Annotated in this window: 107 protein-coding genes, 2 tRNA genes and 1 riboswitch (2 of these 110 cut by a window edge); of the genes, 56 read left to right on the top strand and 53 right to left on the bottom strand. The window is 71.3% G+C overall.

The window, feature by feature from the left end; all coding sequences use genetic code 11:
- The 7 genes from ACOWU6_RS04600 to ACOWU6_RS04570 all read left to right on the top strand — a co-directional run.
- Positions 1-881: the 3' portion of a peptidoglycan D,D-transpeptidase FtsI family protein gene (locus tag ACOWU6_RS04600; RefSeq protein WP_271172483.1), read on the top strand. The gene continues 583 nt to the left of window position 1, outside the view; only the last 881 of its 1,464 coding nucleotides appear in the window; its start codon lies off the left edge, out of view; its stop codon occupies positions 879-881.
- Entirely contained in the window at positions 878-2,731 is a 1,854-nt protein-coding gene (locus tag ACOWU6_RS04595; RefSeq protein WP_421074871.1) for a serine/threonine protein kinase, read from the top strand. Before ACOWU6_RS04600 ends, ACOWU6_RS04595 begins: the two co-directional genes overlap by 4 nt.
- Before the next feature lie 75 nt (positions 2,732-2,806).
- The gene (gene pknB, locus ACOWU6_RS04590) at positions 2,807-4,576 is read left to right on the top strand and encodes a Stk1 family PASTA domain-containing Ser/Thr kinase (protein ID WP_282978312.1); all 1,770 of its coding nucleotides are present in this window, start codon (positions 2,807-2,809) and stop codon (positions 4,574-4,576) included.
- A gap of 75 nt (positions 4,577-4,651) precedes the next feature.
- Entirely contained in the window at positions 4,652-5,032 is a 381-nt protein-coding gene (locus ACOWU6_RS04585) for a winged helix-turn-helix transcriptional regulator (protein ID WP_421074870.1), read from the top strand.
- A gap of 86 nt (positions 5,033-5,118) precedes the next feature.
- Entirely contained in the window at positions 5,119-6,156 is a 1,038-nt protein-coding gene (locus ACOWU6_RS04580; RefSeq protein ID WP_421074869.1) for a zinc-binding alcohol dehydrogenase family protein, read from the top strand.
- Between the two features lie 75 nt (positions 6,157-6,231).
- Entirely contained in the window at positions 6,232-6,468 is a 237-nt protein-coding gene (locus ACOWU6_RS04575; RefSeq protein ID WP_271172488.1) for a cell division protein CrgA, read from the top strand.
- A 176-nt stretch (positions 6,469-6,644) separates the two neighbouring features.
- Positions 6,645-8,225: a LuxR C-terminal-related transcriptional regulator gene (locus ACOWU6_RS04570; RefSeq protein ID WP_421074868.1), complete on the top strand. Its 1,581-nt coding sequence runs from the start codon at positions 6,645-6,647 to the stop codon at positions 8,223-8,225.
- A gap of 155 nt (positions 8,226-8,380) precedes the next feature.
- Here the strand turns inward: ACOWU6_RS04570 and ACOWU6_RS04565 are convergent, their stop codons facing one another.
- On the bottom strand, positions 8,381-15,223 hold the full coding sequence (locus ACOWU6_RS04565) for an SdrD B-like domain-containing protein (RefSeq protein WP_421074867.1): 6,843 nt from the start codon (positions 15,221-15,223) through the stop codon (positions 8,381-8,383).
- 211 nt (positions 15,224-15,434) lie between these two features.
- Here ACOWU6_RS04565 and ACOWU6_RS04560 point away from each other — a divergent pair, with 211 nt between their 5' ends.
- From ACOWU6_RS04560 to ACOWU6_RS04540, 5 genes are all read left to right on the top strand, one after another.
- Positions 15,435-16,763 (top strand): right-handed parallel beta-helix repeat-containing protein, encoded by a 1,329-nt coding sequence (locus ACOWU6_RS04560; RefSeq protein WP_421074866.1) that lies wholly within the window; start codon positions 15,435-15,437, stop codon positions 16,761-16,763.
- Positions 16,760-17,533 carry a hypothetical protein gene (locus tag ACOWU6_RS04555; protein WP_421074865.1) on the top strand — a complete coding sequence of 258 codons (774 nt, stop codon included), beginning with the start codon at positions 16,760-16,762 and terminating at the stop codon, positions 17,531-17,533. The genes ACOWU6_RS04560 and ACOWU6_RS04555 overlap by 4 nt, the downstream gene beginning before the upstream one ends.
- Positions 17,530-18,765 carry a Dyp-type peroxidase gene (locus ACOWU6_RS04550; protein WP_421074864.1) on the top strand — a complete coding sequence of 412 codons (1,236 nt, stop codon included), beginning with the start codon at positions 17,530-17,532 and terminating at the stop codon, positions 18,763-18,765. Before ACOWU6_RS04555 ends, ACOWU6_RS04550 begins: the two co-directional genes overlap by 4 nt.
- 83 nt (positions 18,766-18,848) lie before the next feature.
- A complete protein-coding gene (locus ACOWU6_RS04545) occupies positions 18,849-21,497 on the top strand; it encodes a LuxR C-terminal-related transcriptional regulator (RefSeq protein ID WP_421074863.1) in 2,649 nt (882 codons plus the stop codon).
- The gene (locus tag ACOWU6_RS04540) at positions 21,494-22,741 is read left to right on the top strand and encodes an MFS transporter (protein WP_421074862.1); all 1,248 of its coding nucleotides are present in this window, start codon (positions 21,494-21,496) and stop codon (positions 22,739-22,741) included. Before ACOWU6_RS04545 ends, ACOWU6_RS04540 begins: the two co-directional genes overlap by 4 nt.
- On the opposite strand, the gene ACOWU6_RS04535 is transcribed toward ACOWU6_RS04540, so the two are convergent.
- The 3 genes from ACOWU6_RS04535 to ACOWU6_RS04525 all read right to left on the bottom strand — a co-directional run bounded on the left by ACOWU6_RS04535 (position 22,713) and on the right by ACOWU6_RS04525 (position 25,264).
- Positions 22,713-23,315, bottom strand: a complete 603-nt coding sequence (locus tag ACOWU6_RS04535; protein ID WP_421074861.1) for a hypothetical protein — start codon at positions 23,313-23,315, stop codon at positions 22,713-22,715. The genes ACOWU6_RS04540 and ACOWU6_RS04535 overlap by 29 nt on opposite strands.
- Positions 23,316-23,791: 476 nt before the next feature.
- The gene (locus tag ACOWU6_RS04530; protein ID WP_421074860.1) at positions 23,792-24,694 is read right to left on the bottom strand and encodes a rhomboid family intramembrane serine protease; all 903 of its coding nucleotides are present in this window, start codon (positions 24,692-24,694) and stop codon (positions 23,792-23,794) included.
- Positions 24,695-24,706: 12 nt separating this feature from the next.
- The gene (locus ACOWU6_RS04525) at positions 24,707-25,264 is read right to left on the bottom strand and encodes a peptidylprolyl isomerase (protein WP_324013353.1); all 558 of its coding nucleotides are present in this window, start codon (positions 25,262-25,264) and stop codon (positions 24,707-24,709) included.
- 97 nt (positions 25,265-25,361) lie between these two features.
- Here ACOWU6_RS04525 and ACOWU6_RS04520 point away from each other — a divergent pair, with 97 nt between their 5' ends.
- Complete coding sequence (locus ACOWU6_RS04520; RefSeq protein ID WP_336619499.1) at positions 25,362-25,892, top strand: DNA helicase; 531 nt, start codon at positions 25,362-25,364, stop codon at positions 25,890-25,892.
- 93 nt (positions 25,893-25,985) lie between these two features.
- Positions 25,986-26,486, top strand: coding sequence for an aminoacyl-tRNA deacylase (locus ACOWU6_RS04515; protein ID WP_271172493.1), 501 nt, complete (start codon positions 25,986-25,988; stop codon positions 26,484-26,486).
- A 3-nt stretch (positions 26,487-26,489) separates the two neighbouring features.
- On the opposite strand, the gene ACOWU6_RS04510 is transcribed toward ACOWU6_RS04515, so the two are convergent.
- On the bottom strand, positions 26,490-27,020 hold the full coding sequence (locus ACOWU6_RS04510) for a hypothetical protein (protein WP_282978327.1): 531 nt from the start codon (positions 27,018-27,020) through the stop codon (positions 26,490-26,492).
- 161 nt (positions 27,021-27,181) lie between these two features.
- Here ACOWU6_RS04510 and ACOWU6_RS04505 point away from each other — a divergent pair, with 161 nt between their 5' ends.
- Positions 27,182-27,775 carry an RNA polymerase sigma factor gene (locus ACOWU6_RS04505; protein WP_421074859.1) on the top strand — a complete coding sequence of 198 codons (594 nt, stop codon included), beginning with the start codon at positions 27,182-27,184 and terminating at the stop codon, positions 27,773-27,775.
- On the top strand, positions 27,772-28,263 hold the full coding sequence (locus ACOWU6_RS04500) for a hypothetical protein (protein ID WP_421074858.1): 492 nt from the start codon (positions 27,772-27,774) through the stop codon (positions 28,261-28,263). The genes ACOWU6_RS04505 and ACOWU6_RS04500 overlap by 4 nt, the downstream gene beginning before the upstream one ends.
- A 7-nt stretch (positions 28,264-28,270) precedes the next feature.
- Here the strand turns inward: ACOWU6_RS04500 and aroQ are convergent, their stop codons facing one another.
- From aroQ to ACOWU6_RS04425, 15 genes are all read right to left on the bottom strand, one after another.
- Positions 28,271-28,717 carry a type II 3-dehydroquinate dehydratase gene (gene aroQ / locus ACOWU6_RS04495; protein ID WP_271172497.1) on the bottom strand — a complete coding sequence of 149 codons (447 nt, stop codon included), beginning with the start codon at positions 28,715-28,717 and terminating at the stop codon, positions 28,271-28,273.
- 14 nt (positions 28,718-28,731) lie between these two features.
- Entirely contained in the window at positions 28,732-29,151 is a 420-nt protein-coding gene (locus ACOWU6_RS04490) for an NUDIX hydrolase (protein WP_271172498.1), read from the bottom strand.
- Between the two features lie 9 nt (positions 29,152-29,160).
- Positions 29,161-30,642, bottom strand: a complete 1,482-nt coding sequence (locus tag ACOWU6_RS04485) for a threonine/serine ThrE exporter family protein (RefSeq protein WP_271172499.1) — start codon at positions 30,640-30,642, stop codon at positions 29,161-29,163.
- 341 nt (positions 30,643-30,983) lie between these two features.
- Entirely contained in the window at positions 30,984-31,895 is a 912-nt protein-coding gene (locus ACOWU6_RS04480; protein ID WP_421074857.1) for a hypothetical protein, read from the bottom strand.
- The gene (locus ACOWU6_RS04475) at positions 31,892-32,569 is read right to left on the bottom strand and encodes a response regulator transcription factor (RefSeq protein ID WP_421074856.1); all 678 of its coding nucleotides are present in this window, start codon (positions 32,567-32,569) and stop codon (positions 31,892-31,894) included. Before ACOWU6_RS04475 ends, ACOWU6_RS04480 begins: the two co-directional genes overlap by 4 nt.
- Positions 32,557-33,819: a sensor histidine kinase gene (locus ACOWU6_RS04470; protein WP_282978335.1), complete on the bottom strand. Its 1,263-nt coding sequence runs from the start codon at positions 33,817-33,819 to the stop codon at positions 32,557-32,559. Before ACOWU6_RS04470 ends, ACOWU6_RS04475 begins: the two co-directional genes overlap by 13 nt.
- A gap of 78 nt (positions 33,820-33,897) precedes the next feature.
- The gene (locus ACOWU6_RS04465) at positions 33,898-35,058 is read right to left on the bottom strand and encodes a ThiF family adenylyltransferase (protein WP_421074855.1); all 1,161 of its coding nucleotides are present in this window, start codon (positions 35,056-35,058) and stop codon (positions 33,898-33,900) included.
- Complete coding sequence (locus ACOWU6_RS04460; RefSeq protein WP_271172504.1) at positions 35,055-35,819, bottom strand: thiazole synthase; 765 nt, start codon at positions 35,817-35,819, stop codon at positions 35,055-35,057. The genes ACOWU6_RS04465 and ACOWU6_RS04460 overlap by 4 nt, the downstream gene beginning before the upstream one ends.
- Position 35,820: 1 nt before the next feature.
- Positions 35,821-36,060 (bottom strand): sulfur carrier protein ThiS, encoded by a 240-nt coding sequence (gene thiS / locus ACOWU6_RS04455; RefSeq protein ID WP_271172505.1) that lies wholly within the window; start codon positions 36,058-36,060, stop codon positions 35,821-35,823.
- Entirely contained in the window at positions 36,057-37,232 is a 1,176-nt protein-coding gene (locus ACOWU6_RS04450; protein ID WP_421074854.1) for an FAD-dependent oxidoreductase, read from the bottom strand. Before ACOWU6_RS04450 ends, thiS begins: the two co-directional genes overlap by 4 nt.
- Positions 37,219-38,949 carry a phosphomethylpyrimidine synthase ThiC gene (gene thiC, locus ACOWU6_RS04445; protein ID WP_282978339.1) on the bottom strand — a complete coding sequence of 577 codons (1,731 nt, stop codon included), beginning with the start codon at positions 38,947-38,949 and terminating at the stop codon, positions 37,219-37,221. The genes ACOWU6_RS04450 and thiC overlap by 14 nt, the downstream gene beginning before the upstream one ends.
- Positions 38,948-39,055, bottom strand: a riboswitch (TPP riboswitch). (Overlaps the previous gene by 2 nt.)
- 39 nt (positions 39,056-39,094) lie before the next feature.
- Positions 39,095-39,964 (bottom strand): 3-methyl-2-oxobutanoate hydroxymethyltransferase, encoded by an 870-nt coding sequence (gene panB / locus ACOWU6_RS04440; RefSeq protein WP_421074853.1) that lies wholly within the window; start codon positions 39,962-39,964, stop codon positions 39,095-39,097.
- A complete protein-coding gene (gene panD, locus ACOWU6_RS04435; protein ID WP_271172509.1) occupies positions 39,961-40,350 on the bottom strand; it encodes an aspartate 1-decarboxylase in 390 nt (129 codons plus the stop codon). Before panD ends, panB begins: the two co-directional genes overlap by 4 nt.
- Positions 40,350-41,201, bottom strand: coding sequence for a pantoate--beta-alanine ligase (panC, locus tag ACOWU6_RS04430; RefSeq protein WP_421074852.1), 852 nt, complete (start codon positions 41,199-41,201; stop codon positions 40,350-40,352). Before panC ends, panD begins: the two co-directional genes overlap by 1 nt.
- Positions 41,198-41,983, bottom strand: coding sequence for a DUF2520 domain-containing protein (locus ACOWU6_RS04425; protein WP_421074851.1), 786 nt, complete (start codon positions 41,981-41,983; stop codon positions 41,198-41,200). The genes panC and ACOWU6_RS04425 overlap by 4 nt, the downstream gene beginning before the upstream one ends.
- 180 nt (positions 41,984-42,163) lie before the next feature.
- Here ACOWU6_RS04425 and ACOWU6_RS04420 point away from each other — a divergent pair, with 180 nt between their 5' ends.
- Positions 42,164-42,727 carry an NUDIX hydrolase gene (locus ACOWU6_RS04420; RefSeq protein WP_421074850.1) on the top strand — a complete coding sequence of 188 codons (564 nt, stop codon included), beginning with the start codon at positions 42,164-42,166 and terminating at the stop codon, positions 42,725-42,727.
- A gap of 111 nt (positions 42,728-42,838) precedes the next feature.
- Here ACOWU6_RS04420 and ACOWU6_RS04415 read toward each other — a convergent pair whose 3' ends face one another.
- Complete coding sequence (locus tag ACOWU6_RS04415) at positions 42,839-43,855, bottom strand: sugar phosphate isomerase/epimerase family protein (RefSeq protein ID WP_421074849.1); 1,017 nt, start codon at positions 43,853-43,855, stop codon at positions 42,839-42,841.
- On the bottom strand, positions 43,852-45,051 hold the full coding sequence (locus ACOWU6_RS04410; RefSeq protein ID WP_421074848.1) for a Gfo/Idh/MocA family protein: 1,200 nt from the start codon (positions 45,049-45,051) through the stop codon (positions 43,852-43,854). Before ACOWU6_RS04410 ends, ACOWU6_RS04415 begins: the two co-directional genes overlap by 4 nt.
- A gap of 139 nt (positions 45,052-45,190) precedes the next feature.
- Here ACOWU6_RS04410 and ACOWU6_RS04405 point away from each other — a divergent pair, with 139 nt between their 5' ends.
- Positions 45,191-46,183, top strand: coding sequence for a LacI family DNA-binding transcriptional regulator (locus ACOWU6_RS04405; RefSeq protein ID WP_421074847.1), 993 nt, complete (start codon positions 45,191-45,193; stop codon positions 46,181-46,183).
- A gap of 139 nt (positions 46,184-46,322) precedes the next feature.
- Here the strand turns inward: ACOWU6_RS04405 and ACOWU6_RS04400 are convergent, their stop codons facing one another.
- The 8 genes from ACOWU6_RS04400 to aztB all read right to left on the bottom strand — a co-directional run bounded on the left by ACOWU6_RS04400 (position 46,323) and on the right by aztB (position 51,908).
- Positions 46,323-46,514: a hypothetical protein gene (locus ACOWU6_RS04400; RefSeq protein WP_421074846.1), complete on the bottom strand. Its 192-nt coding sequence runs from the start codon at positions 46,512-46,514 to the stop codon at positions 46,323-46,325.
- Between the two features lie 114 nt (positions 46,515-46,628).
- Positions 46,629-47,021, bottom strand: coding sequence for an SdpI family protein (locus ACOWU6_RS04395; protein ID WP_421074845.1), 393 nt, complete (start codon positions 47,019-47,021; stop codon positions 46,629-46,631).
- A 228-nt stretch (positions 47,022-47,249) separates the two neighbouring features.
- Positions 47,250-47,322: transfer RNA gene (locus ACOWU6_RS04390), tRNA-Ala, on the bottom strand.
- Between the two features lie 14 nt (positions 47,323-47,336).
- A tRNA-Ile gene (locus ACOWU6_RS04385) sits at positions 47,337-47,410 on the bottom strand.
- Between the two features lie 184 nt (positions 47,411-47,594).
- The gene (aztD, locus tag ACOWU6_RS04380; RefSeq protein ID WP_421074844.1) at positions 47,595-48,797 is read right to left on the bottom strand and encodes a zinc metallochaperone AztD; all 1,203 of its coding nucleotides are present in this window, start codon (positions 48,795-48,797) and stop codon (positions 47,595-47,597) included.
- Between the two features lie 23 nt (positions 48,798-48,820).
- On the bottom strand, positions 48,821-49,720 hold the full coding sequence (aztC, locus tag ACOWU6_RS04375; protein WP_421074843.1) for a zinc ABC transporter substrate-binding protein AztC: 900 nt from the start codon (positions 49,718-49,720) through the stop codon (positions 48,821-48,823).
- Entirely contained in the window at positions 49,717-50,964 is a 1,248-nt protein-coding gene (locus ACOWU6_RS04370) for an ABC transporter (protein ID WP_421074842.1), read from the bottom strand. Before ACOWU6_RS04370 ends, aztC begins: the two co-directional genes overlap by 4 nt.
- A 14-nt stretch (positions 50,965-50,978) precedes the next feature.
- Complete coding sequence (gene aztB, locus ACOWU6_RS04365) at positions 50,979-51,908, bottom strand: zinc ABC transporter permease AztB (RefSeq protein ID WP_271172520.1); 930 nt, start codon at positions 51,906-51,908, stop codon at positions 50,979-50,981.
- Between the two features lie 55 nt (positions 51,909-51,963).
- On the opposite strand from aztB, the gene aztA reads away from it, so the two are divergent.
- Positions 51,964-52,593: a zinc ABC transporter ATP-binding protein AztA gene (gene aztA / locus ACOWU6_RS04360; RefSeq protein WP_421074841.1), complete on the top strand. Its 630-nt coding sequence runs from the start codon at positions 51,964-51,966 to the stop codon at positions 52,591-52,593.
- A gap of 58 nt (positions 52,594-52,651) precedes the next feature.
- Here aztA and ACOWU6_RS04355 read toward each other — a convergent pair whose 3' ends face one another.
- The 7 genes from ACOWU6_RS04355 to dnaA form a co-directional block, all read right to left on the bottom strand.
- Positions 52,652-53,056, bottom strand: a complete 405-nt coding sequence (locus ACOWU6_RS04355; protein WP_271172522.1) for a DUF3566 domain-containing protein — start codon at positions 53,054-53,056, stop codon at positions 52,652-52,654.
- A complete protein-coding gene (gene gyrA, locus ACOWU6_RS04350) occupies positions 53,053-55,617 on the bottom strand; it encodes a DNA gyrase subunit A (protein WP_282978353.1) in 2,565 nt (854 codons plus the stop codon). The genes ACOWU6_RS04355 and gyrA overlap by 4 nt, the downstream gene beginning before the upstream one ends.
- Before the next feature lie 98 nt (positions 55,618-55,715).
- Positions 55,716-57,788 (bottom strand): DNA topoisomerase (ATP-hydrolyzing) subunit B, encoded by a 2,073-nt coding sequence (gene gyrB / locus ACOWU6_RS04345; RefSeq protein ID WP_282978355.1) that lies wholly within the window; start codon positions 57,786-57,788, stop codon positions 55,716-55,718.
- A 122-nt stretch (positions 57,789-57,910) separates the two neighbouring features.
- The gene (locus ACOWU6_RS04340) at positions 57,911-58,396 is read right to left on the bottom strand and encodes a DUF721 domain-containing protein (protein WP_421074840.1); all 486 of its coding nucleotides are present in this window, start codon (positions 58,394-58,396) and stop codon (positions 57,911-57,913) included.
- Positions 58,389-59,573 (bottom strand): DNA replication/repair protein RecF, encoded by a 1,185-nt coding sequence (recF, locus tag ACOWU6_RS04335; protein WP_421074839.1) that lies wholly within the window; start codon positions 59,571-59,573, stop codon positions 58,389-58,391. Before recF ends, ACOWU6_RS04340 begins: the two co-directional genes overlap by 8 nt.
- Positions 59,574-59,688: 115 nt before the next feature.
- Complete coding sequence (gene dnaN / locus ACOWU6_RS04330; RefSeq protein ID WP_271172527.1) at positions 59,689-60,834, bottom strand: DNA polymerase III subunit beta; 1,146 nt, start codon at positions 60,832-60,834, stop codon at positions 59,689-59,691.
- Positions 60,835-61,349: 515 nt separating this feature from the next.
- The gene (gene dnaA, locus ACOWU6_RS04325; RefSeq protein WP_282978359.1) at positions 61,350-62,750 is read right to left on the bottom strand and encodes a chromosomal replication initiator protein DnaA; all 1,401 of its coding nucleotides are present in this window, start codon (positions 62,748-62,750) and stop codon (positions 61,350-61,352) included.
- Between the two features lie 258 nt (positions 62,751-63,008).
- Here dnaA and rpmH point away from each other — a divergent pair, with 258 nt between their 5' ends.
- The 13 genes from rpmH to ACOWU6_RS04260 all read left to right on the top strand — a co-directional run bounded on the left by rpmH (position 63,009) and on the right by ACOWU6_RS04260 (position 72,411).
- Positions 63,009-63,146 (top strand): 50S ribosomal protein L34, encoded by a 138-nt coding sequence (gene rpmH / locus ACOWU6_RS04320; RefSeq protein ID WP_156242570.1) that lies wholly within the window; start codon positions 63,009-63,011, stop codon positions 63,144-63,146.
- 16 nt (positions 63,147-63,162) lie between these two features.
- Positions 63,163-63,501, top strand: coding sequence for a ribonuclease P protein component (rnpA, locus tag ACOWU6_RS04315; RefSeq protein ID WP_271172529.1), 339 nt, complete (start codon positions 63,163-63,165; stop codon positions 63,499-63,501).
- Positions 63,498-63,848: a membrane protein insertion efficiency factor YidD gene (yidD, locus tag ACOWU6_RS04310; RefSeq protein WP_271172530.1), complete on the top strand. Its 351-nt coding sequence runs from the start codon at positions 63,498-63,500 to the stop codon at positions 63,846-63,848. The genes rnpA and yidD overlap by 4 nt, the downstream gene beginning before the upstream one ends.
- Before the next feature lie 5 nt (positions 63,849-63,853).
- Complete coding sequence (yidC, locus tag ACOWU6_RS04305) at positions 63,854-64,885, top strand: membrane protein insertase YidC (protein WP_282978364.1); 1,032 nt, start codon at positions 63,854-63,856, stop codon at positions 64,883-64,885.
- A 40-nt stretch (positions 64,886-64,925) separates the two neighbouring features.
- A complete protein-coding gene (locus tag ACOWU6_RS04300; RefSeq protein ID WP_324013303.1) occupies positions 64,926-65,420 on the top strand; it encodes a protein jag in 495 nt (164 codons plus the stop codon).
- Entirely contained in the window at positions 65,420-66,067 is a 648-nt protein-coding gene (gene rsmG / locus ACOWU6_RS04295; protein ID WP_271172533.1) for a 16S rRNA (guanine(527)-N(7))-methyltransferase RsmG, read from the top strand. The genes ACOWU6_RS04300 and rsmG overlap by 1 nt, the downstream gene beginning before the upstream one ends.
- Positions 66,068-66,144: 77 nt before the next feature.
- Entirely contained in the window at positions 66,145-66,960 is an 816-nt protein-coding gene (locus ACOWU6_RS04290; RefSeq protein ID WP_421074838.1) for a class I SAM-dependent methyltransferase, read from the top strand.
- 1,247 nt (positions 66,961-68,207) lie between these two features.
- Positions 68,208-69,134 (top strand): ParA family protein, encoded by a 927-nt coding sequence (locus ACOWU6_RS04285; protein ID WP_271172535.1) that lies wholly within the window; start codon positions 68,208-68,210, stop codon positions 69,132-69,134.
- Positions 69,134-70,147: a ParB/RepB/Spo0J family partition protein gene (locus tag ACOWU6_RS04280; protein ID WP_421074837.1), complete on the top strand. Its 1,014-nt coding sequence runs from the start codon at positions 69,134-69,136 to the stop codon at positions 70,145-70,147. Before ACOWU6_RS04285 ends, ACOWU6_RS04280 begins: the two co-directional genes overlap by 1 nt.
- A 22-nt stretch (positions 70,148-70,169) precedes the next feature.
- Positions 70,170-70,568, top strand: coding sequence for a VOC family protein (locus ACOWU6_RS04275; RefSeq protein WP_421074836.1), 399 nt, complete (start codon positions 70,170-70,172; stop codon positions 70,566-70,568).
- Between the two features lie 118 nt (positions 70,569-70,686).
- Complete coding sequence (locus ACOWU6_RS04270) at positions 70,687-71,604, top strand: SDR family oxidoreductase (RefSeq protein ID WP_421074835.1); 918 nt, start codon at positions 70,687-70,689, stop codon at positions 71,602-71,604.
- Positions 71,605-71,618: 14 nt separating this feature from the next.
- A complete protein-coding gene (locus ACOWU6_RS04265; RefSeq protein ID WP_271172539.1) occupies positions 71,619-71,876 on the top strand; it encodes a DUF7218 family protein in 258 nt (85 codons plus the stop codon).
- 181 nt (positions 71,877-72,057) lie between these two features.
- Positions 72,058-72,411, top strand: a complete 354-nt coding sequence (locus tag ACOWU6_RS04260) for a tryptophan synthase subunit alpha (RefSeq protein ID WP_324013296.1) — start codon at positions 72,058-72,060, stop codon at positions 72,409-72,411.
- 81 nt (positions 72,412-72,492) lie between these two features.
- On the opposite strand, the gene trxA is transcribed toward ACOWU6_RS04260, so the two are convergent.
- The 3 genes from trxA to ACOWU6_RS04245 all read right to left on the bottom strand — a co-directional run bounded on the left by trxA (position 72,493) and on the right by ACOWU6_RS04245 (position 74,920).
- A complete protein-coding gene (gene trxA / locus ACOWU6_RS04255) occupies positions 72,493-72,819 on the bottom strand; it encodes a thioredoxin (protein ID WP_271172540.1) in 327 nt (108 codons plus the stop codon).
- A 62-nt stretch (positions 72,820-72,881) separates the two neighbouring features.
- The gene (gene trxB, locus ACOWU6_RS04250) at positions 72,882-73,850 is read right to left on the bottom strand and encodes a thioredoxin-disulfide reductase (protein WP_271172541.1); all 969 of its coding nucleotides are present in this window, start codon (positions 73,848-73,850) and stop codon (positions 72,882-72,884) included.
- 74 nt (positions 73,851-73,924) lie between these two features.
- On the bottom strand, positions 73,925-74,920 hold the full coding sequence (locus ACOWU6_RS04245; RefSeq protein ID WP_421074894.1) for a LacI family DNA-binding transcriptional regulator: 996 nt from the start codon (positions 74,918-74,920) through the stop codon (positions 73,925-73,927).
- A 184-nt stretch (positions 74,921-75,104) separates the two neighbouring features.
- On the opposite strand from ACOWU6_RS04245, the gene ACOWU6_RS04240 reads away from it, so the two are divergent.
- The 6 genes from ACOWU6_RS04240 to ACOWU6_RS04215 all read left to right on the top strand — a co-directional run bounded on the left by ACOWU6_RS04240 (position 75,105) and on the right by ACOWU6_RS04215 (position 81,759).
- Positions 75,105-76,034 carry a carbohydrate ABC transporter permease gene (locus ACOWU6_RS04240; RefSeq protein ID WP_271172682.1) on the top strand — a complete coding sequence of 310 codons (930 nt, stop codon included), beginning with the start codon at positions 75,105-75,107 and terminating at the stop codon, positions 76,032-76,034.
- A 1-nt stretch (position 76,035) separates the two neighbouring features.
- A complete protein-coding gene (locus tag ACOWU6_RS04235) occupies positions 76,036-76,947 on the top strand; it encodes a carbohydrate ABC transporter permease (protein WP_271172542.1) in 912 nt (303 codons plus the stop codon).
- A gap of 34 nt (positions 76,948-76,981) precedes the next feature.
- Complete coding sequence (locus ACOWU6_RS04230) at positions 76,982-78,301, top strand: ABC transporter substrate-binding protein (RefSeq protein WP_421074834.1); 1,320 nt, start codon at positions 76,982-76,984, stop codon at positions 78,299-78,301.
- Between the two features lie 98 nt (positions 78,302-78,399).
- Positions 78,400-80,409, top strand: coding sequence for a beta-galactosidase (locus ACOWU6_RS04225; protein ID WP_421074833.1), 2,010 nt, complete (start codon positions 78,400-78,402; stop codon positions 80,407-80,409).
- Positions 80,410-80,464: 55 nt separating this feature from the next.
- Positions 80,465-80,986 (top strand): PadR family transcriptional regulator, encoded by a 522-nt coding sequence (locus ACOWU6_RS04220; protein ID WP_421074832.1) that lies wholly within the window; start codon positions 80,465-80,467, stop codon positions 80,984-80,986.
- Positions 80,983-81,759, top strand: coding sequence for an alpha/beta fold hydrolase (locus tag ACOWU6_RS04215; protein WP_421074831.1), 777 nt, complete (start codon positions 80,983-80,985; stop codon positions 81,757-81,759). Before ACOWU6_RS04220 ends, ACOWU6_RS04215 begins: the two co-directional genes overlap by 4 nt.
- 261 nt (positions 81,760-82,020) lie before the next feature.
- Here ACOWU6_RS04215 and murJ read toward each other — a convergent pair whose 3' ends face one another.
- The 3 genes from murJ to ACOWU6_RS04200 all read right to left on the bottom strand — a co-directional run bounded on the left by murJ (position 82,021) and on the right by ACOWU6_RS04200 (position 86,992).
- Positions 82,021-83,646 (bottom strand): murein biosynthesis integral membrane protein MurJ, encoded by a 1,626-nt coding sequence (gene murJ, locus ACOWU6_RS04210; protein ID WP_421074830.1) that lies wholly within the window; start codon positions 83,644-83,646, stop codon positions 82,021-82,023.
- Positions 83,639-85,921, bottom strand: a complete 2,283-nt coding sequence (locus ACOWU6_RS04205) for a DUF6049 family protein (RefSeq protein WP_421074829.1) — start codon at positions 85,919-85,921, stop codon at positions 83,639-83,641. The genes murJ and ACOWU6_RS04205 overlap by 8 nt, the downstream gene beginning before the upstream one ends.
- Positions 85,922-86,014: 93 nt before the next feature.
- On the bottom strand, positions 86,015-86,992 hold the full coding sequence (locus ACOWU6_RS04200) for a LacI family DNA-binding transcriptional regulator (protein WP_421074828.1): 978 nt from the start codon (positions 86,990-86,992) through the stop codon (positions 86,015-86,017).
- Between the two features lie 89 nt (positions 86,993-87,081).
- On the opposite strand from ACOWU6_RS04200, the gene galT reads away from it, so the two are divergent.
- Together galT and galK are read left to right on the top strand one after the other, a co-directional pair.
- Positions 87,082-88,227 carry a galactose-1-phosphate uridylyltransferase gene (gene galT / locus ACOWU6_RS04195; protein ID WP_421074827.1) on the top strand — a complete coding sequence of 382 codons (1,146 nt, stop codon included), beginning with the start codon at positions 87,082-87,084 and terminating at the stop codon, positions 88,225-88,227.
- Complete coding sequence (gene galK, locus ACOWU6_RS04190; RefSeq protein WP_421074826.1) at positions 88,224-89,420, top strand: galactokinase; 1,197 nt, start codon at positions 88,224-88,226, stop codon at positions 89,418-89,420. Before galT ends, galK begins: the two co-directional genes overlap by 4 nt.
- A gap of 72 nt (positions 89,421-89,492) precedes the next feature.
- On the opposite strand, the gene ACOWU6_RS04185 is transcribed toward galK, so the two are convergent.
- Positions 89,493-89,930: an Hsp20/alpha crystallin family protein gene (locus tag ACOWU6_RS04185; protein ID WP_421074825.1), complete on the bottom strand. Its 438-nt coding sequence runs from the start codon at positions 89,928-89,930 to the stop codon at positions 89,493-89,495.
- A gap of 181 nt (positions 89,931-90,111) precedes the next feature.
- Between ACOWU6_RS04185 and ACOWU6_RS04180 the strand changes: the two genes are divergently transcribed.
- The 4 genes from ACOWU6_RS04180 (at position 90,112) to ACOWU6_RS04165 (ending at position 95,750) form a co-directional block, all read left to right on the top strand.
- Complete coding sequence (locus ACOWU6_RS04180) at positions 90,112-91,635, top strand: DUF7059 domain-containing protein (protein WP_421074824.1); 1,524 nt, start codon at positions 90,112-90,114, stop codon at positions 91,633-91,635.
- A 175-nt stretch (positions 91,636-91,810) separates the two neighbouring features.
- Positions 91,811-93,238 carry a CCA tRNA nucleotidyltransferase gene (locus tag ACOWU6_RS04175; protein ID WP_421074823.1) on the top strand — a complete coding sequence of 476 codons (1,428 nt, stop codon included), beginning with the start codon at positions 91,811-91,813 and terminating at the stop codon, positions 93,236-93,238.
- A gap of 105 nt (positions 93,239-93,343) precedes the next feature.
- A complete protein-coding gene (locus tag ACOWU6_RS04170) occupies positions 93,344-94,528 on the top strand; it encodes a glycosyltransferase (protein ID WP_282978389.1) in 1,185 nt (394 codons plus the stop codon).
- Positions 94,529-94,532: 4 nt separating this feature from the next.
- Positions 94,533-95,750, top strand: a complete 1,218-nt coding sequence (locus tag ACOWU6_RS04165; RefSeq protein WP_421074822.1) for a glycosyltransferase — start codon at positions 94,533-94,535, stop codon at positions 95,748-95,750.
- 1 nt (position 95,751) lies between these two features.
- Here the strand turns inward: ACOWU6_RS04165 and ACOWU6_RS04160 are convergent, their stop codons facing one another.
- Entirely contained in the window at positions 95,752-95,904 is a 153-nt protein-coding gene (locus ACOWU6_RS04160; protein ID WP_421074821.1) for a hypothetical protein, read from the bottom strand.
- An 84-nt stretch (positions 95,905-95,988) separates the two neighbouring features.
- Between ACOWU6_RS04160 and ACOWU6_RS04155 the strand changes: the two genes are divergently transcribed.
- Positions 95,989-96,996: a GlxA family transcriptional regulator gene (locus ACOWU6_RS04155; protein WP_421074820.1), complete on the top strand. Its 1,008-nt coding sequence runs from the start codon at positions 95,989-95,991 to the stop codon at positions 96,994-96,996.
- Between the two features lie 9 nt (positions 96,997-97,005).
- Here ACOWU6_RS04155 and ACOWU6_RS04150 read toward each other — a convergent pair whose 3' ends face one another.
- Positions 97,006-97,545: a small multidrug efflux protein gene (locus ACOWU6_RS04150; protein ID WP_421074819.1), complete on the bottom strand. Its 540-nt coding sequence runs from the start codon at positions 97,543-97,545 to the stop codon at positions 97,006-97,008.
- Between the two features lie 157 nt (positions 97,546-97,702).
- Between ACOWU6_RS04150 and ACOWU6_RS04145 the strand changes: the two genes are divergently transcribed.
- From ACOWU6_RS04145 to ACOWU6_RS04135, 3 genes are all read left to right on the top strand, one after another.
- A complete protein-coding gene (locus ACOWU6_RS04145; RefSeq protein WP_421074818.1) occupies positions 97,703-98,884 on the top strand; it encodes a sensor histidine kinase in 1,182 nt (393 codons plus the stop codon).
- A complete protein-coding gene (locus ACOWU6_RS04140; RefSeq protein WP_421074817.1) occupies positions 98,881-99,483 on the top strand; it encodes a response regulator in 603 nt (200 codons plus the stop codon). The genes ACOWU6_RS04145 and ACOWU6_RS04140 overlap by 4 nt, the downstream gene beginning before the upstream one ends.
- Before the next feature lie 89 nt (positions 99,484-99,572).
- Positions 99,573-101,720, top strand: a complete 2,148-nt coding sequence (locus ACOWU6_RS04135) for an ATP-dependent Clp protease ATP-binding subunit (protein WP_421074816.1) — start codon at positions 99,573-99,575, stop codon at positions 101,718-101,720.
- A gap of 66 nt (positions 101,721-101,786) precedes the next feature.
- Here the strand turns inward: ACOWU6_RS04135 and ACOWU6_RS04130 are convergent, their stop codons facing one another.
- The 5 genes from ACOWU6_RS04130 to ACOWU6_RS04110 all read right to left on the bottom strand — a co-directional run bounded on the left by ACOWU6_RS04130 (position 101,787) and on the right by ACOWU6_RS04110 (position 106,650).
- The gene (locus tag ACOWU6_RS04130; protein WP_421074815.1) at positions 101,787-102,377 is read right to left on the bottom strand and encodes a nitroreductase family protein; all 591 of its coding nucleotides are present in this window, start codon (positions 102,375-102,377) and stop codon (positions 101,787-101,789) included.
- 172 nt (positions 102,378-102,549) lie between these two features.
- Positions 102,550-103,677, bottom strand: coding sequence for an ABC transporter permease (locus tag ACOWU6_RS04125; RefSeq protein ID WP_282978396.1), 1,128 nt, complete (start codon positions 103,675-103,677; stop codon positions 102,550-102,552).
- Positions 103,674-104,558 carry an ABC transporter ATP-binding protein gene (locus ACOWU6_RS04120; RefSeq protein ID WP_282978398.1) on the bottom strand — a complete coding sequence of 295 codons (885 nt, stop codon included), beginning with the start codon at positions 104,556-104,558 and terminating at the stop codon, positions 103,674-103,676. Before ACOWU6_RS04120 ends, ACOWU6_RS04125 begins: the two co-directional genes overlap by 4 nt.
- A 119-nt stretch (positions 104,559-104,677) precedes the next feature.
- On the bottom strand, positions 104,678-105,334 hold the full coding sequence (locus tag ACOWU6_RS04115) for a response regulator (RefSeq protein WP_421074814.1): 657 nt from the start codon (positions 105,332-105,334) through the stop codon (positions 104,678-104,680).
- A complete protein-coding gene (locus ACOWU6_RS04110; RefSeq protein WP_421074813.1) occupies positions 105,331-106,650 on the bottom strand; it encodes a sensor histidine kinase in 1,320 nt (439 codons plus the stop codon). The genes ACOWU6_RS04115 and ACOWU6_RS04110 overlap by 4 nt, the downstream gene beginning before the upstream one ends.
- Positions 106,651-106,803: 153 nt before the next feature.
- Between ACOWU6_RS04110 and ACOWU6_RS04105 the strand changes: the two genes are divergently transcribed.
- From ACOWU6_RS04105 to ACOWU6_RS04090, 4 genes are read left to right on the top strand one after another with little or no spacing between them, the layout of a single operon-like run.
- Entirely contained in the window at positions 106,804-107,241 is a 438-nt protein-coding gene (locus ACOWU6_RS04105; protein WP_271172568.1) for a VOC family protein, read from the top strand.
- A 4-nt stretch (positions 107,242-107,245) separates the two neighbouring features.
- Positions 107,246-107,956 carry a winged helix-turn-helix transcriptional regulator gene (locus ACOWU6_RS04100; RefSeq protein WP_421074812.1) on the top strand — a complete coding sequence of 237 codons (711 nt, stop codon included), beginning with the start codon at positions 107,246-107,248 and terminating at the stop codon, positions 107,954-107,956.
- A gap of 15 nt (positions 107,957-107,971) precedes the next feature.
- Positions 107,972-108,610 (top strand): dihydrofolate reductase family protein, encoded by a 639-nt coding sequence (locus tag ACOWU6_RS04095; protein WP_421074811.1) that lies wholly within the window; start codon positions 107,972-107,974, stop codon positions 108,608-108,610.
- A 34-nt stretch (positions 108,611-108,644) separates the two neighbouring features.
- A complete protein-coding gene (locus ACOWU6_RS04090) occupies positions 108,645-109,184 on the top strand; it encodes an AAA family ATPase (protein ID WP_271172571.1) in 540 nt (179 codons plus the stop codon).
- On the opposite strand, the gene ACOWU6_RS04085 is transcribed toward ACOWU6_RS04090, so the two are convergent.
- On the bottom strand, positions 109,185-110,027 hold the full coding sequence (locus tag ACOWU6_RS04085; RefSeq protein WP_271172572.1) for an exodeoxyribonuclease III: 843 nt from the start codon (positions 110,025-110,027) through the stop codon (positions 109,185-109,187).
- Between the two features lie 358 nt (positions 110,028-110,385).
- On the opposite strand from ACOWU6_RS04085, the gene pyrE reads away from it, so the two are divergent.
- The gene (gene pyrE / locus ACOWU6_RS04080) at positions 110,386-110,964 is read left to right on the top strand and encodes an orotate phosphoribosyltransferase (RefSeq protein ID WP_271172573.1); all 579 of its coding nucleotides are present in this window, start codon (positions 110,386-110,388) and stop codon (positions 110,962-110,964) included.
- A 72-nt stretch (positions 110,965-111,036) separates the two neighbouring features.
- Entirely contained in the window at positions 111,037-111,942 is a 906-nt protein-coding gene (locus ACOWU6_RS04075; protein WP_421074810.1) for an ROK family protein, read from the top strand.
- Between the two features lie 124 nt (positions 111,943-112,066).
- On the opposite strand, the gene ACOWU6_RS04070 is transcribed toward ACOWU6_RS04075, so the two are convergent.
- Positions 112,067-112,546: a hypothetical protein gene (locus tag ACOWU6_RS04070; protein ID WP_421074809.1), complete on the bottom strand. Its 480-nt coding sequence runs from the start codon at positions 112,544-112,546 to the stop codon at positions 112,067-112,069.
- A gap of 86 nt (positions 112,547-112,632) precedes the next feature.
- Between ACOWU6_RS04070 and ACOWU6_RS04065 the strand changes: the two genes are divergently transcribed.
- Positions 112,633-113,238, top strand: coding sequence for a helix-turn-helix domain-containing protein (locus tag ACOWU6_RS04065; RefSeq protein WP_271172576.1), 606 nt, complete (start codon positions 112,633-112,635; stop codon positions 113,236-113,238).
- 123 nt (positions 113,239-113,361) lie between these two features.
- Positions 113,362-113,583, top strand: the start of a protein-coding gene (locus tag ACOWU6_RS04060; RefSeq protein WP_421074808.1) for an amidohydrolase family protein. It continues 981 nt past the right edge of the window; only the first 222 of its 1,203 coding nucleotides appear in the window; it begins with the start codon at positions 113,362-113,364; the stop codon falls past the right edge of the window.

Below are 113,583 nucleotides of genomic sequence, written 5' to 3'. Positions count from 1 at the left end.
CCTACGACGCGCTCGAGGCCGACGCCCTCGAGCCGCTGCAGAACCGCGCGATCGCGGGCGACCTCTACCCGCCCGGGTCCACGTTCAAGCTCATCACCGTCTCCGCCGCGATCGCGTCGGGCGACTACACGATGGACTCGAAGCTGCCGAACCCCGCCTCGTACGAGCTGCCCGGCTCGTCGCACGTCGTGCGCAACGCGACCGGCGGCACGTGCGGATCGGGCGACGAGGTGACGCTCCACGACGCCATCCGCCTCTCGTGCAACGTGCCGATGGCCGAGCTGGCCGTCGAGCTCGGCGACGACGCGATCCGCGCGGCCGCCGAGAAGTACGGCTTCAACCAGAGCTTCACCACGCCGCTGCCCTCGACGGCATCGTCGTACCCCGAGCTCGACGACGACGCGCAGACCGCGCTCACGGGCTTCGGGCAGGGCCAGGTGCAGGCGACGCCCCTGCAGATCGCGATGCTGGCCGCCGGCATCGCCAATGACGGACTCGTCATGAACCCGTGGATGGTCGACGACGTCATCGGGTCGGATCTCTCCGTGCAGCAGACCTTCGAGCCCTCGCAGTTCGGCCAGGCTCTCGACGCCGATCTCGCCGACGCGATCACCGACGCGATGACGGCGAGCGTGCAGGATGGCGCGGCCACCAATGCAAGAATTGACGGGGTCGAGGTGGCCGGGAAGACCGGGACTGCGGAGACGCCGAACGACGGCCCCTACACCCTCTGGTTCACCGGCTTCGCGCCGGCGGATGATCCGCAGGTCGCGGTCGCCGTCGTCGTCGAGGACGGCGGCGGTCAGGGCCAGTCGGGGAGCGGGAACACGATCGCGGCTCCCGTCGCGAAGGAAGTCATGGAGGCGGTGCTGGGACGATGAGACCTACACGAGGTGTTTCCTTCGGCGGCCGCTACGAGCTGAACTCGCGCATCGCCATCGGCGGGATGGGCGAGGTCTGGGAGGCGACCGACCACGTCATCGGGCGCTCGGTCGCGATCAAGATCCTCAAGGACGAGTACATGGGCGACCCCGGGTTCCTCGAGCGCTTCCGCGCCGAGGCCCGTCACGCCGCGCTCGTCAACCACGAGGGCATCGCGAGCGTCTTCGACTACGGCGAGGAGAACGGCTCGGCCTTCCTCGTCATGGAGCTTGTCCCCGGTGAGGCGCTGTCGACCATCCTCGAGCGCGAGGGCGCGCTGCCGCCCGAGCGCACGCTCGACATCACCGCGCAGACCGCCGCCGCGCTGCAGGCCGCCCACGCGGCCGGTCTCGTGCACCGCGACATCAAGCCCGGCAACCTGCTCATCACGCCCGACGGCCGCGTGAAGATCACCGACTTCGGCATCGCCCGGATCGCCGACCAGGTGCCCCTCACGGCGACCGGCCAGGTCATGGGCACCGTGCAGTACCTCTCGCCCGAGCAGGCCTCCGGCCACCCGGCGAGCCCCGCGACCGACACGTACTCGCTCGGCATCGTCGCGTACGAGTGCCTCGCGGGGAAGCGCCCCTTCACGGGCGAGTCGCAGGTCGCGATCGCGATGGCGCAGATCAACGAGCAGCCGCCGCCGCTGCCATCCGACGTGCCGCAGCCGGTGCAGAACCTCGTGATGGCGATGATCGCCAAGAAGCCCGAGGATCGCCCCGCCTCGTCGGCCGCCGTCGCACGCGCGGCCAACGCGCTGCGTCGCGGCGACGTCGCGGCGGCGGCCGCGGCCGTGCCGGCCGTCGCGGCGGGCGCCGCGCTCGCCGATGACGACCTCACGCAGCTGCTCGGCGCGGGCGACGACGCCACGACCCGCCTCATGAACTCGACACGGCCCATCCCCTTCGATCCGGGCCTGCCGCCCGCGGAGGCCGAGGAGCCGAAGAAGAAGAAGCGCAGCTCGTGGACGTGGCCGCTCATCGCGCTCATCGTCCTCCTGCTGCTCGTGCTCGGCGGAACGGTCGCCGCGTTCCTCATGAACCAGGACGAGGGCGACCCGACGACCGAGACGAGCAGCCCTCCGCCGAGCTCGTCGCAGCCGTCGACGACCCCGACCCCCAGCGAGACCGCGACGCAGCTCGTCGACGTTGATGCGCTCGGCCTCGTCGGCCGGCCGTACGAGGAGGCGCTCTCGGTCCTCAGCGACGCCGGCCTCGCCGGCACGCGCGCCGAGGGCGAGGAGGCGACGAGCCCCGACCAGATCGAGACGGTTGCCTCCGTCTCGCCGCGCGGCAACATCGCGGCGGGGTCGACGATCGAGCTCACGGTGTACACCGCGCCCACCTTCGCACCCGCAGAGGAGGCGACGTTCGAGTACAACGGGTCCACGAGCGTGAGCTCGGTGCCCGCGGGCGCCTCCCTCGTGGTGCGCTGGAATCAGTACAGCTGCCCCGAGGGCTTCGGGGACGCGACCTACGACGTGACGCTGACCGGCGCGAACTTCGCGGATGTCGGCGGTCCCCAGCGGCAGTTCCTCCAGAACGAGACGAGCGCCGTGATCACCGCCGGCGAGGCCGGTCAGACGATCACCGCGAACTACACGGTCACCTGCAGCGGCATGCCCGACAGCACGCAGGTGGCCCCCGCCTCGGGATCGGTGACGATCGAGGCCGACGAGCCCGAGAGCAGCCCGACCCCGACGCCCACCCCCGACGGCGGCGCGGACGGCGGCTCGAGCGACACCTCGTCGAACGGCCAGGGTCAGGGCCAGAGCGGCACCGGCCAGGGCGGCTCGACGACGGGCTGATCGTCTCGTCGGCGGGGCCGACGTTCAGCGGGTGAGGCTATGCTGACCCCGCCTGCTACTCCGGGGGGTCCATCTGTGAAGGCCGAGACACGCGTCCTCAACGACCGCTACCGCGTCGATGAGCTCATCGGCCGAGGGGGCATGGCAAGCGTCTTCCGCGGCTTCGACGAGAAGCTCGGCCGCACGGTCGCCATCAAGATCCTCGAGAAGGACCTCGCGGGCGACAGCACGTTCCGGACGCGCTTCCGGCTCGAGGCGCAGGCCGCCTCCCGCATGGCCCACTCGTCGATCGTGCGCGTGTTCGACGCCGGGGAGGACACCGAGACCGACGCCACGGGCGGCGTCCGCCCGGTGCCGTACATCGTCATGGAACTCGTGACCGGCACGCTCCTCAAGGACATCATCGCGCGCGGCCCGGTCGCCCCGAAGGACGCGGTGCGCTACGCAGACGGCATCCTCGAGGCCCTCGAGTACTCGCATCGCGCCGGCGTCGTCCACCGCGACATCAAGCCGGGCAACGTCATGATCACCGAGTCCGGCCAGGTCAAGGTCATGGACTTCGGCATCGCCCGTGCCGTCTCGGACTCGTCGTCCACGGTCGCCCAGACCACGGCCATCCTCGGCACCGCCGCGTACTTCTCGCCCGAGCAGGCCAAGGGCGAGTCGGTCGACGCGCGCGCCGACCTCTACTCGACCGGCGTCGTGCTCTACGAGCTGCTGACGGGGCGCCCGCCGTTCCGGGGCGACTCGCCGGTCGCCGTCGCCTATCAGCACGTGAGCGAGACGCCCGTCACGCCGACCGCCCTCAACCCCGACGTGCCCAAGGGCCTCGACCCCGTCGTGCTGCGCGCGCTCGCGAAGGACCCCTTCCAGCGCTATCAGGACGCCGCACGGTTCCGCGAGGCGCTCGACGCCGCTCTCGACGGCCGCGCGCCGACCAAGCGCGAACTCGACACGCTCACCAACGAGCTCTACGGCCCGAGCCCGCGCCAGGCGCAGGAGACCGCGCGCACGCTCCAGCAGCTCTCGAGCGACACGACGATGACGCGGACGCAGTCCGGCCCCCCGGTCGTGTGGATCTGGTCGGCGGTCGCGCTCATCGCGGTGCTGATCGTCGCCCTCGTCTTCTGGCTCGCGACCATCCGCCCGTGGGACGGCACGCCGTCGACTGCCCGCATCATCCCCGATGTCGCCGGGATGACCTACGAGAAGGCCGTCGAGGAGCTCGAGGCGCGCGATCTCGTGCCGGTGCGCGAGGACGTGCCGAGCGACTCGGTGCCGGAGGGCGTCGTCGTCGAGACGGACCCGGGCGCCGATCTCTCGGTGAGCCCGAATCAGCGTGTCGAGGTGCTCGTGTCGGAGGGGCCCGAGGTCGCGGTCGTCCCCGCACTCGTCGGGCTGACCGAGTCGCAGGCGCGCGACGCGATCTCGAAGGCGGGTCTCTCGCTGGGCGCGATCCTGCCGGTGGACGACGCCGAGCACAAGGCCTCGACGGTGCTCCGCGTCCACGCGGGGGACGACGAGGTCGCGGAGGGCGACGAGCTCCCCGCCGGTGCCACGATCGACCTCGAGGTCGCCACCGGCCGCGTCCAGGTCAACGACCTCAAGGGGTTCTCGCTCGACGCCGCGAAGCGCGCGCTCGAGGAGCTCGGCCTCACGGCGGAGGTCGTCGAGGACGACACGTGCCAGGAGTCGGAGCAGCCGGGCGTCGTGTCGCAGTCGGAGATCGGATCGGTGCCGATCCAGTCGACCATCCGCATCCGCGTCTGCACGGGCACCGAGCCGACGCCCACTCCGACCCCGACGCCCACGCAGGGCATCGACGCCGACCCGGCCGAGCGCTAGACGGCGCCGGGCGCGCCTCCCCGACCGGTCCTCCACTATCCTTCGGAAAGCAGACCAGGTCAGGGAGGCGTGCCGATGGCCATCCACGAGGACGTTCCGCTCACGGTGAGCCCGAAGACACGCGGAGACGTGTACTCCGCGGACTGCCCCTGCCGGGATCTGCTGGATGTCGTGGCGAACAAGTGGGCGGCGCTCGCGATCGGCGCACTGGCGGATGGCCCGGCGCGCTTCGGCGAGCTGCAGCGGCGCCTAGAGGGGATCTCACCCAAGGTCCTGACGGCCACGCTGCGCCGCCTCGAGACGTACGGGCTCGTCGATCGGACCGTTCTTCCCGAGGTGCCGCTGCACGTGGAGTACGAGCTCACCGACGTCGGGCACAGCGCACTCGGCCCGATCGTCGCGCTGCGGCAGTGGGCCGACTCGAACTACGCGCACGCCGTTTCCCAAGGAAAGTAGAACCCCTTGCGGGTAACCACTGTTCGCCCGTTACCGTCTTGTCCCGCGGCGCCACCGTGATGCCGTGACGACGAGAAGGAGCGATCTTGACGACGAACCCGACCATCCCCTCGCAGACGATCTCGGCCGTGGTGTCGCGCACGGGAGGCGCGATCGATCTCCCCGGCAGCCTCGAGGATGCGACGCTTCCGGCACCCGGAGCACCGACCGGCCACGACATCCTCGTCGCGGTGAGAGCCGTCTCGGTGAATCCCGTCGACGTGAAGGTCCGCGCAGGCGGTGCGGGCGCTGATGATGCTCGAGTCCTCGGCTGGGACGCCGCGGGAACCGTCCTCGCGGTCGGCGAGCTCGTCACGCTGTTCCGGCCCGGCGACGAGGTCTACTACGCGGGCAGCCTCGATCGGCCCGGCTCGTATGCCGCACAGCAGCTCGTCGACGAGCGCATCGTCGCCCACCGGCCGAAGAGCCTGAGCGTCGCCGAGGCCGCGGCGCTGCCGCTCACGACGATCACCGCGTGGGAGGCGCTCTTCGACAAGCTGCGCCTGACCGAGAGCTCGACCGGCACCATCCTCGTGCTGGGCGCACCCGGAGGCGTCGGATCGATCCTCATCCAGCTCGTCAAGGAGCTCACCGGCCTCCGCGTGATCGCAACGGCGTCCCGCCCCGAGTCGCGCGCGTGGGTCGAGGAGCTCGGCGCCGACGTCGTCGTCGACCACCGCGCGGCGGATCTGGACCGGCAGATCCTCGAGGCCGCGCCCGGCGGCGTCGATTTCGTCTTCACCGCCCAGAGCAGGGGGCGGACCGCCCTGTTCACGAAGGTGGTGCGCCCCTTCGGGCAGATCGTCGCCATCGACGACGACCGCGATGTCGATCTCCTGGCCCTCAAGGACAGGTCGATCTCGTGGCACTGGGAGCTCATGTTCACCCGGCCCCGGCACGGCTGGGACCTCCTCGCCCAGCACGATCTGCTCGAGAGGGTCACCCAGCTCATCGACGAGGGCCGCATCCGCACGACGCTCACACAGACCCTGGCTCCGCTCAACGCCGAGAGCCTGCGACAGGCGCACCGCCTGGTCGAGTCCGGCCACGTGGTGGGCAAGATCGTCGTCGCCGAATCGAGGTGACCGGCGGACTCATGCGGTGCCGCCGAGGCACCTCGCGGCCACGGAATCGCGCGTGCGCCTAGTAGACTCATGCGCATGGCACGAGCATCCCAGGGCGAAGAACCTCTCGAGCGCAGCGAGAGCGGAAAGGCGCCGAACCCCGTGTGGTTCAAGCCGGTCATGGTGGGCTTCATGCTCATCGGCCTCGTCTGGATCCTCGTCTTCTACCTCTCGGGCATGGCGTTCCCCATCCCCGACATCGGCGCATGGAACCTCGTCATCGGATTCGGCATCGCCTTCATCGGCTTCCTCATGACGACGCAGTGGCGATAGCCGCTCTACCCTCTTCCGCGCCCTGAGCGCGACAGCGAGACGGGTCGGAACCGAATGGTTCCGACCCGTCTCGCTGTCCGGTGAAGCGGATGGCCCGGGGCGGGGTGAATTCCGGGGTGAAGAGGCCCGGAACCGGCCCGAGGACACCGCGCCGCTGTGCGACATTCGTCGATGACATGACGAACATCGCCGATGAAGTCGAGATCGCGCAGGCGCTAGCCGACGCGATCGGCACCGGCGACCTCGACGCGGTCGAGGACCTCGCCGACGCGCTCTGGTTCCGGCTCCCGACCACGCAGGCGCCGGCGCTCGTCCGCCTCGTCAGCACCCTCTCGCCGGCGGAACTCGAGCGTCGACCTCGTCTCCTTCTCGCCGCCTATCAGGCGCACGACATCTCCACGCCCGGCGGCGATCACGCACGTCGCGGCTTCCTCCCGCTGTATCTCTCGCGTGGCGAGCGATTCGCCCTGCGATTCTCGGCGTTCCGCGAGCGCGCGGATGTGCACGCGGCGGGGATGATCGCTCTCATCGGCGCGCGCCTCCGCGGCCGTTGCACGGAGGCCGAGGGCATCGCGCATCGGCTCGCGCAGCAGCTCGCCCGCATGCCGGAGGCGGAGCCGCTGCCCTGGTCGCGACACCCCGACCACCGCCCGGGCTGGCTCGCCGCCCAGCGTGCACTCACCACGATGCTGCTCGGCCGGTACGACGACGCCATGGTGCACGCGCGCGCGGCCTTCGAGGAGATGGGGCCGGCGCCATCCCACCACTTCGCGGGCGTGAACGGCGCCGCGATCGCCGCGCTGCTGTCGGCGGCCGCCGGCGGCCGCGCCTCGGCGGAACGCTGGCTCCGGGAGGTGCGCGACCACACGCGAGGCGGGCTGCCGGTCGAGAGTCCGGTCACAGCCCCCGCGCGCCTGGCCGCGGCTGTGCTCGCGATGGATCAGCTGGACGAGAAGCGCGCCCGGGCGTCGCTGCGGTCGCTCGGCGATCCGTTCGCCTCGAACGAGCTCTGGCCGTTCGCCGCGGCCGGATGGGCCCGCTTCGGCGCGCTCTTCGGCTCGCCCATCGCCGCGCTCCTGCAGCTCGACGAGGTGTGCGCCGCGCATGGGGCGGGATCCCGCATCGCCGAGATCGCGGGAGGCCTTCTGCTGCGCGTGCGCGCGGACCTCCTCCTGGCCGCGGGAGACGGTGCGGCCGTCCTCGGGATCGCGGTGGACCATCCGGACCAGGACCTCCTGAACGTGCCGCTCGCCCGGGCGCACCTGCGCGCGGGGCACCTCTCCGAAGCGGTCCGCCTCTCGTCGTCTCCCCTCCAGCGGGCCACGACGACCCGCCGGGACGCACTCGATCATCTCCTGGTCCTCGCCGCTGCCCAGCTGCGGCGCGGAGACGAGCACGATGCGCGCGAGCTGTTCCGACGCGCGCACGAGTACTACCTGGCGACGCACAACCGATCGGCGTTCCGGGAGATGGATCCGGACGACCTCGCGCGGCTGTGCACGCTCGCCGGGGTCCACAATCCCCTGCCCGAGGGGACCGGAACGGCGCATGCCCCGCTCCGCGTCGTGAGACTGACCCCGCGGGAGCAGATCGTGCTGCGTGCGCTCGCCACCTCCGAGACGCTCGGCATGATCGCTCAGCGCCTCAATGTGTCGCTCAACACCGTGCGCAGCCAGGCACGCAGCGTGTACCGCAAGCTGGGCGTCTCGAGCCGCGAGGACGCGGTCGCCGTCGCCGCGCGCGCACGCCTCCTCTGACCTGCAGCGCTCCTGACCGCCATCGCGGCCCCGAGCACAGTCGAGCCCCGCCCACGACCTTCCTGGGGGAGGAGGTCGATCGTGGACGGGGCTCGGTCGCGCCCATCGGAAGACGGGCCCGCCCGCGCCTGACCGGTCAGGCGCGGGCGAGTGCGCTACCTCTCGATGCCCGAGGGGCGCCGACGGAGGTACAGCAGGATCCCTCCGGCGAGCGTCAGGAGCAGCGCGGCTCCCAGCACACCGGCGCCGATCGCGACGCCGGTCGGGCTCAGCGGGTCCTGCGGAGCCGGCGGGTTGCCGGGCTCGTTCGGCTCGTTCGGCGCCGGCGGGTTGCCGGGCTCGCTGGGCTCATTCGGCTGTCCGGGCTCACCGGGCTCGTTCGGCTCACCGGGCTCGTTCGGCTCGTTCGGCTGGCCCGGCTCGTTCGGCACGTCGCAGGCCTCAGCGGTGTCGGTCAGATCGTTGTGCACGATCCCTGCCGTGTTCGCGAAGCCGCCCGTGCCGTTCTCACCCGGTGCCGGGCAGGCGAACGTGGACTCGTCCGTCGCTTCCGCGTCGAGCGTGGCGGTCACGACCACACGGTAGGTGTGCTCGCTTCCCGCACCCAGGGCGACATCCGACGCGACGACGTTCTCGTCCGCGCCTTCCTCGCCCTGACCCGTCCAGGCCTCGTTCGGCGTGACGCCCTCGGGCGCCTCAGCGATCTCGGCGGTCTGGACCTCGATGCCCGCCCCGAAGCGGAGACGGTCGGAGAGGTCGTACTCGCCGGCCTCCGCGCCGTCGTTCACCGCGACGATCTCGTACTCCACCGTCCACACGCCGTCCTCGTCGACCGTCGGCGAGCCGACGATCTCCTTGGCCATGTCGATGGACGGCAGCGGAGCACAGTCGGTGTCCGTGATCTCCCCGCCGGTCTCGTCCGTCAGCGTCGCCGCGTTGTTCAGGCCCTGCTCGAGGAAGTTGCCGCCCTCGGGAGCCGTGCAGCCCGGTGCGCCCGTGCCATCCTGATCCGCCTCAGCGAAGTGGAGCGGCACGTCCACGAGCACCGTCACGCGGTAGACGTGCGGGGCGTACCCCTCGTCATCCAGCCCGGCGATCTCGACGCCGGTCGCGATGCGCTGGTTCTCGGCGCCGTCGAACGACCCCTCGATCTCCACGCCCTCGGGGCCGGTCACCGACACCTCGTCGACCGTCACGACCGGAGCGAAGAGGAACTCGTCGTCCAGGTCGTACCGCGTCGCCTCGTTGCCGGTGTTGCCTACGGTCAGGTCGTACACGACCTCCCACTGGCCCTCGCCGACCGGGGTGGCCGACGTCAGCTCCTTGTCCAGAGTCGGCTTGCCCGACAGAACGCACGCGTCGTCCTCGTCGGAGATGCCGTTCCAGTTGACCGTGGCGTCGTTCCGCAGCGCGCCGTCGGGCACGCTGCCGTCGCCGGCGTCGCAGGTCTCGGCCGCGGGCGTCTGGACCTCGGCCAGATCGAGCGCATAGCGGAGCACGACCGTGTAGGTGTGCACCGTCGACCCACCCTCGGGGGCCGCCGCGATCGGCTGCCCCGTCACGATGCGGGTGTCGCCATCCGTGCCGAAGCCCGGGTTGATGCCCACCGAGTCAGGAGCATCCGTGGAGATGTCCTGCACGCCGAGGACGGTGAGGCCGTTGCCGGCGACCCACTCGTCATCCAGGTCGTACGCGCCCGCCGCCGGACCGCTGTTCGTCACAGCGATCTCGTACGTCGCGTCGTACTGCCCCGGCTGACCCTCGACCGGCGTCACCGCACCCGAGAGCGACTTCTCGATCTCGATGAGCGGCAGCGGTGCGCAGACGTCATCCTCCTGCGTCTCGCCGTTGTGGGTCATGCCCGCGACGTTGTTCAGGCCGCCGTTCTCGCCGCTCCCCGGCGCCGGGCACGCGAGCGCATCCGGGGTGACGGTCTCGAGGTCGAGCGACACCGTGACCGCGACGCGGTAGGAGTGCGCGGCACCGGCGTCGAGCGGGATCGCCGTAGCGATCCGGTTCTCGTCGGCACCGTCTGCGCCCCGACCCGTCCAACCGGCCGGGTCCTCGACGCCCTCGGGCGTCGCGACGACATCCGACGACTCCACGACGATGCCGTCGCCGTAGCGCAGGCTGTCGTCGAGGTCATAGTCGCCTGCGGCCTGACCGACGTTCGCGACCTCGAGGCCGTACACGATCGTCCAGGTGCCGTCCCCGTTCGCGACTGGGCCCTCGGCGAGGGTCTTGTCGAAGGTGAACAGCGGCAGCGACGCGCACTCCTCGTCCGTGGACGAGATGCCGTTGTGGAGGAGGCCGGCGGCGTTGTTCAGACCGCCGGAGCCCCCCGAGCCCGGCTCCGGGCAGGCCAGAGCATTCGGGTCGATGGACGACTCATCGAGTGCGACCGTGACCGCCACCCGATAGGTGTGGCTGCCCTGACCCTCGAGCGTCACGTCCTCGGCGATGAGGTTCTCCGCCGCGCCCTCGTCACCGAGTCCCGTCCAGGACTCGAGCGCCGTGACGCCATCGGGAGCCTCCGCCACCTCGGACTCGACGATCTCGATGCCCGCGCCGAAGCGCAGCCGGTCGAAGATGTCGTACTCACCCGACACCTCGCCGAGGTTCTCCGCCACGAGGTCGTACACGATCGTCCAGGTGCCGTCGCCGTTGGGCACGGGGCCCTCCGAGATCGACTTGTCGATCATGATCTGGGCGACCGTCACGCATGCGTCGTCCGCATCCGCCAGATCGTTGTGCCCGATCCCCGCGGAGTTCACGAGTCCGGCCGCGCCGTCCTCGTCGAACTCGGAGCAGGCCACCTCGGCCAGCCCGCCGAGCGACTCGTCCAGTTCGACGAGCACTTCGATGCGGTAGGTGTGCACCCCGCCCGCGGCGAGCGGCACGTCGGAGGCGATCACGTTCTCCGCCGACCCCTCCTCGCCCAGACCGGTCCACCCCTCCTGCGCGGTCACGCCCTCCGGCGTCTCGACGACCTCACGGGAGAGCACCCGCAGGTCGCCCATCTCGGTCATCCGGTCGGACACCTCGTAGACGCCCTCGGCTGCACCGTCGTTCGTCGCGACGATGTCGTACGTCACGGTCCACGTCCCGTCGCCGTTGGGCACCGGGCCGGCCGAGATCGACTTGTCGATGTCGATGGACGGCAGCGGCGCGCACGCCTCGTCGTCCTCGGTCACACCGGCCTCGTCGGTCAGCGTCGACGTGTTCGACAGGGCGCTGCCGCCGGGGCGCACCGTGCCGTCTGCGCACACCGTCGGGTCGTCCTCGGTGCCCGCGCCCTCGAACGCGAGCGGGACATCCGAGATCACGGTCAGCGTGTACTCGTGCGGCGCGTAGCCCTCATCGTCCGTGCCCAGAATGGGCACGAGCGAAGCCACACGCGTGTTCTCTTCGCCGTCCCAGGCGGGGTCGGCGAGCGTGACGCCCTCGGGCGCACCGGTCACCTCGGCGGAGACCACGTCGACCTCGTCGGCGTACCGCAGCGTGTCATCGAGGTCGTAGAGGGTCTTCTCGACGCCCTTGTTCGACACGGTGATCCGGTAGTCCGCCTGCCAGCGGCCGTCCCCGATCGGGTTCGCCGAGATCAGCTCCTTCTCGTGCGTGACCTGCCCGAGCTCGCGGCACTCGTCGTCGGGCGACGGGTAGCCGTTGAACTCCGTCTGCGCCGTGTTCAGCAGACCGGTTCCGCTCTCGCCGCTGCCCGCGAGGGAGCAGTCCGACGGATTCGGGTCGGCCGGCGGGTTCGGCAGCGTGAAGGTGTACCGGACGGTCACCTCGTAGCGGTGCGTGGCACCGCCCGCGATGGGCTCATCCGTGACGATCACGTGATCCGTCAGCCCGTCGAACGCATTGCGCACGGCGATGTCGCCCGGATCGACGTTCTCGGCCTCGACCGAGAGCACCTCGACCGCAGAGCCGTACCGCAGCTCGTCGACCAGGTCGTAGTCGGTGTCGGCGCCCGTCAGGCTCCGCACCTCGAGACCGTACACGACCTCCCACACCCCGGGCTCGTTGTCGCGGTCGACGACCGTGGGCTCCGAGACGACGGTCTTGTCGAGCTCGACGAGCGGCAGCTCGCCGCACTCGTCGTCGACGAGGTCCTCGTGGTGCAGCGGATCGAGCGTGGCGACGTTGAACAGGCCCGTCGTCGCGTCGGCCGGCGTCTGCCCGTCCGTGCAGCCCAGCTGGGCCGGGTCGACCATCGCCTCGCCCGTCTCCGGGTCGGCCGTCAGACGCACGGTCACCGCGAGGCGGTACACGTGCGCGTCGTCGCCGATGCTCTCGGCCGCGATCGGGAACCGCTCGGCGAGAACCGACCGGTTCTCCACGCCGTCCCAGTCCTCATTGAGGACGGCGCCGTCAGGCCCCGAGACGACCTCGGTCCCGACGACCTCGATGCCCTCGCCGTAGCCGCGCAGGTCATCCTCGAGTCCATACTCCCCGGGCGAGAGCGATGGGTTCTCGACGACGAGGTCGTACTCGATCGTCCAGGTGCCGTCCTCGTCGGGGTTCTCCGTCGGGCCCGACACCGTGCGCTTCTCGAGCGTGTAGTCGAGCTGTGCGTAGCCGAAGTCGATCGTGTGGTCGTTCTGCCCCGGCCCGCCCGTGGTGATCGCCGCGTACGGGAAGTGGCCCGCCTCCGACACCTCCACGATGCCGTCCGAGTCATTCCGGTCGGCGTTCACCGAGTCGGCGTCACCCGTGTTCTCGACCGTCGGGTACCAGCCCAGCAGCGGGCCACCCTCCGCGTAGTCGGCCGGGTTGTCGATGCCGACGACGTAGTCCGCGTTGGTCTTGAGCGCGTAGCCGTTCGTGTTCAGATCGGGATTCGACGAGAAGTAGTACTCGCCCCGGGCGTCGGTCAGGGTGCTCGACACGAGGGTGCGTGCGCCATCGGCGCCCACCTCGTAGAGGTTGACCGTGGCGCCCTCGACCGCGTCCTCGCTCGGGTCCTGGATGCCGTCGCGATCGACGTCGTACCAGACGTAGTTGCCGATCTCGATCGGGGCCGCCGAGGCGAGAGCCGACATCGTGCCGAGGCCGTTGCCCTTCATCGTGGCGTCAGGCACGCCGGCGACAGGAGTGAGCTGCGTGACCATCGCACCGCGCGGCACGTAGTGCGCACCGGTCTCCTGGTACAGGCGGCGAACGCCGACCTGGAAGCCGCTGTTCGCGACGTGGATGCCCGTGGTCAGGACGCCGTCGTCGCGGCTCGGGACGGTGATGATCGAGCCGAGCGCCTGCCCCGTGAACTGGCCGGGAGGGGCGCCATCGATCTGCCACGCGTCGTCGAAGTACTTGTGGCCGCCCGGACCGAGGAGACCCGGGGGCTGCTGCACCAGGATCGCCGTCGCGCCGGCACCCTGAACGCCGTCGGCGAAGCCGTTCGACTCCATGGTGAACGTGCCGTCGCCGTTGCCCGTGGCCATGTAGACGTCGCCGACCGAACGGATCGTCGCCAGTCGGCGATCCGTCGGGCTGACCGCGGTCTGGTAGCCGATCAGGTCGCCGTGCAGGTCGCGCACGCCCACGACGAGGTTGCCGTGCTGGACCCGGGCGTCGGCGACGATCGGCGTGGGACGACGCGCGAAGTTCTCGAAGTCACCGGAGTCCGTCGTCCAGAACTGGTAGTCGCCGGGACTCTGCGGCGTGTCACCGTAGCGCGGGAAGTCAAGCGGGAAGTCGAGCACCTGGGTGAGTGCAGCGGGGTTCGCCGGGTCGAACGCATAGACGTAGCCGTGCAGGTCGGCGTTGTTCTTCGTCGACTCGGCCGTGTTCGTGGCCGTGATGTACATGGTGTTCGTCATCGGGTCCGATGAGACGCCGAAGGGACGGAGGTCGCTGCCGTCAGGGAAGTACCCGTCCAGCTCGATCTCACGCACGTTCACGGGCGGCTGGCCAGGCTCGCCCATGTCGATGACGACGAGCGAGCGCTTGAAGAGGTTCACCGCGAACATCTGCGTCTCGTCGGGCGACATGGCGATGCCGCCGAGACCCGTGCGGCCGACGCGCGCCCACGCCTGGGCATCCATCGACCAGTCGTACGCGGGGTTGTCGATCGCGACCCGCGGTCGGATGCCGTCCGGGCCGGGGAGCGCGCCCTGGTCGTACTCCGCGCCGACGTCGATCCCATGGTCGGTGAGGTCGACGAAGAGAGAGCCCGAGCCGGTTGCCGAATCAAGGGTGCCGCCGTCCGGCGTCACGCGGTAGATCGCGCCGAGCCCTTCCGGACCCAGGCCGGAGTGGCGGCGCATGTACGCGGCGGTGAAGAGCTCGCCCACCTGGTCGGGCGACGTCGCACGGCGCCACGTCGAGCCGTTGGTGGCGCCGACGTCGCGGAACGGCACGTTGACCGTTGTCGGCACCTCGCTGCTGGCACTCGCGCTCTCCGCGTCGTACCAGATGATCTGGCCGCCCTCCTTGTCGGCGTTGGGGCCATCCGATCCGGCGTACTGGATCTTCGGAAGGTAGACGCGCGGGTTGTTCTCGACGAACGCGCCCGGAACGTGGAAGGAGAAATCCACGGCGCCGGCATCGGCGATGTCGACGAACTGGACGGTCGTGCCGTTCGTCGTGTCGCCCGCGCGACCGACGACCGCGTCCTCCCACGCCTCCCACTGCTGGGTGTCGGGGACGTTCGCCTCGACGCGCCAACGCTGTGCGTCTGAGGTGACCGGAAGGACGTAGGTGCCGTCCGCAGCGGTCACGGCAGGTCCGGCGGAGTTCCCCGCGTCGTCGTAGGCATAGACCTCGATGCCCGCGATCCCGTCTTCATAGGTGTCGAAGACGCCGTTCGCGTCGTAGTCCTGCCAGATCGTTCCCGTGATCTCATCGCCCGTCGCGGCCGCGGCCGGCGCGGCGACGGAGACGAACCCCGTCGCGATGAGTCCTGCAATCGATGCGCTGGCGATCCATCGCCGCGCACCCCCCGACGATCCGGACAGCACACGCTGCTCGGACCTCCTCTGCAACCGTGGCACGGTGCTCCCCTCCGAGTTGGACTGTCGCTCCGGGCGGAGCGCTCCTGGTGCCGCGCCGCCATGGCGCGAGCGGGCATGGATGTCCCCGCGGGATCAGCCAACCGGCTGTGAGCCGCCTGTGTGCAAGCTGTGTGCGCTATTTCACCCCTCTTTTCACATCATCCCGAGCATCCGTAATATCGGACGCCGGTTCCGGCCTATGCTCGACCGCATGTGTCCTCGCGCGCGCGTCTCCGCTCTCGGAAGGACACTCGCGATCCTCGCCATCGCCCTCAGCGCGACGGGGTGCACCACGACGTCTGCGCAGCCGGAGGAGCCGGTTCTTCAGGAGCTCGTCCGCGTTCCCGAGGACGCGGCGACGATCTCGGATGGCGTCGACCTCGTCGCCCCGGGCGGGATGGTCCTCATCGCCCCCGGAACCTACGAGGAGGAGGTGACCGTCGACAAGGACGATGTGACGCTCCGCGGCGAGGACCGGAACGAGACGATCATCGACGGCGGCGGGACGAACTCGTTCGGCGTCTTCGTGCCCGCCGACGGCGTGCGCGTCGAGAACCTGACGGTCCACTCCACGCAGTTCTACGGGGTGCTCGTGACCGGGATGCACGATGAGAGCGGCCCTCTCGCGCACGGTGGCCCGGGATACACCGAGCTCGACCCCGAGCGGTTCCCGCCCGTCGAGCGGTTCTCGATCGACCACGTCACGGCCTACAACAACGGCCTCTACGGCATCTACGCGTTCAACGCCCGGCACGGATCGATCACCGACTCCTACGCGTCGGGCTCCGCGGACTCGGGCTTCTACGTCGGCCAGTGCGAGGACTGCGACATCCTCGTCGCCGGCAACGTGGCGGAGCGCAACGCCATCGGGTTCGAGAACGCGAATGCGTCCGACTCGCTCACGATCGCGGGCAACCGGTTCTCGGGCAACCGCATCGGGATGACGCTCATCTCGAACTACCAGGAGGCGTTCACCCCGCAGCGGGAGAACGCGGTGTTCGGCAATCTCATCGTCGACAACGCGAACGGCGAGTCGCCGGCCCACGCGCTCGGCGGGTTCGGCGTCGGCCTCGCCGTCAACGGCGGCCAGCGCAACGTGATCTCGGCCAACCGCATCGAGGGAAACCCGACCGCCGGGATCCTGCTGTCGAACTCCGAGGACATCCCCGCCGAGGGCAACGCCTTCTCGGACAACGCCTTGTCCGGCAACGGAGTCGATGCCGTGGACACGTCGGCGGAACGCGCTCTCGGGCGAGGGAACTGCTTCGATGGCGCAGGACCCGCGACCTCCGCCCCCGAGGAGCTCCGCGCGACGTCGTGCCCTTCGGATGCGGTCGCGCCCGGCGGAGGGACGACCCCCGACGTCGAGGTGCCGCGCGGCATGAGCTTCCTCCAGATCCCCGTTCCTCCCGCGCAACCGGGTCTCGACGACGTGAGGACGCCGCCGCAGCCCCTGCCCGCCGCGGTCGACATGCCCGCAGCCTCCGAGCATCCGCTGCCCGAGCGGACGCTCCTCGAAGACCGGGCGGCCGTCCGGTGAGAGGCCGCAGCCTGCTGCGCCGCCTCTTCATCGGCGGCGCCGTCTCGACCATCCTCCTGGCGGCAACCGCGTGCGCCCCGACGCCGGCCCCCGCTGAGGATCCCGCTCAGGACGCTCGCCCACTGTCATCGGACGAGGCCGAGAGCCTCGCGATGATGCGGTTCCGGAACTTCGACGCCGGGGTCCGCGCGATCGAGTTCGGCGTCGCCGATGCGGGCGAGGACTACACGGTGTCGGGGTGGGTCGACTACGCCGCGCACCTCGGCTACGCGACGATCGACGCCCGCGGCGAGCGCTCGCTCATCGCGTGGAGCGCCGACGCGATCAGCAGCCATCCGTCTGCCGACCAGACGCCGCCGCTGCCGCCGCCCGGGCTGGACGCGGGCGCGGCCGAGTGGACGACGAGCGATCTCGTGGCCGACGCATCGCGCCTGCACGCCGCGCTCGGCGTGGTGCTCTCCCTCACCTCGGACCGCCCCGACAACCCGCTGCTCCTCCAGCAGACGGATGCCCGCTGGCTGCGGGAGGACACGATCGGCGATGTCGCCGTGGATGTGATCGCGGGCCCCACCTCCGACACCCCCTACGACCCCGGTTCGGGGGCGGCGGACGACGGAAGCGACGCCGTCCTGCGCTACTGGATCGACGAGAGCGGCCTCCTTCACCGTGCGGAGGTGCGGCTCGGCGGGAGCGGCGAGTGGACCGCCGTCGAGTTCGGCGAGGCTCCCGACGTCGCGTTCGCCGACGCGTTCCTCGGAGCCGCGCGATGACCGGCCTGCCTCGACGCGATCTCCTGCGCAGCGTCGCGGCCGCGGGCTTCGGCGTCGCGGCCGGCGCCGTGGGCGGATGGTCGGCGTCGCGCGCCTTCCCGCTCGATGCGGCGGAGAGCGGCGAGCCGGGGTCGGCACGGGAGACGGCCGCTCCCGACGCCTTCGCCCGCGTGGACCCGCACGGTGCGCACCAGGCGGGCATCGACCGCCCGTCCACGCCTCAGGCGCACGAGGTCGTCACCGTGCTGGACCTGCCGGATGTCCCCGCCGCGGATGGCGCGGATGAGACGTTCCGATCCGGTCTCCGCGAGATGCTGGCACCCCTCGGCGAGCTCATCACGGCGCTCGTCGAGCGGGGCCCCGACGGGGAGAGCGCGCGCAGTTCCGCCGGCATGTTCGAGGGACCGCGCGACCTGACGGTCACCGTCGGACTCGGCCCGCGGGTGCTCGCGGCCCTGGACAGCTCGCTCCCCGGCGCCGAGCCGCTCCCTGCCTTCGCGGGAGACGCGCGTCTTCCCGCCGAGCGCACCGGCGGCGACCTGCTGATCGCGGTCTGCAGCAGCGACGTCAACGACGCCGCTGCTGCGTCTCGCGCGCTCATCGCGCGCTCGGGCGCCGTCCCTCGCTGGGCGCAGCGCGGGTTCCGCGGCGTCGGAGAGGGCACCGTCGCCCGGAGTCCGATCGGCTTCCTCGACGGCATCATCGTGCCGCACGGCGATCGGGAGATGTCGGAGCACGTGTGGATCGCGGACGGTCCGCTCGCGGGCGGCACGATCTGCGTCATCCGGCGCCTGCGGATCGACATCGAGCGCTTCCGCGCGCTCGCCCAGCCGCAGCAGGAGGGCGTGGTCGGGCGACGGCGCGGCGACGGCTCGCCGCTCTCCGGCGGTGCGCCCGACGACGAGGTGGATCTCCTCGCCAAGACCCCCGAGGGCGAGTTCGTCATCCCGGCCCGCGCGCACGTCCGCGCCGCCCACCCGTCCTTCACCGGCAGCGCGCTCATGCTCCGGCGTGGGTATGGGTTCGACGACGGCATCGCCGCGGACGGCACAGCCGATGCGGGGCTCCTGTTCACGTGCTTCCAGCGCGACCTGCGCACGTTCGTCCAGACCCAGCACCGGCTCGACGAGGTGGACGACCTCATGGGGTTCACGACGACGACGGCGAGCGCGAGCTTCGCGATCCTCCCGGGCTTCTCAGACCGGCGTAGGCTCGGGTCCACACTGGTGTGACCGCGTCGCCCGACCCGCCGTTCACCCGAGAAGACCCCGCGGCGCACGCGCGCGACCGCGGGTCGAGGAGGGAGGCCTGGAACGTGACATCACGCGCTTCGTTCCCGACGGCGCCACGGCCGCCGTCCGGGTCGATCGTCCGACCGCGGCTCCTGGCCGCTCTCGACGGACCCGAGCGCCTCTGCATCGTGCGCGCCGCGGGGGGAACGGGCAAGACCACGCTGCTGACGCAGTGGGCCGAGCACGCGCACGAGGCTGTGGTCGTCTGGATCGACGGCGACCCCGCGCCGACGTCGCGTGCGAGCTTCTGGCTCCGCGCACTGACCCAGGTGCACGCCCGCGGACTGGTCGACGATGCGACGCTCTACCGCGAGGTCGCCGCGATCGCCGACGCCCCCGACGACGTGGAATCGGCGATGAGGCGGACGCTCGACGACGTCGCCGCGCCCGTCACGCTCATCGTCGACGGCGTGCACCCGGGTGCACACGGCGACGCGTGGGACGAGGTCGCACACGATCTGCTCCGCCTCCTCCGCGACGTGCCGAGCTTCCGCTGCATCGTCGCCACCAGCCAGCCGACCGCGCTGGAGCACGCCGAGCCGTCCCTCGAACGGCGGGTGCTCACGGAGGCCGACCTCGCCCTGACCGACGACGAGGTCCGCGCCGTGGCGGAGACCGCATCGCCCTGGCTGTCCACGGGAGCGCGCGACCTCATCGCCGGCAACGACGCGTCACGGCACGTCGGCTCGCTCAGGTACAGCCTCGACGCCGTCGCGCGCGCGGGCGAGCGCGAGAGCGTCGATGTCCTCGCACACGCGCATCGCGAGCTCATCGACCGGCTCGGCGACTCGGAACTGCGCGACTTCGTGGGCGCCACCGCCCTCTCGCCGGTCCTCGATGCGGATCTGGCGCGAGAGCTCACGGGGCGCGACGACGCATCCGAGCTCCTCTCCCGCCTGGAGAGCGCGGGCGCCGGACACTGGACCGAGTCGCACACGGGCGCCCGCCTCTTCCGCTACGGAACGCACGTGCGCGCGCAGGCCGCTGCCGAGTTCGCGGCACGCAAGCCGGACGCGCTCCGCGGCCTCCACGCCCGCATCGCGCAGTGGCTCTTCCACGATCTGAAGGACGACATGGCGGCGCTCGAGCACGCGCTCGAGGCCCGCGACCTGGAGTTCGCCGGCCACGTCGCGCTCCGTGCTCTGCCCGTGAACCGGGACGAGGGCTCTCGGGTCGTCGACCTGCTCCGCCGGATCCCCGCGGTCCAGATCCACCGCCATCCCCTGCTCGCCCTCTGGTACGGACTCGTCCTCAATGCCGATCCCGCGACGCACAGCCGTGCGGCGGAGTTCTTCGCCTCGGCGGGGGTCATGGCACGACTGCAGAGCCGCAGCCTCAGCCCCTGGGAGCGCGCCGTGCACCGCGGACTCGAGAGCGTGGTGTGGCGGATGCTCGGGCAGCCGAGGCGGATGATCGATGCGGCACGACGCTGCATCGATCTGCTCGAGGAGATGGAGGCCTCGCCGAGCCCGGAGGACCGTCTCGCCGACATCGCGAGCACCCTCCTGTACCAAAGCGGGGTCAGCGCGTTCTACGCCGACGAGCCCGACACCGCCCGGCGCGCGTTCTCGGCCCTCGTCGAGTTCTCGGACCGCCACGACTTCCGCCATCGCCGCAACGCCGCGCTGTCGGGTCTCGCCTTCCTCGACGCGATGGCCGGGCGGGTCACCTCCGCGCGCCGCACCCTCGAGCGGATCGTCGACGCCGACTGGCCGCACACCTGGCGGGACGGATACATGGGCGCTCTCGCCCGCATCGCGCGCGCGTGGGTCCTCCTCTCGGAGCCGGACCCGCAGGGCGCGCTTGACGAGCTCACCGTCCTCGATCCGCACTTCGACACGATCGAGCACTGGGAGCTCATCCTCATCGCGCGCGTGCTCGCGGAGAGCATGCTGGGGCGCCGACGCGAGGCCGCCTACCGGTTCGAGCGCGTTCGCGCGGCGCGCACGAAGCGGTCGACCCTCCCCTCGAGCCTCGACCGCCTCGCGACCGCCGAGGCTCTGCTCGACCTCGTGACCGGCCACATCGCCGATGTGCGCCGCCGGGGGAACACGCGGCGCTCCTCGCCCCTGCTGCGCGCCGTGGAGGGGATGGCCGAGTCGGCGCTCGCCGGCTCGGCCGGCGCGACGCCGCTCATCGCCCGCGCGGAGCGCGACGCCCGCGACCCGGTCGACGAGCTGTTCGCCGCGATCTCGGCGACCACGCTGGCGCTGCGCACGGGCGCTCGCCGCGATACTCACCGCACGGCAGCCCGCATCGCGGGCATCGTCTCCGAGCACGGGCTCCGCTGGCCGCTCGTGCTCGTCTCCCCCTCCGACCGCGAGCGCATCCTCTCGGCCCTCGAGGGGGTCGCCGAGACCGGGACTGCCCAAGTGCTCCGCGACGCCTTCGCCGCCTTCCCTGCCCAGATCGACGACTCCGTCTGGGGAGCCGAAGCTGCACCCGTTCTCAGCCGCCGCGAGACGGTGGTCCTGCACGCGCTCGCTGAGACGGGCAGCAGGGCCGAGATCGCCGAGCGTCTCTTCGTCTCGGTGAACACGGTCAAGGCTCAGCTCCGATCGCTCTACACCAAGCTCGGCGTCAGCTCGCGCGAGGAGGCCCTCGCGAGAGCGATCGCCCTCGACCTGCTCTCGCCCGCCGAGGAAGAAGGCGACGAAGAGGCCGTCTCGTGAAGCGCATCCTGCTGCTCGCCCTCGCGCAGTGCGCCGTGCTCGGCTCGCTCACCGCACCCGCGGTCGTCGGACTCTCGATCCTGATGCGAGACATGGTCGGTGCGGAGGCTGCGCCGGGCGCGCTCGCGACCGTGATCGCGCTCGGATCCGCCGCGGCGATGATCTCGAATCCCCTCTTCGGCTGGGCGGCCGACCGCAGCGCCGTGCAGGGCGGACGGCGCACCTGGCTCGTGGGCGGCGCGCTTGCGGGCCTCGTCGCCTGCGCGGGCGTCGCGTTCTCCGCCGACCCGACCTGGCTCGCCATCGCATGGACGCTCGCCCAGGCCTCCTACAACGCATGCTTCGGCGCCATCAACGGGCTGCTCTCCGAGGGCCTCGCCCCCAACGACCGCACCCGCGCGGCCGGCGTGTTCTCTGCGGCCGCCCTCATCGGGACGCTCCCCGGGCTCGCGGCCGCCGCCATCCTCCCCGGGAGCATCGTCGCGATGACGCTCGTCGTCCCCTGCGTCGCGGCCGCGGTCATCCTCTTCGTCGCGCTGCGCCTGCCGGCGCTGTCCGCCCCGGTCTCCGCGCAGGGAAGGCCGAGATGGCGGTTCGCCGCGGTGCGCGCGATCGTCTCTCCGCGATTCGCGTCGGTCTTCACCGTGCGGTTCGTGCTCTCGCTCGAACTCACCGCGGGGCTCACCTTCGGGCTCTACCTGTTCCTCGACCGGTGGTCCCTCGACGAGGCGCTGGCCGTGCGGCTCGTCTCGCTCGCCACGCTTCTCGGCGCGCTCGGCGTCGTGAGCGCCTCGGTCGTCATCGCCGTCACTCCCCTCTCGCGCGTCGATCCGCGCCGGCTGCTGGTCCCCGCGCTCGTGCTCCTCGCCGCCGCGATGATCGGCCGTGGGCTGGCGCCCGACGTCCTGTCGTTCCACATCGCGACCGCGGTTGCGGGGCTCGCGATCGGCGCTGGCTACACCGCGACCCGCTCGATCGCGCAGGCAGCCCTTCCGCCTGCGGAATCCGCCCTGGGCCTGGGCGTCTTCAACGTCGCGAACACACTCGCGCCGATCCTCGCGCCCGTGCTGGCGAGCGCGCTCATCGCCCCCGAACTGCTGCCAGGACTCCCTGACGGATACGCCGTCATGTACGTGGTGCTCGCGGTACCCGTGCTCGCCTGCCTCGCGACGTTGCCGTGGCTCGGCGAGCCGGCACCGGCTCCGCTCGCTCCGGCTACGCGTCGACCGGCTCGAGGCCGATGAACTTCATGCGGTCCTCGCCGTAGAAGCACGACTGCAGCGCGAACGCGCCCTTGAGGCCCACGAGGTCGGCGGTCGACGACCAGATCTTCGAGGTGTACCGGATGTCCACGATCTCGTAGACCTGGTCATCCCCCTCGACCCGGATGCGCTGGCCCATCTCCCACGGCAGGAGCACGTCGCCGCCGCAGTTGTTGTGCGCCGCCCACACGGGCGGTACGCCGTCGCGCTCGTACGACAGCATCTCGGTGAAGGTTCCGTCGCACCAGTCGAGCTCGGTCTGGCCGCCCGAGACGCCGAGCTTCACGGTGGGGAGCTCCTCGAAGACCTCCTCCTGCACCTGCTGCACCTTCTCGGCGACGCCGACCTTGATCGCGCCGTACGCCTGCTCGACCGATTGCGGGGCGAGGAGGGTGCCGGCGCCGAGGCCGATCCCGCCCACGAGGAGCAGGACGCCGAAGACGGTGAGGACCGTGTTCCAAGCACCCCCGCGACGCGAGCGCTTCGCCGCGTGCTGTCCGCCGCGTGCGCGACGGGTCACCGGCGGGGCCGAGGGGTGCTCGGGCGATTCGCTCATCGCGGGTCCTTTCACGATCCGCTTGCGAGCTTACGCCAGGGGGCCGTCCGAGCCGAGGCCGAGGTCGCTCTCCCCAGCGATCTCCCGGCCCTGGCCATCCGAATGACAACCGTGTGATTCATCCCCAGCTCGCCTCACACCTGTGAATAACAGAGGTGTAATTCATCCCCAGGTGGGGATAGATCTGTGGATAACCCCGTGGAGAAGTGGGGGAACCAGGTGGAGAACCCCGTGGAGAGGGGGTGGAGAACGGGGGGTTAACCGTGGAGAACCTTCCCACAGCTGTGGACAGCCTGTGGAGAACTCGCCCGATTCGGCCATGCGCGGCCTGCCTGCGTGGGGTCGCGAGCCGCGCACGTGCCTCGAGTGGCCGCCATCCGCGCCCGCAAGCGGCCCCAGGCGGCAGGCGCCGTCCCAGACACGCGAAGGGGCCGGATCCAGACGGATCCGGCCCCTTCGGGTGTCTGCCCTGCGTGTCAGGTGAGCGACGGGTATCCCAGCACGGGCGGCACGGCGAGAAGCGCGAGGAGCGCGACGCCCACGAGCGACAGCAGCGCGATCTGCAGACCGCGGCGGTTGCGGCCGCTCGTCCGAGCGAGGACCAGTCCGACGACGAGGCCCGTGATGAGGCCGCCGACGTGCGCCTGCCACGAGACGTTGAACCCCGGGATGAACCCGATCACGAGGTTGATGCCGAGCACGACGAGGATGCCGCGGATGTCGCCGCCCAGCCGGCGCCCGATGACGAGCAGCGTGCCGAGGAGGCCGAACACGGCCCCCGAGGCGCCCACGACGGGCGTCGAGAAGGCCAGCAGGGCCACGGCGACCGAGCCGCCGATCGTCGAGAGGACGTACAGCGCGAGGAAGCGCCCGCTGCCGATGATCGGCTCGAGGATGCGGCCGATCATCCACAGCGACAGCAGGTTGAGGCCCACGTGCCAGAAGCCGCCGTGCACGAGCGCGACCGTCACGAGCCGCCAGGGCTGCGTGGTGCCGGTCAGCTCGGGGTACAGCGTCGGAGCGTAGAACGCGAGCCACTGCTGGACGCCGATGGCGCCGCCGAAGCCGTATCCGTCGACCATCTGGAGGAGGTAGGCGACGGCCGTGATGCCCGCGATCCACGCCATGACGCGCGGACGGCCGCCGGCGATGGCGACCGCGCCGCCTCCGCGCCAGCGTCGCTCAGCGCGGCGCTGGGCGGGTGTGCGCCTCTTGCGCTGCTCCTTCATGCACTCCGGGCACACGACGCCGACCGGCCCCTGGGTCTGGCAGTCCGCGCAGATCGTGCGCAGGCAGCGCTGGCACAGGACGAAGCTCTGGCGATCGGGGTGCCGATAGCAGTAGTCGTCGGGATTCCGGGGTCGGTCGGCGGTGGTCACGCGAGCGCCGTGTCAGACGGCGACGACGTCGATCGACGAGATGACGACGTCCTCGCGCGGGCGGTCGGCCGCGCCGGTCGGAACCTGGGCGATCGCGTCGACCACGGCGCGCGACGCGTCATCGGCGACCTCGCCGAAGATCGTGTGCTTGCCCTGCAGCCACGGGGTGGGGTCGGTCGTGATGAAGAACTGCGACCCGTTCGTGCCGCTCAGCTTGCCCGTGATGGCGTTCGGGCGCTTGCCCGCGTTGGCCATGGCGAGCTTGTAAGGCGCGTTGAAGTCGAGCTCGGGGTGGATCTCGTCGTCGAACGTGTAGCCGGGGCCGCCGACGCCCTGGCCGAGCGGGTCGCCGCCCTGGATCATGAAGTTCGGGATGATGCGGTGGAAGATGACGTCCTTGTAGAGGGGGCCCTCGCCGGCTGCGCCCGTGCGCGGGTCGGTCCACTCCTGCGAGCCGTCCGCCAGCCCGATGAAGTTCTGGACGGTGCGGGGTGCGTGGTCCCCGAAGAGGTTGACCACGATGTCGCCGTGGTTCGTGTGGATGGTCGCGACGGCGGTGTGCTGAGTCATGGGCACATTCTCTCAGAGTCCGCAAGGCCGGAGCTGATCGGGGATGCCATCTGGCAGGATGGTCGAAAGCAGACCCCATCGACGCGGGAGGGCACACGTGAGCCTCAGCCTCAGCAGGAAGCAGAAGAAGGAGCTCAAGAAGCTCCAGCAGTCCGCGGCGCACGTCTGGGAGGCGCAGCAGGTCGTCGCCGCCGGCGCCGCCGATGTCGCACGGCAGGCGGGTCGCCAGCTCGAGACGTTCGGGCGCAAGCAGGTCGCACCCGCGGTCGAGGAGAAGTACCACGAGATCCTCGAGCCCTACGTGAACCGGGCTCGCCCGTTCGTGGACCAGGGCGTCAAGGCCTCGAAGAAGTTCATCGACGGATCGGTCGTCCCGGTCGCCGGCGCGGTCGTGGGCAAGGCCCTCTCGGCCTGGGACGTCGCCGCCGAGACGCGCGACAAGCTCGCCCGCTCGCGCGCCGGACTCCCCGTCGTCGCTCCCAAGAAGAAGTCGAGCGCGGGCCCGGTCATCGCCCTCATCCTCGGCATCGCCGCGGCCGCCGGCGTGCTCTACGCCGCGTGGCAGACGCTGCGCGCCGACGACGAGCTCTGGGTGGCCGACGACCCGCTCGCGGCACCCGACGCCTGACCTGAGGATCCGGCGCGGCGGGGCGACCCGCCGCGCCGTTCCGCTGCGCTCGCGGGTGCTCCTCGCGGAGCGCGACGCTGAGGAGGAGAGCGGATGGCCGACGGCACGACGACGCAGGATGGGCTCGAGCGCGTCCGCGCGGCCGCCGCGGAGCGCGGACTCGACATCGACGTGCAGGCGTCTCCGCGTGCCACGTCCCTCGAGGAGGCCGCCGCGCTCCGCGGCATCACGCCCTCCGACATCGTCAAGACCCTCGTCGTGAAGGGAAAGGGCGACCGGTTCTACTTCGCGCTCGTACCCGGCGATCGCTCGATCTCGTGGTCGAAGCTGCGCGCCGTGGTCGGCGTGAACAGGCTGCGCCTGCCCGAGCCGCCCCTCGCTCTCGAGGCGACGGGGTACGAGCGCGGCACGATCGTCCCGCTCGGATCCACGCGGGACTGGCCCGTCTACGCGGACGAGCGGATGGTCGGAAAGCGCGTCTCGATGGGCGCGGGAGCCCACGGCTACACGCTGTTCGTCGACGCCGACGCCCTGATCGCCGCCTACGGCGCGACCGTCGCCGACATCACGGACCCGATCGAGGCCATCCGCTGACCGCTATCCCGAGACGCGGACCGAGGACGCCTTGTTGTTCATCGTGCTGCTGATCGAGCTCGAGTACGAGTAGTACCCGTACGACGCCCCGCCGTAGTTCGTGTGCTCGTAGACCTTCACCTTGCAGTTCGAGTAGCCGCGCATCGACGAGGCGCGGTCCTGGAACGAGATGTTGGCGTTGCCCATCCACTGCCCCGACACGCACGAGCTCGATCCGTAGAGGTCCCAGTACGAGCCGCTGTACGACGTGCCGTCGTACAGGCGCGCGAGCAGGTACGTCGCCGCGACGCCCGCCTCGATCCCGTCGGCACTCGACGAGCGGGCGGATGGCGCGGCCGCGTCGACGACGACCTGGCCGGTCTGCTCGAGGACGGCGGCGTGGAGGTCCTCCCCGCGCGGCACGCAGATCGTCTCGCCCGTGTCGACGAAGACGCCGCAGTCCTGCTCGGCCGATGCCGTCGCGGGCGCCGCCGCGATCGCACTCGCCCCGACAGCCGCGATGCAGGCGAGCACCGCTCCGATTCGCTTCCTCATGGCGCCCATGCCGACTCCTCTATCCGGAGCCCCGATCGACGAACCCCGTCCCCGGAATCTCGCACGCCGCGCGGGCGGTGTCAAGGCGTTGTGTCCTCCGAATGGGGGACACGCCGCGGACGAAGTGTGAGACGATTCGGGACACCGGAGCATTACAGGGTGTGAACGCAGTGGAACACGACGTGGCAGCCGTGCCGTCGCAGGCCGACGAGGCGCTGCTCGACGCGGTCGCACGCGGAGACCACACGGCGTTCGCCACGATCTACGAGCGCCACGTGCGCACGGTCTTCCGCTTCGCGCTGAGCCTCGGCATCTCACCGCGCGACGTCGAGGACGTGACGCAGGAGGTCTTCGTGGTCGCGTTCAAGAAGGCCGCGAGGATCCGCACCGCCGACGGATCCGCCCTCCCCTGGCTCATGGTCACGTGCCGCAACCTCTCGTACGCGCATCTGCGGAAGCGCGCGAAGGATCACGCGCACCTCGATGCCGGAGAGCACGACGTCGCCGATCCGACGGCGTCGCCCGAGAGCCGCGCCCTGCAGGCCGAGCTCTCCCTGACGATCGCCGAGGCGATCGGCCGACTCTCGCCGCGGGACCAGGAGCTGGTCCACCTCTGCCTCGACCGGGGGATGACCTACCGGCAGGCGGCGCACGCGCTCGGCGTCACCGACGGGACGGTGCGGAACCGCCTGTCGCGTGCCAGGGCCGAGCTGCGCAGCTCCCTCCGCGGCGCCTTCCGTGAGCAGGGATCATGAGACTGCACCCCCCGACCGACGACCAGGTCGCGTCGATGCGCCGCAAGATCTTCGCCGAGATCGCCCGGAACCGCGCACGCCGCCGCTCGAGGCTGACGTTCACCGCGGCCACGACCGCGCTCGTCGTCGCCGTCACCACCGCGGGCGCCATCCTCGTCGAGATGGCGAAGCCCGACGACCTCAACGTGAGCTTCGACTGCTACACGACGGCCGACCTGTCGGCGCCGCACGGCACGACGTCGTTCGTCGACGACGACCGCGATCGCGACCGCACGCTCGCTCTCGAGGATCGGGTCGCGCAGGCCCTCGAGTTCTGCATGGCGGGCTACAACGCGGTGCCGACCGACGGCGACGTCGAGATGGTGCGGGTCGTGAACCCGACCGTGTGCATGATGCAGGATCGCCGGCTCGCCGTGCTGCCCAACGAGCAGTACGCATCCACGGAGGACTTCTGCGAGGGTCTCGGCCTCGCAGCGCCGTTCGAGTAGGCCGCGGTCAGCGCGCGGGAGCGAGCAGAGCCGCGAGGCGCTGCACCGCGAACGCGTAGCCCTGCACGCCCGCTCCGACGATCACGCAGCTGGCGACATCCGACAGGTACGAGTGGTGGCGGAACGGCTCGCGCGCGTGCACGTTCGAGATGTGCACCTCCGCGAAGGGCAGGTGCACGCCGGTGAGGGCGTCGCGCAGCGCGACCGACGTGTGGGTGAGCGCGCCGGGGTTGATCACCACCGCGTCGCAGTCGCCCCGCGCCTCGTGGATCGCGTCGACGAGCGCGCCCTCGTGGTTGCTCTGGATGGCCCGCACCTCGAATCCGAGATCCGCGGCCGTCCGCTCGACGAGCGCCACGACGTCGTCGAGCGTGTCCGAGCCGTAGATCTCGGGCTCGCGCGTGCCGAGGAGGTTGAGATTCGGCCCGTTCACGAGCAGGATCCGACCGTTCACGTGCGTTCCCTTCGTCACAGGAGTCCGGCCATCCGCAGGGCGGTGTCGACGAACGAGACCCGCTCGATCGACCGCACGCGGCTGAGCGGGATCCACTCGGCCATGTCGGTCGACCCGTCGAGCTCGTAGGCGAGGGACCCGCCCGTGATCGTCGCCCGGTAGACGATCCGCAGCGCCTGCATGTCGCCGGTCCCCGCGAGCCGCTTGCGGGCGGGGATGACGACCGAGTCGATCCCGATGACGTCCCCGAGCTCGACCTCGTAGCCCGTCTCCTCGCGCACCTCGCGTCGGCAGGTCTGAGCGGGATGCTCGCCGGGGTCCATCCCGCCGCCCGGCATCGTCCAGGCGGGCTTCGACCCCTCGATCCAGCGCGAGAGCAGCACGCGCTCGGCCTCGTCGACGATGACGGCGTAGGCGGCGACTCTCAGGTCCATGACGTCAGCCTACTGATCCCGGATCGCGGCGCCGTCGGCCTCGCCGCGCGGCGGGACCGGCACGAGCTTCCCGGTGCCAGCGGCGGCCCGGGGGCGCGCGGTCGTCCGCACCCTCATCCGCACGCCGTCCAGGGTCGCGCGCAGCGGGGAGCCGATGAACAGGCCGAGGGTCGCGCCTGCGGCGAGCGCGATGCCGATCATGCCGGCGGTCACGAGCGCCTGCGTCGCGACGATGAGCCGCGCGGTGTCGTCGCCGGCCTCGACCATCCCGAGAAGACCCCGGAACACGGCGGAGCCCGGGACGAGGGGGACGATCGCTGCCGTCGTCACGGCGACGGATGGCACGTGCAGGCGCTGGGCGATGAGCGCGCCGACGAGGCTCGCGGCGAACGCCCCCGCGAAGCTCGCTCCGGCGGCGTCGAGTCCGGCCGCCGAGGGCACCGCGTAGCCGGTCCAGGCGATCGTCGCGAGCAGGACGCTCACGACGACGATGCGGAGGCCGGCGCCGTTCATGACCGCGACGGTGATCGCCACGATCACCGCGCCGACGATCTGACCCGCGAACGGCCCGAACGGCAGCGCCTCGCTCGGCAGCTGCAGGCCGACGCCGAGCGCGCTCGCGAGCTGCAGCCCGACCACGATGCCGAGCACGACGCCGAGGGTCTGCAGGGTGAGCTCGAGGATGCGCCCTCCCGCGGTGAGCGCGAATCCGTCGATCGCGTCCTGCGCGGCGCCGACGACGGCGAGACCCGCGAGCATGAGCACGATGCCCGAGGAGACGACGATCGTCGAGCGGACGTCGGTGAACGGCTCGACGCCGAGGCGCGACAGGAGCGCGACGACGACCGTGACGGCGACGAGCGTGAACGCGCCGACCACCTGGCTGAAGAACATGGGCACGCGCAGCTTCGCGAGCCCCGCCTGGGAGCCGGCGACGCCCAGCGCGGCGAGGAAGGTCACGGCCAGCGCGATCCACGACGCGCCGAACATCACGCCGACGCCGACCGCGAGGAGCGCCTGCACCGTGATCACGACGCCGGGCTGATAGAGGAACGGCGTGCGGCGGATCTGGCGGAACCGCGCCCGCGCCTCGCCGAGCTCGAGGCCCTCCTCGATCTCGGTCACGAGCGCCTGGAGGCGCTGGAGCTTCGCGTGATCGGGAACGGCCGACCGCACGACCTGCATGAGGGTTATCGGCAGGTCGTCGCCTCCGCGGTGATCCGACACCGTCACGGAGTTGTAGGTCACGTCGACGTGCACGCTCTTGAGCCCGTAGGCGCGGGTGATGCGCAGGGCCGCGAGCACGACCTCCTTCGCCGACGCGCCGACCGACAGCATGACCTCGGCCACCCGCATCGCGAGGTCGATGATCCGCACGGCCATCGCGTCGTCGACGACCGTGAGCAGCTCGGTGGGGGCGGCCTTCGACGCGTCGCTCCACAGCGCCCTGCGGACGCTCTCCATCACGCGCCGACGACGATCCTGAGCCATGCCCTCCATCCTGTGCCACGAGGTTCACCGTTCGCCGAACGATCCGGGATGTCCGCTCTGCACGTCTTCGGAACCTCACTCCGTTTCGGCTCGCTCCGCTCGCTCAACGACCGGACCGGAGGCATCGCGCGACGACCGAGACGATCCGGACTCCCCCTCCGGACATTGAGCGAGGGAGCGCAGCGACCGAGACGAAATGCCGCAACCCAGCCTCCGAACGCCCCGCGTTTCGACTCGCTCCGCTCGCTCAACGACCGGACCCGGGGCATCGCGCAGCGACCGAACGCGCCGCGAGCCGGCCACGGGCGGAACCCGGGGCCGGCTCGCGGTGCGGCAGCGCGTCAGCGCGCGGAGGCGCCACCCGGTCGGAGGGTCGCATCCCCTGCCGCGACCTGCACCGAGATCTCGCGCGGCGACGAGCTCTCGACGTCGAGGCGGTTGTCGAAGTCGCCTGCCGAGACGTCGGAGCGCACGGCGTAGGTCTCGTCGGGGAGCACGAGGTCGAGCGAGCCCGCGCTCACGTCGACCGTCACCTCGGCGGGCGCGTCGCCCGTGAGCTCGGCGTCGAGACGGCCCGCAGCGACCGTGAAGCCAGCCTCCGCGACGTCGGCGAGCGCGAGGTCGGCCTGGCCCGCGCTCAGATCGACCTCGAGCGACGCGGCCGAGCCGTCGAAGCTCAGGTACCCCGCCCCGACCTCGGCGTCGACCTCGCCGAAGTCGCCCTCGGCCGTGAGGCTGCCGCCCGAGAGCGAGAGGTCGACATCGAGGCCCGCGCCCTTCAGGCGCTCCGGCAGCGTCAGCACGACGGTCTGCTCGTCGTCGAACCAGTCGCCCCCGAACCAGTCGCCGCCGAACCACCAGCCGCGGAAGAACCCGTCGCGGCGGTCGACCGACAGCTCGCCGCCGTCGCGCGAGACGCGCCATCCGTCATCCGCGTTCGTCACCTCGAGCACGGCCTCGTCGACGTCGCCGTAGGCGATCGCGAAGGAGGCCCCGGAGGCGTCGATGTCGAGGGAGGTCACGCCTGCGGCCGCCGCCGTGAGGGTCTCGTCGACCGAGAACGCGCCGCGCGCCGCGGCGACGCCCGAGCCGATGGCGGTGCCCAGCAGCGCGACGCCGCCGATCACCGCGACGACGAGCGCGACGACCTTGCCGCCCGATGCGGGAGGGGTGGGAGGCGCCGGGCGCGGGGGCACGGCCGCGGGATCGTACGCCGACGGATCGAAGGCCGGCGGGGTGGTGGGGGTGCTCATCGTGTCGCTCCTGTCTGGGGCGTTCCGCCCGTGTTCTCGATGTGGGCGAGAGCTGCGAGAACGCGGCGGTTGCCCGACTCGTCCGGCTCGAGGCCGAGCTTCTGGAAGATGGAGGTGACGTACTTCTCGACGCTCGCCTCCGAGACGAAGAGCACGCCGGCGATCGCCTGGTTCGACTTGCCCTCCGCGATGAGAGCGAGCGTCATGCGCTCGCGCTCCGTGAGCCGCGTCATCCGCTCGTCGCGGGTGCGCCGGCTGAGCAGCTGCGCGACGACCTCGGGGTCGAGCACGGTCGCGCCCTGCGCGATGCGGTCGACCGACTCGACGAACTCCGCGACGTCGGCGACCCTGTCCTTGAGGAGGTAGCCGATCGCGCCGCCCTGCGCCGTGATCAGCTCGCTCGCGTAGCGCTCCTCGACGTACTGCGAGAGGACGAGGACGGGGAGCTCGCGATGAGCCGCCCGCACCTCGATCGCCGCGCGGATCCCCTCGTCGGTGAAGGTCGGGGGGAGGCGCACGTCGAGGATGCAGAGATCCGGGGCGGATGCCTCCACGGTCGCCAGCAGATCGCTCGCGTCGGGAAGGGCCGCGACGATCTCGTGGCCGGCGTCCTCGAGGAGGCGCACGAGGCCCTCGCGCAGGAGGACCGAGTCCTCGCAGATCAGGATGCGCATGGCACGCTCACCTCCAGGGCGGTCGGTCCGCCGTTCGGGCTGTCGAGGCGGACGGTGCCGCCCGCTGACAGGATGCGGTTCGAGATGCCGTCGAGGCCGCCGCCGGGGAGCACGCGCGCCCCGCCGATGCCGTTGTCCTCGACGCGGGCCCAGAGCATGCCGTCGTCGCGGCGGCGCACGATCACCCGGCATTCCGCGGCACGCGAGTGCTTCGCGGCGTTCGTGAGCGACTCCGCGATCGCGAAGTACACGGCCGCCTCGGCCTCCCGGCTGCACCGGCCGTCCATCCGCACGTCGAGATGCACGGGGATGTGCGAGCGCCCGGCGAGCGCGGACAGGGCCGCGTCGAGGCCGCGGTCGTCGAGCACGGACGCGTGGATGCCGCGCGCGAGCTGGCGGAGCTCGGTGATGGCCGCCTTCGTCGAGGTGTGCGCCTCCTCGATGAGCGAGCGGGCGGCATCGGGGTCGCTGTCGATCTTCTGCTGGGCCAGGCCGAGGGTCATCCCGACGGAGACGAGACGGGGCTGCACGCCGTCGTGGAGATCGCGCTCGATGCGCGTCCGCTCCACCTCGGAGGCGCGCACGGCCCCCGCTCGCTGCGCGTCGGAGGTGCGGGCCTGCGCGGCGAGCTGCTCCTCCTGCGACGGCACGACGATCGCGCGGCTCAGCACGCCGTGCAGGAGCGCGAGCCCGACGATCCCGGCAGCGGTCACGATGACGCCCAGGATGCCGGCGAGCGGCGCCCACGCGGCGGCGAACTCGAGGCCGAACGCGCCGCGCACCGTGTCCGCGCCCGAGAGAGGAGCGAAGCAGATCGCGATGGACCAGATGAGCAGGCGGAAGAGCCCCATGACGATCACGCCGAAGACCGTCGCGATCGCGAGGTTGGCGATCGCCCGCCACATGCGCGGGTCGACCGCCTGACGCAGGAGCGTGCGGAGCCAGCCGCCGAAGCCGGGGCCGACGCGGGGGCGCCATGCGAGCGCGGGCAGGCCGAAGCCGTACAGCCCGTCGACACGCGCGGTCTCGAGCCAGGCGACGGCGAAGAGGACGTAGACGAAGGCGACGAGCAGCAGGAGCCCGAAGCCGAGGAGCGGGAGGGTGCCGAGGCCGAAGCCGAGCAGCCCGAAGAGAGCGGTGAACGCGAAGGCGCCCAGGAAGCCGAGCGCCGCGAGATGGGCGATCGCCCCGGCCACCCGGAGCGGGCGCGACGTCCTCGCGGTCGAAGCGGAGGCGAGCTGTGTGGTCATGCCTCCAAGCTAGGGCGGCCCTCGCGCGGGCGCCCCAGAGTCAGCCGGAGACGTTCTTTCGGGTTTTCCCGAATCGCGTCACGGCGCCGCGGCGCACGTCGGCGCCGGGGCCTGCTCGAGCGCGTGCCACGCCGAGATCCCGCCCGCGAGCGAGCGGAGCGGATGAGCGCGCCACTCCGGGCGCCCGCGGAGCACCTCGGCCGCGCGGCGCGACCGCACCCCGAGGGCGCAGTGCACGACGACCTCGCGCCGCTCGACGAGCGCACGCCGCACGGCTTCGGGCGGCTCCTCCCCCGCCTCGATCTCGTCGAGCGTCCAGCGGACGGCATGCGGGATGGCCCCGGGCTCGGATGGCGCGCGCACGTCCACGACGAGAGGCGCGGCGCCCCCGGCCAGGGCATCGCGGAGCTCGGCGGCCGAGACGATCGGCACCGCGCCATCCGCCGTGCCATCCGCTGGGGCCTGCGCCGCGCCATCCGCCGGGGCTTCCGCCGGGCCATCCGCCGCGAACGCCACCTCGCGCCATCCGGCGCCGAGTGCGTCCACGACGACGACGCGGCCGAGGAGGGGGCGTCCTGCTCCCGTGATGAGCTTGATCGCCTCGGCCGCCATCTGGGCGCCGACGAGCGCGCACAGCGGGCCGAACACGCCCGCCGTCGCGCAGTCGAGCGCCGCTCCCGGCGCATCCGGGTAGAGGTCGCGGTAGCGCGTGCCGCGCTCGGCCCAGACGACCCCGACCTGGCCCTCCCACCGGAGGACCGACCCCCAGACGAGGGGAAGGCCGAGCGCCGCCGCCGTGTCGTCGACGAGGTACCGCGTGGCGAAGTTGTCCGAGCCGTCGACGACGAGGTCGTAGTCCGCGAGAACGCCGGCCGCGCTCCGCGCATCCAGACGCAGGGCGTGGGCGCGCACCTCGATCCCGGGGTTCCGCGCCGCGATGGCGTCGCGTGCGGATGCCGTCTTCGGTCGTCCGATGTCCGCGACCCGGTGGATCACCTGGCGCTGCAGGTTGCCGAGCTCGACGGCGTCGTCGTCGACCACGCCGAGCACGCCCACCCCCGCCGCGGCGAGCGCCAGCAGCACGGGCGAGCCGAGGCCGCCCGCGCCCACGACGAGCACGCGCGCCGCACGGAGGCGGCGCTGCGCGGCATCGCCCATGCCGGGCAGGATGAGCTGCCGGCCGTACCGCTCCCGCTCCTCGTCGGAGAGCGCCGGACCGGGTGCCACGAGCGCCGTCACAGGACCGCCATCCCCTCGGTCTCCGACGATGCGCGGGCGTGCCGCCGTCGGGGGATGCGCCCCGCGTGCGCGGCGAGGTGGCCCGCCTCGACCGCATGGCGGAACGCGGCGGCCATCCGCACGGGGTCGTGCGCGCGGGTCACCGCGGTCGCCAGGAGCACCGCGTCGCAGCCGAGCTCCATCGCGAGCGCCGCCTCCGACGCCGTGCCGAGGCCCGCGTCGAGCACGACGGGAACCGATGCGCGCGACACGATGAGCTCGATGTTGTGGGGGTTGAGGATGCCGAGGCCCGTTCCGATCGGCGCGCCGAGGGGCATGACAGCCGCGACCCCGAGCTGCTCGAGCCGCAGCGCCGTGACGGGGTCGTCGTTCGTGTACGCGAAGACCGTGAAGCCCTCCGCGACGAGCCGCTCCGCGGCGTCGAGCAGCTCGACCGGGTCGGGCAGGAGCGTCGTGTCGTCGGCGACGACCTCGAGCTTGATCCAGCTCGTGCCGAACGCCTCGCGCGCGAGCTCGGCCGTGAGCACCGCGTCGTGCGCCGTGCGGCAGCCCGCGGTGTTGGGGAGGAGGCGGATGCCGCGCTCGCGCAGCAGGGCGTAGAGGCCGCCAGCTCCGCTTCCGTATCGCCGCACGGCGACCGTCGTGAGCTCGGTGCCCGACGCCCGCAGAGCCTCGTCGAGCACCTCGAGGCTCGGCGCACCGCCCGTGCCGACGATGAGCCGCGACGACAGGGCGACGCCGTCGATGACGAGCGGCTCCACGTCAGCCGCCCTGCGCCGCGGTGAGCACCTCGACCCGCGCGCCCGGGCCGAGCCGATGCGACCCCCAGCGGGCGCGCGGCACGAGGACCGCGTCGACCGCGACCGCGACGCCGAGGGGCGCGCCGTCCTCGGCCGTGCCCTCGGGCGTCACCGCGCGGCCCGTGAGCGCCGAGACGACCGTCGACACGGCCGCCCCCTCGGGCAGCCGCAGAGCACTTCCGTTGACATCGATCTCGATCATGCGAGGACTCCTTCACGGTCACGGGGCGCGGCGTCGCGCCCGGGTTGGAGGCGGGTGGGGGCGAACCGCCCAGGGTCGAGCAGGTCGGCCTCGACGCCGCGCGGCGGGGCGACGTCGTCGACGATGCGGCGGCAGAGGTCTGCGATGAGCGGGGCGAGCAGCACGCCGTTGCGATGCGTTCCCGTCGCGACGACGAGGCCCGGGGCGGTCCGCCCGACGAGGGGCAGATGATCGGGGGTCGCCGGACGGGCGCGGGCGGTCGCCTCGACGAAGCGGTACTCGTCGACGAGCGGCATCACCTCGGCCGCATCGCGCAGCAGCGCCGACACGCCCCCCGCGGAGACCGCGTCGTCGGCGTCCTCGCGCTCGGTCGCGCCCACGACGAGTCCGCCGTCGACACGCGGCACGAGGTAGACGGCACGGCCGCGGACGAGGGAGCGGACCGTGTGCGCGAGGCGCGGGAGGCCCGCCGCGTGGAGGCGGAGGATGTCTCCGTGCACCGGGCGCAGCACGCCGGGCGGCGTCGCGCCCAGGTCCGCCGCGCCGAGCGCGTTCGCGATGACCACCTCGGCCGCGGCGATCGCCGTCCCGTCGGAGAGCTCGACACCGTGCACGGCACCGCCCCGCCCGCGCAGCAGGCGCCTCGCCGCGAGCGGACGGAGAGCGGATGGCGCGAGCGCGCCCCGAAGCGCGCGGACGAGGGCACGCGGATCGACGCGATGGTCGCCGTCCGCCGCGTACGCGCACGAGAGTCCCGGCGCGAGCAGGGGCTCGGCGGCCCGCGCTTCTCGGACGCTCCGTCGCTCCGCCTGCACGGCGGGCGCCGCGTCCACGAGCTCGACGATCCGACGGCGGTCGGCGTCGTCGACTCCGACGAGAAGCGTCGGGGCGGCCTCGTACCCGCACGCCGCGGCGCCGCCGGGCAGCGATGCGACGAAGTCGGGGTATGCGGCCGCCGCGGCGCGGTGGAGCGCGACGGCAGCGCGCTCGGTGTGCTGGAGCTCGCCCGCGGGGCTCAGCATTCCGGCCGCGGCATACGTCGCGCCGTCTCCCGGGCGGGGGTCGATGAGTCGCACCGAGCGCCCCGCGCGCGCACACGCGACGGCGATCGCCGTGCCGACGATCCCTGCGCCGACGACGGCGACGTCGACCCTGCTGTCAGCTCCGGACACGGGGCTCGTCGAGGTAGACGGACGCGCCGGCGGCGACGAACTCCTCGGACTTCCGGCGCATGGCCGCGATCGCCTCCTGCTCCTCGGCTCCGCCGAAGCGGTCGCGGATGTCCTGGGAGATCCGCATCGAGCAGAACTTCGGGCCGCACATCGAGCAGAAGTGCGCCGTCTTGGCCGGCTCGGCCGGGAGCGTCTCGTCGTGGAAGGCCTCTGCCGTGTCGGGGTCGAGCGAGAGGGCGAACTGATCGCGCCAGCGGAACTCGAAGCGCGCCTTCGACAGCGCGTCATCCCGCTCCCGCGCCCCCGGATGACCCTTCGCGAGGTCGGCCGCGTGCGCCGCGATCTTGTACGTGATGACGCCCGTCTTCACGTCGTCGCGGTTGGGCAGCCCCAGGTGCTCCTTGGGCGTGACGTAGCAGAGCATCGCGGTGCCCCACCGTGCGATCTCGGTCGCGCCGATCGCCGAGGTGATGTGGTCGTACCCCGGGGCGACGTCGGTGACGAGGGGGCCGAGCGTGTAGAAGGGCGCCCCCGAGCAGAGCTCCTGCTGGCGCTCGACGTTCTCCCGGACCAGGTGCAGCGGCACGTGCCCCGGCCCCTCCACCATGACCTGCACGTCGTGCTCCCACGCCCGGTGCGTGAGCTCCGCGAGCGTGTCGAGCTCGGCGAACTGCGCAGCGTCGTTGGCGTCGGCCGTCGAGCCGGGGCGCAGGCCGTCGCCGAGCGAGAACGCGACGTCGTACTGCGCGAAGATCTCGCACAGCTCGTCGAAGTGCGTGTAGAGGAAGTTCTCGCGATGGTGGGCGAGGCACCAGCCCGCCATGATCGAGCCGCCGCGCGAGACGATGCCCGTCACCCGCTCTGCCGTGAGCGGCACGTAGCGCAGCAGCACGCCCGCGTGGATCGTCATGTAGTCGACGCCCTGCTCGCACTGCTCGATCACGGTGTCGCGGAAGATCTCCCAGGTGAGGCGATGCGCCTGCCCGTCGACCTTCTCGAGCGCCTGGTAGATCGGGACCGTCCCGATCGGCACGGGCGCGTTGCGGATGATCCACTCGCGCGTCGTGTGGATGTCGTCGCCCGTGGAGAGGTCCATGACCGTGTCGGCGCCCCACGTCGTCGCCCACTGGAGCTTCTCGACCTCCTCGGCGATCGAGCTCGTGACGGCCGAGTTCCCGATGTTCGCGTTGATCTTGACGAGGAACGCCCGCCCGATGATCATGGGCTCGCTCTCGGGATGGTTGATGTTGCTCGGGATGATCGCGCGCCCCGCCGCGAGCTCCGAGCGGACGAGCTCGACGTCGCACCCCTCGCGCAGCGCGACGAAGCGCATCTCGGGCGTGATGACGCCCTGCCGCGCGTAGTGCATCTGCGTCACGCGCCGGCCGGGACGTGCGCGGCGCGGGCGGGCGGACTCTCCCCGCCACTCCGCGGAGGCGGCGCCGCGCCGCGCGGCCGCTCGGCCGTCGTCGTGAAGGTCGCGCGGGCGCCCGTCGTACTCCTCGACGTCGCCGCGTGCGGCGATCCAGTCGGCTCTCAGCGGCGGCAGCCCCCGCACCGGGTCGCTGCCCGGACCCGACGTCCGATAGGCCGTGAACGGCTCGTTCCGCTCGCCGTTCGGCGAGTCCGTGAGCGCGATGCGGGTGACCGGCACCCGGATCCCGTGCTCGTCGTCGTGCAGATATGCGAGCGAATGCGTCGCTTCCAGGGTGCGCAAAAGAGCTGCTCCTACTTCCTACGCCGGCATGACCCGAACAGGTTCGACGGTCGCGAGCAGCGTCAGCTCGTTCTCAGCCCCTGCTGGGACTCCCGTGTGGACCGGATCAGAGTAGCAGGGAGCCGCGGTCGCGCAAGTCGGCGGGTCAGAGCGCGTCGAGCAGCTCCCTCAGCCGGGCAGATTCCTCTTCGGGCATGGAGTAGCCGTGCTCGGTCGCGGGGTACTGTCCCGCGCGCACTTCCGCGACATAGCACTGGACACCGGCGATCATGTCGCCCCGCAGCTCCGCGTACCGCTTGACGAAGCGCGCCGCACGACCCCCGTATATGCCGAGAAGGTCATGGAATACGAGCACCTGGCCGTCGGTGGCGGGGCCCGCGCCGATGCCGATCACGGGGACGCTCATCCGAGGCATCAGGGCGTCGGTGACGTCGCTCGGGATCGCCTCGAAGACGATCGCGAAGCACCCGGCCTCCTGCAGCGCGAGTGCGCTCTCGCACACCGCGAGCGCGTCGTCGGCGGTTCGCCCCTGCGCGCGGTATCCGCCGAGGGCGGTCGCCGTCTGCGGCGTGAGGCCGACATGCCCCATGACGGGGATGCCCGCGCGGACGATGGCGCGCGCGCGATCGACCGACGTGCCGCCGCGCTCGATCTTGACCGCATCGCACCCCGTCTCCTTCACGAAGCGCTGCGCGGTCGCGACGGCGGTCTCGTCGGAGGCCTCGTACGAGCCGAAGGGCAGGTCCGCGACGAGCAGAGGGCTCTGCAGACCCCTGCGGACCGCGGCCGTGAGCATGATCATCTCGTCGACGGTGACGGGCACGGTGCTGTCGTATCCGAGCACCGTCATCGCGGCCGAGTCGCCCACGAGCACGACGTCGACGCCTGCCGCCTCGGCCACCTGCGCGCTGGGATGGTCGTAGGCGGTCACCATGGCGATGCGCTCGCCCGCGGCCTTGCGCGCGGCGAGGTCGGCCAGCGCGACGCGCGGGCGGGCCGCCGGCCGCGTGCTCATGCGCGCGCCGTCAGGAGACGGTCGACCGCGTCATCGACCTGGATGATGCCGTTGCCCCGGTCGACGTGCACGACGACGGGCTCGTACGTCTCGAGGTCCTTCTCGTCGTACTCGGCGTAGGAGACGACGATGATCGTGTCGCCCGCGTGCACGAGCCGGGCGGCAGCGCCGTTGACCTGCATGACCCCCGAGCCCCGCTCCCCCGCGATCGTGTACGTCTCGAAGCGCGCCCCGTTGTCGACGTCGAGCACGTGCACCTGCTCGTGCTCGAGGATGTCCGCCGCCTCGAGGAGATCGGGGTCGATCGTGATCGAGCCGACGTAGTTGAGGTCGCTTCCCGTGATGGTGGCGCGATGGATCTTCGACTTGAGCATGATGCGGCGCATCAGGATTCTCCCTTGAGGATGCGGTTGTCGATGAGGCGTGCGGCGCCGACCCTGGCCGCGACCGCGAGCAGCGCGTCCCGATCGACGCGGACGAGAGGACGGAGGTGCTCGGCGTCGCGCAGCTCGAGGTACTCGGGCTCGATGCCGGCCTCCCCGAGGACGGATCGCGCGGCCGCGAGCAGCACCGCGCCATCCCGCTCGCCCCGCGCCGCGAGATCCTCCGCCGCGGTCAGCGCCCGGTTCAGAGCGGTCGCCTGCGCCCGCGCTGCGGCATCGAGGTAGACGTTGCGCGAGCTCATCGCGAGGCCGTCCGGCTCGCGGACGATCGGGCACGCCTCGATCCGCACGGGCAGGTCGAGGTCGCGGACGAGCCGGCGCACGACGAGCACCTGCTGCGCATCCTTCTGTCCGAAGAAGGCGACGTCAGGGGTGACGATCGAGAGCAGCTTGGCGACGACGGTGGCGACGCCGTCGAAGTGGTGCGGGCCGCGGTGCGCGCCGCACAGCACGTCGGTGATGCCGGAGACATGGATGGTCGTGGCGAAGCCGTCGGGATACATCTCGGAGACGGGCGGCGCGAAGAGGATGTCGGCTCCCGCCTCCTCGGCGAGCGCGGCATCCCGGGCCTCGTCGCGCGGATAGGAGCCGAGGTCCTCGTTCGCCCCGAACTGCGTCGGGTTGACGAAGAGCGACACGACCACGACGTCGGACGCCTCCCGCGCACGGCGCATGAGCGAGAGGTGTCCTTCGTGGAAGGCCCCCATCGTGGGGACGAGGCCGATCGAGGCGCCCTCGGCTCGCGCGGTGCGCACGGCGGCGCGCATGTCGGACACGGTGCGCACGATCCTCATGTCGCGTGCTCCTTCCTGCGTGCGAGCGCGCGGGTCGCCTCGCACAGCTCGTCGAAGAGCGGGACGAGCTCGGGCCGGCCGGCCGAGATCGCCGCGCGCTGGCGCTCGACCGTCTCCTCGTCCCCGCGGGCGATCGGGCCCGTCAGGGCTGTCGCCGGTCCTCCCGACGCCCAGTTCTCGACAGTGCGCCGCACGAGCGGCGCGAGGAGCAGGCGCGCCTCCTTGGCCGGGATGCCCGCGGTCTCGGCGATCCGCTCCGCGGCATCGGCGATGGTCACGAGGAAGTTCGCCGCGACCGACGCGGCTGCGTGGTAGGCCGCCCGGTGGGCCTCATCGAGGGGGAACGCGCGTGCGCCGAGCAGGAGCGCGATGCCCGTCGCGGTCTCGAGCGCCTCGTCCGACCGCCCCGCGATCGCGCACGCGACACCGCGGAACACGGCCGGGTCGTCATCGCCGGTGAACGTCTGCAGGGGGTGGAGGCCGAAGTCGACATCGTGGATCGGCACCGCGCCGGAGGTGTGGCCGATCATCCGCCCCGCCGCCGTCGCGGCGCGCGCTGCGGCAGCGATCTCCCCGTCCGGAACGCACAGCAGCACGACCGGCGCGTCGGGGATCTCCTCGCCGCGCCCGACCGGGCCGTGCACGACGACGCCGGCCGCCCGGAGGGCACGGGCGATGCTCCGGCCGAGTCGGCCGGGGCCGACCACCGTGACGCTCTCGAGGGCGCTGTGCGGGGTGCGGAGGATGCTCATGGTCTCGGTGCGCGGGGACGCGCGCGACATGAGTATCCGCCTCATGGGCCGATCGAGCAAAATCGGGCGGCAATGTGCACAGTGGTACCGGTCAGTGTCTTACCGATCTGCTCCCTGGTTCGCTTTAGGTCTGTGCATGGTGATTTCACCGACGACTGTCGGCCACTCGGATCCTCGCTCCGGTCCCCGGCCTGTGACAGGCTCGAAGCCGTGATCGACCCGCGCTCCTCCCTGCTCGCGTCCGCGCGCGAGGCCGTCGCCCTGGTGGGGCCGTCGGTCCCCGCGCACGACGACTTCGTCGCGGCTCTCGAGGCGCACGGCGCGGCCGCGCTCGACCGCGAGGGACCGCCCGCGCACCTCACGGCGAGCCTGTTCGTCTTCGACTCGACCGGCGAGCAGATCCTCCTCTGCCTCCACGGCAAGGGGAGGTTCTGGGTGCAGCCGGGCGGCCACCTGGAGGCCGGGGACACGTCGCTCGCGCAGGCCGCCGCACGCGAGCTCGAGGAGGAGACGGGCGTCTCCCGCGGTCTCCTCCGCGACGTCCGGGTCGTCGATCTGGACCACCATCCTCTGAGCTCGCGGTTCGGCCGATGCGCATCGCACCTCGACGTCGGCGTCGCGGCCGTCGTCGACCGCGACGCCGTGGCACTGCAGGTGAGCGATGAGTCGGACGACCTGGCGTGGTTCCCCCTCGGCGACCTGCCCTCGCCGCTGCCGCCCGCCTTCGACGAGCGCCTCGCACGTGTGCGGGCGGCGTACGCGGTCGCCCGCTGACACATCCCTCTGCAAGGCGCCATCGGCCATCCCTCCCCCGGTCGTTGAGCGAGCGAGGAACGAGCGAGTCGAAACGCCGCGACCCGGCCTCGAGAACCGCCCTGTGCGAACTCACCCCTGCCCGAGCGACTCCTGCAGAGCTCGATCGGCGTCCCGCAGCACGGCCGCGGCCACCTGGAGCCCTTCGACGCGGCCGAGCTCGACGTCCTCGTGCTCGATGTTGACCCACATGTCCGGGTCGACCTCGTGCAGAGCACGGAGGAACTCCGTCCAGTACGCCGTGTCGTGCCCCTTGCCGAGCGCGACGAAGTCCCAGGCGGCGGGCTTCGGCCATTCGTTCGCCCATTCGTCGCCCCCGAGGCCCGTGCGCGACTCGGACGGGTCGAGCCGCCGGAAGCCGTTGTCGAGCACGCCGTAGAGCTGCGCGGTCTCGCGATTGATGCGGACATCCTTCGCCGCTGCGTGGAAGACGAGCTCGCCCAGCTCTCGCACGACCGCGACGGGGTCCATCTGCTGCCAGAAGAGGTGCGACGCGTCGAGCTCGACGCCGATGTGCGTCGCGCCGGTCGTCTCGACGAGACGATGCACGTCGCGGGTGTTGAAGACGACGTTCTGCGGGTGCAGCTCGAGCGCGACCTTGACGCCGTGGTCGGCAGCGAGTCGGTCGATCTCCCGCCAGAAGTCGCCGACGACCCGCCACTGGTAGTCGAGCACGTCGAGGTGCGCCGAGTTCCAGGCGTTCACGATCCAGTTCGGGAATCGCGCCGTCTCGTCGGATCCCGGCAGACCCGACATCGTGACGACGCGCGTCTGACCCAGGCGGGCAGCGAGGCGGATGGATCGGCGCACGTCCTCCGCGTGCCGCGCGCGGATGTCGGCCTTCGCGTGCAGCGGGTTGCCATTGCAGTTGAGGCCGGCGATCTCGACGCCGGTCCCCTCGAACTGCCCGAGGAAGTCGTCGCGCGCGGCGTCGGACACGAGGATGTCGTCGAGGGACGGGATGTGGACCGCCGGCAGGAATCCGCCCGCGTTCAGCTCGATCCCCGTGAGACCGAGCGACGCGATGACCTCGAGCGCCTCGGGAAGCGCGCGGTCGTGCAGGATCGCGTTGTAGACACCCAGCCTCATGCGCGCACCTCCTGCGGGATCGCGACCGCCGCGCCGTGTCGCGCGGCAGACTCCGTCACCGCCTGGAGCAGCCGCATGTTGCGGACTCCCTCCTCGAACGTCGCGCATCGCGGCAGCGATGCCGCCTCCTCGATGCCGGCGACCTCCTCGAGGAACGCCCGCGCCTGGTACACGAAGCCCTCGTTCTGACCGAACCCGACACCGGTCGCGTCCATGGCGAGACCTCCTCTGAGGTACGGATGCTCGGGGCCGAGGAGCACCCGCCGGAAGCCGCGCTGCGCGACCGGGCCCTCGTTGAGCATGAGTCCGATCTCGGACGGCGTGCGGAAGTCGAACGACGCCGAGCCGTTCTCGCAGAACACCTCGAGGACGAGCGTGTTCGCGTGCCCCGAGGCGACGCGCGAGACCTCGATCGCCCCTGCTCCGCCATCCGCGAAGTCGAACGAGAACGCGGCGTAGTCGTCGTTCTCGACGGTGTCGAATGTGTCCGACACGGCGCCGTGCTCGTGGCCGATGACGGCGCCGAGGGGCTCGGGACGCTCGGAGATCACGGTGGCGAAGCGGCCACCCGACACCTCCGCGATGTCGCCGCCGATGAACTCGGCGATGTACGCGAGGTGGCTGCCCACATCGGCGAGCGCTCCCGAGCCCTGCGCGCCCTTGAAGCGCCAGCTGATCGGGATGTGCGGGTCGGCGGCGTAGTCGGTCCAGTAGCGTCCGCTGACGTGCAGCACGCGGCCGAGCACGCCGCTGCGCACGAGGTCGCGGAGATACGCGATGCCGGGCGAGCGCCGGTAGGTGAAGCCGACGCGCGCGATGCTCGTCGCCGAGCGCGCGGCGTCGGCCATGGCGACCGCATCGTCGAGGCTGTCGCTGAGCGGCTTCTCGCACAGGACGTGCTTGCCGGCGGCGAGGAGCCCTTCGACGATCTCGCGGTGGAGATGGTTCGCCACGACGACGCTGACGACGTCGATGTCGGGCGCCTCGGCGATCGCCTGCCACGACGTGTCGCTGCGCTCATAGCCGAAGCGCCGCGCGGCGAGGGAGCCGAACTCGGCGTTCACGTCGCCGATCGACACAAGGCGGATGGGCGGAAGCGTCGGGGCGTAGACGGTGGGCGCCGCACGGTACGCCGCGGCGTGGGCGCGGCCGGCCATGCCGGCTCCGATGACGGCGACTCCGAGGCTCTCGGGCATCGGCTCTCTCCTTCGAGGTCTCGCCCGGCCTTCCGGCCGCGGCGTCATTGCAGGTGCGAGGATGGGGATGAACCGCGCGTTGGAGCGGTACAACGATCACGGTAGGCTACGACGTAATGTCCTGTCAAAGGGGAATCTCATGACCGCGTCCCGACCGACGATCTACGACGTCGCCCAGCGCGCAGGCGTGTCGAAGTCGCTCGTCTCCCTCGTTCTCCGCGGCTCGCCAAAGGTCAGCCCGGAGCGGCGTCGCGCGGTCGAGGAGGCCATCCGCGCACTCGACTACCGTCCGAGCCGAGCCGCCACCGCGCTCGCCGGAGTGCGCACACGCAACATCGGCCTCGTGATCGACGACTTCCGCAACCTCTGGTTCGTCGACCTCCTCGATGGCATGCGCGATGTGCTCGACCCCGCCGGCTTCCAGGTCAGCGTGGCCGACCTCCGCCGAGACGCGCACGCGGTCGAGGGCTTCATCGCGACCCATGCCGAGGCCGTCGTCGTCGCCGCCGAGCCGGATGCGGCGGCCCTGCGCATCCCCGTCCCGGTCGCCGTCGTCGGCGGGCGCGCGGGCTCGATCCCCGGCGCGGACACGGTCGCGAACGACGACACCGAGGGCGCGCGGATCGCGACGCGGCATCTCCTCGAGCTCGGCCATCGTCGCATCGGGCATCTCACCGGCGGAGGAGGGTCGGCGGCCCTGCGGCGCGCTGCGTACACCCGTGTGATGCGCGAAGCCGGGCTCCATCCGCTGCTGACCGGCGGTGAGCACGAGACGAGCGATGAGGGGGGCTACCGCGCGGCACGGCAACTGCTCGAGGCACATCCGGACGTGACCGCGATCTTCGCGTCGAACGACGTCATGGCGCTGGGCGCCGCGGCCGCCCTGCGCGACCGAGGTCTCGCCATCCCGCATGACGTGTCGCTCGTCGGCTACGACGACTCGCCCCTCGCGAACAGCCGCTACCTGTCGTTCACGACGATCGACGACCGCAGCCGCGACGTGGGAGCGGAGACCGCGCGCGCCATCCTCGCCCGGCTCGACGACCCCGAGGCCGAGCCCCGGCACATCCGCCTCTCGCCGACGCTCATCGACCGGGGATCGACGGCGCCGGCCCGCGCAACGAGCGCGTGAGTAAGGAGGTGCACCCCGGGGTCAGAGGTGGCTTCACCGAGCGCCGGCAGCGGGATCGTATCCAGGATGTCGGCGATCCGCAGAGCAGGGTCGCGAGTCCGCAGGGGTGAGAGCGCCTCGCGATGCGATGCCCTCTCGCCTAAGGACGGTGCTGTCGGCGGCCCCGGCGCGACTTCTCGATGAGCGTCACGACGACCGTGGCCGACAGGACCACAGCGCCGATGACGAGCAGCGTCGTCAGGTCGACCCTTCCTCCGGTCAGCCAGAAGACGAACACGGACACCAAGAAGAGCGCGCCGGCGAACAGCGCCGTGCGAAGAACCTGGTTCATGCTCTCTCCACTCATCCGGTCGCGGCCTTGATCCACCCTCCCACAAGGGATACGCCGACGCTGGTCACGACGGCGCCGCCTGGGCAGACGGAACCAGGATCCGTCACGCGCGGGCTATGACTCGGTTCCGCTTGCGCGCCTGGCCGCACGGTCCGCGCCGCGCCGCGCCAGAAGGGCCACGACCACGACGAGCACGAACCCGCCCACGGCCAGCGCGTGCCCCCAGCTGCTCGGACCATCCGTCAACTCCACGATCAGGAGCGCGACGGCGTGCAGGCCGGAGATCGCAGCGAGGGCGACGAGGTAGGGAACACTCGCGCGTTGCGCCGCCACCCACGCCGCGTCCGAGCGCAGCGTCTGGCGGGTGCGGACCCCGACCGCGAGGTTTCGCGCCAGACGCCCGCGGGAACTCACGACGGCAAGGCACAGAGACACGATCAGGATGACCGCGTACCCCGCCATCGGCGGGTAGAACATCGTCCGGTTCCTCTCGTCGAACGTGCCCAAGCGATTACGGCACGGCGCCGCTGCGCGTTGCGGATGCCCCTCCGCGAGACGTCGGCGAGGGTCGCACTCCGTGCTCGCTCGCCGCCGCAGAGACATTATGCCGTTCTGTTCACCGGCAGCGCGCGTTCCCCGTCCGCCCGCAGCCCCGTCGAGCTGCCGCGCTCCCGGTGAGCTCCGGCGCGGAAACGCGAATCGCCCCGGCCGAGTGGCCGGGGCGATTCCTGCGTGTGGAGCCTAGGAGATTCGAACTCCTGACATCTTGCTTGCAAAGCAAGCGCTCTACCAACTGAGCTAAGGCCCCGAGAGGAGACGGAGTGGGGCTACCAGGACTTGAACCTGGGACCTCTTCATTATCAGTGAAGCGCTCTAACCGCCTGAGCTATAGCCCCGTCTTGCGAGAGCCGAACTCTCAACCTGCAAGAGCATACCCGAACCGGGAGGCCGGCGCCAATCGACGCCGCCCTCCCGGGGGTGTCGCACCCGATCGCCGGTGAGACTAGCCCCGGTCGCCGATACCTGCGCCCGGAGCGCTAGTCCGGGCGACGGGGGCTAGTCTCACCGGAAAGGGGCCGCTCAGCCGAGCGCCACCGCGATCTCGTTGGGAGCGGCCTCGAGCTCGACGGTCGCGACGGTCTCGCCCGTCGTCAGGTCGACGGCGTGCACGGCGTTCGACGCGGGCTCGGTGACGTAGGCGATGTCGCCGTTCACCTTGATCGTGGGGTGCGGGTCCTGCCATTCGGCCGGCCCCTCCCACGGCTCCACGACGGGGAACGCGTCCACGATCTCACCCGTCTCGGGGTCGAGCACGTGGATCTGTCCGTCGGTCGAGAGGATGTACGCGAGATCCTCCGGCCCGCGCACGACATCGCGGTACGTGTACTGCACCTCGTCCGGCAGCTCCACGACCTCGTAGGTGTGTGCGGCGGTGTCGATGAGCGTCACCGCGTTGAGCAGGTAGCCCTCGGCGTCGGGGTCGCTCTTGTAGTCGCCGACGACGATCGGGCTCGTCTCCGAGACGTACGCGTTGCCCATCCGCCCGTACTCGTCGGGCGCCGTGAACTTCTCGAACGCGCCGTCGTGGAAGAGGAGCGCACCATCCTCGCAGCCGAAGATCACGGCCTCGCCGGCCGCGGTCCCCTCGCCGTGGATGCCGGGGCACTTGTCGCTCGACGCGAGCTCATCCCAGTGGTCGTCGTGCGCGTGGAGCGCGACGGCACCCGACCGCGCGGTCTCGTCGCCGACGGTCGTGAGAAGAGTGCCGTCCTCGAGGACGATCGAGACGCCGTGGTGCGCGGCCTCGGAGCGGTGCGTCTCGCCCTCCGGAAGCGAGTCGTAGCCACCAGCGAACACGTCGGTGTCGAGGATGGTCGTCTCGCTCGTCGCGTCGTCGTAGAGCACCGTCTTCCCCTCGTGCACCACGACGTGCCCGGCGGCAGCCGCCTCGAAGACGAGATCGGTGAGCTCGGGCGCTCCCGTGTCGAGGATCTGGAACCCCTTCGACGTGGTCACGGCGATCGTCCGTCCGTCGCCGAACGGATTGAGCCGCGTGAACTCCTCGGTCTCGAAGGTGTCCACCACCTCGAGCGAGGTGCCGTCGAGCACCGCGATGCCGTTCTCGTAGGCCACCGCGACGCGACCCTCCGCCGGAGCCGCCGGCTCCTCGCTCGCGGTGTCGGGGGCGGCACCTGAGCCCGACGTGGTCGCGCACGCGGTCGCGAGGAGGGAGACCCCCGCGATCACGGCCGCCGCCGTCAGACGTCGTGTGTGTCGTGTCATCGTGTTCCTTTCCGGGATGGCCTTCAGCTCAGGCCCTGGGAGATGCGCTCGGTGTTCGCGCGCATCATGGTGAGGTAGGTGTCGGCGCCCTCTCCGGGCTCCGTGAGCGACTCCGTGAAGAGCTCGACGACGTCGACCTCGATGCCGACCTCGCTCGCGAGCACCTGCACGAGCCGGTCGGGCTGCGAGGACTCCGCGAAGATCGTCGGAACCCCCGCCTCCTCGATCGCGCCCGCGAGGTCGCGCAGGTCGGCGGCGCTCGGCGCCGCGAGGGTGGTGCCGCCGGGGATGACCGCGCCGATCACGCGGAAGTCGAAGCGGTCGGCGAGGTATCCGAAGACGTGGTGGTTCGTGACGAGGGCACGTCGCTCCTCGGGGATCGCCGCGAACGCCGCGGTCATCTCCTCGTCGAGCGTCGCGAGCTCGCTCCGATAGGCGTCCGCGTTGCCTCCGACGACGGCGGCATCGATCCCCGGGATGTCGGCGACCGCCGCCTCGAGCGCATCGACGACCTCGACCATCCGCGCAGGGTCGGTCCAGAAGTGCGGGTCCGGCGCACCGCCCTCGGCGTACGGCAGGACGTCGACGACGTCGCCGGCCGCGAGCATCCGCGCCCCCTCCGCCTCCGCGCGGTCGAGGTGCTGCTGCAGCCCCTCCTCGAGGCCGAGCCCGTTCGACACGATGAGGTCGGCATCGCCGAGCGACGCGGCCTCCTGTGCCGAGATCTCGAAGGAGTGCGGATCGGCGTTGCGCTTCATGAGGGTGAGCACCTCCGCCTCGTCGCCCACGACGCTCTGCACGACGTCGCCGAGGATGTTCGTGGTCACGACGATCCGCGGCGTCTCGTCCGCGGGCGCGATGGCCGCGCACCCGCTCACCGCGAGCGCGAGCGCAGCCAGCAGCCCGGCAGCCATCCGCCTCATCGCCCGACCTCCGCGACGAACGCGGGAGCCGTCGGCGTCTCGAGCGATCGCGCGACGCGCGCGCCGTCGGCATAGGCGATCTCGTGGACGACCCCCTCGAGCGGCGCGTTCACGTACGCGCGCTGCGCATCGACCGTGAGCGAGACGCCCGCGAGCGCGTCGGCGTCGGCCAGCGTCTGCGGCAGGAGCGGCTCGGACGCCCCGATCTCGGCACCGGTCTCGGCGAGGTAGACGCGCACGCGGCCCTCCACATCGAGCGCGACGACATGACCGTCCGCGTCGTCGACCGCCGCGACACGCAGAAGCGGTGCCTCCGTCTCGACGAGCCGCCACGCCCGCTCCCGGGTGTCGAGCAGCCAGAAGCCGCGCTCCCCCGCGAGAGCGGCGACCGTCGGGCGCCCCTTGCGACCGTCGAACGCGGTTGCACGCTCGGCGGTCGTCCCCTCGGGGTACGGGATGCGCTCGAAGACGGGCTCGCCGCGGTCGACCGTCGCGAGCACGGCGCCGTCGGCGCAGCCGACGACGAGCCCGACGCGCGTCGTGATCGTGCCCTCGGCGTCGACGCACGGCGTCTCGGCCTCCGCCTGGTCGCCCTCCGCCGGGGCGAAGCGCAGGCTCTGCACGCGACCGTCCGCGTCGGCCTCGCTCACGAGCGCGCCCGCACCGAGCGGCGCGATGATGCCGTCGGCGGAACCGGCGTCGAGACGCAGCGTCTCGACGATCTCGCCGTTCGAGAGCGCCTTGTTGTCGAGCAGCACGGCGTCTTCGCCGAGGACGATGCCCGTCGCGCCGGCCGTCGCGAGCGGTCCCGTCGAGACCGCGGCGGTGCCCGACCCCTCGAGCGTGCCGACGAGGCGCGGCTCCGCGCGGTAGTAGTGGAAGTGGTCGACGTGATCCCAGGTCCACGTGCCGCTGTCGACGATCTCGACCCCGGCCTCGGTCGTCGCGAAGACGTAGCGGCCATCCGTCGCGACCGCGGTCGGAGCGCCGATCTCGCCGAGCTCGACGGCCGTTCCGTCAAGCAGGTCGAGCACCCCGACGGCCCCCTCCTCGTCGATCGAGACGAGCTGAAGCGGCGGCTCGTCGACCTGAGCGGCCCCGGCCACCGATCCGTGTCCGTCGGCTGCCGGTGACGAGCTCGTCGGCGGCGCGGCCGCCGGCGCGGTTCCGGCGCATCCGGCGAGGAGCAGAGCTCCCGCACCCAGGGCGATCGAGAGTCGGTGGCGGGGGAGGTTTCGGGTCATGGGTTCCTTCCGGGTCATCGGATCGCCGCCGTTCGGGCGATGTGCGGTTCGCGCGAGCGCGCGGTCGCGGAGGCGTGCGTCGGCCCATCCGCGGTCTCCGGGCCATGGGCCGCGGTGCGGCGGCGCATCCGGTCGATGCTCGATCGGACGACGCCCGACAGCGCCGCGAGGAGGATGGCGCTGCCCGCGATCGAGGCGCCGGCCGCGGTGCCCGCGTTCCACGACACGAGGAGGCCCACGAGCACCGAGAGCGCGCCGATCGCGCCCGCGAGCGCCATCGTGACGGGGATGCGCGTCGTCCAGGGCCGCGCGGCGACCGCCGGTGCGAGCAGGAGCCCCACGACGAGCAGCGACCCGACGGCCTGATACGACGAGACGACCGCGAGCGTCACGAGCCCGACCAGCGCGAGCTGCGCACGACGGGGGCGCAGGCCGAGGGTGTGCGCGATGCGCCGGTCGAACGCCGACGCGACGAATGCGCGATGGAACAGGGCGGCGACCGCGACGGTGACGACGAGCGCGCCGGCGAGGAGCGCGATGTCGCCGAGGTCGACCGCGAGGATGTCGCCGAAGAGCATGGCGGTGGCATCCGTGGCGAAGGTGCGCGAGTGCGACACGATGATCACGCCGAGGGAGAGCATCCCGACGAAGAGCAGCCCGATGCTCGTGTCGTATGACAGCCGCCCCCGCCGCTGCAGCGCTCCGATGGCCGCGCTCATCGCGACGGCGCTCACCGCGCCTCCGATGAGGACCGGCAGCCCCAGCACGGTCGCGATCGCGACGCCGGGGAGCATGCCGTGGCCGATCGCCTCGCCGAGGAAGGCCATCCCGCGGATGACCACCCAGGTGCCGACGATGCCGCAGATGAGCGCGACGAGCACGCCGCCGGTCAGGGCGCGCAGGACGAACGCCGTGCTGAGGGGATCGAGGAGCCAGGAGGACACGGTGGTCGAGCCTAACCCAAAATGAGAACGATTATCAATTGCTATAGTGGGCGGGATGCGCTCCCACCGCCCCGCCCTGCTCGCCCATTCGCTGTGCTTCGCCTACGGAGCAGAGGATGCCGTGCACGACATCTCCATGCATCTCGCCTTCGGCGAGGTGACGGCGATCGCGGGCGCCAACGGCTCGGGGAAGTCGACCCTCGTCGAGCTGCTCGCCGGCGTGCGCACGCCGCGGTCAGGTCGTGTCTCTCGAGACGGCGACGTCGCCCTCGTGGTGCAGCGCCCCGAGGCACCAGACACCCTGCCCGTGACGGTGCGCGAGACGGTCGCGATGGGCACCTGGGCGCGCGGGACCCGTCGTCGCCGAGCGGATGGCCGGCGAGCCGTGGCCGACGCGATCGCGCGCGTCGAGCTCACGGGGCTCGAGGAGCGCCCCCTCTCCAGCCTTTCCGGAGGGCAGCGTCAGCGCGCCCTGCTCGCGCAGGGGATCGTGCGTCGCCCGGCCATCCTGCTCCTCGACGAGCCCGCCGCCGGGCTCGACGCGCGCAGCCGCGACCGCACCCGCGCCATCCTGCGCGAGGAGGCCGCGCGCGGAGCGGCGGTCGCCTGCGTGACGCACGACGAGACGTCGATCACGGCGGCCGACCGGGTCATCCGGCTCCAAGCGGGACGCGTGGTCGCCTGAGGCGAACGCGAAAGGGCCGGGCATCCTCGGATGCCCGGCCCTTCCCGCGTGAGGCGAGTCAGTTCGAGGTGAAGCCCACGAGCAGACCGCCCGTGATCTTCACGGCGAGGTTGTAGATCCCCGCCACGACCGCGCCCAGCACGGTCACGACGATGAGGTTGAGGATGGCCACCACCGCGGCGAACGCCATCACCTGCGGCAGCCCGACGAACGCGGACAGCGTCAGCTCGCCGTCGGAGAACGCCGCCATGAGCTCATCGGCCTGGGCGATGAGGCCCGTCGTCTGCACGACCATGTAGATGAGGAAGAACGTCACGATCGTCACGACGGCGAGCGCCACCGCGGCGAGGAAGGACAGCTTCACGGCCGACCAGAAGTCGACGTACACCAGGCGCAGACGCACCTGCTTCGCGCTGGTCTTGTGCGCCTGCTTCTTGGCGAGCTTGTCCGCTACTGTGCTCATGCGTCAGTGGTTCCTTCGGGGGTCTCGGATCCCGGGGCCGCCTCGTCGGCGTCTTCCCCGCTCTCGTCGCTCAGCCCGCGTTCGGTGTTTCGGGCGATCGCGAGGATGCGGTCGTTCTTGTCGGGCCGCGCGAAGACGACACCCATCGTGTCGCGGCCCTTCGCAGGTACCTCGGCCACGGCAGAGCGTACCACCTTGCCCTTTTCGAGAACCACGAGAACCTCGTCATCCTCCTGGACGATGAGGCCGCCGGCCAGCACGCCGCGGTCGTCGTTGAGCTTGGCGACCTTGATGCCGAGACCGCCGCGGCCCTGGACCCGGTACTCCTCGATCGCGGTGCGCTTGGCGTAGCCGCCGTCGGTCACGACGAACACGTACGAGCCGGGCGCCGCCACCGATGCCGACAGCAGGTCGTCGCCCTCGCGGAACGACATGCCCTTCACGCCGCTCGTCGAGCGGCCCATCGGACGCAGCGCGTCGTCGGTCGCCGAGAACCGCAGCGACATGCCGTGGTGGCTGATGAGGAGGATGTCGTCGTCCGCGTTCACCGTGAGCGCGCTGACGAGCTCGTCGCCGTCGCGCAGGTTGATCGCGATGATGCCGCCCTGGCGGTTCGAGTCGTACTCCGTGAGCCGCGTCTTCTTCACGAGGCCCGAGCGCGTCGCGAGCACGAGGTACTCGGCGTCGTCGTACGACTTCAGCTCGATCACCTGGGCGATCTGCTCGTCGGGCTGCAGCGCGAGCAGGTTCGCCACGTGCAGGCCCTTCGCGTCGCGGCCGGCTTCGGGAACCTCGTAGGTCTTGGTCCGGTAGACGCGGCCCTTCGTCGTGAAGAAGAGGAGCCAGTGGTGGGTCGTCGTGACGAAGAAGTGCTCCACGACGTCGTCGGCGCGCAGCTGCGCGCCCTTCACGCCCTTGCCGCCGCGACGCTGGGAGCGGTAGTTGTCGCTGCGCGTGCGCTTGATGTAGCCCTCGCGCGTGATCGTGACGACCATCTCCTCCTCGGCGATGAGGTCCTCGATCGACACGTCGCCGTCGAAGCCGTGGAGGATGTGGGTGCGGCGCTCGTCGCCGAAGCGGTCGACGATCTCGGTGAGCTCCTCGCGGATGATCACGCGCTGACGGCCCTCGTCGGCGATGATCGCCTTGTAGTCCTCGATCTGCGCCTCGAGCTCGGCGGCCTCGTCGATGATCTTCTGGCGCTCGAGGGCGGCCAGGCGGCGCAGCTGCATCTGCAGGATGGCGTCGGCCTGGATGTCGTCGATCTCGAGGAGCGCCTTGAGGCCCTCGCGCGCCTCGTCGACCGTCGGGGAGCGGCGGATGAGCGCGATCACCTCGTCGAGGGCGTCGAGCGCCTTGAGGTACGCGCGCAGGATGTGCATGCGCTCCTCGGCCTTGCGGAGGCGGAACTCCGTGCGGCGGACGATGACGTCGAGCTGGTGGGCGATCCAGTAGTGCACGAAGCCGTCGAGCGGGAGCGTGCGCGGCACGCCGTCGACGATCGCGAGCATGTTCGCGCCGAAGTTCGTCTGCAGCTCGGTGTGCTTGTAGAGGTTGTTCAGCACGACCTTCGCGACCGCGTCGCGCTTGAGCACGATCACGAGACGCTGGCCCGTGCGGCCCGAGGTCTCGTCGCGGATATCGGCGATCCCGGTGACCTTGCCCTCGCGGGCGAGCTCGCCGATCTTCACGGCGAGGTTGTCGGGGTTCACCTGGTACGGGAGCTCGGTGATCACGAGGCACGTGCGGCCCTGGATCTCCTCGATCTCGACGACCGCGCGCATCGTGATCGACCCGCGCCCCGTGCGGTACGCCTCGTGGATGCCCTTCGTGCCGAGGATCTGCGCACCGGTCGGGAAGTCCGGGCCGGGGATCCGCTGCATGAGGCCGCCGAGCAGCTCCTCGCGCGGCAGGTCGGGGTTCTCGAGGGCCCACAGGGCGCCGTCGGCGACCTCGCGCAGGTTGTGCGGGGGGATGTTCGTCGCCATGCCGACCGCGATGCCGACCGAGCCGTTGACGAGGAGGTTCGGGAAGCGCGCCGGGAGGACCGACGGCTCCTGGGTCTCGCCGTCGTAGTTGTCCTGGAAGTCGACGGTCTCCTGCTCGATGTCGCGCACCATCTCGAGCGCGAGCGGGGCCATCTTCGTCTCGGTGTATCGGGGCGCAGCCGCGCCCTGGTTTCCGGGCGACCCGAAGTTGCCCTGTCCCTGCGCCAGCGGGTACCGCAGCGACCAGGGCTGCACGAGGCGCACGAGGGCGTCGTAGATCGCCGTGTCGCCGTGCGGGTGGTACTGACCCATCACCTCGCCGACCACGCGGGCGCACTTCGAGAACTTCTTGTCGGGCCGGTAGCCGCCGTCGTACATCGCGTACACAACGCGGCGGTGCACGGGCTTGAGGCCGTCGCGCACATCCGGAAGGGCACGCCCCACGATCACGCTCATCGCGTAGTCGAGGTAGCTGCGCTGCATCTCCGACTGCAGGTCGACCTGGTCGATGCGGCCGTGGTTGTGGGCCGCCGTGAGGTCGGGGCGCTGCTCGTCGTTGCTCTCGTCAGTCATGGTCTCTCAGTTTCGGATCAGTTCGTGAGGTCGGCGTGCGACGTCTCGACTCGCTTCGCTCGCTCGACGACCGGGTGGCGTCTCGCTCGCCGGAGTCGTCAGATGTCCAGGAACCTCACGTCCTTCGCGTTGCGCTGGATGAAGCTCCGGCGGGACTCGACGTCCTCGCCCATGAGCACCGAGAAGATCTCGTCGGCCGCGGCGGCGTCGTCGATGGTCACCTGACGCAGCGTGCGCGTCTCGGGGTTCATCGTCGTGTCCCACAGCTCCGAGTCGTTCATCTCGCCGAGACCCTTGTAGCGCTGGATGCCCGCGTCCTTCGGGAGGCGCTTGCCGGCGGCCGCGCCCTCCTTGAGGAGCGCGTCGCGCTCGCGGTCGCTGTAGACGTACTCGTGCGGCGCGTTCGACCACTTGAGGCGGTAGAGCGGCGGCATCGCGAGGTACACGAAGCCGGCCTCGACGAGCCCGCGCATGTAGCGGAACAGCAGCGTCAGCAGGAGCGTCGTGATGTGCTGGCCGTCGACGTCGGCATCCGTCATCAGCACGATCTTGTGGTAGCGCGCCTTCTCGATGTCGAACTCGGGCCCGATGCCCGTGCCGAACGCCTGGATCATCGCCTGGACTTCCTTGTTGCCCAGCGCCTTGTCGATGCGCGCCCGCTCGACGTTGAGGATCTTGCCGCGCAGGGCGAGGATCGCCTGCGTGTGCGGGTCGCGGCCGCCCACGGCCGAGCCGCCTGCGGAGTCTCCCTCGACGAGGAAGATCTCGCTGATCGACGGGTCCTTCGACGTGCAGTCCTTGAGCTTGTCGGGCATCGCGGCCGACTCGAACACGCTCTTGCGCCGCGCCGTCTCGCGCGCCTTGCGCGCGGCCATCCGCGCCGTCGCCGCGTCGATCGCCTTGCGGATGATGTTCTTCGCCTGCGCGGGATTCCGCTCGAACCAGTCGGCGAGCTGGTCGTTCACGACCTTCTGCACGAAGGCCTTGGCCTCGGTGTTGCCGAGCTTCGTCTTCGTCTGGCCCTCGAACTGCGGCTCGGAGAGCTTCACGGAGATGACGGCGGTCAGCCCCTCGCGGACGTCGTCGCCCGTGAGGTTGTCGTCCTTCTCCTTGATGATGTTGTTCGCACGCGCGTACCGGTTGACGAGAGAGGTGAGCGCCGCGCGGAAGCCCTCCTCGTGGGTGCCGCCCTCGTGCGTGTTGATCATGTTCGCGTACGTGAAGACGTTCTCGGTGTAGCTCGTCGTCCACTGCATGGCGATCTCGACGGCCATCCGGCCATCGCCCTGCTCCGACTCGAGCACGACGATCTCCTCGTTCACGCGCTCGGCCTTGCGCACCTTGTTCAGGTACTCGACGTAGTCGACGAGGCCGCGCTCGTAGTGGAAGACGTTGTGGCGCTTGACGATCTCGGTCGAGCCGTCCTCGGCCTCGACCTCCTCCGCCGACGACTCGCGCTCGTCCGACAGCTCGATGCGCAGGCCCTTGTTGAGGAACGCCGTCTGCTGGAAGCGGGTGCGGAGCGTCTCGTAGTCGAACTCGACGCCCTCGACGAAGATCTCCGCGTCGGGCCAGAACGTGATGCTCGTGCCCGTCTCCTCGGTGGCCTCGCCCTGCTCGATCGGCGCGATCGGCACGCCGCCGCCCGAGAACGACTGGCGCCAGACGTAGCCGTCGCGCTTGACCACCGCGTCGAGGCGGGTCGAGAGCGCGTTGACGACTGACGAACCGACGCCGTGCAGGCCGCCGGAGACCGCGTAGCCGCCGCCGCCGAACTTGCCGCCCGCGTGCAGCACGGTGAGGACCACCTCGAGCGTCGACTTGCCCTCGGTCTTGTGCATCGCGACGGGGATGCCGCGCCCGTTGTCGACGACCCGCACACCGCCATCCGCGAGCAGCGTCACGACGATCGTGTCGCAGTAGCCCGCGAGCGCCTCATCGACCGAGTTGTCGACGATCTCGTAGACGAGATGGTGCAGACCGCGCGGACCGGTCGACCCGATGTACATGCCCGGGCGCTTGCGCACGGCCTCGAGGCCCTCGAGGACCTGGATCGCATCGGCGCCGTACTCGTTCTGCACCTTGCGGGGGCCCGATGCGGCGTCGCCCCTCTCGTCTGCCCGACCGTCGTCGATCGGCTCGGACTCGTTCTGAGGGGTTTCGCTCGTCATAGGAAGAAGTGCTCCACATCTGTGATCGGCAGCCTTCCGAGTCTATCGTCCCGAGCGCTCGGCCGCGGCCGTCACCGCCCGTCTCACGCGAGAAAAACAGGCAGCCTACGATCCGACCCGTGCTAGCCGTAGGTATCGCGCGGGCCGCGCCCTGGAACGCGCCTGATGCCGTGATTCCAGGAGGGCACGTCGGGCCCGAAGAAGCGGATGTCGGTGACGCCCGCCTCGGGGTACAGCTGCACGACCCGCGTGAGGAAGTGCGCGCGCATGAGATGCATCTGCTTGCTGCGCGGCGTCGAGTCGCACCGCACGACGACGACGCCGTTCGAGAAGGTCTCGATCCGGGAGTGCGCGGCGTTGTCGGGCCCGGCGATCTCCTCCCAGTTCAGCGCGAGGTCCTCGCGCTGGAGGTGCGGCTCCCATCCGCTCGATCGGGTGAGCACGTCGAGCGCCTCTCCCAGCGGCTTCGGGTCGCGCCCCGGCGCGAACGGCGCGTTCTCATCGTCGTCGTCGATGATCCGTCGCTTCTTGCGATACCTCTTGCTGGGCTCGAGCCCGCGCAGCCGCAGGTACGTCGCGATCGTCTCGGGGACCTCGGGCTCAGCCATCCGAGGGCTCCGGAGAGAGCGGATGGTCCGCGAGCGGCCCGAGGACGGCTCCGGCCTCGATGCGCACCGCGTTCGCACGCAGCGGCTCGGGCACGTCCGCGGCGACGGCCGCGGTGACGAGCACCTGCTCGAAGTCGGCGACCACGTCGGCGAGGCGCCGGCGGCGGTCGGCATCGAGCTCGGCGAACACGTCGTCGAGGATGAGGATGGGGTCGCCGCCCTGAGACTCTGCGCGCAGCAACTCGGCCGACGCGAGACGCAGGGCGAGCGCGACCGACCACGACTCGCCGTGCGACGCGTAGCCCTTCACGGGGAGGCCGCGAACCGTGAGCAGGAGGTCGTCGCGATGCGGACCGACGAGGGTCAGCCCGCGGTCGAGCTCCCGCGCGCGGCGCGCCGCGAGCGCGGACCGGAAGAGCTCCTCGGTCGAGCCCTCGTCCGCGCCGGCGGGCAGCTCATCCCCCTCCTCGGGATCCGCGCCGCGGACGGAGAGCACCCAGCTGAGCTCGGGGCGATGGTCCTCGCCCGCCACCCCCGCGTAGGCCGCGGCGACGGGCTCGGCGAGATCCTGCGCGAGGCGCACGCGCGCGTCGATGAGCTGCGAGCCCAGCGCCACGAGCTTGTCATCCCACACGTCGAGCGTCGACAGCTGCGCCCCCTTGAGACCGCGCGCCCGCGCGGACTTCAGCAGCGCGGTGCGCTGCCGCAGGGTCCGCTCGTAGTCGGCGATGACGCCGGCCATGCGCGGCGTGCGCTGGATGAGCAGCTGGTCGGCGAAACGACGACGCTGCGAGGGGTCGCCGCGCACGATCTGCAGGTCCTCGGGGGCGAAGAGCACGGCCTGCGCGTAGCGCGGCAGCTCGGAGGTGCGCACGGGAGAGCCGCTCACGCGCGCGCGGTTCGACCCCTGCTTGTTGATCTGGAGCTCGAGGGTCACGCGACGGGCGCCGTGCGCGAGACGCGCGCGGACGAACGCCGCGTCCTTCCCCTCGCGCACGAGCGGGGCATCCGACGACACCCGGTGCGAGCCGAGCGTCGCGAGATACGCGATCGCCTCGGCGAGATTGGTCTTGCCCTGGCCGTTCCGCCCGACGAGGACATTCGGCCCCGGCTGCAGGGCGAGCTCGGCCTCTGCGTAGTTGCGGAAGTCGACGAGGCTGAGGTGCTCGACGATCATGTCCTCGACCTCCTTCCGGGATGCGCGGAGGCGATCCAGGACGTCGTGTCGCGACGTTTCGTCTCGCTCCGCTCGCTCAACGACCGATCAGCGGCGCGCGGCCCGCGCCCGGGTCCTACCTCAGCAGCAGGTTCGGCTGGAGCAGGTACTTGAACGAGTCCTGACCCGCCTGATCGACCGACGTCTGGCTCGTGATGAGGATCGGGCTCAGCTTGTTCGCGTTGTCGCTCGACGTGAACGTCACCCGCACGAACTCGCTCTTCACCGCGCCGAGCGCCTCGAGCAGGTACTGCGGGTTGAGCCCGAGGGTGACCTCGTCGCCGCCCGTGAGGTGCGCGTCGACCGACTCGGACGCGCGGGCCTGGTCGCCGCCCGAGGCGTCCATCGTGACCTGCGAGGTCGAGAACGTGAAGCGCAGCGGCGCCGAGCGGTCGAGCACGAGCGACACGCGGCGCACGGCCTCCGCGAGGTCGGCGGTGCTCACCACCGCGTAGTGCTCGGTCTGCGCGGGGAACAGACGGCGGACCGGCGGGAAGTTGCCCTTGATGAGCAGCGACGTCACCGTCTTGTTGCCGGCCGTGAAGGCGATGATCTCGCGGTCGCCCGAGCCGGAGAACGCGATCGAGATGTTGCCGCCGTGGGAGAAGGTCTTGCCGACCTCCTGCAGCGTGCGCGCCGGCACGAGCGCCGTCGCCTCCTGCTGGCTGCCGTCCCACGGGATGTCGCGGAGCGCGACGCGGTACCGGTCCGTGGCGACGAGGCTCAGGCCCGTGCCCGAGACCTCGAGCTGCACGCCGGTGAGGACGGGGGTCACGTCATCGCGCGACGCGGCGAACGCGACCTGCGAGATCGCGGTCGCGAAGTCGTCGCCGGGAACGAGGCCCGACTCGCCCGTGACCTCCGGGATCGCGGGGTATTCCTCAACCGGCATCGACGCGAGGGCGAAGCTCGCGGAGCCGCACGTCAGCGCGATGTTGCCGTCGTCCTCGGTCGAGATCTGGATCGGCTGGTTCGGCAGGCGGCTCGCGATGTCGGAGAGCAGTCGGCCGTGCACGAGGATCGTGCCCGGCTCGTCGACCGTGGCCTCGATCGTCGTGCGCGCCGACGCCTCGTAGTCGAACGCAGAGAGGGCGAGGCTGCCGTCGCCGTTCGCCTCGATGAGCACGCCCGCCAGGATCGGCTGAGGGTTGCGCTGCGGCAGCAGCTTGACGACGAATGAGACGGCCTCGCTGAAGACGTCGCGGTTCACGTGGAACTTCACGTGTCGCTCCCCTCGGAATCACAACAACGGGCGCTCTTGGCCCACGGGTCTCCCATGCTAGTGCCCCGCGTTCGACCGTCCGTCGAGAAGGTCATCGGAGGCCCTTTCAGACAAGAGATCTCTTAACCGTGTTAACCGCTGTGGACAGTGTGGATAACTCTGTGGATGCGAGGCGGGAGTAGGGAACGACATGTGTGTGACTTGTGGAGGAGCTGCGGACGCGTCGTGGACGGCTCGGATGGCCGCCGAGCCGCTGTCACAGGCGGTTCCACACATCCGTGGCGTGTCCTCCACACCGTCCGAGGCGTGTCTCCCCAGTTATCCACAGGAGTTTTCACATGGGGAGAACTTGTTATAGGGGGTCGACGCGCCCTGCGTCAAGAGCGCGTTCAGGCATACGTCACGCGGCGTACAGGTGACGGAAAGCGCATGTCCCGATCGAGGCCGTATTGTCCGGCAGACGCCGGCGAGGGCCCGGAACGCGTGGTTCCGAGCCCTCGTGCGGGAAGGACGGGTCAGCGCCGCCCGAGCTGCGTGGTGATCTCCTGCACCTGGTTGTAGACCGAGCGCTTCTCCTTCATGAGCTCGTTGATCTTGCGGTACGCGTACATCACGGTCGTGTGGTCGCGTCCTCCGAAGAGCTGCCCGATCTTGGGGAGCGAGAGGCTCGTGCGCTCGCGGCAGAGGTACATGGCGATCTGACGGGCCTGCGCGACGGACTGAGCGCGGCTCGAGCCGTGCAGATCGTCGGCGGTGAGCTTGAAGTAGCCGGCGGTCACGCTGATGATGTCGTTCGGCGACACGACGGTGTCCTCGGACTGGTCGACGATGTCGCGCAGCACGGTCTGGGCGAGCTCGAGGGAGACGGGCGACCTGTTGAGGCTCGCGAACGCCGAGACGCGGATGAGGGCGCCCTCGAGCTCGCGGATGTTCGTGGAGACGTTCGAGGCGATGTACTCGATCACGTCGTCGGGGATGTCGAGGCGCTCGGCCTGCCCCTTCTTCCGCAGGATCGCGACGCGCGTCTCGAGATCGGGTGCCTGGACATCCGTGATGAGGCCCCATTCGAAGCGGCTGCGCATGCGGTCCTCGAAGCCCGTGAGGAGCTTGGGCGCGACGTCGCTCGTGATGACCACCTGCTTGTCGTGGTCATGCAGCGTGTTGAAGGTGTGGAAGAACGTCTCCTGCGTCTCTGCCTTGCCCTGCAGGAACTGGATGTCGTCGATCAGCAGGATGTCGACCTCGCGGTACCGCGCGTTGAAGGCGGCGCCGCGGTTGTTCGCGATCGAGTTGATGAAGTCGTTCGTGAACTCCTCGCTCGAGACGTAGCGCACGCGGACGCCCGGATAGAGGTTGAGCGCGTAGTCGCCGATCGCGTGGAGGAGGTGCGTCTTGCCCAGGCCCGAGTCGCCGTAGATGAAGAGCGGGTTGTACGCCTTGGCCGGTGCCTCGGCGACGGCGACGGCCGCGGCGTGCGCGAACCTGTTCGACTGGCCGATGACGAAGTTGTCGAAGGTGTACTTCGGGTTGAGGCGGGTGTCCTCCCGCGACCTGCTCTGCGGCGGCGCCGCCGCGGACGTCGATGCGACAGGGCGCTGCGGAGCCTCCACGGGGACCGGCGGCGCGGGCGCGTCGAAGGACGCCTCGGTGAGCTCGGGATTCACCGACACGCGGAACGACTTGGCGTCGGCGCCGATGCGCTCGAGCGCCTCCATGATCGGCTCGCGCATGCGCTTGTTGATCTGGGCGGCCGTCAGATCGTTCGGCACGTCGATGTAGAGGGTGCCCCCCATGACGCCCTGAGGGACGGCGAGACTCAGGTATCCCTCGAGAAGAGGAGTGATCCGATCGTCGCTGGCCAGCTCCGCCAGCACCGTGCGCCAGACGGGGACGTCCGGGATCTCGTGCGCGCTCATGGCCTCCCCTAGCCTGTGGATAACTTCGTGACACGCTAGTGGATGGATGGCGAACGGCAAACTCCGTCTTGGCGCGCGCTCGCGTGTTCCTGCGGGCGCGGATCCGACACTGTGGAGATACTGTCAGGTTGTCCGCCTCATTTGCAGGATCGCCCTCGGTCGGCGTACTCTAAATCGGTTGACTTATGCCCTTCCGGGCTCCACCAACTCTCGTCTCCGGTCACATGATTCCGGTGACCATCCCTCCGGAGTGATTCCATGAGCAAGCGCACTTTCCAGCCCAACAACCGTCGTCGTGCCAAGAAGCACGGCTTCCGCGCTCGTATGCGCACCCGCGCCGGCCGCGCCATCCTCGCCGCACGTCGCGGCAAGGGTCGCGTCGAGCTCTCGGCGTAATCCCGACGACGAGTCCGTGCTCGCGAGGCCGCATCGCCTGGTCCTCGGCGCCGACTATCGCAAGGTCGTGCGTCGAGGCTCTCGATGCGCCGGTGCGTCGACCGTGACGCACGTCGTGCACTCCTTCGAGGAGCGCGCGCCGCGGTTCGGATTCATCGTCAGCAAGGCCGTCGGCAACGCCGTCACGCGGAACACCGTACGCCGCCGCCTCAAGGCGGTGTGCGCGGAGGCGCTTCCGGACGTGCGACCGGGGGCCGATGTCGTCATCCGCGCCCTGCCCTCGGCGGCCGACGCCACCTTCCAGGAGCTCCGCTCCGAGGTGACGCGCTGCCTCGCGCGCAAGGCGGCGGCATGAGCGTGCTGCCCGCGTCGGCCACAGGGTCGGCGCGGTTTCGCGTATCCGACGCCGTTCGGGCGCTCCCGCTGCTGCCGCGCAACGCCGGCCTCGTGCTCCTGCACGGATATCGCGCGACGATCTCGCACCTCTACGGCGACGTCTGCAAGTACTACCCGTCCTGCTCCGCATATGCGGTGACGGCCGTGCAGCAGCACGGTCTCGTGAAAGGATCGGGACTGGCGGCGATGCGCATCGCCCGGTGCCACCCGTGGGCCGCGGGCGGCGAAGACGACGTGACGCCGCACCCGCGCTTCCGCTACGACCTCACCCGTCACGGCTTCGTCGTGCCGCTACGAAAGGACTGACCTCCGTGGACTTCCTCGGAATCATCCTCTGGCCCATCCGCTGGGTCATCGAAATGATCCTCGTCGGCTGGCACGCCGTCCTGACCTTCTTCGGCATGCCGGTGGACGGCGGACTCACCTGGGTCCTCTCGATCGCCGGCGTCGTCGTCATCGTGCGCACGGCTCTGATCCCGCTCTTCGTGAAGCAGATCAAGAGCCAGCGCAAGATGATGGAAATCGCTCCTGAGATGAAGAAGATCCAGGAGAAGTACCGGGGCAAGCGCGATCAGCTCTCTCGCGAGGCGATGAGCCGCGAGACCATGGCGCTGTACAAGAAGCACGGCACGACGCCGGTGTCGAGCTGCCTGCCTCTGCTCGTGCAGATGCCGGTCTTCTTCTCGCTGTACTACACGCTGTACGACATCAAGGCGCACGCGGCCGCGAACAAGGGCGGCGTCGGCCTGCTGTCGCCGGAGCTCACTCAGCAGTTCAACGACGCGAAGCTCTTCGACATCGCGCCGCTGAGCGAGACGCTCGTCGACGCCATCCAGTACCGCCCCGACGGCTGGGTCGGCACCACGATCATCCTCGTGATCATGGTCGCCCTGATGATCGCGACGCAGTTCTTCACGCAGCTGCAGATCGTCTCGAAGAACCTCTCGCCCGAGGCCAAGACCGGCCAGGCGTACCAGATGCAGCGCATCATGCTCTACATCATCCCGTTCGCGATGATCTTCTCGGGCGTCTTCTTCCCGCTCGGCGTCGTCTCGTACTGGTTCTTCAACAACCTCTGGACGATGTGCCAGCAGTTCCTCGTGATCCGCGAGCTCCCGACGCCCGGCTCGGATGCCGCGAAGGAGCGCGAGGCGCGTCTCGCCCGCAAGGGCAAGGCGATCAACAGTCAGGGCAAGGTCGTCACGATGGCCGAGTACGAGGCCGAGCAGCAGGAGCTGCTGCGCAAGGCCGAGGAGGCCCGCGCGAAGCAGCCCAAGCGCCAGCAGCCCATGAGCGCGAAGCGCGCGAAGAAGCAGCAGCGACCCGACGGCGCGTCGAGCTGACGCCCCCTCCGCCCGCACCGGCCACACGAGAATGGACGCCATGAACACGCAGCCCGCCACCGCGGCCGACGCCCCCACCGAGGCGGACCTCGAGCGCGAGGGCGATGTCGCCGCCGACTTCCTCGAGGGCCTTCTCGACATCGCCGACATCGACGGCGACCTCACGCTCGACGTGCGCCAGGGGCGCGCGTACGTGTCGGTCGAGTCGGACGACGCGTCGCTGCGCGTGATCTCGCACCCGGACACCGTGCAGGCTCTGCAGGAGCTCACCCGGCTCGCGGTGCAGAGCGAGACCGGCGCCTTCTCGCGGCTCATCCTGGACATCGGCGGCTCGCGCGACGTCCGCCGTCGACAGCTCGAGACGCTCGTCGACGCGGCCGTCGCGAAGCTCGAGGAGGGGGCCACGCAGGCGTCCCTTCCGTCGATGTCGTCGTACGAGCGCAAGCTCGTGCACGACATCGCTGCGGACCGCGGTCTCGTCTCGGAGTCGTACGGCGAGGGACCCGACCGCCACACGGTCATCCGCCGCGGCTGATGGTCTCCTCCCCCGCCGGCCTCGAGGCCGAGCCCGCCGAGGCGGCCGCGCTCTTCGGAGATCGGATCGATCTGGCGCGCACGTACACGCAGGCACTCGCCGAGCACGGCGAGGAGCGCGGGCTGATCGGCCCCCTCGAGGTTCCGCGCCTGTGGTCGCGCCACATCCTCAACTCCGCCGTGACGGCGCCCCTCTTCCCCGAGGGCGGACGCGTCGGCGACGTGGGGTCGGGTGCCGGCCTGCCGGGGCTTGTGCTCGCGATCGCGCGGCCGGACGTGCAGTGGGTGCTCATCGAGCCGATGGAGCGTCGCACGACCTGGCTCAACGAGCAGGTCGCGGCGCTCGGCCTCGACAACGTCGTGGTCGAACGCGCACGCGCCGAAGAGGCGGGGCGCTGGGAGGGTGTGCTCGACGCCGTCACCGCACGCGCGGTGTCGGCGCTGAGGACGCTCATCCCCTGGACTGCTCCGCTCGTGCGCGACGGCGGAGAGCTGATCCTCCTCAAGGGGCAGAGCGCTCCGAACGAGATCGATGCCGCGGCGAAGGCCATCCGGAAGTACAAGCTCTCGGATGTCCGCGTCGAGATGGTCGGCGAGGGCACGATCTCAGAGCCCACGCGGGTCGTGCGCGCTCTCGTCCGCGCGTAATTGCCTGCTGATCTGGGATTCCCTTCGTCGTACGACCGGTGATGGTTCCGTGCGCCGCCTCTCGGTAGCCTCGGAGCATGGATCAACGCGAGCGCGACGAACGCATCCGCGCGTACTACGGGGAGCATTTCTACGAGGGCGAGCGCCTGTCCTCGCGATCGGCGGCGGGTCGACTCGAGTTCCTCCGTGTTCAGTCGCTGGTCCGCGCCCGGCTGCAGCCCGCGTCGACCGTGCTGGACGTCGGCGGGGCGACCGGCACGCATGCGCGCTGGCTGGTTGCCGACGGGCATGCCGTGACCCTGGTCGATCCGGTGCCTGCCCAGGTCGACGTCGCTGCCCGCATCCCCGGGGTGAGGGCTCTGGTCGGGGATGCACGTTCTCTGGAAGACGTCGACGCGAGCGCGGACGCGGTGATCATGCTCGGGCCGCTCTACCACCTGCAGGATCGGGCCGATCGGCTGCGCGCGTTGGCTGAGGCGCTCCGCGTCCTGCGCCCGGGTGGAGTCGTGTTCGCGGGAGCGATCTCTCGCCTCTCTGCACTGACCAAGACGGTGCTGGCTCGTGGATTTCGCGATCTGCCCGCGGATGAGGTGCGCGTGCTGCTCGAGAACGGAACCACGGCGGGATCGCTGGAGCCCGCCGCGGGGCGCTTTCCGGGTGGTCATCATCACACGGCTGCGGAGCTCTCCCACGAGCTTTCGGAGGCCGGCTTCGTGGACGTGGAGGTCGTGGGGCTGGAAGGTCCCGGCGGGATGGGTCTCGAGCTGATGGCGCCGGACGAGGAGGTGGTCGCGGCCGGAGAGGTGCTTGCGAAGCGCCTGGAGGCGAGTCCGTACGGCCCGGACCTGTCGACGCACCTTCTCGGCATCGGGTCACGACCGCACGAGGTGTGAGTTGCTGCGCACGCGGCGTGGTCCTGGGTGCAGATGAGTTTCACGTGAAACCCATGCGGGAGTGGCTGGATCGGTTGCGTGTGGGCACCGGGTTCGTGTGGCGTTTCACGTGAAACGCCGCGACCCTCGCGGCTCGCATCGCTGCTTCGCGGGATTGCTCCTGGATGCGTGGCCGGCCACACTCTCGGACGATGACGATGCGGAGTGACGGGCGGCGGGAGTGGCCGCGCGCGACATCGATGAATCTGGATCTTCCGGTTCACCGCGAGTACGCGCCCGGATGGGACGATCACGAGGATCGGAACGCATTTGCGTCTCGACCGGCGCAGTGGACCCGGGCGTACCGGCGCTCGCCCGCACGCGCACACCACTCGGCACTGAAGACGAGGAGATGACGCGTTTCACGTGAAACATTGCAGAGCGCGGCGACCGCGGTCGCGGCCAGCGGGTGTCGCGCGAGCTGTCGCGTCCATGCCGTCCTAAGGCGCGTTTGTCCGGAGGAGATGGCGCGTTGTGAGGATCGCGAGGGGTTTCACGTGAAACGGAGCCATGTTACTCCGCGTGGGCACCTTGAAGACGGAAGCGACACCTCGGACTCAGCAGCGTGAGCGATCTGGAAGAGCGACGAGACGTCGATGGGGAAGCGCGCTCGGTCGTGGGGCGCTGCCCGTCCGTTCCCGGGCCGCACTCGCGCTCTGCAGGAATCTCGCTCGTCAGATCCAGTGCAGCTCGGTTGTCTCCGTGATTCGACGCGGGATGTTCCTCGATGCCTTCTGCCCGTCGGTCTCCTCCGCCCTAGCCGCGTTCGGCTCTCCGGTCGCCCTGCATCGACTCCGCAGATGCGGTTGGGTAAACCGTTGGCTCGAGACCAGCCCGGTCGAGACGTTTCACGTGAAACACCAGGGACGGCCGACCGCTTCGGACCGCAACTTCGAGCGGCGCCCGAGCTCGCCGCTCTGCAACACCCCGTGCCACCCCGCGCCCATCTTTATTGCATGGGCTCGATGGCTCGTGCCGCCGCTCTGAGGTTCGAGTGCGGCGTTGCTGCGCGCGATGTTTCACGTGAAACGCTGCGGGCCGCGGCGCGCGAACCGGACCGGTCGTACGGCGGACGCCGCGATCGACGTGACGTTTCACGTGAAACATCCGGTCGGCGCGAACACCCAGCCCCTACCTGGGTGCCCCTGCAGGCGTGGCGCGGTATCGCCCGTTAGAGTGGAGAGCGTCTGCTCGCGGCGAAGGGATGAGTGTTTCACGTGAAACAGTCCGGCAACATCACGGAGCCTGACGACAGTCCGATCGCGCGGGAGCTGGCCGACCTCACAGCCCGTCGCCGCGCGCTTGCGGACGTCGAGGTGTCGTTCACCGGCCCCACTCGAATCATGACGATCTCGAACCAGAAGGGCGGGGTCGGCAAGACCACGACGACAGTGAACATCGCTGCCGCGATCGCCTCGCTGGGTGGTCGTGTTCTCGTGATCGACCTCGATCCGCAGGGGAACGCGTCGACGGCGCTCGGTGTCCCCCACAACGCCGAGAGCCCGAGCATCTACGACGTCCTGATCGACGACGTTCCGCTGAAGGATGTCGTCCAGCAGAGCCCTGAGGGCGAGACGCTGGTGTGCGCACCGAGCAACATCCACCTCGCCGGCGCCGAGATCGAGCTGGTGACGCAGGTCGCCCGTGAGCAGCGGCTGAAGACCGCGCTGGCGGAGTACCTCGAGGATCGCGAGGAGCGTCTCGACTTCGTCCTGATCGACTGCCCTCCCTCGCTCGGGCTCCTCACGATCAACGCATTCACGGCAGCGACCGAGGTGTTCCTTCCGATTCAGTGCGAGTACTACGCGCTCGAGGGACTGAGCCAGCTCCTCGGGAACGTGAAGATGATCCAGAAGCACCTCAATCCGCGCCTGCGTCTGTCGACCATCCTTCTCACCATGTTCGACGCGCGCACGCGTCTGTCTCAGCAGGTCGCCGACGAGGTGCGAGGGCACTTCACGGGCGAGGTGCTCGACACCGTCATTCCGCGCTCCGTGCGCGTCTCCGAGGCACCGAGCTTCGGGCAGACGGTCATCACATACGACGGCAACTCCGCAGGTGCGATCGCGTACCGCGAGGCCGCGCTCGAGATCGTGCGACGCGGAAGCGCGGACGCGAAGGAAGGGGAATCCTGATGGCGAAACGTACTGGCCTGGGTCGCGGCATCGGAGCGCTCATTCCGACCTCGGAGCTGAGCGACGAGCGTCCCGTCGATGTCTTCTTCCCGTCGTCGACGAAGAGCAAGGGCTCGAGCGCCGGCGAGACCGCGCCGCGGAAGCGCGCGTCGAAAGAGGAGGCCTCCCCCACGTCGGGCGAAGAGCTCGTCGAGGTCCCGGGCGCGCGCCTCGTGCACATCGACCCGAAGGCGATCGTCCCCAACCCGCGTCAGCCGCGCACGAACTTCGACCCCGACGATCTCGCCGAGCTCGTCCACAGCGTGAAGGAGTTCGGCGTCCTGCAGCCGGTCGTCGTGCGCGACAAGGGCGACGGGACGTACGAGCTCATCATGGGCGAGCGCCGAACGCGAGCGTCGCGAGAGGCCGGACTGACCGAGATCCCGGCGATCATCCGCGACACGGCGGATGAGGACCTCCTGCGCGACGCTCTGCTGGAGAACCTCCACCGGTCGCAGCTGAATCCGCTCGAAGAGGCGTCCGCGTACCAGCAGCTCCTCGAGGACTTCGGGATCACACAGGAGAAGCTCGCGACTCGGATCGGACGCTCGCGCCCCCAGATCAGCAACACCATCCGTCTCCTCCGGCTGCCGGTGCCCGTGCAGCAGCGAGTGGCGGCGGGCGTGCTCAGCGCCGGCCACGCGCGCGCCATCCTCTCCCTCGAGACTGAGGAGCAGATGCAGCAGCTCGCGGACAAGATCGTCAACGAGGATCTGTCGGTCCGGGCTGCCGAGGCCGCGGCCAAGCAGATCGCGGCGGCCGGCACCGCAGCTCCCCAGCGCACGCCTCGCCCTCAGGGTGGAGCGCGGCGCGCCTACCTCGATGAAGTGGCGACGCGACTCGGCGACCGGCTGAGCACAAAGGTCCGGATCAAGCTGACGGCGAGAAAAGGCCAGGTCACGATCGATTTCGCTTCGATCCAGGACCTCAACCGGATGCTCGAGGAGATCGGCGAGACCGCTTACGGCGAGTGAGGGCGGCGGCTAGCGTGGTCGCATGACCGCGCCCACGCCGTACATCTTCTTCCCCGGCACCTGCCGGGAGGCCCTGGAGCACTATCGCGCCGTGTTCGGCGGTGAGCTCGAACTCCACACGTACGGCGAGTTCGGGCGCACCGACGGCCCTGCCGACGACATCGCGCACGGCGACCTCCTCGGGCCCGTCTCGCTTCAGGGCGCGGACGCCGGCGCCGACGAGGACGCGGTCGCGTTGACCGGGGTCATGCTGTCGCTCCTGGGGCGATCTGACGCGGCGACGCTGCACCGCTGGTTCGACTCGCTGGCTCAGGGGGGAACCATCGTCTCGCCGCTCGAGAGGCGCTCCTGGGGCGACTGGGACGGGATCGTCGTGGATGCGCACGGGCTGCGCTGGCTGATCGGTTACCGCGGGGCCTGAGCGCTGTCCGTAGGGCATGCGCCGCACGACCGTCAAGGGGTTTCGAGCAGGGTCACGGATTCGTAACGTCGAAACCGCACGACCTGTCGAGACACCGAGCCGGGAGGACGGAAGCCCCATGGAGACGACCGAGAACGCAGGCACGAGCGGAGCGCAGAGCGGGCAGGACCCGCGCGACGCGAAGGACGGGGGCCCCTTCCCCGAGCAGGAGCAGGAGACGCAGCCGGGGCTCACCGAGGAGATGACCCCCGAGCCCGACCACGGCGAGTCGAGCTGGGTCGGTCGAGGCCGCCTGATCGGGCGCAAGGCGCTCATCACGGGCGGCGACTCGGGCATCGGCCGCGCGGTCGCGCTCGCGTACGCGCGAGAGGGCGCGGATGTCGCGATCGCGCACCTTCCCGAGGAGGAGGCCGACGCAGCCGAGACGCGGCGTCTCGTCGAGGCGGAGGGTCGCGTCTGCGCGACATTCGCCGTCGACCTCACCTCCGAGCAGGAGACCGTCGAGCTCGTGCGCGCGGCGCGCGAGGCCCTCGGCGGCATCGACATCCTCATTCCCAACGCCGCCTACCAGAAGCAGCGCGACGGCATCGAGTCGATGCAGGTGTCGGAGATCGAGCGCGTGTTCCACACGAACCTCGTCTCCGCCATCGTGCTGGCCCGCGAGGCCGTGCCGCACATGCCGGCAGGCGGCTCGATCATCGTCACGACGTCGATCCAGGCGTCCGAGCCCTCCCCCGGGCTGCTCGACTACGCCATGAGCAAGGCCGCTCTCGTGGCCTATGCGCAGGCTCTGGCGCAGGAGCTGGCCGAGAAGGGCATCCGGGTCAATGCGGTCGCTCCTGGCCCCATCTGGACGCCGCTGATCCCCGCGACGGGCTTCCCCGCCGAAAAGGTGAAGACCTTCGGCTCGGACACCCCGCTCGGCCGGGCCGGCCAGCCGGCCGAGCTCGCGGGCGCCTACGTGTACCTCGCGAGCGACGAGGCGACGTATGTCACCGGTGCGGTCATCCCGGTCACCGGGGGCCGCCCCTTCTGAGAGGAGGCACGCAGATGCCGAACCCGAGGATCAAGGACGAGAAGCTCTACGAGGAGCTCCGCGAGGACGGTGCGTCGGCCGAGAAGGCCGCGCGCATCGCCAACGCGGCGGCGCGAGACGGCCGGAGCTCGGTCGGCAAGCGCGGCGGCAAGGCGGAGGACTACGAGGAGCGCACGGTGCCGGAGCTGAAGAAGCGCGCGAAGGAGCTCGGAATCGAGGGGTACTCCAAGCTCCGCAAGGGCGAGCTCATCGACCGGCTCCGCAACCACTGAGCCGCCCCGCGGCCGCACCCCCTCCATGTCTCACTCAGCGAGGCCATCCGGACCCGGATCCCTCGTCGAGTGAGACATGCAGAGTGGGGAAGGGCGGGAGAGCGCCGGGAAGCGCGGGAGAGCGCGGGCGGAATGGGGTGCGCGCGGCCCTCGTGCGCGTGCACGCGCGTACGCTTGACGGGTGGAGCTGCCCGCCGAATCCCTCCCCCGCCGCCGCGCGAGCGTCGAGGTGCTGCGCGCCGAGGCGGCTGACGAACTCGCGGCCCTCATCCACGAGCGGCTGCGCGAGGGCGAGGATCCCTGGGACTTCATGGAGGACCTCCCCACGGTCGACGAGCTCGTCGTCTTCACGCTCCGGGCTGAGCACATTGAGGCGGATGGCGGCCTGCGGCCCACGCACGCGCGCAATCAGCGCGTGCTGCGGCTCATCGCGGCCGAGTACCCCGAGCTCACGAAGGCCGTCTGGCGGCTTATCGGCCAGGAGAACACCCATCGCCGCTGGGACGCCGTCGTCCGGGTCGTGGATCGCGGCTGACACGGCGAAGCCGCCCTGCGGACGGATCCGCAGGACGGCTTCGAGGTGCACGCGGCGCAGGATTCGGTCCTGCGCGGAGTCTCAGCCCAGGTAGGGGGCGAGATCCTGCTCGAGCGCGAACTTCGGCTTGGCGCCGATGATGGTCGAGGCGACCTCGCCGTTCTGGAAGACCTTCATCGCCGGGATCGACGTGATCTGGTACTTCATCGCGAGGTCGGGGTTCTCGTCGACGTTGAGCTTGAGGATGGTGATCTTGTCGGGGTTCTCGGCCTGGATCTCGTCCAGGACGGGCGCGACCATGCGGCACGGACCGCACCAGGCGGCCCAGAAGTCGACCAGCACCGGGCCGTCGGCCTGGAGCACATCCTGCTCGAAAGTGGCCGACGAAGTGGCCTTGACGTTGCTCATGGGATCTCCTTGTTCAGCAGCTAAGGGGGAGAACACCGGATGGCGGTGCGATGTTCCCCGGGTCAGGCTTCGACCAGCTGGTCCTCGGTCGGGGCCGGCTCTCCCGCGTCGCCCAGCGACGCGAGGAAGTGCTCGGCGTCGAGCGCGGCGACCGTGCCCGACGCGGCCGCGGTGACCGCCTGGCGGTACGACGGGTCGATCACGTCGCCGGCGGCGAACACGCCGCGCGCGGACGTGCGCGACGAGCGGCCGTCGACCGCGATCGTGCCGTCGGCCGTCAGCTCGAGCTTGTCGTGGACGAGGTGCGTGCGGGGGTCGTTGCCGATCGCCACGAACAGGCCGTCGAGCGCGAGGTCGCGGGTCTCGCCGGTGACGGTGTCGCGCAGCGTCACGCCCTCCACGGCCGACTCACCCTGCACGTCGGCGACCTCGGCGTTCCACACGAACTCGATCTTCTCGTTCGCGAAGGCGCGGTCCTGCATGATCTTGGAGGCCTTGAGGCTGTCGCGGCGGTGGATCACGTAGACCTTCGAGGCGAACTTCGTGAGGAACGTCGCCTCCTCCATCGCCGAGTCGCCGCCGCCCACGACCGCGATCTCCTTCTCGCGGAAGAAGAAGCCGTCGCAGGTCGCGCACCACGAGACGCCGTGACCGGACAGGCGCTCCTCGCCGGGCACGCCGAGCTTGCGGTAGGCGGAGCCCGTGGCGAAGATGACGGCCTGGGCCTCCTCCACGGCGCCGCTGCCGAGGGTGACGCGCTTCACATCGCCCGCGAGGTCGAGCTCGGTCACGTCGTCATAGCGGACCTCGGCGCCGAAGCGCTCGGCCTGCTCCTGCATCTTCTGCATGAGCTCGGGACCCATGATGCCCTCGGGGAACCCGGGGAAGTTCTCGACCTCGGTCGTGTTCATGAGCTCGCCGCCCACTTCGACCGAGCTGGCCACGACGAGCGGCTGCAGGTTCGCGCGCGCCGCGTAGATCGCCGCCGTGAATCCGGCCGGGCCTGATCCGATGATGATGAGCTGTCGCACGCGCGCCTCCTGAGGTGTCTGGATGACTCAACCCATGGTACGTCCGGGGTATTCCATAGATATTCGTCAATGTATCAGGATGGCCGCGCCGGCGGGGCGGTGCTCTCGCGCACGACGAGCTCGGTCGGCACGACATCGACCCCCGGTCGGCTCTCGGCTCCGGTCCGCAGCTGAGCGAGAGCGGCCGCGACGGCCCGTCGACCGGCGTCCGCGAAGTCCTGATGCACGGACGTGAGCGGCGGGTCGTACGCGACGGCGTCGGCGGTGTCATCGAAGCCCACGACGCTCACGTCCTCGGGGACGCGGCGCCCCGCCTCCCGCAGCGCGCGGTAGAGGCCGAGCGCCATCTGATCGTTCGCGCAGAAGACGGCCGTGCACGACGGATCCGCGGCGAGAGCTCGTCCGACTTCGTAGCCGGACTGCGCCGACCAGTCGCCGCGGAGCAGCGGCGGCACGTCGCGCCCGGCGCGCTCGAGCGTCTGCCGCCATCCGTCCGCGCGGCGCTGCGCGGGATGCGACTCCTCAGGGCCGGTCAGGTGCCACACCGTGCGGTGGCCGAGCGAGAGCAGGTGCTCGGTCGCCTGCCGCGCGCCGTCGAACTGGTCCGTGTCGACGACGACGTGGGCGCCGTCCGCGCTCGTGTCCATGAGCACGATCGGCACCCCCGGGGGGACGAGCGTCTCCGCGCGGTCGAGCAGCTGCTTCTCGATGTTGAGGATGAGCGCGTCGACGGCGAGCTCCTGGAGCCGCGAGTACACGCGCTTGACGCCGCCCTCGGCCTGCGCGCGGAGCGGGATGAGCGTGGTCGTGTACCCCTCGACGGCAGCCGAGTGCGCGATCGCCTCGATCGTGCGGATGTCGCCGATCGTCGACAGCGTGCTGGAGACCACGCCGATCGTCCGGAAGGACCCGAGCTTGAGGGCGCGCGCCGCGCTGTTGGGCCGGTAGCCGAGCTCGTCCATCGCCGCGATGACCAGCTCGCGGGTCTCGTCGAGCACTCCGCCGAAGCCGTTCGCCACGCGCGAGACGGTCTGCGCCGAGACGCCGGCATGGGCCGCGACATCGGCCATCGACACGCGGCGTCCCTCGGAGGTGCGGCGTCGGCGCCGGGGGCGGGGGGAAGCGTCTTCGTCCATCGTCCTGAAACCGTATCGTGACCCCGCCGAGTTGCGCGCTCATCGATGTCGCGTACGATGTTTACGCAAACATAGCTGTTCCCACACTCCTGTCGACGCAGCGGAGGACCCCAGGATGATGACGACGTCGCCTGCCGTCTCGGTGAAGCCACCGGGCCGGGCGCAGACGAGAGCCGCGCGCCATGCACGCGGCCGATGGACCGGATGGGGGTTCCTCGCTCCGTTCATGATCGTGTTCGCGCTCGTCTTCCTCGCCCCGATCGCGTACTCGATCTACCTCAGCCTCTTCCGCTCGCAGCTCGTCGGCGGCACGGTCTTCGTCGGCCTCGACAACTACGTCGCGGCGTTCTCCGACGCCGCGTTCTGGGAGGGCTTCGTCCGCGTCGCGCTGTTTCTCGTCGTGCAGGTGCCCATCATGCTGTGCATCTCGCTCATCGCCGCTCTCGCGATCGACAGCGGCCGCCTGTACGGACGGGACTTCTTCCGCATCGGCATCTTCCTGCCTTACGCGGTGCCGGCCGTCGTCGCCGCGTTCATGTGGGGCTTCATGTACGGCGAGCGCTTCGGGCTCGTCGGCAACCTCGAGGACCTGCTCGGCATCGCGCTCCCTGAGCTGCTCTCCCCCGACCTCGTGCTCGCGTCGATCGGCAACATCGTCACGTGGGAGTTCGCGGGCTACAACATGCTCATCTTCTACTCGGCGCTGCGCGTGATCCCGACCTCGCTCTACGAGGCGGCGGCGATCGACGGCGCGAGCCAGTTCCGGGTCATCCGCGCGATCAAGCTCCCGGCCATCCGCGGATCGCTCGTGGTGGCGACGATCTTCTCGATCATCGGCAGCTTCCAGCTCTTCAACGAGCCGAGCATCATGCAGTCTCTCGCGCCGAACGCGATCACGACCTCGTTCACGCCCAACCTGTACGCCTACAACCTCGCGTTCTCGGGCCAGCAGCTCAACTACTCCGCGACCGTCGCGATCATCATGGGCGTGATCACGATGGTCATCGCCTACGTCGTGCAGCTGCGCGGGATGCGGAAGGCCGACTGACATGTCCACCACGAGTCTCGTCACCCTCCGCCCCGGCGCTCGCGCGCGCCGCCCGCTCGGCACGATCGACCGCCCGCGTCGCAGCGTGCTCCTGACCGCGCTGACCGCGATCATCCTCATCTACTCGCTCATCCCGCTCGTCTGGCTGTTCATCAACGCGTCGAAGACGCAGGACGACCTCTTCACGACGTTCGGCCTCTGGTTCGGCGACGAGTTCGCGCTGTTCGACAACATCGGCCGCGCGCTCACGTACGACGACGGCATCTTCCTGCGCTGGTTCGCGAACACCCTCCTGTACGTGATCGTGGGCGCGGGCGGGGCGACCCTGCTCGCCGTCCTCGGCGGCTACGCCCTCGCGAAGTACGACTTCCCGGGGAAGAAGGCCGTGTTCGCGGTCGTCATCGGAGCGGTCGCCGTGCCCGGCACCGCCCTGGCCGTGCCGACCTTCCTCATGTTCAGCGAGATGGGTCTCACGAACACGCCGTGGTCCGTCATCGTCCCGTCGCTCATCTCGCCGTTCGGCCTCTACCTCATGTGGACGTTCGCGAGCGAGGCCATCCCGACCGAGCTCATGGAGGCCGCGCGGATCGACGGCGCCAGCGAGTTCCGGATCTTCTGGCAGGTCGCGCTGCGCCTGCTCGCTCCCGGGATGGTCACGGTGCTGCTGTTCACGATGGTCGCGACGTGGAACAACTACTTCCTGCCGCTCATCATGCTGCGCGACCCCGACTGGTACCCGCTCATCATCGGCCTCAACCAGTGGAACGCGCAGGCCGCGACCGCCGGCGGCACGGCGATCTTCGACCTCGTCCTGACCGGGTCGCTCCTCACGATCGTCCCGCTCATCATCGCCTTCCTCTTCCTCCAGCGCTTCTGGCAGTCCGGCCTCGCGGCCGGGTCCGTCAAGGAGTGACCGTCCTCATCCACCACAAAGGAGTGCCAACCGCATGAACCGCACCTTCCGCCGCCTGGGCCGCCGCGCCCTCATCGGCACCGCCTTCACGGGCGTCGCAGCCCTCGCCCTCGCCGGCTGCTCGGGCGGCGCCGCCGACCCCGACACCGCCGCCGAGGAGGGCGGCGAGCTCACCGTCTGGGCCTGGGATCCGACCGTCGAGACCATCGCGGACGCGTACCAGGAGGAGCATCCCGACGTCACGATCGACGTCGTCAACGTCGGCACCGGCAACGACCAGTACACCGCTCTGCAGAACGCCATCACCGCCGGGTCGGGTGCCCCCGACCTCGCCCAGGTCGAGTACTACGCGCTGCCGCAGTTCGCGATCGGCGAGTCGCTCGCCAACCTGACGGAGTTCGGCGCGGCCGACCTCGCCGACGCGTTCGCCCCGGGCCCCTGGAACGCCGTGAACTACGGCGGAACGGGCGTCTGGGGCCTGCCCCTCGACTCGGGCCCGATGGCGCTGTTCTACAACCAGGCCGTCTTCGACGAGCACGGCATCGAGGTGCCGACCACGTGGGACGAGTACCTCGAGGCTGCGCGCGCTCTCCACGAGGCGGACCCCGACCTCTACATCACGAACGACACGGGCGACGCGGGCTTCGCGACCTCGATGATCTGGCAGGCGGGCGGCCAGCCGTTCCAGGTCGACGGCACCGACGTCTCGATCGACCTCGCCGACGAGGGCTCCGCGCGCTTCGCCGAGTACTGGCAGCAGCTCGTCGAGGAGGACCTCGTCGCGCCGATCAGCTCGTGGAGCGACGAGTGGTACCAGGGCCTCGGCAACGGCACGATCGCGACGCTCACCATCGGCGCGTGGATGCCCGGCAACTTCGAGACCGGCGTTCCGGACGCGGCGGGAGACTGGCGCGTCGCGCCCATGCCGCAGTGGGAGGAGGGCGGCACCGCGACCGCCGAGAACGGCGGGAGCGCGATGAGCGTGCTCGAGAGCAGCGAGAGCAAGGCGCTCGCCTACGACTTCCTCGAATTCGCCGCGAACGGCGACGGCGTGCAGCTGCGCATCGACGGCGGCGGGTTCCCCGCGACGGTCGCGGACCTCGAGTCGGAGGAGTTCCTCGCGAAGGAGTTCGAGTACTTCGGCGGTCAGACCGTGAACGAGGTGCTCTCCGAGTCGTCGGCCAACGTCGTCGAGGGCTGGGAGTACCTGCCGTTCCAGGTGTACGCGAACAGCGTGTTCAACGACTCCGTCGGCAAGGCGTACGTCGGCGACACGACGATCGCCGAGGGCCTCGCCGAGTGGCAGCAGACCCTCGTGAAGTACGGAGCCGACCAGGGCTTCACGGTCGAGTAGCCGCGACCTCCCCTCGCGGGGTGCGTCGCGACCGCGACGCACCCCGCGCCTCGTCCCGCGCCATCCGCCGGACCATCCCCATGACAAGGAGTCGATCCATGCAGACGCACCGCTGGCTGCGCACCCCCGAAGGCACGACGCGACGCATCTCGTACGGCGCCGACTACAACCCCGAGCAGTGGCCCCGAGAGGTGTGGGACGAGGATGTCCGCCTCATGCGCGAGGCGGGCGTCGACGTCGTCTCGGTCGGGATCTTCTCGTGGGCGAAGATCCAGCCGGCAGAGGACACGTGGGACTTCGCGTGGCTCGACGAGGTCATCGACCTGCTGCACGCGAACGGGATCGGCGTCGACCTGGCGACGGCCACGGCGTCTCCTCCGCCGTGGCTCACGATCAAGCACCCCGAGGTGCTCCCCGTCACGCACCACGGGCACATCCTCTCCCCCGGCGCGCGTCAGCACTGGCGCCCGACGTCGCCGGTCTTCCGCGGCTACGCCCTCCGCCTCGTCGAGGCGCTCGCCGAGCGCTACCGGGACCATCCGGCGCTCGTCGCGTGGCACGTCAACAACGAGCTCGGCTGCCACAACGCGTGGGACTACTCGGATGACGCGGCGCGCGCCTTCCGCGGATGGCTCGAGAGGCGCTACGGCACGATCGAGCGACTCAACCACGCGTGGGGCACGGCGTTCTGGTCGCAGCAGTACGGGTCCTTCTCCGAGATCCTCCCGCCGCGCGAAGTCGACTCGCATCCGAACCCGACGCAGCAGCTCGACTTCAAGCGCTTCTCGTCCGACGCGCTCAAGGAGCACTTCATCGCCGAGCGCGATCTGCTGCGGCGGATCACCCCCGACATCCCCATCACGACGAACTTCATGGTGATGGGCGAGACGCAGCACGCGGACTACGCCGACTGGGCGCACGAGCTCGACTTCGTCTCGAACGACCACTACCGGCACCCCGGGCCGCAGTCGTACGACGAGCTGGCCTTCTCGGCGGCGCTCGTCTCGGGCATCTCGCATCGCCGCCCGTGGTTCCTCATGGAGCACTCGACGAGCGCGGTCAACTGGCAGAGCGTGAACCGCCCGAAGCGCGAAGGTGAGCTCGTCCGCGACTCGCTCACCCATGTCGCCCACGGAGCGGACGCCGTCTGCTACTTCCAGTGGCGCCAGTCGGCGGCGGGGGCGGAGAAGTACCACTCGGCGATGGTCCCGCACGCCGGCCCCGACAGCCGGGTGTTCCGCTCGGTCGTCGAGCTCGGCGCGACGCTGCGGCGCCTCGACGACATCGCGGGCGCCGAGGCCGTGCCGGCCCCTGTCGCCATCCTGTTCGACTGGGACTCGTGGTGGGGCAGCGAGCTCGACTCCCACCCCACCGAGCTGCTGCGGTACCGGCAGGAGGCCCTCGACTGGTGGACCGGCCTGCGCGATGCCGGCGTGCGCGTCGACGTCGTGCCCGCCGACGTCGACCTCTCGGGCTACCGCCTCGTCATCGCCCCTGTGCTCTACGCCGTCCCGGCCGCGCTCGCGGAGACGCTGGCGGCCTACGTCGAGGCGGGCGGGCACCTCGTCACGACGTACTTCTCGGGTGCCGTGAACGAGGACGACCGCGCGTGGCTCGGCGGCTACCCCGGCGCGTTCCGGGAGCTGCTCGGCGTGCGCGTGGAGGAGTTCCGTCCTCTGTACGACGGCGAGACCATCCGCCTCGACTCCGGCGCGATCGGCACCCTCTGGAGCGAGCCCGTCGACCTCGTGGACCCGGGCGTCGAGGTGCTCGCGCGCTACGCGGAGTCCGAGCTCGACGGCTCCCCTGCCGTCACGCGGCGCGCCGTCGGCGCAGGATCCGCCGCCTACGTCTCGACGCGCCTCGGCGCCGAGGGGCTCGGCACGATCGTCCCCGCACTGCTCGAGGGCGCGGGCGTCGAGAGCGAGCTGCCGGAGGCGCTGCGCGGACGTGCCGCGCTCACGCTGCGCGGCTCTCACGGCGCCCGCTTCGCGTTCGTGCTCAATCGCACGGATGACGAGCTAGCTCTCGACGGGGTCGCCGGCGCGCCGCTTCTCGGCGGGAAGACCCTGCCTCCGCGCGGCGTGGCCGTGTTCCGCCAGGAGTGAGGGCTCGCGCCTCAACTAGTAGACGTCTCCCCTAGATGTATTGTCTACTAGGGGTGTGACCCTCTCCCGCATCATCCTCGGCCTGCTCGCTCTCGCGCCGATGACCGGCTACGACCTCAAGCGGCACTTCGACTCCACCGCCCGGCACTTCTGGGCGGCCGACAAGGCGCAGATCTACCGGACGCTCGCGCGCCTCGTGGACGACGGGCTGGCGGCCGTCGAGGTCGTGCCCGGTGCGGGCGCGCCCGACCGCCAGGTGCATCGCATCACGGCGGAGGGGCGGGCGGCGCTCGCCGAATGGCTGGTCTCGCCCGTCGAGGCGCATGCCGACCGCGACCCGTTCCTCGCGCGTCTCTTCTTCGCCGACGGGCTCGAGCCGGAGGCTCTCCGTCGACTTCTCGCGGTGCGCCGTGAGGAGGCGGAGGAGCTCCTCGCGCACTTCGAGAGCATCCGAGAAACGACGGGCGCACCCCGCGATCGCGCTGCCCGCTTCCGTCTGGCGACGCTCGCGAACGGCATCGCGCACATGCGGGCGGAACTCGCCTGGCTCGACGAGATCGAGGCGGACCTGCCATGAGCGCCTTCCCCGTCATCCACCCGGCGCATGCGGAGACGGGCACTCGGCCCCTCGTGCTCCTCCACGGCGGGAACGTCGCCAACTGGATGTGGGCGCCGCAGGTCGAGGCGTTCCGCGACCGGCTGGTCCTCACGCCGGATCTGCCGGGATTCGGCGCGCGCACGGCGGAGGACTGGCCCGGCCTCGACGCCGTCGCCGATGACGTCGTCGCGCAGGTGCGGTCGGCCGGGGTCGGCGGCGCGTTCGACCTCGTCGGACTGTCGCTGGGCGGAGTCGTGGCCCTCCGGCTGCTGGCCCGGCACGGGGCGGATGTGCCGCGAGCGCTCGTGACGGGGGCTCCGCTCACGGGTGTGGGGGGCAGCGCGCGGGCCATCACCGCGCTGCAGCTCTCCCTGTGGGACGCCGCCTGGTTCTGGCGTGCGCAGGCCGCGGCCTTCCGGCTGCCGGAGGATGCCCGCGAGGAGTTCGTGCGGCACGGGCTCTCGGTGCGGAAGGAGAACGCCCGTGCGATGTCGGCCGATGTCGACGCGGGCCGCGTGCCGACGGGTCTGGACGCCTACGCCGGCGCCCTCCTCGCGGTCGCCGGGGAGCGCGAGCCGGCCGTCGTGCGCCGGTCCCTCGCCGTGCTCCGGGCAGCGCTGCCGACCGCGCGGACGGGCCTCGTCCCTCGGATGCACCACGTCTGGAACGTCGAGGATGTCCCCCTCTTCAACGACGTCGTGCGCGAGTGGATGGATGGCCGGATGGACCCGCGGATCGCGCCCGCCGACTGAGTCCCAGCGCGCGGCAGGTCTCGCGGAGATTCTGACCACGACTCCCCGTTCTGCCCGGGTGGAACTGCCCGCCTGGCGTGGTGCGACGGGCGACGCGCCCGAGGCGCTCGCACCGCGCCGATAGCGTCGGAGGCGCCCGCGTTCCGCGGGTGCTCCGCTCGGGCGACCCCAGCGCCCGGAGCCGCACCGGCAGGCGTCCCCAGCGCTCCGGTGACCGCCTGCGGCGGGCGCGCCTCGGAACGCGCCCGCCGCAGGTGAGCGTCAGCGCCTGAGCCGCGCGCGGATGAGCTGCGTGACGGACTTCAGCTCGGGTGAGCGCAGGACCGCGAGGGCGACGACGTAGACGAGCGCCGTGGCGCCGCCGATGAGGATGCACCCCGCGATCGCCTGCGCGATGCCGTCGAGCATCCATCCCCCGGCGCCGCCGCACAGGAGGTACACGCCGACGCCCGCACCGGCGGCGGGGAGGGCGGCCAGCGCGAAGCGCAGCAGGGCCCGGAGCGAGACGCCGAGGCCGAGCGGCCCGAGACGACGCCGGAGGAGCCAGGTCGCGAGCACGACCTGCGCCGTGCTCGACAGCGACTGCCCGGTGGCCACCGCGGCGGTGAGGTAGGGGCGCAGCTCGTCGGTCGAGAACACGAGGATCGAAGCCGTCGCGAAGGTCACCGACAGCGCGCCCTGGAAGACCGTGAACCAGAACGGCGTCCGCGTGTCTCCGTAGGCGTAGAACGTGCGCTGCACGACGAACTGGACCGCGAGCGGGACGAGCCCGATGAGGAATCCGATGAGCACGAGGGAGGCCTCGACCGCCTGCTCCCCGTTCTCGGTGAAGATCCGGGCGACGGGCGCCGCCGCCGCCATGACGGCCGCCGTGGCGAGCACGCAGAGGAGCCCGAGCATCCGGATGGCCCGGCCGATGTCGGCGCGCACCTCGTCGTCGCGCCCGGCAGCCGCGTGCTCGCTGAGCTGGGTGAAGTAGGGGGTGCCGATCGAGAGGACGATCACCGAGTACGGGAGCATGAACACGAGCCACGACGTGAACCAGACGGTCACGGACGCCTGCCCGGACGCGTCCGAGATCGTGCTCTGCTGGTACATCGACACGAGCTGGCCGATGACCATCATGAGGAACGTCCAGCTCGTGAGGCTGCCGACCTCGCGCAGGCCCATGCCGCGCCAGCGGAAGTCGGGGCGGATGCTCAGCCCCGTGCGGCGCCAGAAGAACAGCAGGACGAACATCTGGGCGACGATGCCGAGCGTCGCGACGCCGCCGAGGAGCGCCACCTTGGGGAGGTTCCAGCCGCCGTCCGCGGTCGTCCACTGCGCGAGGGACGACTGATGGCCGCCGAACACGGCGATGAACACGCCGAATCCGGCGATCGAGACGACGTTGTTGACGATCGGCGCCCACGCGTACGGGCCGAACACGCGGCGCGCGTTGAGCGTCTCGCCGAGCAGCGCGAACATGCCGTAGAAGAAGATCTGCGGCAGGCACCAGTAGGCGAAGGCGACGGCGAGCGCGATGGTGTCGGGGTCGAACCGGGCGCCGTACAGCCAGATGAGCGGCCACACGAGGATCATCGCGAGCACGCTCGCGCCCGCAAGCAGCACACCGCCCAGCGTCATGAACTTCGAGATGTGCGAGGCCCCGCCGTCCTCGCGCGCGCTCCACCTCACGATCTGCGGCACGATCACGGCCGTCAGGACGCCCGTCGAGATGATCATGAAGATGTTGTTCGGCAGCTGGTTCGCCGCCGTGAACGCGTCGGAGGCGTTGCCGAACGAGCCGACCGCCGCGATGAGGACGATCGAGCGCACGAGACCCGTGACCCGCGAGGCGAGCGTCCCGGCCGCGATCATGGCGCTGGAGCGGCCGAGGCTAGTCATCCGATGCGTCCCTCTCCCCTGCGGGCGGGCCATCCGCGCCCTCCGCCGTCGCGGCATCCGCATCGGCGCCATCCGGCGTCGTGCCATCCGCCGTCGCGCGGTCGGCCATCCGCCGGCGGCGCCGGAGCACCGTGCGGATCACGCCGCCCACGACGAGCAGCACGATGATCGCGACGAGCACGGCGATGCCGATGCGCTCCCACTCGGCGCGCACGGTCACGTCCATGGTCTGCACGCCGCCGATCTGCTCGCCCGATGCCGTGAACAGCGAGACCGCGAGCTGCACCTCGCCGCTTCCGACGCGCGCCTCGACGGGGATCTCGACGCGCGGGTTGCTGCCCGCCGGCACCTGCACCTCGATGCGCTCCTGCACGTCGAGGCGCACGTTGTCGGGCTGCACCTCCAGCACGACCGTGATGGGCCACGCGAGGCTGTTGCGCACCCAGACCGGGAGCGGCGCCTCGGCGCTCAGCAGCTGCACCTGGTCGGACACCGTGACGCCGATGCCGTCGACGCGCTGAGCGGTCAGCTCGGCGTGCGCGCCGATGGCCTCGCGCCAGCGGTCGGGGTCGTCGGTCCATCCGACGCCGAGCAGCTGCAGGGCCTCGGCGCGCGCCTGGCCCGTGAGCAGCTCGGGCTCGTCGAGCGCCGACGCCATGTGCGCGAGGCCCGGCTCGGCGGCCGTGAAGGCCGAGACCGCCGCGGTGCGCTCCGGCTCCGGCGCGACCTCGGACACCGTGACGGGCTGCGCCTCGGCCTCGAGGACGTCGGTGAGCGGCACGGCCTCGACCGACGCATTGCGGGTGACGCTCTCGATGGCGTCGCGCAGGCTCTCCTCGGTGCGGATGGCCGTGGGCGCCTCCGCGTCGTCGGCCGGGTAGGCGGGGCGGTCGAGCGCCACGAGGAGCGGAGCTCCTCCGGTCTCGTGCGCCGCGAACCACAGCTCCGCGGAGGCCTCGACGAGATCGTCCTCGTGCGCGCTCTGGTCGAGCGCGGCGGCGCTGAGCACCTCGGAGATGGCCTCGTCGTACACGAGCGCGCCCTCGGCGCGCGCGGGCACGGCGGCTCCTTCTGCTCCCTCGGCGGTCGACGTCGAGGGGATGAGCGTGGTCGCTCCCTCCACGGCGAGAGCGGACACGACGTCGGGCCCCGCGGAGCCCTCGGCCGGCCAGTACACGCGCGCCGCCTCCTCGCCGATGGAGAGGAGCTCCTCGAGGGAGGGGTAGGCGGGCTCATCCGGCGCGGCGGGCTCCTCCTCCGCGGCGGGCGTGGCCGACGGCGTCGGCTCCGGTGCCGCGAAGTTCTCGCCGCTCTCGAACGCGCGCAGGCTCGTGGGCGCGAGCGGCGCCGTGAGGCCCGCCTGGATCTGCGGTGTCACGTCGGCGTCGCCGAACTGGAGGGCGAAGCGCTCGTTGGGCAGCTCCTCGAGCCGCTCGAGCCACTCGAGGGCGGCAGCGGGCGCTGCCGTGCCGAGCGCGCGGATCGCCGCCGGGATGGCCGGATCGACCGCGAGCACGGCCGTCGTGCCGGCGACGGCCTCGAGCGCCTGCGACAGCGCGCCGTCGGGGCCGGTCAGGGTGCCGATCTCGTCGGCGGTGAGGAGTCCCGCCGCGGTCGGCGGCGCGGTGATCGGGACGATGACCGAGACCGGCGCGCGCTCGCCGTCGGCGACCACGACGACGCTGCGGCCCTCGATCGCGGACGCGCCTGCGCCGAGCGTCGCGCGCAGCGGGTAGACGCCGGCTGCGAGGCCCTCGAGGCCGGCGACATCCGCCGCGACCGAGAGCTCCTCGGTCGCGCTCGCGCCTCCGCCGACCTCGTCGACCGGTGCGGTCTGGAGCGTCGCGAAGTCTCCGTCGGCGTCGCCCGACGTCAGCCAGGCGTCCAGCGCGGCGCGGTCGCCGAGTGCCGAGCGCGCGATGTCGAGGCGGAGCGTGCCCGCCGGCAGCGCCTCCGCGCCGGGGTTGGCGATCGTCGCCGTCGCGTTCAGGGCGGCACCGGCGCCGAGCACTCCCTGCTGCGCGGGGAGGAGCGAGAGAGCGGGCGCCTGGTCGTCGTCGCCGTCCGCGTCTGCGGGGACGCCGCCCCGCGCCTCCTGCCCGCTCTCCTTCGGAGCCGTCACGTGGCGGCGGGGCGCATCGGATGGCTCGGAGGTCGCATCGGGGACCGACGCGAGCGCGGGCTGGGCGCCCAGCAGCAGCGCGAGCAGGACCGCGGTCGGCGCGCCCAGACGTCGCAGACAGCTGCGTGCCTCGGCCGTGCGGCGGTGGGTCATGGACATCCTGCTCATCGGGTCGTGCGAGGGCGCACGGGACCGTTCAATCCTACGAACACGGCTGGGCGCGCCCTGCGAGGCGTGCCGCAGTGGTCACCGGGGGCGCAGCGAGCTCTCGCGGACGATGAGGCGCGTCGGCACGATCGTGCGGTCGGCCACGGCGTCGCCCGCGAGCAGCGCGAGGAGCAGGTCGACCGCGGTCGAGCCGAGCTCGTCGAAGTCCTGCGCCACCGTCGTGAGCGGCGGCCAGTAGTCCGCCGCGTCGACGACGTCGTCGAACCCGGCGACAGCGAGGTCGTCGCGCCCCGCTGCGTGGGCGGCGTGCAGGGCGCCGAGCGCCATCTGGTCGTTCGCCGCGAAGACCGCGGTGACCGCGGGGTCCGCGACGAGCTCCTCCGCGAGACCGCGGGCGGTCGCGGCCGTCCAGTCTCCGCGCAGAGGACGCGGCGCGGTCGCGCCCCTCGCCGCGAGGGCGGCGCGCCATCCGCGTTCGCGCTCGGCGGCGGCGAACGAGCCCGCGGGGCCGGCCAGGTGATGCACGGAGGCGTGCCCCTGCGCGAGGAGGTGCGCCGTGGCGCTCTCGGCGCCGCCGGCGTGATCCGACGAGATGACGGTGAACCGCTCGCTCGTGTCGGCGTCGACCGCGACGACGGGGAACCCGGGCTCCGCGGCCTCGTGGATGCTCGGTGTCGCCTCGTTGAGGACGACGGCGCCGTCGACGCCGTGGTCGGCGAGCGCCGCGAACGCCGTGTCGGCGCGCTCGGCGTCCTCCGAGAGCGTCACCACGAGGACGGCGTGGTCCCGGGCCGACGCGGCCTGCGTGACGGCCTCGAGCATGCGGGTGTTGCCGACCGAGGCCAGCGTGCGCACGACGACGCCGATCGTGCGGGTGCGGCCGGTCCGCAGGGCGCGCGCGGTGCGGTTCGGCCGGTAGCCGAGCTGGGCCATGGCCGCCTCGACCCGCGCGCGGGTCGCCGGGTCGACGCGAGGAGATCCGTTGGCGACGCGCGAGACGGTCTGGCCCGAGACCCCGGCGAGTCGGGCGACGTCGGCGGCCGACACCTGCGCCATGGGGTCTCCCTTCTCCTGCGACCCACTTTGCACTACCATCCATGTTGACGTCAACACGCGCGGCATCGCGCAGGAACGGAGGAGCCATGGTGGCACCGGGGACGACGCTGGGCGCCGGCGTGGTCAAGCGCGTCGCGCGTCTCGCCGACGGGCGCGAGCTCATCTACTACGACGACCCGGGCACGACGCTGCCCGAGGAGCGGCGCATCGACGAGCGCGAGCTCGGTCCGCGGCCCGAGACGGCGACGATGCGTCGCGACGTGCTCACGGGCGACTGGATCTCGGTCGCCGCCGCGCGCCAGAACCGGGCGTTCCTGCCGCCGGCCGAGCTCGACCCGCTCGCCCCGCAGACGCCGACGAACCCGTCGGAGGTGCCGAGCCTCTACGACGTCGCGGTCTTCGAGAACAAGTCGCCGTCGTTCGGCCCGGCACTCGACGTCGCCACGGGAGACGCCCCCGCCGCCGTCGACCCGCCGCTCGGCCTCGACGACCTCGACGCGCCGGGGCTCGGCCGCAGCCGCACGTCGGTCGGCCGCTGCGAGGTCGTGTGCTTCAGCCCCGAGCGCGAGGGCTCGTTCGGCACGCAGACGGAGACCCGGGCTCGGACCGTCATCGAGGCATGGGCAGACCGCACCGCCGCGCTCTCGGCCCTGCCGGGCATCCGCCAGGTCTTCCCGTTCGAGAACCGGGGCGAGCAGATCGGCGTGACGCTGCACCATCCCCACGGCCAGATCTACGCGTACCCCTACATCACGCCGCGCACGAAGCTCCTGCTGCAGGCCATCGAGCGCGAGGGCGCCGATCTGTTCGAGAGGATCATCGCCTTCGAGCAGCAGGGCCCCCGCGTCGTGCTCGAGGCCGAGCACTGGATCGCCTACGTGCCGTTCGCCGCGCGATGGCCCGTCGAGGTGCACCTCGCGCCGCGGCGCCACGCCCCCGACTTTGCCGCTCTCACGGACGCCGAGCGCGACGAGCTCGCCTCGGTGTACCTGCGTCTGCTGCAGGGCGTCGACCGTCTCTACGACACCCCCACGCCGTACATCGCGGCGTGGCATCAGGCGCCCGTCGACGTCGCGAGGGACACGGTGCGGCTGCACCTGCAGCTCACCTCGCCGCGTCGCGCGGCCGACAAGCTCAAGTACCTCGCCGGATCGGAGGCCGCCATGGGAGCGTGGATCGGGGATGTCCCGCCCGAGCAGACCGCAGAGCGACTGCGCGAGGCGGTGGGGGCATGACCGCGCAGCACGAGGCGATCGACCTGCTCCGCTCGCTCACAGGCGGAGAGCCGGTGGGCGTCTGGTCGGCGCCGGGGCGCGCCAACCTCATCGGGGAGCACACCGACTACAACGAGGGCTTCGTGCTCCCGTTCGCGATCGAGCACCGCACGTATGCCGCGGTCGGCATGCGAGGCGACCGCATTATCCGGGTCATCTCGACCCTCGACCGGGCCCCGTTCGAGCTGTCGATCGACGCGCTCGCGGCCACCTTCGACGGCGCAGCGGGTCACGCCGTGCAGAGCGGATCGGTGCCCGAGTGGGCCGCCTATCCCCTCGGCGTCGCCTGGGCCGCCCTCGCGGCGAGCGGGCGCAGCGCGTCGGACGTCGGCGGCCTCGACATCGCCCTCGCATCGGACGTGCCGGTCGGCGCGGGACTCTCCTCGTCGGCGGCGATCGAGGGGGCGACGGCGTCGGCACTCAGCGATCTGTGGGAGCTCGGGCTCGACGGCCTCTCGATCGCGAAGATCGGGCGGACGGCGGAGAACGAGGCGGTCGGCGCGCCGACGGGCATCATGGACCAGGTGTCGTCGACGCTCGGCCGGCCCGACGCCGCGACCTTCCTCGACTGCCGGACCCTCGCGACGGAGTCCGTCGACCTCGGCTTCGCCCGGGAGGGGCTCGCCCTGCTGGTCATCGACACCCAGGTCACGCACGCGCACTCGACGGGCGGCTATCGCGAGCGCCGGGCCTCGTGCGAGAAGGGCGCGGCCGACATGGGCGTGCCCTCGCTGCGCGACCTGTCGGTCGACGACCTCGCGCGCGCCGAGGAGACGCTCGACGAGGTGACCTTCCGCCGGGTGCGGCACATCGTGACGGAGAACCAGCGTGTGCTGGACACCGTCGCCACGCTGCGCTCGGCCGGGCCGCGGGCCATCGGCGACCTCCTCGTCGCGTCGCACGCGTCGATGCGGGACGACTTCGAGATCTCGGTCCCCGAGCTCGACACCGCCGTCGAGGCCGCGCTCGCGGCGGGTGCGATCGGCGCGCGCATGACCGGCGGCGGCTTCGGCGGCGCGGCGATCGCGCTCGTGGACGCCGATCGGGTCGACGTCGTCGCCGAGGCGGCCCGTGCGGCCTTCGCGGAACGCGGCTTCCGGGCGCCGCACACCTTCACGGTGACGCCGTCGGAGGGCGCGCGTCGCGACGCATAGCCAGCGCATAGGGAGAGGGGCAGATGCGATCGCATCTGCCCCTCTCCCTCTGCGCGCGGATGATCCGGGGGATCAGGAGGTGAGCTCGGGGGCCGTCAGCGTCTGGCTGCTGTCGTCCGAGCGCTGCACCTCGATCTTGCGCGGCTTCGCCTTCTCGCTGATCGGGATGAGCACGCTCATCACGCCGTTCTCGTAGGTCGCCGTGATGCGCTCGGTATCGATGCCCTGGCCGAGGTTCAGCTGACGCATGTACGCGCCCGTCGGCCGCTCGCGCGTGATCCACTTCACGCCCTCTTCGCTGCGGCCCGTCCGCTGCGCGCGGATGGTCAGGAGCTGGCCGTCGACATCGATGTCGACGCTTCCGGGATCGATGCCGGGAAGGTCGGCGCTCAGCACGTAGTGGTCTCCGTCGCGGTAGAGATCCATCGGCATGAGGCGGGGGCCCTGGCGGTCGAAGAGCTGCTCGGCCACCCGGTCGAACTCACGGAACGGATCGAAGAACATCGCCATCGTGATCGTCCTCCTCTGTTCGCTCGGCGCTGTTCGCAACATCACCTTGAGTCGTATCGACTCATGTTTCAAATTAGCACTCTCAGGGGGAGAGTGCTAAAAGTGCGCTGTGAGCTCCCTTCGAGCTCGCTCGGAGCGGCGCGGGGAAGCGGATGACACGAGCGCGCGGTTGAATGGTCGGGTGAGCCCGCACCCCGATCCCGCCCTGTGCCGCGACCTCGCCGCCGACCTCTCGGGCGCCCGGTTCCGATCCGAGGCGCTGCGCGCGATGTGGGGAGTCGAGGCCGATGACGCGATCGGGCGCGGGCTCCGCGCCCCCGCCCTCCGGGCCATCCGCGAGCGCGACGACGCGCTCGCCGTCCTCGCGCGGCTGCTCGTCTTCGGCGTCGGGCAGCCGCTCGCTGCGGTCGACGCCGCGCTCCCCCGGGTCGGCGCCAGCGGGCTCGTCGCACTCGGACTCGCCGCGGTCGACGCCGACGTGGTCGCGCCGCTCGCGGTCATCCGCCCCCAGTCCTTCCACGACGACCGCGGTCCGGGCGAGTGGCTGCTCGCGAGCGATCTCGACGAGATCGCCCTGGGCGGGGGCGCGCTCGCGGAGGATCACGTGCTCGGCGCGGGCGGAGCATCCCTCACGCTGGCCGGTCTGCAGCTTCCGACTGCCGTGCGGACGGTCCTCGACCTCGGCACGGGGTGCGGCATCCAGGCCCTGCGCGCCCGTCGCTTCGCCGACCGGGTCGTCGCGACGGACATCTCCCGGCGCGCCCTCCGCTTCGCGGAGCTGAATGCGGCGCTCGCGGGCGCGACGGGCATCGAGACGCGGGCCGGGTCGCTGTTCGACCCCGTCGCCGGGGAGGTGTTCGACCGCATCGTGTCGAATCCGCCGTTCGTCATCACGCCGCGGGTCACGGGCGTGCCCGCGTACGAGTACCGCGACGGCGGGCTCGTCGGCGATGCGCTCGTGCAGCAGGTCGTCGCGGGCGTCGGCCGCCACCTCGCTCCGGGCGGAACCGCGCAGTTCCTCGCGAACTGGGAGACGAAGGACGGCGTGCCCGGGCTCGACCGCATGCGCGCCTGGGTCGAGGCGTCCGACGTCGCTCTCGAGGCGTGGGTGATCGAGCGCGAGGAGCTCGACCCGATCGCCTACGCCGAGATGTGGATCCGCGACGGCGGCACGGCCCCCGGCAGCCCCGAGCACGACCGACTCCTCGACGCCTGGCTCGACGACTTCTCGGAGCGAGGCGTCACGGCGATCGGCTTCGGCTACGTGCTCCTGAGGAGGGCGGATGGCGCGCCGCGGCTCGCGCGCTATGAGCGCGTCACGCAGGCGATCCCGTCGGAGGGCGCGCTCGGAACGCACCTCGCGGCGGTGCTCGCGGCGCACGACCGCATCGCGCCCCTCGCCGACGCCGAGCTGCTCGCCCTGCACCTGCGGGCGGCGCCCGACGTCACCGAGTCCCGTCACCACCTGCCCGGCGCCGCGGACCCCAGCGTGATCGAGCTGCGTCAGGGCGGCGGCTTCGGGCGGTCCGTGCAGGCCGACCCGGCGCTCGCCGCGCTCGTCGGCGCGTGCGACGGGGAGCTTGCCCTGGGTCAGATCGTCGCGGCGCTCGCGCAGCTGCTCGAGACGGACGAGGACGCGCTGCGTGCGGGGCTCCTGCCCGCCGTCCGCGAGCTCGTCCTCGACGGCTTCCTCGCCCCCGCCTGACCCCGCCCCCGGCCCCGTGGGCCGCGCCCGGCCCCCGGGCCGCCGGGCCCCCCGCCCCGCCCCCCGGGTCCGTGAGACTAGCGCTCGTCGCCGAGACCAGTGCACCGGGCGCTGGTCTCGACGACGGACGCTAGTCTCGAGGGCCGCCCTGCAACCGCCCGGTACCCTGGAAGCCATGCTCAACATGGCCGCCGGTCTCGCGCGCCTCGGCGACCTCGCGGCGTCGCCCGTGGTCGCGACCCTCGCGCAGGCGTTCGCCGATGCGGGCCACGACCTCGCGGTCGTCGGCGGACCCGTGCGCGACGCCCTCCTCGGGCGGACGACGAACGACCTCGACTTCACGACCGACGCGCGCCCCGACGACATCCTGCGGATCGTCACGCCGGTGTCCTCCGCGCAGTGGGACATCGGCCGGGCGTTCGGCACGATCGGCGCGCGCGTGCAGGGCGAGCAGGTCGAGATCACGACCTACCGGGCCGACAGCTACGACGGCGAGACGCGCAAGCCGACCGTCGAGTTCGGCGACACCCTCGAGGCCGACCTCACGCGACGCGACTTCACGGTGAACGCGATGGCCCTGCGCGTCCCCGACGTGCGGCTCGTCGACCCGACCGGCGGCGTGGAGGACCTCGTCGCGGGCGTCCTGCGCACGCCGATCGATCCGCGGGTCAGCTTCGGAGACGACCCGCTGCGCATGCTGCGCGCCGCCCGCTTCTCAGCGCAGCTCGGCTTCGCGATCGAGGAGGGCACGCTCGCGGCGATCGCCGACCTGCGCGAGACGCTCGCGATCGTGAGCCCCGAGCGCGTCCAGGGCGAGCTGACCCGCCTCCTCCAGACCGACGACCCCGTGCGCGGGCTGCGCGTCCTCGTCGAGACGGGCCTCATCGACCAGTTCCTCCCCGAGATCCCCGCGCTGCGCCTCGAGGTCGACGAGCACCACCACCACAAGGACGTCTACGAGCACTCCCTCACCGTGCTCGCGCAGGCCATCGAGCACGAGCGCGCGCGCCATCCGGACGCCGAGCCCGATGTGAAGCTGCGCCTCGCCGCCCTCCTGCACGACATCGGCAAGCCGCACACCCGCAAGCTCGAGCCCGGCGGAGCCGTCTCGTTCCACCACCACGACCTCGTCGGCGCGCGGATGGCGAAGAAGCGGCTGCAGGCGCTGCGCTACGACGGCGAGACGATCGGCTCGGTCTCGAAGCTCATCGAGCTGCATCTGCGCTTCTTCGGCTACGCCGAGGGGGCGTGGACGGATTCCGCTGTGCGCCGCTACGTGCGCGACGCGGGCGACGAGCTCGAGCGCCTGCACATCCTCACCCGCGCCGACGTCACGACGCGCAACCGCCGCAAGGCCGCGCGTCTCGCGCACGCGTACGACGACATCGAGGCGCGCATCGCGGCTCTCCGCGAGCAGGAGGAGCTCGACGCCATCCGCCCCGACCTCGACGGGAACGAGATCCAGCGGATCCTCGACGTGGGCCCGGGCCCGGTGGTCGGCCAGGCGTACCGGTTCCTGCTCGACCTGCGCCTGGATGAGGGCGCGCTGGGCCCCGAGGAGGCCGAGCGACGGCTGCGCGCGTGGTGGGCCGAGCAGGGCTGAGTCGCGTCGGCACGCCTCACAGTCAGCTCCAAACTGGTGCAATAGGCTCGGGAAGACTTCCCCCAGGCCGCATGGCGCCGCCACGAACTGCACTGTGAGGCATCCGTGACCACTTCCGCGTCCGACCGACTGACCATCCTGCTCGGGTGCGACACGTTCTCGCCCGACATCAACGGGGCGGCCCGGTTCGCGGAGCGCCTCGCCGCGGGTCTCGTCCAGCGCGGACACGACGTGCACGTGAGCGCGCCGAACACGGCGTGGAAGCGCACGGCGCCGCGCACCGAGGTCATCGAGGGCCAGCCGATGACCCTGCACCGGCTGCCGTCGGTGCACCTGTGGTGGCACGAGTGGCTCCGATTCGTGTGGCCGTGGCGCTCGAAGCACTACGCGCGCCAGGTCCTCGACGCCGTGAAGCCCGACGTCGTGCACATCCAGTCGCACATCGTCATCGGCCGCGGCCTCGCCCGCGAGGCGCGCAAGCGCGGCATCCCCGTGATCGCCACGAACCACGTGATGCCCGAGAACATCGTCGACTCGACGAAGCTGCCGCCCGCCCTCAACCGCCTCCTCGTCAAGCTCGCGTGGGACGACGCCAAGCGCACGTTCGACCTCACCGCGGCGGTCACGACCCCGACGCGCAAGGCCGCCGACTTCCTCGAGGCGACGATCGACATCGCCGGCGTCATCCCCATCAGCTGCGGCATCGACAAGTCGCAGTACACGGCCGACCTCTCTCCCCGCACGGAGAACCGCGTCGTGTTCGTGGGGCGCATCACGACCGAGAAGCACGTGGACGTGCTCCTCCGCGCGATCGCGCGTCTCGATCCCGCCCTCGACGTCAAGCTCGACCTCGTCGGCGACGGCGACCAGCGCCCGCTGCTCGAGCGGCTCGCCGACGAGCTGGGGATCGCCGACCGCGTGACGTTCTTCGGCCACACGACCGACGAGGTGCTGCGCGACGCGCTCACGCGCGCCTCGGTGTTCGCGATCGCCTCGATCGCCGAGCTGCAGTCGATCGCCACCATGGAGGCCATGGCGTCCGGTCTGCCCGTCGTGGCGGCGAACGCGGTCGCACTCCCGCACCTCGTGCACGAGGGCGAGAACGGCTATCTCTTCGAGCCGGGCGACGTCGACGCGCTCGCGGCGCGGCTGACGGATGTGCTCACCGCGGCTCCCGAGGAGCGCGAGCGCATGCAGAGGGCATCCCTGCGGATGGTCGAGGCCCACGACATCACGCGCACGCTCGACACGTTCGAGGCGCTGTACCGGGGCGAAGCGCTCCCCGCCTGACGCCGTGCACATCGTCATCTTCGGCGACCAGCACGTCGAGACGCTGGGCGGGGCGCAGGTCTCGACGCGGCTGCAGCGCAGCTTCCTCGAGCGGGCGGGTCACGTCGTCACCGTCGTCGCGCCCCGGCGCTGGTCGCGCGACCCCGTGAACCGCGACGACCCCGCCTACCTCGACCTGCCGTCCGTGCCCGTCACGTGGGACCGCGAGTACTCGTTCGCCTGGCCGGGTGCCTCGGCCGACGCGTTCATCGACCGCGCGCTGACCCGCCGGGTCGCCCAGGGCACGCCGCTGCCCGACCTCGTGCACGTCCAGGCCGACTTCTGGGGCGCGTTCCTGGGGCATCGCCTCGCGCGGCGGCTCCGGGTTCCGGTCGTGCACACCATGCACAACCGGGTCGACGTCGGCATCGAGGCGACCGCGCCCTTCCCGGGTCTCGTCCTCCGGGCGCTCAACGCGTGGCGACGACGTGCCCTGCCCGGCTCAGGACCGGGCGACGACGGATGGGCGTACCTGCGCGGCCTCGCGCGCGGTGCGTCGGCGGTGACGGCGCCGTCGCGCCACTTCGCGCGGCGGCTCGAGGAGCACGGGGTCTTCGCGCCCGTCGACGTCGTGTGGAACGGCATCGACGACGACGTCCGCGCGCGCGTGCTGCAGGCCGCCCCGATCCTCCGTGCCCCCGGGCGTCCGCGCTTCGTGTGGCTCGGGCGCATGTCGCCCGAGAAGCGGCTCCTCCCCGCGCTCGAGGCCTTCGCCGACGCCGGCGTGCGCGCCGAGCTGGATGTCATCGGCGGGGGCTTCGAGCTCGAGAAGGCGCGGCGACTCGTGGCGCAGCGGGGGCTCGGCGACCGCGTGCGGTTCGCCGGCCGGCTCCCCTACGAGCAGACTCTCGCGCGCATCGCAGCCGCCGACGCCCTCATCCAGACCTCGATCGGCTTCGAGACCCAGGGCATGACCCCGTTCGAGGCGGCGACCCTCGGCACGCCGTCGATCATCAGCGACCCCGACATCGCGGGCGAGTTCGACGGCGGCATCTGGGGGGTGCCCGCGCCCGACGACGAGCCGAGCCGGATCGCGGCGCTCGCCGCGGCCATCCGCACCGCCGCCGACGACATCGCGGCCGGCACCGCGCCCGTCCCGACCGAGCGCGTCGCCTACGAGTTCCTGCAGTCGTCGCGCACGGCGGCGATGGTCGAGGTCTACGAGCGCGTCCTCGGCCGCTGACTCATCCCTGCACGGGGTTCACGCCGACCGTGTGCGCACGCGCCGCGTCGGCTTCGGATCCGTCCGAGGGCGCGCCGCCGCCCGGGAGCACCGCCGCGGCGACGGCGGCTCCCGCGGCGACCACAAGGGCGGTGACGATGGCGACGACGAGCATGGCAGGAACGCTACGGTTGTGCGATTCCTGCCGCGAGTGGCAGGATGGCCACAGATCGTCGCATTTCTGCCAACCGGAGCGCTCATGAAGACCGTCGCGTGCATCGTCCAGGAGGGGTTCGCCCCGTTCGAGTTCGGGCTGGCGTGCGAGGCGTTCGGCCTCGACCGCAGCGCCGACGGCGTGCCGAGCTTCGACTTCCGTCTCGTCTCCCCGACACCCGGTCTCGTGGCATCCAACCTCGGGTTCTCGATCACGGTCGACGCCGACCTGTCCTTCGCCGACGAGGCCGACCTCGTCGTCGTCACCCCGATCCCCCGGTCGTCGTGGGGCGCGGTCGACGAGCGCGTGTGCGAGGTCATCCGTCGCGCCGTCGCACGCGGAGCGTGGGTGCTCACCGTCTGCAGCGGCTCGTTCGTCGTCGCGGCTTCGGGCGTGCTCGACGGGCGCAGGGCGACGACGCACTGGATGTACGCCGACACGATGCGGCGCATGTACCCGCGCATCGAGGTCGACCCCGACGTCCTCTTCGTGCAGGAGGGCCGCATCATCACGAGCGCGGGCACGGCGGCGGGTCTCGATGCCTGTCTGCACCTCCTTCGACAGGAGATCGGGGCCGAGCTCACGAACCAGATCGCGCGGCGGATGGTCGTCCCGCCGCAGCGCGACGGCGGCCAGGCCCAGTTCATCCTGAACCCGCTGCCGGCGGAGGCGAGCTTGTCGCTCGCGCCGGTCGCCGACTGGGCTCTCGAGAACCTCCACCGCGAGCTGCCCGTCGACGAGCTCGCGCACCGTGCGCACATGTCGCCGCGCACGTTCGCGCGGCGGTTCAAGGCCGATTTCGGCACGACGCCGGCCGCATGGCTCGCGCGCCAGCGGGTCATCCAGGCGCAGCGCCTGCTCGAGCGGACGGACTGGGGGCTCGACCGCATCGCGGCCGACTGCGGCTTCGGCTCGGCCGCGGTGCTGCGCCAGAACTTCTCGCGCGTGCTCGGGATCTCGCCGGCCGCGTATCGCGCGCGCTTCGCGTGCCCCGAGATGGCAGACGGCGACGAGCGGATGGCCGCAGGGGCCGATCCGCTCGTCGCCGCGTAGCGCGGGGCGTCAGCTCGCGATCGAGATGATGCCGGTCAGGGCGAGCGTGATGAGGGTCGTCCAGCCGACGATCGCGATGCCCTGCCAGAAGAGGATGCGCGCGCGGCCCACGCCGGCGGCGGCGAGCATCGTCGCGGTGAACTGCGTCGGCAGGAGGAGCGGGCCGAGGAGGCTCACGCCAGGGACGCCGTAGCGCACGAGCGCCCGCTGGAACTTCTCCCTGCGGGGCGACGCAGCGGGGGCCGCGGCGGCGGTGCCGCCCTCAGCGATCGCGCCGCCGCCCGCGGCCACCGCCACGCGCTCGCGGTGCCGCGTCACGATCGCGCGTCGGGTGCCCGAGCCGAGGAGCACGAGCGCGGCGACGCAGAGGAAGTTGCCGATCGCGCCGGCTGCGGCGGCGATCGCCGGGTGGATGCCGCCGATGATGCCGATCGCCGCGGCGCCCTCGCCCTCGATGAACGGGACGGCGCCCGCGACGGCGACGATGAGCGGCTGGACGAGCTCCGGGACCTGGGCGACGAGGTTCTGGAAGGTCTCGATGAGGTTCATGCTGTGCTCCTGTCGGCTGTGCTGCGGAGGGGTCTCTCCGGCGATGTCTCCACTCCATCGCGCCGTGGTCGATCGCGGCAGTGCCGAGGTGTCACCGGAGTGCGGGAGAGCTGCACGCGCAGGGGGTGACATCTGTCACGGCCGTACTGTGGTGAGAGTGAAGGCGACATCGGGGGACGCCCGTCCGGGCGCGATCGATCTGACGCGCGGCATCACCGCGACATGGTGGTACACGATCAGCGCGGTGATCTTCTTCGAGGCCGTGATCGCCCTGCTCTGGACGACGACCTGGACCGTCGCGAGCGGGGCTGCATGGCAGGGTCTCCTCGCCGGAGCCGTCGGCGTCGTGTGGGTCGCGTGCACCGTGCCCCTCCTCCTCGTGCACCGGTCGCGCAGCGAGTCGGATCCGCTCGTGGCGAAGCGCCTCGTGCCGGTCGTGCTCGTCGCGGCCGCAGCGGGCGCGGTCCTCGGCGTCCTGACGCGCAGCTGGCTCCTCGGCCTCCTGCTCCCCGCGCACGCCGTGGTCCTGCTCAACTGGTCTCGCGGGGTCCGCCTGCGCCTCGTCATGGCGCTGACGGCCGCGCTCGCGGCGGCATGGTGGGTCGACGCTCGCGGCGGCGGGGGCATCCTCGCGGTCGAGGGGGCGCCGATGCTCGCGGCCTTCTGCGTCATGCTGCCGGGCATGGCCGTCCTGTCGCTGTGGTGGTGGGATGTGCTCGTCGCGCTCGACCGCGCGCGCGTCGCGGAGTCGCGGCTCGCGGCGACGCAGGAGCGGCTCCGGGTCGCGACCGACGTGCACGACCTCCAGGGGCACCACCTCCAGGTGATCGCGCTGCAGCTCGAGCTGGCCGAGAAGCTCATGGACCGCGGCGAGACCGGCGCGGCGCTCGAGCAGGTGCGGGCCGCGCGGGTGAGCGTCGCGGATGCCACCCAGGGCACGCGCGACCTCGCGACGCGCTTCCGGTCGGCGCCGCTGTCGGATGAGCTCGCCAACGCGCGCGACCTCCTGCAGGCCGCGGGAGTCGCGGCGGCGCTCGAGATGCCCGCGGATGCCGACGAGGCGCCCGGTGCCGTGCTCGGGCCCGTCATCAGGGAGACCACGACCAACGTCCTGCGGCACGGCGGGGGCCGGATGGCGCGCCTCTCGCTCGCGCGCGTCGACGGCGCATGGCGCTACGAGATCGCGAACGACCGCGCAGGGGCCGCCGAGGCGCGCGACGGCGCCGGCCTCGAGGGGATCGGACGCCGTGTCGCCGAGGTCGGCGGGCGCCTCGACGTCCGGCGGGACCCGGACGCGTTCGCCGTCGTGGTGGAGGTTCCCGAGGAGGTCGTCCGATGATCCGCGTGCTGCTCGCCGACGACGAGGCGATGATCCGCTCCGCGCTCGCGGCGCTCCTGCGCCTCGAGGACGACATCGAGGTCGTGGCCGAGTGCGCCGACGGCTCCGAGGCGGTCGCGGAGGCGCTGCGCGTCGAGCCGGACGTCTGCCTCCTCGACCTCGAGATGCCGGGTCTGGATGGCGTCGAGGTCGCCGCGCAGCTGAGCCGGCGCATCGCGACGCGCTGCGTGGTCGTCACGCGCCATGCGCGGCCCGGGGTGCTGCGCCGGGCGCTCTCCTCGGGCGTCGCGGGGTTCCTGCCGAAGTCGCGCGGCGCGGGCGAGGTGGCCCAGGTCATCCGGCGGGTCGCGGCCGGCGGCCGGTACGTCGACCCGGAGATCGCCGCCGACGCCCTCGCGGACGAGCGCTGCCCGCTCACCCCACGCGAGCTCGACGTGCTGCGCGTGGGACGACGCGGCGAGACCACGGGGCAGATCGCGCGCTCGCTGTCTCTCGCGCCCGGCACGGTGCGGAACCACATCTCGGTGATCCTCGGCAAGCTCGGGGTCGAGACACGGCAGCAGGCCGTGCTCATGGCCGAGGAGAGCGGCTGGATCTGAGCCGCGCCCTTCCCCGCGGGTCGCGCGGCTGATAAACTTGAGTCGCTTCGACTCAGGTTTAGAGTCACCGTGACTCAGGGAGGACAGGAATGCAGGCGAACCAGATGCCGCAGCAGGAGGAGCAGCAGAGCGCCCTCGAGCAGTTCGGCATCAACCTCACCGAGCGCGCCAAGCAGGGCAAGCTCGACCCCGTGATCGGCCGTGACAGCGAGATCCGCCGGGTGAGCCAGGTGCTCACGCGGCGCACGAAGAACAACCCCGTGCTGATCGGCGAGCCCGGTGTCGGCAAGACCGCGGTCGTCGAGGGGCTCGCCCAGCGGATCGTCGCCGGCGACGTCGCCGAGAGCCTCAAGGGCAAGGAGCTCATCGCCCTCGACATCTCCGCCCTCGTCGCGGGCGCGATGTACCGCGGCCAGTTCGAGGAGCGCCTCAAGAAGGTGCTCCAGGAGATCACGGAGTCCGAGGGCCGCGTCATCACGTTCATCGACGAGCTGCACGTGCTCATGGGCGCGGGCGGCGGCGAGGGGTCGGTGGCCGCGGCGAACATGCTGAAGCCGATGCTCGCCCGCGGCGAGCTGCGCATGATCGGCGCGACGACGCTCAACGAGTACCGCGAGTTCATCGAGAAGGACGCCGCTCTCGAGCGCCGCTTCCAGCAGGTCTACGTGGGCGAGCCGAGCGTCGAGGACACCGTCGCCATCCTCCGCGGTCTCAAGGAGCGCTACGAGGCGCACCACAAGGTCGCGATCTCGGATGGCGCGCTCGTCGCGGCTGCGGGGATGTCGCACCGGTACATCCCGAGCCGGCAGCTGCCCGACAAGGCCATCGACCTCATCGACGAGGCCGCGTCGCGGCTGCGCATGGAGATCGACTCCGCGCCGCTCGAGATCGACGAGCTGCGCCGGCACGTCGACCGCCTGAAGCTCGAGGAGCTCGCCCTCAAGAAGGAGAAGGACGCCGCGTCGAAGGACCGGCTCGAGAAGCTCCGCGAGACCCTCCGCGAGGAGGAGGCGCACCTGAAGGGGCTGCAGGAGCGCTGGGAGGCCGAGCGCGCGTCGCTCAACCGCGTCGGCGACCTCAAGACCCGGCTCGACGCCGCACGCAGCGAGGCCGAGCGCGCGCAGCGCGAGGGCAACCTCGAGCGCGCGTCGCGCCTGCTCTACGGCGAGATCCCGGGTCTCGAGCGCGAGCTCGCGGATGCCGAGAAGGCCGAGCGCAGCGACGAGCGGATGGTCGGTGACCAGGTGACCGACGCCGACATCGCGTCGGTCATCGCGGCATGGACGGGCATCCCCGTCGGGCGCCTGCTGCAGGGCGAGACGGAGAAGCTGCTCCACCTCGAGTCCGAGCTCGGCAGGCGGCTCATCGGTCAGAAGGAGGCCGTGAAGGCCGTGTCGGATGCCGTCCGCCGCTCGCGTGCGGGCATCAGCGACCCGAACCGGCCCACGGGGTCGTTCCTGTTCCTCGGCCCCACGGGCGTGGGCAAGACCGAGCTTGCGAAGGCGCTCGCCGAGTTCCTCTTCGACGACGAGCACGCCATGGTGCGCATCGACATGTCGGAGTACGGCGAGAAGCACTCCGTCTCGCGCCTCGTCGGCGCCCCTCCGGGCTACATCGGCTACGAGCAGGGCGGGCAGCTCACCGAGGCGGTGCGTCGGCGACCCTACAGCGTTGTGCTGCTCGACGAGGTCGAGAAGGCCCACCCCGAGGTCTTCGACGTGCTCCTGCAGGTCATGGACGACGGGCGGCTGACGGATGGCCAGGGCCGCACGGTCGACTTCAAGAACGTCATCCTCATCCTGACCTCGAACCTGGGATCGCCGATCCTCATCGATCCGACGATCTCGGCCGAGGCCAAGCGCGAGCAGGTGATGCTCCTCGTGCGGCAGGCGTTCAAGCCCGAGTTCGTGAACCGCCTCGACGACATCGTGATGTTCCAGGCCCTCAGCCAGGACGACCTCGCGCAGATCGTCGAGCTGCAGGTCGACGCGCTGCAGGAGCGGCTGGGCGATCGCCGGCTCACACTCGCGGTGACGCCGGATGCCCGCGCCTGGCTCTCCGAGCGCGGCTATGACCCCGTGTACGGGGCGCGGCCGCTGCGCCGCCTCATCCAGCAGGAGATCCAGGACCGCCTCGCCATGGCCATCCTGTCGGGCGGCGTGCATGACGGCGACACGGTGCGCGTCGACGTCGACGCAGCCGGAGACCATCTCGCCCTCGTGAGCGAGGGCCAGTAGGCCCGGCCGAACGCACGGAGCCGGCCCCGGGAGGATTCCCGGGGCCGGCTCCGTGCGCTCGTCAGGTCAGCGCGCGTCGACGATGACCGTCTCGGCGAGCGGACGGCGCTCGCGCGGCGCGGTCTCGCGCTCGCGGAGCGCCTCGGGGAGGGCGTCGACGTCGCCGAGCTCGCCGAGCGCGACCACGGTCGTCGGGGCGAAGCGCGCGTCGAGCGCGAAGCGCTCGCGGACGACCTCGGGGTCGAAGCCGCTCATCTGGTGGACGACGAGGCCGTCGTGGTGGGCCTGCACCGAGAGGTGCGCGACGGCCTGGCCCAGGTCGTAGACCGCGTGCGAGTTCGCGCGGCCCTCCTCGTTCGCCGTCTCGGCGACCGCGACGATGAGGACGGCGGCGTTCGCAGCCCAGAGCTGGTTGAACTCGACGAGCGACTCGACGACGGCCGCGTGCTCCGCCGTCCCGCGGCGCGCGACGATGAACCGCCAGGGCTGCACGTTGTAGGCCGACGGGCTCCAGCGGGCGGCCTCGAGGGCGCTCGCGAGCTTGGCCTCGTCGACGGCGCCGGTCGCGTCGTAGGCGCGCGGGCTCCAGCGGTCGGCGAGGACATCGAGGACGGGGTGGTCGGTGGCCGCGGTGCGGTCGAGGGTCGTGGCGCCCATGGCGTGCTCCTTGCTGGTCGGTGGACTCGGTGGGCGCCGTTGCCCGATGGGAGAGGGAACCTCCGCGGGGACGATTGTATTCCGGCGCATGCTCTTCGCCGCGAGCCGACGCAACACGCGGAAACGCGAGACGCCGCCGCCCGCGAGGGCGACGGCGTCTCGCGCGTCGGGCTCAGCCCTTCAGGGCGTCCTTGAGCTTGACGCGCGCGCCCATCCGCAGCAGCGAGTTCTCGTAGATCTTGGCGCCGAGTGCGATCACGAGCACGCACGAGCCGAGCAGCACGACGAGCGAGAGGAGCGGTTCCCACCACTGCGCCTCGTTGAAGAAGAGGCGCAGCGGCATCCCGACCGCGGCCGAGAACGGCACGTACGACAGGATCGTCATGACGAGGGGGTTGTCGCCGAGGAAGATGACGAGGAAGTACGGGATCATCGTCAGATACATCACTGGAGCGAGGGTCGGCCCCGAGTCCTCCTGGCGGGAGACGAGGGAGCCTGCAGCGGCGAACAGCGCCGCGAGCAGGATGAAGCCGAAGAGGAAGAACACGGCGAACCAGACCAGGGGCGCACCGAGCCCCTGGAGGAACTCCGTCTGCCCCGTCACGATGAGGCCGACGACGGCGACCGCGATGAGCACCACGATCTGCGCGAGGGCGAGGATGGTGTTGCCGAGAACCTTCCCCGCGAGCAGGACGCGGGCCGGGATCGCCGAGATGAGGATCTCGACGACGCGGGTCTGCTTCTCCTCGATCACGCTCTGCGTGATGGGCGTGCCGAACGACATCGCGGCCATGAAGAAGACCATGCCGAACACGATCCCGAGGATGTAGCGCAGGGGGCCCTCCTCCCCCGCTCCCGCATCCAGCAGCTCGACCGTCGGCGACAGCGACAGCGCCGCGATGACCGACGCCGGCGCCTCGCTCTGCGCGATGACGGTGACGCCGGTCGGCGACGCGTCGTCCTGCACGGCGGCCGCATCCACCTCGCCCGCCGCGACGAGCTGCTCGGCCTCGGCTCGATCGTCGACCTCGATGACCTCGAGGGCGTCCGCCGCGCTCAGCTGCGCCGCCACGGCCTGCGTCGCGGCGACCGGCGTCGTGCCCCCTCCTGCGGCCGAGAAGCCCATCCACAGCACCGCCGCGAGGGCGCCGAGCACGAGGATGGCGGTCGAGATGAGGAACGCCTTGCTGCGCAGCTTCGCGGCGAGCTCGCGCTCGGCGACGAGCCACACGCTCTGCGCGGTCGTGGGGGCGGGCGCCGGGGTGCGGTGCGTCGACCGCACGCTCGTGGGGGTGCTCACTGGATGACCTCCTTGAAGATCTGGGAGAGCGAGGGGTGCTGGGGCGCGAAGCTCGCGACCGCCCCGAGGTCGACGGCCTTGCGCAGCACGCGCTGCGCCGTGTCGTCGGAGTCGACGTCGAAGACCGCGAAGCCGCCCGCGAAGTCGACCACCTGCACGCCGGGCTCGCCGCGGAGCCAGCCGGCATCGCCATCCGACACGAGCTCGTAGCGGTTCGTCGCGTGCTGCTCGCGGAGGGCGTCCCGCCCGCCGGCCGCGCGGATGGTGCCGCCCGCGATGATGACCAGGTCGTCGCACAGGCGCTCGACGACGTCGAGCTGATGCGACGAGAACAGCACGGAGACGCCGTCGGCCGCGCGCTGCTGCAGGACCGACGCGACGGTCTCGACCGCGAGCGGATCGAGCCCCGAGAAGGGCTCGTCGAGGATGAGCACGCGCGGCTCGTGCACGAGCGACGCGGCGATCTGCGCGCGCTGCTGGTTGCCGAGCGAGAGGGTCTCGACGTTGTCGCCCAGGCGCTCGGCGAGGCCGAGCTGCTCGAGCAGCTCGGTGGCCCTGCGGGTGGCCTCCGCCCTGCCGAAGCCGTGCAGGCGGGCGAGGTAGACGATGTGGTCGAGGACCTTCATCTTGGGGTACAGGCCCCGCTCCTCGGGCATGTAGCCGAAGTTGCGGCGCTCCTCCGGCGTGAGCGGCGCGCCGTCGAGCGTGACCTCTCCCCCGTCGCGGGCGAGCAGGCCGAGGACGATCCGCATCGTCGTCGTCTTGCCCGCGCCGTTGCCGCCGACGAAGCCCGTGAGGCGGCCGGGCGCGACGTCGAACGAGACGTCGTCGAGCACCTGCCGCTCGCCGTATCGCTTGGTGATCCCGCGCAGTCTCAGCATCCGCGCTCCCTTCCTCATCGTGTGCTTCACACGCTACGGACGGGCGCGGAGGCGCGCGTCCCCCGCGGGGAGGAACGCGCGCCTCCGTCGCGCGGGGGAGCCGCCTCCCGCGCGAGGCGTCAGGTCAGCCCATGCCGGTGCGCGTATACGACGGCGGCGACACGGTCGCGCGCACCGAGCTTCAGCAGCAGGTTCGACACGTGGGTCTTGACGGTCGCCTCGCCGATGTAGAGCTCGCGCGCGATCTCGCTGTTGCTCATGGCGCGCGCGAGCAGCCGCAGCACCTCGAGCTCGCGCTCCGTGAGACCCGCCGCAGACGGGTCCGCAGGGCTCGCGGGCGCGGCAGGGGCGGACGCCGCGTGCCGCTCGATGACGCGCCGCGTCACCTCGGGAGCGAGCAGCGCGTCGCCCGCGGCGACGACCCGCACGGCGCCCACGAGCTCCTCGGGCCCCGCATTCTTGAGGAGGAATCCACTGGCACCGGCGTCGAGCGCGGAGAAGAGGTAGTCGTCGCGGTCGAAGGTCGTCACGATGACGACCTGAGCCGCCGTTCCGGCCGCGACGATGCGGCGCGTGGCCTCGATGCCGTCCATGTCGGGCATCTGGACATCCATGCAGACGACGTCGGGGCGCAGCTCGGCCGCGCGGGCGACCGCCTCCTCCCCCGTGGCCGCCTCCCCCGCGACGTCGATCCCCGACGCCTCGAGGATCATCCGGAAGCCGGCGCGCATCGTGGCGTGATCGTCGACGAGCAGGACGCGGATGGGCGAGGTCATGACGAATCCTCCTCTGCGGTGACGGGCGAGGCCAGTGGCACGGTCACGCGCACGAGGTAGCCGCCCTGCTCGCGCGGTCGGAGCTCGAGCTGGCCGCCCGAGGCGATCGCGCGCTCGCGCATCCCCAGCTGGCCGAGGCCTGGACGCGCATCGAGCGCGACGCGGCCGGTGTTGACGACCTCGAGCTCGACGGCCTCCGGGGTGTAGCGCACGCGCATCTCGGCGCGGGCGTCGGGGCCGCCGTGCCGACGGGCGTTGGTGAGCGCCTCCTGTGCGATGCGGTACAGGTTGACCTGCACGAGGTCGGGGACGGGCACCGGGTCGCCCACGACGACGTGCCGCGTGGGCGTCCCCGACGCGGTCATCACCTCCGCGAGGGCGGGCAGCCCCTCGAGGGTGAGCGTCGACGGCGCGCCGACCGCGAAGTCGGGATCGCCGTCGAGCGACCGGAGGGTGTCGAGGAGGTGGCGGAGCTCCGCGATCGCCGAGCGCGCCGACTGCTCGACGACCGAGAGGGCGCGGCGCGCCGCCTCCGGGTCCCGCTCGATCACGGTGCGGGCGGCCCCCGCCTGCACCCCCATGGCCGAGACGTGGTGGGCGACGACGTCGTGCAGCTCGCGCGCGATCCGCACGCGGTCGAGGGCGACCGCCTGGGCCGCGGTGAGCTCGCGCTCCTCCTCGAGCTCGCGCGTGCGCCGCTGCAGCACAGCGCGGTCGCGCGCGGCGGCATATGCCCGATTGCCCATATAGTAGGCGCCGCCGAAGTACGCGGCGTTGATGAGCCACATGAGCAGCATGTAGGCGATGTACGGGGAGAGCCCGCCCGGGAAGTTCTCCTGGAGCGCTTCGGTGTCGGTCGCGCCGACGAACGTCGTGACGAGCAGCCACACGAACATGCCGACGATGATGACGACGCGCGCGAGCGCGGCCCGGCGTCGATCGTCGACCCAGGCGCCGATCGTGAACATGCCGATGAACATCGTCACCTGGCTGACGTAGATCTCCGGAACCTGGAACGACGTGGCCACGAAGTACGCAGTGCAGATGACGGCCGCGACCGTGACGGGAAACCGTCGGCGCAGCGCGAGCGGCAGGGTCATGAACACGCTCGCGAGGAGCGACCAGCCGGCGTTCTCGGGCTCCGTGAGGTACGCGCCGGAGACGGCGGTCAGGGCGATGCTCACGATGGCCGCGCCGAAGAGCGCGACCGCGAGGATCGCGTCCTTGCGCAGGTCCCGTGGCGTGACGCGCCGATTCAGCGGCTCTGATTCGTCGATCTCCGCCTCGGGCTCGGCGGGCGCGGTCGTGGCGGTCATCCCTCCACCGTAGGCATTCTGCGCCGTCCCGACATCCGTCGCGAGACGGACGAACTTGCTCTTGACAAGCGTGCTTGCTTTTAACAAGCTGGTGCCGTGCCGCACAGAGGCGGCGCGAGACAGACCAGAGCGATACGCGAGGAGCACACCGTCATGGCCACTCACATCTTCGTCAACCTGCCCGTCACCGACCTCGACCGCGCGAAGGCGTTCTACGAGTCGCTCGGGACGACGATCGTCCCCGAGTTCACCGACGAGAACGCCGCGTGCGTGAAGTGGGACGAGAACGTCTTCTTCATGGTCCTCAAGAAGGAGTACTTCGCGACCTTCACGTCGAAGTCGGTCGTGCTCGGCTCGGAGGGCGCGCAGGTCATCACCGCGCTCAGCCGCGACTCCCGCGAGGACGTCGACGCGATCCGCGCGAAGATCCTCGAGGCCGGCGGATCGGAGAACAAGGATCCCCAGGACTACGGCTTCATGTACTCCGTGAGCATGGCCGACCCGGACGGCAACATCATCGAGTTCCTGTGGATGGACCCGGTGGCGGCGGAGAAGGGCCCCGAGGCCTTCTTCGCCGAGCAGGGAGCCTGATCGCTTGGCAGCACGCAGCTACGGGCAGTACTGCGGCGTGACGACGGCCGTCGAGCTGGTCGGGGAGAGGTGGGCGCTGCTCATCATCCGCGACCTGCTCGTCGGCCCTCGGCGCTACACCGATCTCAAGCAGGGCCTGCCCCGGATCCCCACGAACATCCTCAGCGCGCGGCTCAAGGAGCTCCAGGCGGGGGGCGTCGTGCGTCGCGTGCCCATCGCGCGCTGCGGACTCGTCTACGAGCTCACGCCGTACGGGCGCGAGCTCGAGCCGATCGTGCTCGCGCTCGGACGCTGGGGATTCCAGAGCATGGGGGAGCCGGAGGAGGGCGACGCCGTGACGCCGGACTCGCTCACGATGGCGCTGCGCACCGCGTTCCGCCCGGATGTCGCCGAGGCTATTCCGAGCACGGCATATGAGCTGCACGTCGGGGACGTCGTGCTGCGCGCCGACGTCGCGGGCGGCCAGCTCGCGGTCGCGCAGCTCGCGCCGCCTACGCCGCCCGTCGGCGGGGCGACCCCGAGTGGCGAACCGGACGCCGTCATCGTGGCGGGTCCGGGCATCCGCGGTGTGATCTCGGGCGAGATCGCGCCGCGGGACGCGATCGATCGGCAGATCGCGCACCTCCTCGTGGGCGACGTCTCGCACCTCGAGCGCTTCGCGAGGACCTTCCACATCGACCCCGGCCGCTCGACCGCCACGGCGGAGGCGGCCTGACCCCAGGAGGAGCTCATGGACGAGCAGACGAGCACGCGAGGCCGCATCCGCATCGACCTCTTCACGACCCTCGACGGCGTCGCGCAGGCGCCCGGCGGCCCCGAGGAGGATCCCTCGGGCGCGTTCCCCTTCGGCGGCTGGCAGGCGCCGCTGTTCGACGAGACCGTCGGCCGCGAGGTCGGACAGGCCATCGAGGCCATGGATGCGCTGCTGCTCGGCCGGCGCACCTACGACATCTTCGCCGGCTACTGGCCGCAGCACACCACGGGTGAGAACGGGCCGATCGGGCGGAAGTTCGACGCCGTGCCCAAGTACGTCGCCTCCCGCGGCGAGCCCGATCTCTCATGGCAGGGGAGCGCGCGCATCGGCGACGATCTGGAGGCCGACATCGCGGCCATCCGCTCGCGTCACGCGCTCACCGCCGTGATCGGCAGCATCGACTTCGTGCAGACGCTGCTCTCGCGTCAGCTCTTCGACGAGCTCTGCCTCTGGGTGTACCCGGTCGTGCTCGGCCGCGGGAAGAAGGTCTTCCCGGATGGCGCGGCGCCGGCGACCCTGCGGCTCACGGCGCCGCCGGTGGCGGGGGAGAGCGGAGCGGTCCTGCTGCGGTACGCGCCGGTCGATCTCGAGGTGCGCACCGGGACCTTCGACTGAGCGACGGGAGGGCGCGCGCCGATAGGCTCCTCCGGTGGAGTTCACGGCGCGGCGCATCCTCATCGCCGGGGTGTCCGGCTCGGGCAAGTCGACGCTCGCCGCCCGCATCGCGGAGCGGACGGGCATCCCGCACGTCGAGCTCGACGATCTTCACTGGGGCCCTGGTTGGCAGCCCCGGCCGACGTTCGCTGCCGATGTCCGCGATCTCGCGGCGCGCGACGCGTGGGTGACGGAGTGGCAGTACGCGGGCGCGCGGCCGGTCCTGCTCGCCCGCGCGGAGGCGGTCGTCTGGATCGACCTGCCCACGCGCGTCACGATGGCGCGCGTCATCCGCCGGACCATCCGGCGGCGGATCCGGCGCGAGCGCCTGTGGCGGGCGGGGAACGTCGAGCCGCCGATCCTCTCCGCGCTCGTCGACCCCGACCACATCGTGCGGTGGGCGTGGCGCACACGCGACAAGTACCGCACGGGCGAGGAGGCGCTGCCCGCGCGCCTGGAGAGCCGACCCGACGTGACGCTCGTGAGGCTGCGCACCGCGCGCGAGGTCGCGGACTGGCTCGACGCGCTCGGCTGATCAGCCGAAGATCATCGGCACGTCGTCGTCCTCCGCAGGGGAGAGGTCGAGGTCCACGACGACGGGCACATGATCGCTCGGGGAGTCGCCCTTGCGCTCCTCGCGCTCGATGAACGCGCCCGTGACGGCGTCGGCGAGCGCCCGGGAGCCGAGGATGAAGTCGATGCGGATGCCCTGGTCACGCGGGAACTTCAGGCGCTGGTAATCCCAGTACGTGTAGCCGGAGGGGACGAGCGGGCGGACGACGTCGGAGACGCCGGCGGTCTCGAGCGCGAAGAAGGCGTCGCGCTCGGGCTGCGAGACGTGCGTCGAGACACCCGGCACGATGTCCGGGTCGCCGTTGTCCTCGTCGAACGGGATGATGTTGAAGTCGCCCACGAGCGCGAGCGGGAGGTCGGGCTCCGCCGCGAGCTGGGCGCGCGTCGCCTCGCGGAGCGCCTCGAGCCACCGCAGCTTGTACTGGTAGTGGGGGTCGTTCAGCGAGCGGCCGTTCGGGACGTAGAGGCTCCACACACGGACGCCTCCGACGAGCGCCGAGATCGCGCGCGCCTCGTGCGGAGCGTCGTCGCCGTCGTACCCCTTCTTGAACCCGGGCATCCCCGCGAAGGCGTGCTGCACATCCTCGAGGGGCTCGCGACTGGCGATCGCGACGCCGTTCCACTGATTGAGCCCGTGCGCCTCGACGTGGTAGCCCGCCGCCTCGAACGCGGCGTACGGGAACTGCTCGGGCTTGCACTTGATCTCCTGCATGGCGAGCACGTCGATGTGCTGGCGCTCGGCGAACGACACGATGCGGTCGACGCGCGCGCGGATCGAGTTCACGTTCCAGGTGGCAAGGCGCATGCTCCCAGCCTATTTCCCGCCACGGACACGGCCGTCGCCCCGCGGGGCCGTCGCTTGTTGGGGGCGCTTGTCGGGGGCGTCGCCCTGTCCGGGTCGCGGTTTGCGTCCTGAATCGGCGGTTGGGGGCCGCGAACTGCGACCTGGGCGGGGTGGGTGCCGTTCAGGTCGCGGTTTGCGTCCCGAATCGGCGGTTGGGGGTCGTCAACTGCGACCTGGGCGGGGTGGGCCCTGTCCGGCTCGCGGTTTGCGTCCGGAATCGGCGGTTGGGGGCCGCCAATTGCGACCTGGGCGGGGTGGGTGCGGTCAACGGCGCCGTCGCCGTCCTCCGCGGCAGCCCATCGTCTCTAAGCTGGAGCGCATGGCCATCGCATCCACGCCCGAACTCGAAGCCGACCGCCAGGAGCTCATCCGGCTCATCAAGGAGGACGCGGTCTTCCACGGCGACTTCACGCTCTCGAGCGGCAAGAAGGCCACGTACTACGTCGACATGCGCAAGCTCACGCTCGATCACCGCGCGGCACCCGCGATCGGCCGCATCATGCTCGACCTCATCCGCGATATCGACGGCGTCTCGGCGGTCGGCGGGCTCACGCTCGGTGCGGACCCCATCGCCAATGCGGTCGTGCACGCCTCGGTGGCTGCGGGCACGCCCGTCGACGCCTTCGTCGTCCGCAAGGAGCCCAAGGACCACGGTCGCGGGCGCCAGATCGAGGGGGCCGAGGTCGAGGGCAAGCGCGTCGTCGTGCTCGATGACACGGTGACCACGGGCGGATCGCCGCTCAAGGCCGTCGAGGTGCTGCGCAAGGCGGGCGCCGAGGTGGTCGCGGTCGCGACGATCGTCGACCGGCGGACGGGGGCGCAGGAGCGCATCGAGGCCGAGGGCCTCCGCTGGCTCGCGGCGATCGACCTCGACGACCTGGGGCTCGAGGCCCAGTAGTCACAGCGGCGATCGCGGTCGCCGCTACGCTGTGGGGTGCCCGCGCCTCGGGCCATCCGCAGAGGAGCTCTCATGACCCGCATCGCGCTCGCCGTCGACCTCGGCGGCACCAAGATCGACGCCGCGCTCATCGACGACGAGGGCGCGATCCTCGCGCCTAGCCGGAACCGTCGACCCACGGGGCCCGCCATCACGCCCGACGGCCTCCGCGCGGCCGTGACCGACGTCGTCTCCCGTGCGCTGGCGCACCTGCCCGAGGGCGCGGAGTTCGCGGGCGCCGGCATCGGCAGCGCAGGGCCGATCGACCTCGCGACCGGCTCCATCCATCCGGTGAACATGCCCGGCGTGCACGGCTTCGGTCTCGTCGAGGCGGTTCGCGATGCCGTCATCGCCTCGAGCGGGGAGTTCGATCCGATCGTCCGTCTCCGGCACGACGGCGGATGCCTCGCGCTTGCCGAGTCGTGGCTCGGCGCCGCCGCGGGCGCGCGCACCTCCCTGTCGCTCGTGGTCTCGACGGGCGTGGGCGGGGGAGTGGTGATGGGCGGCATCCCCATCGGAGGGGCGTCGGGCAACGCCGGCCACCTCGGCCAGATGCACGTCGGCGAGCTGACCGTCGAGGAGATCGCGGCGGGCCCCGCGAGCGTCCGCTGGGCGCAGCTGCAGGGATGGCACGGCGAGACCGGCGAGGACCTCGCGCGCTCGGCAGCGGAGGGCGACCGCATCGCCCGGGCGGCGATCGAGCGGTCGGCGAAGACGGTCGGCCAGGCGCTCGCCGACGCGTCGTCGCTGCTCGACCTCGAGGTCATCGCGATCTCCGGCGGCTTCTCGAACGTGTCCGACGACTACGTCGACCTCGTCGCGGCGGCGATGCGCGACTGGGCCGCCCTGCCGTACGCGCAGCGCACCCGCGTGGTCCGCAGCGCGCTCGGCGGCGATGGGCCGATCATCGGCGCCGCCGCGCTCGTGCTGCGCGCCTGACCCGTACGCGGAATCGGAGTGCTGGGGCTGGTGTGGACCCGCGGGACCGACACGCGCACACGCGCCCCGGCCATCCGATTCCGGTGACGCGGCGACCCGCCGAACTCGCGACCCCGCGACCCGCTCAGGCGCGGCGGTAGGCGGCGCGCATGCGCGGCGTCGTGAGGAGCACGCCCACGCCGAGCATGAGAGCGGCGAAGGCGAGCTGCTCGACGGTCATCCAGAGCGGGTAGATCCCGGGGATGGCGGCGATCGCCAGGGTGACGCACGGGAAGATGAACGAGAACAGGCGCATCCGCGAGTAGGCCCAGTACCAGCCCTGCTCGGCCCGGAACGAGAAGTAGCCGAGCCCGCCGGTGAGTCCGAGCACGACCGCGCTGCGCATCCACACCATGAACGGCTCCGGCATGCCCTGCATGGTGAGCCAGAAGGCGATCCCGAGCGCGCTCACGCCGAGCATGATCGCGACCCCGAGGAGCACGCGCACGACGAGCCAGTCGCGGTGCAGGGTCGGATCGGCGAGGCGCACGGCGGGCACGCGGATGTCGCGCTGGCGCCCGGCTGCGAGTCGGTCGATGCGCAGCAGCACCTCGTTCAGACTCACGTCTGAGATCGTACCCGCGGGCCTGCGGCGGACCCCGGGAGGAGCCTCGACGTCGAGACGCCGCCGCGCCGCCTAGTCTGTGGAGCATGAGCGACCCGCACGCCCGCGAGCCCGTGGCCGCCGACTCCCGCCTGGAGCGGACGGTCGGCAATCGCGTGCGGCACCATCGGCTCGCCGCCGGCCTCACGGCGAGCGACCTCGCCGCGCGCTCGGGCCTGTCGCCCGCGATGATCTCCCGCATCGAGTCGGCGACCACCTCCGCAAGCCTCACGACCATCCATCGCCTCGCTCGCGCCCTCGAGGTGCCCGTCGCCTCGCTCTTCCGCGGCGCGGACGCACCGCGCGCCGCGATCGTCGTCAAGGCAGGTGGGGGCACGGAGTCTGTGCGTGCGGGAAGCCGCCAGGGGCACCGCTACGCGAGCCTGGGAAACCTGCTGTCGACGAGCGGACCCTCCCTCGAGCCGGTCATCGTGACGCTCAACGCCGAGGCGGCCGAGTTCCCTCTCTACGAGCACGCCGGCATCGAGTTCCTCTACATGCTCGAGGGCGCTGTCCTCTTCCGCCACGGTGACGACGAGCACGTGCTCGAGGCGGGGGATTCCATCCTCCTCGACGCCGAGACCCCGCACGGCCCGACGGCCGTGATCGCCGGCCCTGCTCGCTTTCTGTCGGTCAATCCGGCAGGCGCCTGACACACGCGTGTAACACCGGACGTTTTACTGTCGGTAAATTAGTTGCGTTGGCCGCAAGATGGCAGACGCGCATGCGACGGACCCACCCTGTCCGACGACGACCGATCGTCCTCTGGAGCACCCGTGCCCGAAAGCACCCTGTCCCGCGTCGCCATCTGGGACGGCACCCGCCCTCTGGGCGCCGGCCGCCTGTCGTGGAACGGCGACGAGATCATCGCCGTCGAGGCCGAAGCGGCGGACGAGACCCCGCGCTTCGCGGTCATCCCCGGGCTCATCGACACGCACGTCCACCTCGGCGGCTACGCCGGCCCGGGCGAGCAGCCGTGGGGATCTCCCTGGTCGCTC

This window comes from Microbacterium sp. SA156, assembly GCF_049065455.1.
In the GTDB taxonomy this organism is placed as follows: Bacteria; Actinomycetota; Actinomycetes; order Actinomycetales; family Microbacteriaceae; genus Microbacterium; species Microbacterium barkeri.
This window is presented reverse-complemented; position numbering and strand designations above follow the sequence as displayed.

Excerpts from the sequence above, each read along its gene's own strand:
- ACOWU6_RS04595 (WP_421074871.1), top strand. The coding sequence starts at position 878 with ATGAGACCTACACGAGGTGTTTCCTTCGGCGGCCGCTACGAGCTGAAC.
- ACOWU6_RS04585 (WP_421074870.1), top strand. The coding sequence starts at position 4,652 with ATGGCCATCCACGAGGACGTTCCGCTCACGGTGAGCCCGAAGACACGC.
- ACOWU6_RS04575 (WP_271172488.1), top strand. The coding sequence starts at position 6,232 with ATGGCACGAGCATCCCAGGGCGAAGAACCTCTCGAGCGCAGCGAGAGC.
- ACOWU6_RS04570 (WP_421074868.1), top strand. The coding sequence starts at position 6,645 with ATGACGAACATCGCCGATGAAGTCGAGATCGCGCAGGCGCTAGCCGAC.
- ACOWU6_RS04560 (WP_421074866.1), top strand. The coding sequence starts at position 15,435 with ATGTGTCCTCGCGCGCGCGTCTCCGCTCTCGGAAGGACACTCGCGATC.
- ACOWU6_RS04550 (WP_421074864.1), top strand. The coding sequence starts at position 17,530 with ATGACCGGCCTGCCTCGACGCGATCTCCTGCGCAGCGTCGCGGCCGCG.
- ACOWU6_RS04535 (WP_421074861.1), bottom strand. The coding sequence starts at position 23,315 with ATGAGCGAATCGCCCGAGCACCCCTCGGCCCCGCCGGTGACCCGTCGC.
- ACOWU6_RS04525 (WP_324013353.1), bottom strand. The coding sequence starts at position 25,264 with ATGACTCAGCACACCGCCGTCGCGACCATCCACACGAACCACGGCGAC.
- ACOWU6_RS04515 (WP_271172493.1), top strand. The coding sequence starts at position 25,986 with ATGGCCGACGGCACGACGACGCAGGATGGGCTCGAGCGCGTCCGCGCG.
- ACOWU6_RS04510 (WP_282978327.1), bottom strand. The coding sequence starts at position 27,020 with ATGAGGAAGCGAATCGGAGCGGTGCTCGCCTGCATCGCGGCTGTCGGG.
- ACOWU6_RS04500 (WP_421074858.1), top strand. The coding sequence starts at position 27,772 with ATGAGACTGCACCCCCCGACCGACGACCAGGTCGCGTCGATGCGCCGC.
- ACOWU6_RS04490 (WP_271172498.1), bottom strand. The coding sequence starts at position 29,151 with ATGGACCTGAGAGTCGCCGCCTACGCCGTCATCGTCGACGAGGCCGAG.
- ACOWU6_RS04485 (WP_271172499.1), bottom strand. The coding sequence starts at position 30,642 with ATGGCTCAGGATCGTCGTCGGCGCGTGATGGAGAGCGTCCGCAGGGCG.
- ACOWU6_RS04480 (WP_421074857.1), bottom strand. The coding sequence starts at position 31,895 with ATGAGCACCCCCACCACCCCGCCGGCCTTCGATCCGTCGGCGTACGAT.
- ACOWU6_RS04475 (WP_421074856.1), bottom strand. The coding sequence starts at position 32,569 with ATGCGCATCCTGATCTGCGAGGACTCGGTCCTCCTGCGCGAGGGCCTC.
- ACOWU6_RS04470 (WP_282978335.1), bottom strand. The coding sequence starts at position 33,819 with ATGACCACACAGCTCGCCTCCGCTTCGACCGCGAGGACGTCGCGCCCG.
- thiS (WP_271172505.1), bottom strand. The coding sequence starts at position 36,060 with ATGATCGAGATCGATGTCAACGGAAGTGCTCTGCGGCTGCCCGAGGGG.
- panB (WP_421074853.1), bottom strand. The coding sequence starts at position 39,964 with ATGAGCACGCGGCCGGCGGCCCGCCCGCGCGTCGCGCTGGCCGACCTC.
- panD (WP_271172509.1), bottom strand. The coding sequence starts at position 40,350 with ATGCGCCGCATCATGCTCAAGTCGAAGATCCATCGCGCCACCATCACG.
- panC (WP_421074852.1), bottom strand. The coding sequence starts at position 41,201 with ATGAGGATCGTGCGCACCGTGTCCGACATGCGCGCCGCCGTGCGCACC.
- ACOWU6_RS04425 (WP_421074851.1), bottom strand. The coding sequence starts at position 41,983 with ATGTCGCGCGCGTCCCCGCGCACCGAGACCATGAGCATCCTCCGCACC.
- ACOWU6_RS04415 (WP_421074849.1), bottom strand. The coding sequence starts at position 43,855 with ATGAGGCTGGGTGTCTACAACGCGATCCTGCACGACCGCGCGCTTCCC.
- ACOWU6_RS04410 (WP_421074848.1), bottom strand. The coding sequence starts at position 45,051 with ATGCCCGAGAGCCTCGGAGTCGCCGTCATCGGAGCCGGCATGGCCGGC.
- ACOWU6_RS04405 (WP_421074847.1), top strand. The coding sequence starts at position 45,191 with ATGACCGCGTCCCGACCGACGATCTACGACGTCGCCCAGCGCGCAGGC.
- ACOWU6_RS04400 (WP_421074846.1), bottom strand. The coding sequence starts at position 46,514 with ATGAACCAGGTTCTTCGCACGGCGCTGTTCGCCGGCGCGCTCTTCTTG.
- aztD (WP_421074844.1), bottom strand. The coding sequence starts at position 48,797 with ATGACACGACACACACGACGTCTGACGGCGGCGGCCGTGATCGCGGGG.
- aztC (WP_421074843.1), bottom strand. The coding sequence starts at position 49,720 with ATGAGGCGGATGGCTGCCGGGCTGCTGGCTGCGCTCGCGCTCGCGGTG.
- ACOWU6_RS04370 (WP_421074842.1), bottom strand. The coding sequence starts at position 50,964 with ATGACCCGAAACCTCCCCCGCCACCGACTCTCGATCGCCCTGGGTGCG.
- aztA (WP_421074841.1), top strand. The coding sequence starts at position 51,964 with ATGCGCTCCCACCGCCCCGCCCTGCTCGCCCATTCGCTGTGCTTCGCC.
- ACOWU6_RS04355 (WP_271172522.1), bottom strand. The coding sequence starts at position 53,056 with ATGAGCACAGTAGCGGACAAGCTCGCCAAGAAGCAGGCGCACAAGACC.
- gyrA (WP_282978353.1), bottom strand. The coding sequence starts at position 55,617 with ATGACTGACGAGAGCAACGACGAGCAGCGCCCCGACCTCACGGCGGCC.
- gyrB (WP_282978355.1), bottom strand. The coding sequence starts at position 57,788 with ATGACGAGCGAAACCCCTCAGAACGAGTCCGAGCCGATCGACGACGGT.
- ACOWU6_RS04340 (WP_421074840.1), bottom strand. The coding sequence starts at position 58,396 with ATGGCTGAGCCCGAGGTCCCCGAGACGATCGCGACGTACCTGCGGCTG.
- recF (WP_421074839.1), bottom strand. The coding sequence starts at position 59,573 with ATGATCGTCGAGCACCTCAGCCTCGTCGACTTCCGCAACTACGCAGAG.
- dnaA (WP_282978359.1), bottom strand. The coding sequence starts at position 62,750 with ATGAGCGCGCACGAGATCCCGGACGTCCCCGTCTGGCGCACGGTGCTG.
- rpmH (WP_156242570.1), top strand. The coding sequence starts at position 63,009 with ATGAGCAAGCGCACTTTCCAGCCCAACAACCGTCGTCGTGCCAAGAAG.
- yidD (WP_271172530.1), top strand. The coding sequence starts at position 63,498 with ATGAGCGTGCTGCCCGCGTCGGCCACAGGGTCGGCGCGGTTTCGCGTA.
- ACOWU6_RS04300 (WP_324013303.1), top strand. The coding sequence starts at position 64,926 with ATGAACACGCAGCCCGCCACCGCGGCCGACGCCCCCACCGAGGCGGAC.
- rsmG (WP_271172533.1), top strand. The coding sequence starts at position 65,420 with ATGGTCTCCTCCCCCGCCGGCCTCGAGGCCGAGCCCGCCGAGGCGGCC.
- ACOWU6_RS04290 (WP_421074838.1), top strand. The coding sequence starts at position 66,145 with ATGGATCAACGCGAGCGCGACGAACGCATCCGCGCGTACTACGGGGAG.
- ACOWU6_RS04280 (WP_421074837.1), top strand. The coding sequence starts at position 69,134 with ATGGCGAAACGTACTGGCCTGGGTCGCGGCATCGGAGCGCTCATTCCG.
- ACOWU6_RS04275 (WP_421074836.1), top strand. The coding sequence starts at position 70,170 with ATGACCGCGCCCACGCCGTACATCTTCTTCCCCGGCACCTGCCGGGAG.
- ACOWU6_RS04270 (WP_421074835.1), top strand. The coding sequence starts at position 70,687 with ATGGAGACGACCGAGAACGCAGGCACGAGCGGAGCGCAGAGCGGGCAG.
- ACOWU6_RS04265 (WP_271172539.1), top strand. The coding sequence starts at position 71,619 with ATGCCGAACCCGAGGATCAAGGACGAGAAGCTCTACGAGGAGCTCCGC.
- trxA (WP_271172540.1), bottom strand. The coding sequence starts at position 72,819 with ATGAGCAACGTCAAGGCCACTTCGTCGGCCACTTTCGAGCAGGATGTG.
- ACOWU6_RS04245 (WP_421074894.1), bottom strand. The coding sequence starts at position 74,920 with ATGGCCGATGTCGCGGCCCATGCCGGCGTCTCGGCGCAGACCGTCTCG.
- ACOWU6_RS04240 (WP_271172682.1), top strand. The coding sequence starts at position 75,105 with ATGACGACGTCGCCTGCCGTCTCGGTGAAGCCACCGGGCCGGGCGCAG.
- ACOWU6_RS04235 (WP_271172542.1), top strand. The coding sequence starts at position 76,036 with ATGTCCACCACGAGTCTCGTCACCCTCCGCCCCGGCGCTCGCGCGCGC.
- ACOWU6_RS04230 (WP_421074834.1), top strand. The coding sequence starts at position 76,982 with ATGAACCGCACCTTCCGCCGCCTGGGCCGCCGCGCCCTCATCGGCACC.
- ACOWU6_RS04225 (WP_421074833.1), top strand. The coding sequence starts at position 78,400 with ATGCAGACGCACCGCTGGCTGCGCACCCCCGAAGGCACGACGCGACGC.
- ACOWU6_RS04215 (WP_421074831.1), top strand. The coding sequence starts at position 80,983 with ATGAGCGCCTTCCCCGTCATCCACCCGGCGCATGCGGAGACGGGCACT.
- murJ (WP_421074830.1), bottom strand. The coding sequence starts at position 83,646 with ATGACTAGCCTCGGCCGCTCCAGCGCCATGATCGCGGCCGGGACGCTC.
- ACOWU6_RS04205 (WP_421074829.1), bottom strand. The coding sequence starts at position 85,921 with ATGACCCACCGCCGCACGGCCGAGGCACGCAGCTGTCTGCGACGTCTG.
- ACOWU6_RS04200 (WP_421074828.1), bottom strand. The coding sequence starts at position 86,992 with ATGGCGCAGGTGTCGGCCGCCGACGTCGCCCGACTCGCCGGGGTCTCG.
- galK (WP_421074826.1), top strand. The coding sequence starts at position 88,224 with ATGACCGCGCAGCACGAGGCGATCGACCTGCTCCGCTCGCTCACAGGC.
- ACOWU6_RS04185 (WP_421074825.1), bottom strand. The coding sequence starts at position 89,930 with ATGGCGATGTTCTTCGATCCGTTCCGTGAGTTCGACCGGGTGGCCGAG.
- ACOWU6_RS04175 (WP_421074823.1), top strand. The coding sequence starts at position 91,811 with ATGCTCAACATGGCCGCCGGTCTCGCGCGCCTCGGCGACCTCGCGGCG.
- ACOWU6_RS04160 (WP_421074821.1), bottom strand. The coding sequence starts at position 95,904 with ATGCTCGTCGTCGCCATCGTCACCGCCCTTGTGGTCGCCGCGGGAGCC.
- ACOWU6_RS04155 (WP_421074820.1), top strand. The coding sequence starts at position 95,989 with ATGAAGACCGTCGCGTGCATCGTCCAGGAGGGGTTCGCCCCGTTCGAG.
- ACOWU6_RS04150 (WP_421074819.1), bottom strand. The coding sequence starts at position 97,545 with ATGAACCTCATCGAGACCTTCCAGAACCTCGTCGCCCAGGTCCCGGAG.
- ACOWU6_RS04140 (WP_421074817.1), top strand. The coding sequence starts at position 98,881 with ATGATCCGCGTGCTGCTCGCCGACGACGAGGCGATGATCCGCTCCGCG.
- ACOWU6_RS04135 (WP_421074816.1), top strand. The coding sequence starts at position 99,573 with ATGCAGGCGAACCAGATGCCGCAGCAGGAGGAGCAGCAGAGCGCCCTC.
- ACOWU6_RS04130 (WP_421074815.1), bottom strand. The coding sequence starts at position 102,377 with ATGGGCGCCACGACCCTCGACCGCACCGCGGCCACCGACCACCCCGTC.
- ACOWU6_RS04120 (WP_282978398.1), bottom strand. The coding sequence starts at position 104,558 with ATGCTGAGACTGCGCGGGATCACCAAGCGATACGGCGAGCGGCAGGTG.
- ACOWU6_RS04115 (WP_421074814.1), bottom strand. The coding sequence starts at position 105,334 with ATGACCTCGCCCATCCGCGTCCTGCTCGTCGACGATCACGCCACGATG.
- ACOWU6_RS04110 (WP_421074813.1), bottom strand. The coding sequence starts at position 106,650 with ATGACCGCCACGACCGCGCCCGCCGAGCCCGAGGCGGAGATCGACGAA.
- ACOWU6_RS04105 (WP_271172568.1), top strand. The coding sequence starts at position 106,804 with ATGGCCACTCACATCTTCGTCAACCTGCCCGTCACCGACCTCGACCGC.
- ACOWU6_RS04095 (WP_421074811.1), top strand. The coding sequence starts at position 107,972 with ATGGACGAGCAGACGAGCACGCGAGGCCGCATCCGCATCGACCTCTTC.
- ACOWU6_RS04085 (WP_271172572.1), bottom strand. The coding sequence starts at position 110,027 with ATGCGCCTTGCCACCTGGAACGTGAACTCGATCCGCGCGCGCGTCGAC.
- pyrE (WP_271172573.1), top strand. The coding sequence starts at position 110,386 with ATGGCCATCGCATCCACGCCCGAACTCGAAGCCGACCGCCAGGAGCTC.
- ACOWU6_RS04075 (WP_421074810.1), top strand. The coding sequence starts at position 111,037 with ATGACCCGCATCGCGCTCGCCGTCGACCTCGGCGGCACCAAGATCGAC.
- ACOWU6_RS04065 (WP_271172576.1), top strand. The coding sequence starts at position 112,633 with ATGAGCGACCCGCACGCCCGCGAGCCCGTGGCCGCCGACTCCCGCCTG.